General features: G+C 70.0%; 89 protein-coding genes and 1 pseudogene (2 of these 90 only partly in view). 39 read left to right on the forward strand and 51 right to left on the reverse strand.

Annotation, left to right across the window (positions count from 1 at the left end):
* The 3 genes in view from ACFYWG_RS01265 to ACFYWG_RS01275 are tightly spaced (each overlapping or abutting the next) and all read right to left on the reverse strand, a layout consistent with a single transcriptional unit that may run on beyond the window.
* On the reverse strand, positions 1-651 hold the start of the coding sequence (locus tag ACFYWG_RS01265) for an ATP-binding cassette domain-containing protein (RefSeq protein WP_389198491.1). It extends 1,146 nt beyond the left edge of the window; 651 of the gene's 1,797 nt are visible here — the first part of the coding sequence; its start codon is at positions 649-651; the stop codon falls past the left edge of the window.
* A complete protein-coding gene (locus ACFYWG_RS01270; RefSeq protein WP_389198493.1) occupies positions 641-1,618 on the reverse strand; it encodes a ribokinase in 978 nt (325 codons plus the stop codon). Before ACFYWG_RS01270 ends, ACFYWG_RS01265 begins: the two co-directional genes overlap by 11 nt.
* Positions 1,611-2,750: a LacI family DNA-binding transcriptional regulator gene (locus ACFYWG_RS01275; protein ID WP_389198495.1), complete on the reverse strand. Its 1,140-nt coding sequence runs from the start codon at positions 2,748-2,750 to the stop codon at positions 1,611-1,613. Before ACFYWG_RS01275 ends, ACFYWG_RS01270 begins: the two co-directional genes overlap by 8 nt.
* 408 nt (positions 2,751-3,158) lie before the next feature.
* Here ACFYWG_RS01275 and ACFYWG_RS01280 point away from each other — a divergent pair, with 408 nt between their 5' ends.
* Together ACFYWG_RS01280 and ACFYWG_RS01285 are read left to right on the forward strand one after the other, a co-directional pair.
* Positions 3,159-4,262, forward strand: a complete 1,104-nt coding sequence (locus ACFYWG_RS01280) for an SPFH domain-containing protein (RefSeq protein WP_383504275.1) — start codon at positions 3,159-3,161, stop codon at positions 4,260-4,262.
* Positions 4,259-5,173, forward strand: coding sequence for a hypothetical protein (locus ACFYWG_RS01285; RefSeq protein ID WP_383504277.1), 915 nt, complete (start codon positions 4,259-4,261; stop codon positions 5,171-5,173). Before ACFYWG_RS01280 ends, ACFYWG_RS01285 begins: the two co-directional genes overlap by 4 nt.
* A 513-nt stretch (positions 5,174-5,686) precedes the next feature.
* Here the strand turns inward: ACFYWG_RS01285 and ACFYWG_RS01290 are convergent.
* The 4 genes from ACFYWG_RS01290 to ACFYWG_RS01305 all read right to left on the reverse strand — a co-directional run bounded on the left by ACFYWG_RS01290 (position 5,687) and on the right by ACFYWG_RS01305 (position 11,224).
* A complete protein-coding gene (locus tag ACFYWG_RS01290) occupies positions 5,687-7,240 on the reverse strand; it encodes an ABC transporter substrate-binding protein (RefSeq protein WP_389198498.1) in 1,554 nt (517 codons plus the stop codon).
* Between the two features lie 916 nt (positions 7,241-8,156).
* A complete protein-coding gene (tgmA, locus tag ACFYWG_RS01295) occupies positions 8,157-8,348 on the reverse strand; it encodes a putative ATP-grasp-modified RiPP (protein WP_376330243.1) in 192 nt (63 codons plus the stop codon).
* 277 nt (positions 8,349-8,625) lie between these two features.
* Positions 8,626-9,978 (reverse strand): GH1 family beta-glucosidase, encoded by a 1,353-nt coding sequence (locus ACFYWG_RS01300; RefSeq protein WP_389198500.1) that lies wholly within the window; start codon positions 9,976-9,978, stop codon positions 8,626-8,628.
* Positions 9,979-10,309: 331 nt separating this feature from the next.
* Complete coding sequence (locus ACFYWG_RS01305) at positions 10,310-11,224, reverse strand: helix-turn-helix domain-containing protein (RefSeq protein WP_389198502.1); 915 nt, start codon at positions 11,222-11,224, stop codon at positions 10,310-10,312.
* A gap of 390 nt (positions 11,225-11,614) precedes the next feature.
* Here ACFYWG_RS01305 and ACFYWG_RS01310 point away from each other — a divergent pair, with 390 nt between their 5' ends.
* From ACFYWG_RS01310 to ACFYWG_RS01320, 3 genes are all read left to right on the forward strand, one after another.
* Positions 11,615-12,580, forward strand: coding sequence for a hydroxyacid dehydrogenase (locus tag ACFYWG_RS01310; protein ID WP_389198504.1), 966 nt, complete (start codon positions 11,615-11,617; stop codon positions 12,578-12,580).
* A gap of 533 nt (positions 12,581-13,113) precedes the next feature.
* Entirely contained in the window at positions 13,114-14,181 is a 1,068-nt protein-coding gene (locus ACFYWG_RS01315; protein ID WP_389198506.1) for a glycosyl hydrolase, read from the forward strand.
* A gap of 102 nt (positions 14,182-14,283) precedes the next feature.
* Positions 14,284-15,630 (forward strand): ADP-ribosylglycohydrolase family protein, encoded by a 1,347-nt coding sequence (locus ACFYWG_RS01320; RefSeq protein WP_389198508.1) that lies wholly within the window; start codon positions 14,284-14,286, stop codon positions 15,628-15,630.
* Between the two features lie 62 nt (positions 15,631-15,692).
* Here ACFYWG_RS01320 and ACFYWG_RS01325 read toward each other — a convergent pair whose 3' ends face one another.
* On the reverse strand, positions 15,693-16,328 hold the full coding sequence (locus ACFYWG_RS01325; RefSeq protein WP_389198510.1) for a TetR family transcriptional regulator: 636 nt from the start codon (positions 16,326-16,328) through the stop codon (positions 15,693-15,695).
* A 227-nt stretch (positions 16,329-16,555) separates the two neighbouring features.
* On the opposite strand from ACFYWG_RS01325, the gene ACFYWG_RS01330 reads away from it, so the two are divergent.
* The gene (locus ACFYWG_RS01330; RefSeq protein WP_389198512.1) at positions 16,556-17,932 is read left to right on the forward strand and encodes a hypothetical protein; all 1,377 of its coding nucleotides are present in this window, start codon (positions 16,556-16,558) and stop codon (positions 17,930-17,932) included.
* A 135-nt stretch (positions 17,933-18,067) separates the two neighbouring features.
* Here ACFYWG_RS01330 and ACFYWG_RS01335 read toward each other — a convergent pair whose 3' ends face one another.
* Together ACFYWG_RS01335 and ACFYWG_RS01340 are read right to left on the reverse strand one after the other, a co-directional pair.
* Positions 18,068-18,814, reverse strand: coding sequence for a TetR family transcriptional regulator (locus ACFYWG_RS01335; protein ID WP_389198514.1), 747 nt, complete (start codon positions 18,812-18,814; stop codon positions 18,068-18,070).
* 677 nt (positions 18,815-19,491) lie between these two features.
* A complete protein-coding gene (locus ACFYWG_RS01340) occupies positions 19,492-20,070 on the reverse strand; it encodes a hypothetical protein (RefSeq protein ID WP_383507926.1) in 579 nt (192 codons plus the stop codon).
* An 852-nt stretch (positions 20,071-20,922) separates the two neighbouring features.
* Between ACFYWG_RS01340 and ACFYWG_RS01345 the strand changes: the two genes are divergently transcribed.
* On the forward strand, positions 20,923-21,393 hold the full coding sequence (locus ACFYWG_RS01345) for an ATP-binding protein (RefSeq protein ID WP_389198516.1): 471 nt from the start codon (positions 20,923-20,925) through the stop codon (positions 21,391-21,393).
* Positions 21,394-21,501: 108 nt separating this feature from the next.
* On the forward strand, positions 21,502-22,221 hold the full coding sequence (locus tag ACFYWG_RS01350; RefSeq protein WP_383507920.1) for a GntR family transcriptional regulator: 720 nt from the start codon (positions 21,502-21,504) through the stop codon (positions 22,219-22,221).
* 35 nt (positions 22,222-22,256) lie between these two features.
* Here ACFYWG_RS01350 and ACFYWG_RS01355 read toward each other — a convergent pair whose 3' ends face one another.
* The 12 genes from ACFYWG_RS01355 to ACFYWG_RS01410 form a co-directional block, all read right to left on the reverse strand.
* Positions 22,257-23,219, reverse strand: a complete 963-nt coding sequence (locus ACFYWG_RS01355) for a hypothetical protein (RefSeq protein ID WP_389198519.1) — start codon at positions 23,217-23,219, stop codon at positions 22,257-22,259.
* 309 nt (positions 23,220-23,528) lie between these two features.
* A complete protein-coding gene (locus tag ACFYWG_RS01360; protein ID WP_385415859.1) occupies positions 23,529-24,245 on the reverse strand; it encodes a GntR family transcriptional regulator in 717 nt (238 codons plus the stop codon).
* A gap of 77 nt (positions 24,246-24,322) precedes the next feature.
* Positions 24,323-25,390, reverse strand: coding sequence for a (Fe-S)-binding protein (locus ACFYWG_RS01365; protein ID WP_389198521.1), 1,068 nt, complete (start codon positions 25,388-25,390; stop codon positions 24,323-24,325).
* On the reverse strand, positions 25,387-26,766 hold the full coding sequence (locus ACFYWG_RS01370) for an FAD-binding oxidoreductase (RefSeq protein WP_389198523.1): 1,380 nt from the start codon (positions 26,764-26,766) through the stop codon (positions 25,387-25,389). Before ACFYWG_RS01370 ends, ACFYWG_RS01365 begins: the two co-directional genes overlap by 4 nt.
* Positions 26,767-27,007: 241 nt before the next feature.
* On the reverse strand, positions 27,008-27,748 hold the full coding sequence (locus ACFYWG_RS01375; RefSeq protein ID WP_383507907.1) for a ribonuclease activity regulator RraA: 741 nt from the start codon (positions 27,746-27,748) through the stop codon (positions 27,008-27,010).
* Positions 27,745-28,578 carry an SDR family NAD(P)-dependent oxidoreductase gene (locus tag ACFYWG_RS01380; RefSeq protein ID WP_383507903.1) on the reverse strand — a complete coding sequence of 278 codons (834 nt, stop codon included), beginning with the start codon at positions 28,576-28,578 and terminating at the stop codon, positions 27,745-27,747. Before ACFYWG_RS01380 ends, ACFYWG_RS01375 begins: the two co-directional genes overlap by 4 nt.
* Positions 28,575-29,735, reverse strand: coding sequence for a mandelate racemase/muconate lactonizing enzyme family protein (locus ACFYWG_RS01385; protein ID WP_389198526.1), 1,161 nt, complete (start codon positions 29,733-29,735; stop codon positions 28,575-28,577). The genes ACFYWG_RS01380 and ACFYWG_RS01385 overlap by 4 nt, the downstream gene beginning before the upstream one ends.
* On the reverse strand, positions 29,723-31,672 hold the full coding sequence (locus ACFYWG_RS01390) for a dipeptide ABC transporter ATP-binding protein (RefSeq protein ID WP_389198528.1): 1,950 nt from the start codon (positions 31,670-31,672) through the stop codon (positions 29,723-29,725). The genes ACFYWG_RS01385 and ACFYWG_RS01390 overlap by 13 nt, the downstream gene beginning before the upstream one ends.
* Positions 31,673-31,685: 13 nt before the next feature.
* Positions 31,686-33,257 carry an ABC transporter substrate-binding protein gene (locus ACFYWG_RS01395; protein WP_389198530.1) on the reverse strand — a complete coding sequence of 524 codons (1,572 nt, stop codon included), beginning with the start codon at positions 33,255-33,257 and terminating at the stop codon, positions 31,686-31,688.
* 63 nt (positions 33,258-33,320) lie between these two features.
* On the reverse strand, positions 33,321-34,193 hold the full coding sequence (locus ACFYWG_RS01400; protein WP_376330210.1) for an ABC transporter permease: 873 nt from the start codon (positions 34,191-34,193) through the stop codon (positions 33,321-33,323).
* A 10-nt stretch (positions 34,194-34,203) separates the two neighbouring features.
* Positions 34,204-35,145, reverse strand: coding sequence for an ABC transporter permease (locus ACFYWG_RS01405; RefSeq protein WP_383507890.1), 942 nt, complete (start codon positions 35,143-35,145; stop codon positions 34,204-34,206).
* Complete coding sequence (locus ACFYWG_RS01410) at positions 35,142-36,314, reverse strand: hypothetical protein (protein WP_389198533.1); 1,173 nt, start codon at positions 36,312-36,314, stop codon at positions 35,142-35,144. The genes ACFYWG_RS01405 and ACFYWG_RS01410 overlap by 4 nt, the downstream gene beginning before the upstream one ends.
* Before the next feature lie 392 nt (positions 36,315-36,706).
* On the opposite strand from ACFYWG_RS01410, the gene ACFYWG_RS01415 reads away from it, so the two are divergent.
* The gene (locus ACFYWG_RS01415; RefSeq protein ID WP_389198535.1) at positions 36,707-38,188 is read left to right on the forward strand and encodes an aldehyde dehydrogenase (NADP(+)); all 1,482 of its coding nucleotides are present in this window, start codon (positions 36,707-36,709) and stop codon (positions 38,186-38,188) included.
* A gap of 56 nt (positions 38,189-38,244) precedes the next feature.
* On the opposite strand, the gene ACFYWG_RS01420 is transcribed toward ACFYWG_RS01415, so the two are convergent.
* Positions 38,245-40,155 carry a hypothetical protein gene (locus ACFYWG_RS01420; RefSeq protein ID WP_389198537.1) on the reverse strand — a complete coding sequence of 637 codons (1,911 nt, stop codon included), beginning with the start codon at positions 40,153-40,155 and terminating at the stop codon, positions 38,245-38,247.
* Positions 40,156-40,850: 695 nt separating this feature from the next.
* On the opposite strand from ACFYWG_RS01420, the gene ACFYWG_RS01425 reads away from it, so the two are divergent.
* A complete protein-coding gene (locus tag ACFYWG_RS01425) occupies positions 40,851-42,458 on the forward strand; it encodes a right-handed parallel beta-helix repeat-containing protein (protein ID WP_389198539.1) in 1,608 nt (535 codons plus the stop codon).
* Positions 42,459-42,599: 141 nt separating this feature from the next.
* On the opposite strand, the gene ACFYWG_RS01430 is transcribed toward ACFYWG_RS01425, so the two are convergent.
* On the reverse strand, positions 42,600-42,860 hold the full coding sequence (locus ACFYWG_RS01430; RefSeq protein WP_383511934.1) for a hypothetical protein: 261 nt from the start codon (positions 42,858-42,860) through the stop codon (positions 42,600-42,602).
* Between the two features lie 364 nt (positions 42,861-43,224).
* On the opposite strand from ACFYWG_RS01430, the gene ACFYWG_RS01435 reads away from it, so the two are divergent.
* Complete coding sequence (locus ACFYWG_RS01435) at positions 43,225-43,923, forward strand: response regulator transcription factor (RefSeq protein WP_389198541.1); 699 nt, start codon at positions 43,225-43,227, stop codon at positions 43,921-43,923.
* On the forward strand, positions 43,920-45,389 hold the full coding sequence (locus ACFYWG_RS01440; protein ID WP_389198543.1) for an ATP-binding protein: 1,470 nt from the start codon (positions 43,920-43,922) through the stop codon (positions 45,387-45,389). The genes ACFYWG_RS01435 and ACFYWG_RS01440 overlap by 4 nt, the downstream gene beginning before the upstream one ends.
* Positions 45,390-45,670: 281 nt before the next feature.
* Here ACFYWG_RS01440 and ACFYWG_RS01445 read toward each other — a convergent pair whose 3' ends face one another.
* Positions 45,671-47,239: a CAP domain-containing protein gene (locus ACFYWG_RS01445; RefSeq protein ID WP_389198545.1), complete on the reverse strand. Its 1,569-nt coding sequence runs from the start codon at positions 47,237-47,239 to the stop codon at positions 45,671-45,673.
* A 685-nt stretch (positions 47,240-47,924) separates the two neighbouring features.
* On the opposite strand from ACFYWG_RS01445, the gene ACFYWG_RS01450 reads away from it, so the two are divergent.
* From ACFYWG_RS01450 to ACFYWG_RS01485, 8 genes are all read left to right on the forward strand, one after another.
* A complete protein-coding gene (locus tag ACFYWG_RS01450; protein WP_389198547.1) occupies positions 47,925-49,514 on the forward strand; it encodes a DUF1565 domain-containing protein in 1,590 nt (529 codons plus the stop codon).
* Between the two features lie 1,106 nt (positions 49,515-50,620).
* Positions 50,621-51,925, forward strand: coding sequence for a right-handed parallel beta-helix repeat-containing protein (locus ACFYWG_RS01455; protein ID WP_389198549.1), 1,305 nt, complete (start codon positions 50,621-50,623; stop codon positions 51,923-51,925).
* A 125-nt stretch (positions 51,926-52,050) separates the two neighbouring features.
* The gene (locus tag ACFYWG_RS01460; RefSeq protein WP_389198551.1) at positions 52,051-54,243 is read left to right on the forward strand and encodes an alpha-galactosidase; all 2,193 of its coding nucleotides are present in this window, start codon (positions 52,051-52,053) and stop codon (positions 54,241-54,243) included.
* Positions 54,244-54,269: 26 nt separating this feature from the next.
* Positions 54,270-55,994: an ABC transporter substrate-binding protein gene (locus ACFYWG_RS01465; protein WP_389198553.1), complete on the forward strand. Its 1,725-nt coding sequence runs from the start codon at positions 54,270-54,272 to the stop codon at positions 55,992-55,994.
* A gap of 14 nt (positions 55,995-56,008) precedes the next feature.
* The gene (locus tag ACFYWG_RS01470) at positions 56,009-57,142 is read left to right on the forward strand and encodes an ABC transporter ATP-binding protein (protein WP_389198555.1); all 1,134 of its coding nucleotides are present in this window, start codon (positions 56,009-56,011) and stop codon (positions 57,140-57,142) included.
* Entirely contained in the window at positions 57,139-58,119 is a 981-nt protein-coding gene (locus ACFYWG_RS01475; protein ID WP_389198557.1) for an ABC transporter permease, read from the forward strand. The genes ACFYWG_RS01470 and ACFYWG_RS01475 overlap by 4 nt, the downstream gene beginning before the upstream one ends.
* A gap of 3 nt (positions 58,120-58,122) precedes the next feature.
* Positions 58,123-59,172: an ABC transporter permease gene (locus tag ACFYWG_RS01480; RefSeq protein ID WP_389198559.1), complete on the forward strand. Its 1,050-nt coding sequence runs from the start codon at positions 58,123-58,125 to the stop codon at positions 59,170-59,172.
* Positions 59,169-60,227: an ABC transporter ATP-binding protein gene (locus ACFYWG_RS01485; RefSeq protein ID WP_389198561.1), complete on the forward strand. Its 1,059-nt coding sequence runs from the start codon at positions 59,169-59,171 to the stop codon at positions 60,225-60,227. The genes ACFYWG_RS01480 and ACFYWG_RS01485 overlap by 4 nt, the downstream gene beginning before the upstream one ends.
* 142 nt (positions 60,228-60,369) lie before the next feature.
* Here the strand turns inward: ACFYWG_RS01485 and ACFYWG_RS01490 are convergent.
* From ACFYWG_RS01490 to ACFYWG_RS01520, 7 genes and pseudogenes are all read right to left on the reverse strand, one after another.
* Positions 60,370-60,972: pseudogene (locus ACFYWG_RS01490) on the reverse strand (phosphatase PAP2 family protein); the annotation flags it as partial.
* 10 nt (positions 60,973-60,982) lie between these two features.
* Positions 60,983-61,576: a hypothetical protein gene (locus ACFYWG_RS01495; protein ID WP_389198563.1), complete on the reverse strand. Its 594-nt coding sequence runs from the start codon at positions 61,574-61,576 to the stop codon at positions 60,983-60,985.
* Positions 61,573-62,889, reverse strand: a complete 1,317-nt coding sequence (locus tag ACFYWG_RS01500) for a hypothetical protein (RefSeq protein ID WP_389198565.1) — start codon at positions 62,887-62,889, stop codon at positions 61,573-61,575. Before ACFYWG_RS01500 ends, ACFYWG_RS01495 begins: the two co-directional genes overlap by 4 nt.
* On the reverse strand, positions 62,886-63,701 hold the full coding sequence (locus tag ACFYWG_RS01505; RefSeq protein ID WP_389198567.1) for an ABC transporter ATP-binding protein: 816 nt from the start codon (positions 63,699-63,701) through the stop codon (positions 62,886-62,888). The genes ACFYWG_RS01500 and ACFYWG_RS01505 overlap by 4 nt, the downstream gene beginning before the upstream one ends.
* Entirely contained in the window at positions 63,698-64,537 is an 840-nt protein-coding gene (locus ACFYWG_RS01510; RefSeq protein ID WP_385413547.1) for a zf-HC2 domain-containing protein, read from the reverse strand. The genes ACFYWG_RS01505 and ACFYWG_RS01510 overlap by 4 nt, the downstream gene beginning before the upstream one ends.
* On the reverse strand, positions 64,534-65,118 hold the full coding sequence (locus ACFYWG_RS01515) for an RNA polymerase sigma factor (RefSeq protein ID WP_389198569.1): 585 nt from the start codon (positions 65,116-65,118) through the stop codon (positions 64,534-64,536). Before ACFYWG_RS01515 ends, ACFYWG_RS01510 begins: the two co-directional genes overlap by 4 nt.
* 747 nt (positions 65,119-65,865) lie before the next feature.
* Positions 65,866-67,269, reverse strand: coding sequence for an FG-GAP-like repeat-containing protein (locus tag ACFYWG_RS01520; protein WP_389198571.1), 1,404 nt, complete (start codon positions 67,267-67,269; stop codon positions 65,866-65,868).
* A gap of 249 nt (positions 67,270-67,518) precedes the next feature.
* On the opposite strand from ACFYWG_RS01520, the gene ACFYWG_RS01525 reads away from it, so the two are divergent.
* From ACFYWG_RS01525 to ACFYWG_RS01550, 6 genes are all read left to right on the forward strand, one after another.
* Positions 67,519-68,637: a serine hydrolase gene (locus ACFYWG_RS01525; RefSeq protein ID WP_389198573.1), complete on the forward strand. Its 1,119-nt coding sequence runs from the start codon at positions 67,519-67,521 to the stop codon at positions 68,635-68,637.
* Positions 68,638-68,862: 225 nt separating this feature from the next.
* Complete coding sequence (locus tag ACFYWG_RS01530; protein WP_383511442.1) at positions 68,863-69,678, forward strand: SAM-dependent methyltransferase; 816 nt, start codon at positions 68,863-68,865, stop codon at positions 69,676-69,678.
* A 405-nt stretch (positions 69,679-70,083) separates the two neighbouring features.
* The gene (locus tag ACFYWG_RS01535; RefSeq protein ID WP_376330758.1) at positions 70,084-70,788 is read left to right on the forward strand and encodes a trypsin-like serine protease; all 705 of its coding nucleotides are present in this window, start codon (positions 70,084-70,086) and stop codon (positions 70,786-70,788) included.
* Between the two features lie 196 nt (positions 70,789-70,984).
* Positions 70,985-71,947, forward strand: coding sequence for a permease (locus ACFYWG_RS01540; protein WP_389198576.1), 963 nt, complete (start codon positions 70,985-70,987; stop codon positions 71,945-71,947).
* A complete protein-coding gene (locus ACFYWG_RS01545) occupies positions 71,944-72,699 on the forward strand; it encodes a TIGR03943 family putative permease subunit (RefSeq protein WP_389198578.1) in 756 nt (251 codons plus the stop codon). The genes ACFYWG_RS01540 and ACFYWG_RS01545 overlap by 4 nt, the downstream gene beginning before the upstream one ends.
* Before the next feature lie 225 nt (positions 72,700-72,924).
* Positions 72,925-73,902, forward strand: a complete 978-nt coding sequence (locus ACFYWG_RS01550) for an SDR family oxidoreductase (RefSeq protein WP_389198580.1) — start codon at positions 72,925-72,927, stop codon at positions 73,900-73,902.
* A gap of 242 nt (positions 73,903-74,144) precedes the next feature.
* On the opposite strand, the gene ACFYWG_RS01555 is transcribed toward ACFYWG_RS01550, so the two are convergent.
* A complete protein-coding gene (locus tag ACFYWG_RS01555) occupies positions 74,145-75,344 on the reverse strand; it encodes a S8 family peptidase (RefSeq protein ID WP_383508196.1) in 1,200 nt (399 codons plus the stop codon).
* 531 nt (positions 75,345-75,875) lie between these two features.
* Positions 75,876-77,471, reverse strand: coding sequence for a ricin-type beta-trefoil lectin domain protein (locus ACFYWG_RS01560; protein ID WP_389198582.1), 1,596 nt, complete (start codon positions 77,469-77,471; stop codon positions 75,876-75,878).
* Between the two features lie 505 nt (positions 77,472-77,976).
* Between ACFYWG_RS01560 and ACFYWG_RS01565 the strand changes: the two genes are divergently transcribed.
* From ACFYWG_RS01565 to ACFYWG_RS01575, 3 genes are all read left to right on the forward strand, one after another.
* Complete coding sequence (locus tag ACFYWG_RS01565) at positions 77,977-80,748, forward strand: PQQ-dependent sugar dehydrogenase (protein ID WP_389199422.1); 2,772 nt, start codon at positions 77,977-77,979, stop codon at positions 80,746-80,748.
* A gap of 17 nt (positions 80,749-80,765) precedes the next feature.
* Positions 80,766-82,535: a ThuA domain-containing protein gene (locus ACFYWG_RS01570; RefSeq protein ID WP_389198584.1), complete on the forward strand. Its 1,770-nt coding sequence runs from the start codon at positions 80,766-80,768 to the stop codon at positions 82,533-82,535.
* A 127-nt stretch (positions 82,536-82,662) separates the two neighbouring features.
* Positions 82,663-83,154, forward strand: coding sequence for a GNAT family N-acetyltransferase (locus tag ACFYWG_RS01575; RefSeq protein WP_385413567.1), 492 nt, complete (start codon positions 82,663-82,665; stop codon positions 83,152-83,154).
* A 104-nt stretch (positions 83,155-83,258) separates the two neighbouring features.
* Here ACFYWG_RS01575 and ACFYWG_RS01580 read toward each other — a convergent pair whose 3' ends face one another.
* The 9 genes from ACFYWG_RS01580 to ACFYWG_RS01620 all read right to left on the reverse strand — a co-directional run bounded on the left by ACFYWG_RS01580 (position 83,259) and on the right by ACFYWG_RS01620 (position 95,062).
* Entirely contained in the window at positions 83,259-84,614 is a 1,356-nt protein-coding gene (locus ACFYWG_RS01580; RefSeq protein WP_389199424.1) for a DEAD/DEAH box helicase, read from the reverse strand.
* 244 nt (positions 84,615-84,858) lie between these two features.
* Positions 84,859-85,671, reverse strand: coding sequence for an SDR family NAD(P)-dependent oxidoreductase (locus tag ACFYWG_RS01585; protein WP_389198586.1), 813 nt, complete (start codon positions 85,669-85,671; stop codon positions 84,859-84,861).
* Positions 85,672-85,813: 142 nt separating this feature from the next.
* Positions 85,814-86,077, reverse strand: a complete 264-nt coding sequence (locus tag ACFYWG_RS01590; protein ID WP_376330775.1) for a hypothetical protein — start codon at positions 86,075-86,077, stop codon at positions 85,814-85,816.
* Between the two features lie 118 nt (positions 86,078-86,195).
* Positions 86,196-87,464: a DUF2254 domain-containing protein gene (locus ACFYWG_RS01595; RefSeq protein ID WP_389198588.1), complete on the reverse strand. Its 1,269-nt coding sequence runs from the start codon at positions 87,462-87,464 to the stop codon at positions 86,196-86,198.
* Positions 87,465-87,720: 256 nt separating this feature from the next.
* The gene (locus ACFYWG_RS01600; RefSeq protein ID WP_389198590.1) at positions 87,721-88,797 is read right to left on the reverse strand and encodes an NlpC/P60 family protein; all 1,077 of its coding nucleotides are present in this window, start codon (positions 88,795-88,797) and stop codon (positions 87,721-87,723) included.
* A gap of 17 nt (positions 88,798-88,814) precedes the next feature.
* On the reverse strand, positions 88,815-89,297 hold the full coding sequence (locus tag ACFYWG_RS01605) for a poly-gamma-glutamate biosynthesis protein PgsC/CapC (RefSeq protein WP_376330780.1): 483 nt from the start codon (positions 89,295-89,297) through the stop codon (positions 88,815-88,817).
* 72 nt (positions 89,298-89,369) lie between these two features.
* The gene (gene pgsB, locus ACFYWG_RS01610; protein ID WP_389198592.1) at positions 89,370-91,376 is read right to left on the reverse strand and encodes a poly-gamma-glutamate synthase PgsB; all 2,007 of its coding nucleotides are present in this window, start codon (positions 91,374-91,376) and stop codon (positions 89,370-89,372) included.
* Positions 91,377-91,382: 6 nt separating this feature from the next.
* Entirely contained in the window at positions 91,383-93,650 is a 2,268-nt protein-coding gene (locus ACFYWG_RS01615; protein ID WP_389199426.1) for a HAMP domain-containing protein, read from the reverse strand.
* A 209-nt stretch (positions 93,651-93,859) separates the two neighbouring features.
* Positions 93,860-95,062, reverse strand: a complete 1,203-nt coding sequence (locus tag ACFYWG_RS01620) for a CapA family protein (protein WP_389198594.1) — start codon at positions 95,060-95,062, stop codon at positions 93,860-93,862.
* An 89-nt stretch (positions 95,063-95,151) separates the two neighbouring features.
* Here ACFYWG_RS01620 and ACFYWG_RS01625 point away from each other — a divergent pair, with 89 nt between their 5' ends.
* The 4 genes from ACFYWG_RS01625 to ACFYWG_RS01640 all read left to right on the forward strand — a co-directional run bounded on the left by ACFYWG_RS01625 (position 95,152) and on the right by ACFYWG_RS01640 (position 101,436).
* Complete coding sequence (locus ACFYWG_RS01625; RefSeq protein ID WP_389198596.1) at positions 95,152-96,042, forward strand: hypothetical protein; 891 nt, start codon at positions 95,152-95,154, stop codon at positions 96,040-96,042.
* A 193-nt stretch (positions 96,043-96,235) separates the two neighbouring features.
* A complete protein-coding gene (locus ACFYWG_RS01630) occupies positions 96,236-98,125 on the forward strand; it encodes an ATP-binding cassette domain-containing protein (protein WP_376330786.1) in 1,890 nt (629 codons plus the stop codon).
* Between the two features lie 344 nt (positions 98,126-98,469).
* Positions 98,470-99,087 (forward strand): SRPBCC family protein, encoded by a 618-nt coding sequence (locus ACFYWG_RS01635; RefSeq protein WP_376330788.1) that lies wholly within the window; start codon positions 98,470-98,472, stop codon positions 99,085-99,087.
* Between the two features lie 36 nt (positions 99,088-99,123).
* A complete protein-coding gene (locus ACFYWG_RS01640) occupies positions 99,124-101,436 on the forward strand; it encodes an FdhF/YdeP family oxidoreductase (protein ID WP_389198599.1) in 2,313 nt (770 codons plus the stop codon).
* A 103-nt stretch (positions 101,437-101,539) separates the two neighbouring features.
* Here ACFYWG_RS01640 and ACFYWG_RS01645 read toward each other — a convergent pair whose 3' ends face one another.
* Positions 101,540-102,172 (reverse strand): TetR family transcriptional regulator, encoded by a 633-nt coding sequence (locus tag ACFYWG_RS01645; protein ID WP_389198601.1) that lies wholly within the window; start codon positions 102,170-102,172, stop codon positions 101,540-101,542.
* A gap of 191 nt (positions 102,173-102,363) precedes the next feature.
* Here ACFYWG_RS01645 and ACFYWG_RS01650 point away from each other — a divergent pair, with 191 nt between their 5' ends.
* Positions 102,364-103,524, forward strand: coding sequence for an alkane 1-monooxygenase (locus tag ACFYWG_RS01650; protein WP_389198603.1), 1,161 nt, complete (start codon positions 102,364-102,366; stop codon positions 103,522-103,524).
* A gap of 3 nt (positions 103,525-103,527) precedes the next feature.
* Here ACFYWG_RS01650 and ACFYWG_RS01655 read toward each other — a convergent pair whose 3' ends face one another.
* The 6 genes from ACFYWG_RS01655 to ACFYWG_RS01680 all read right to left on the reverse strand — a co-directional run bounded on the left by ACFYWG_RS01655 (position 103,528) and on the right by ACFYWG_RS01680 (position 109,714).
* On the reverse strand, positions 103,528-104,391 hold the full coding sequence (locus tag ACFYWG_RS01655; protein ID WP_094057574.1) for a MurR/RpiR family transcriptional regulator: 864 nt from the start codon (positions 104,389-104,391) through the stop codon (positions 103,528-103,530).
* A 72-nt stretch (positions 104,392-104,463) separates the two neighbouring features.
* A complete protein-coding gene (locus ACFYWG_RS01660) occupies positions 104,464-105,762 on the reverse strand; it encodes a cyanophycinase (protein WP_376330795.1) in 1,299 nt (432 codons plus the stop codon).
* Between the two features lie 86 nt (positions 105,763-105,848).
* Positions 105,849-107,054, reverse strand: a complete 1,206-nt coding sequence (locus tag ACFYWG_RS01665) for a M20 family metallopeptidase (RefSeq protein ID WP_094057572.1) — start codon at positions 107,052-107,054, stop codon at positions 105,849-105,851.
* On the reverse strand, positions 107,051-107,803 hold the full coding sequence (locus ACFYWG_RS01670) for an amino acid ABC transporter ATP-binding protein (RefSeq protein ID WP_383511572.1): 753 nt from the start codon (positions 107,801-107,803) through the stop codon (positions 107,051-107,053). Before ACFYWG_RS01670 ends, ACFYWG_RS01665 begins: the two co-directional genes overlap by 4 nt.
* An 11-nt stretch (positions 107,804-107,814) precedes the next feature.
* Positions 107,815-108,777, reverse strand: coding sequence for an amino acid ABC transporter permease (locus ACFYWG_RS01675; protein ID WP_376330798.1), 963 nt, complete (start codon positions 108,775-108,777; stop codon positions 107,815-107,817).
* A gap of 1 nt (position 108,778) precedes the next feature.
* A complete protein-coding gene (locus ACFYWG_RS01680) occupies positions 108,779-109,714 on the reverse strand; it encodes an ABC transporter substrate-binding protein (protein WP_389198606.1) in 936 nt (311 codons plus the stop codon).
* A gap of 474 nt (positions 109,715-110,188) precedes the next feature.
* Here ACFYWG_RS01680 and ACFYWG_RS01685 point away from each other — a divergent pair, with 474 nt between their 5' ends.
* The 5 genes from ACFYWG_RS01685 to ACFYWG_RS01705 all read left to right on the forward strand — a co-directional run bounded on the left by ACFYWG_RS01685 (position 110,189) and on the right by ACFYWG_RS01705 (position 114,549).
* Positions 110,189-110,773 carry a sigma-70 family RNA polymerase sigma factor gene (locus ACFYWG_RS01685; protein WP_383511567.1) on the forward strand — a complete coding sequence of 195 codons (585 nt, stop codon included), beginning with the start codon at positions 110,189-110,191 and terminating at the stop codon, positions 110,771-110,773.
* Positions 110,770-111,516, forward strand: coding sequence for an anti-sigma factor domain-containing protein (locus tag ACFYWG_RS01690; protein WP_389198608.1), 747 nt, complete (start codon positions 110,770-110,772; stop codon positions 111,514-111,516). The genes ACFYWG_RS01685 and ACFYWG_RS01690 overlap by 4 nt, the downstream gene beginning before the upstream one ends.
* Before the next feature lie 360 nt (positions 111,517-111,876).
* Positions 111,877-112,095, forward strand: a complete 219-nt coding sequence (locus tag ACFYWG_RS01695; protein ID WP_383511924.1) for a chaplin — start codon at positions 111,877-111,879, stop codon at positions 112,093-112,095.
* Between the two features lie 112 nt (positions 112,096-112,207).
* Positions 112,208-113,821: a sulfite oxidase gene (locus ACFYWG_RS01700; protein WP_389198610.1), complete on the forward strand. Its 1,614-nt coding sequence runs from the start codon at positions 112,208-112,210 to the stop codon at positions 113,819-113,821.
* A 71-nt stretch (positions 113,822-113,892) separates the two neighbouring features.
* Complete coding sequence (locus tag ACFYWG_RS01705; protein WP_376330806.1) at positions 113,893-114,549, forward strand: fasciclin domain-containing protein; 657 nt, start codon at positions 113,893-113,895, stop codon at positions 114,547-114,549.
* A 76-nt stretch (positions 114,550-114,625) separates the two neighbouring features.
* Here the strand turns inward: ACFYWG_RS01705 and ACFYWG_RS01710 are convergent, their stop codons facing one another.
* Positions 114,626-115,343, reverse strand: the 3' portion of a protein-coding gene (locus ACFYWG_RS01710; protein ID WP_383686063.1) for a class I SAM-dependent methyltransferase. Its footprint extends 95 nt past the window's final position; 718 of the gene's 813 nt are visible here — the last part of the coding sequence; its start codon lies beyond the right edge, outside the window; it ends in the stop codon at positions 114,626-114,628.

Here is a 115,343-nt window from a genome sequence, read left to right on the forward strand (position 1 = left end):
GTCCGCGAGGAGTTCGGCCGCTCTGCGATGCAGCGCCCGCCGGTCCACGAAGCCCAGCCGGCGCGGGAGCCGTTGGAAGAAGAGGTTCTCCGCGACGGTCAGGTTGGGCAGGAGGCTCAGTTCCTGGTGCACGACCTGGACCCCGGCGGCCATGGCGGCCGCCGCGTTGCCAGGGGCGTACGGGCGGCCGTCGAGCCGCATGGTTCCGGAGTCGGCGGGTTGGTTGCCGGCCAGGATGCGCACGAGGGTGGACTTGCCCGCTCCGTTCTCACCGAGCAGAGCGTGCACCTCCCCCGCACGCAGGCGCAGTTGTACGTCCTCCAGCGCCACGACGCCGCGGTGGGTGAGTTCCTTGAGCGCGCTGTGCGGGATGCGGTCCACTGCGATGTCGTGCAGTCGCCGGTCGAACAGGGCGAGCAGTCGAGGTTCAGCGGCTTCCACGGCGATCGTGGCGTGCTCGGTGACCATCTCGCCGAGCACGGCGTCCAGTACGGGCCCGAAGGGGGGATCACCTCGTCGCCAGACCAGATCGACGACCTCCACGCCGGGGGGTACGGGCAGCCCGGGATCGGCCACCACCAGCAGATCGCCGTGTCCGAGCGAAGCGATCACCTGCAACAGGCGCGGATGCCACAGTCCCTCAGCCCGCATGGACGGCCTCCAGCAGGTGTGCCACCTCGGCGCGGGTGGGCAGTGCGTCCTGGGCACCGCGGCGAGTCGTGGCAAGGGCTCCCGCCGCGCAGGCCCGGCGGAGTGCTCGGGGCAGTGGCTCACGCCGGCCGAGATCCAGAGCGAGCTGCGCGCTGAAGGCGTCACCGGCGCCGACCGTGTCCACTGCCTCGACGTCGAAGGCGGGGACCCTCACCTGCTGCGTCTGCCCGGCCGCGACCGCTCCCGACGCACCCAGCGTGATGACGACGGTGCCCGGACCGAGTGAGCGCAAGCGCTCGGCATGTGTCAGCCACTGATCGCCGGCAGGGAGGTCGCCGATGATGTCGTGGGTGGGGGCGGTCTTCTGCGCAGGCGGCAGCAGACCCGTGGCCTCCGTCTCGTTGACGACGAGGACGTCGACGGTGCGCAACAGTTCGGCCGGCAGCGGCGCCGTCGGCAGCGGCGCCGCGTTCAGCACGGTCAATGCCCCGGCTTCCCTCGCCGCCCGTGCGGCCGCGAGCACGGTGTCGACGGGCACCTCCAGTTGCAGCAGCACGGTGTCCCCGGACCGGATCGCACCTGGTGCAGTGAGTCGTGCGAGGCATCGGGCGTCCACATGGCGGTTGGCGCCCGGGGAGAGCGTGATGGTGTTCTCACCGTCGTCCTGGACGACGATCAGTGCCAGGCCGCTGGTGACCCCCGCCACGGTGGACACTCCGCGGTCGTCGACTCGCTCGGCGACGAGCCGGGCACGAAGCTCGTCACCGAACGCATCGGCGCCGAGCAGGCCGATCATCTTCACGTCGGCGCCGAGCCGGGCGGCGGCGATCGCCTGGTTGGCTCCCTTGCCTCCCGGAGCGCGCACCACGTCGGCTCCCGGCATCGTCTCGCCCGGCTGCGGAAGCCGTGGGACGGTCACGGACAGGTCCATGTTGAGGCTGCCCATCACGATCAGTCGCTCACTCATCCGTACCGAGCTCCCCGGTTGGGTGGTGCGCCCCGGCTTGCCGCGGCGACGCCTGCAGGGCCGCGTCCACGTGCTCTCCGCCGTCGGGGTCCGGGCAGCCGCACGAACCGCGGGCGAGCAGCGTCACCGGCAGCACGTCCCGGGTGGGGGGCAGATCGGGATCCTTCATCCGCCCCAGCAGGCGCTGCACAGCCGTTTCCGCGAGGTGGTCGAAGGGCTGGCACATGGTGGACAGCGCCGGGGTCGTGTAAGCGCCCGCCGCGATGCCGTCGAAGGAGACCAGCGCGAGATCGTCCGGGACCCGAAGACCCAGTTCGGTGGCCGCCCGCAGCACTCCGAACGCCTGCTCGTCGGATGTGACGAACAGCGCGTCGACGGATCTGTCCCGGGAGAGCAGAGCCCGCCCCGACCGGTAGCCGTCGAGCCGCCCGAACTGGCCGTGCAGCAGGGGGGACGCGTCGGGGCAGACCTCCCAGCCGGTAGAGCCGCCGGAACCGGTCCCGGCTTTGAGTCCGGCGCCCTCCAGTGCCCTGCGCCAGCCGATGACGCGGTCCACGGTGGGGTGGATGCCCAGGGGTCCCGCGATGCAGCCGATACGCCGACGCCCGTGCGCGAGGAGATGCTCGGTGGCTTCCCGGGCGCCGTGCATGTTGTCGACGACCACATGCGACGCCACGACCCCTTCCAGTTCCCGGTCGAAGACGATGCTGGGGACTCCGGAGCGGACCAGCTCGGCTCGCCAGGGACCGTCACCGTGGGAAGGTATGAGCACCAGGCCGTCGACCTGCCGGTCCACGAAGGTCCTTACGTACCCCGCCTCCCGGGCCGGGTCGTCGACCGTATTGCCTACGAGCAGCGTGTATCCGACCGCCCACGCATGGTCCTCCAGGGAACGCGCCAGTTCGGCGAAGAAGGGGTTCGCGGCGTCCGGGACGATCAGTCCCAAGGTCATGGTCTGACTCATACGCAATGAGCGAGCCACCGCGTTCGGCCGGTACTCCAGCTTCCTGACAGCCGCCAGTACTCGTTCCCGAGTTGCCGGTGCCACCGACCGAGGTCCGTTGTTGAGTACGTAGCTGACAACCGAGGGCGAGGTGCCCGCGAGCCTGGCCACGTCCTGCCGTGTTGCCATAGCGGAAACTCCCAGCTGAGACGGAGTGGTGGGGTGACGGAGGGCACCTCGAAAGGGCCGGTTCGAGGTGCCACTCGAATGGGGCAACTCGTGTTGAAGCGGGAGTATGAGAAGCAACCTCGGCAACCGCAAGACCTGTTTCACATCCGGTCGACACTTTTCCGTAACGCCGCTCGAGGCGGCTCGACATCGCCGGCCGGGGTGACATCGCCCCAGTCGAGTGAGAGTGAGACCACGGGCGATCGCGCAGGAGCAGGCGCACACCGATCTTGAGCGAGTGTCAGGGAGTGGAAGCGCTGTGTGCACAGCGGTCGGGTCGCTTTTGTTGTCGTCTGGTTGACGACAAGAGCTGATGTGGCTAGGTTCCTTTTATCGTCTCGTTGACGAGAAAAGGGATTGGGGGCTTGTATGGCCGACATCACCCGGCGACTGGGCTGGCGCCACCTCCGCGGCGCCCCGACGACACATGTGCGCCACCACCGCTCCGGCAAGCTGGTGCACGACGGGCCGGGGCTCAGCTTCTGGTTCCGTGCGCTGAGCGCCGCGCTCTCCGAAGTCCCGGTCGACGACCGTGAGTTGGCCATGACCTTTCACGCCCGCACGGCTGACTTCCAGGACCTGACGGTGCAGGCCACGGTGACGTACCGGATCAGCGACCCGGCCGTAGCCGCCGTCCGGCTGGACTTCTCCATCGACCCGGACACCGGCATCTGGCGCGGTGCACCGCTGGAACAGCTCGGCACGCTGCTGACGGAGACGGCGCAACAGCACGCGCTGGATGTCCTCGCCCGTACGTCGCTGGCATCAGCGCTGGTGGACGGTGTGACGGCGGTGAGGGAGCGGATAGCGGCGGGGCTGGCCGCAGAACCGCGTCTGCCGGCGACCGGCATCGAGATCGTGGCAGTCCGCGTGGTCGCCCTGCGTCCCGAGCCGGAGGTCGAACGCGCGTTGCGCACGCCGGCGCGCGAGCAGATCCAGCAGGAGGCCGACCGGGCGACCTACGAGAGGCGTGCGGTGGCCGTCGAACGGGAACGGACGATCGCGGAGAACGAACTCGCAAGCAGAATCGAGCTGGCACGCCGCGAGGAGCAACTGGTCGAGCAGCGGGGCGTGAACACCCGGCGTGAGGCGGAGGAGAACGCGGCCGCGGACAAGGTGAAGGCGGAGGCGGAAGCCACGCGGTCCGTGCGGCTCGCGGAAGCGGAGGCCACACGCTCGGTGAGGCTGGCCGAGGCTGAGGCACAGGGCACCGAGCTGCTGACGCGGGCGGAGGCGACGCGCACGGTGCAGCTCGCTCGCGCCGAGGCGGAAGCGGCGCGCGAGGTGGGCGAGGCACGGGCGCAGGCCCAGGCGGCCTGGCTGCGGGCGCACGGAGAGGTCGACGTGGCCACCCTGCACGCGCTCACCGGCACGCGACTCGCGGAGAACCTTCCGCACATCGACAGCGTGACGGTGTCGCCGGACGTCGTGACCGGCATGCTGTCGAGGCTCGGCATGGGAGACCGAGGATGAGCCTGGCCCCGCGGGCCGTGCTGGTCCACCGCACCACGGAGTACGAGGAGCTGGTGGCCCGGCACGGCACACACGGCCAGGCCGCCTTCTTTCTCTCCTCGCGGGGCCGTGACATCGAGGAGGTCGCCGAGCGTCACCGGCGCACGAGACGCGCGCTCGCGGAAGTGGCGGCCGCCGTTCCCCTGACGTGGCGCCAGAGCCGAGTGGAGCGGAGCGACCTGGACCGGTTTCTGTTCGCCCCCGAGGACGTGGTGGTCGTCGTCGGTCAGGACGGGCTGGTGGCGAACGTCGCCAAGTACCTCACGGGACAGCCGGTGGTGGGCGTCGACGCGGACCCGGGCCGCAATCCGGGCGTCCTGGTCCGCCATCGGCCCGCCGACGCGCGGAGGCTTCTGCCCGCCTCACTGTCCACCAGCACCGGCACGACCGAATTGACCATGGTCGAGGCTGTCGCCGACGACACCCAACGACTGCTGGCACTCAATGAGATCTACGTGGGCGCCGCCGGCCACCAGACGGCCCGTTACCGCCTGGGCCTCGACGATGGACGCGGTGCCGCCGAGGCCCAGGCTTCGTCCGGTGTGCTGGTGGGCACCGGTACCGGGGCCACCGGCTGGGTCCGGTCGGTGTGGCAGGAGCGGGGCGGTGGTGGGGCGGTCGGCGACGTGCGGCTGCCGGCCCCCACCGAGGGACGGCTGGTGTGGTTCGTGCGTGAGGCATGGCCCTCCCCCACCACCGGCACCTCCCTGGTGGCGGGCGAGCTGGAGGGGGGCAACCGCCTGACCCTCGACGTCGAGTCGGAGCGCCTCGTCGCGTTCGGCGACGGGATGGAGTCCGATGCGGTCGAGCTCACCTGGGGCCAGCGTGTCCGGCTCGGTGTGTGCGCGCAACGCCTGCATCTGGTGGGATGAACGGCCGACGACGGTCTCTCGGCCTGCGCGCAGCAGGCCACCAACGCACCCGTCGCTGCGGGGGACAAACCGGACCGAGTCGTTCGGGTCGTTCTCGCCGAGCGCGCCAGCCACCGATGGTGCCGTTCGGAATGCTGCCGACATCTGCCCCCTGTCTGAACGGACAGCGACGTTCGTCCGTACTTGAGGTCATGTGGCAGCGGAAGAGAGAGTGACCGCGCTGCCGTTCACTCTGCACTTCGCCCAGTGGGACGATCAAGCGTACTGCCTGGCGGCGTCGTCCCGATCGCGACGGCACAACTGAGCCACAGCTCGGGAGGAATCTCTGAGACCCCGGTCCGCGCCAGGCCACGACCGGCACATGAACGCACCCACGGCGGCCGGTCGGGAAGCGGCCCTGTCGCCGTGGGTGCTTGTACACGACAGCGTGGAGGGGTGCACCCCGATGTCGGCCGACCGGCCCGGGCGAATCACTGTGCGACGCTCTGCACCGGCGCAGCATGCGCTTGGACCTCACGCCAGATAGGCTCGCTCAAGACGTACCTGCCCGTCGGTGTTCAGGACTACGCCCTTGAGGGTGGCGCTGTGTATGAGCGGCGACCTGGCCTGGTGCAGGAACACCCAGTAGTTCTTCTCGAGCAGACGCTTCTGCACCTGTACGTACAGGCGCTTTCGTTCCTGCGTGTCGCCCGTACTGACAGCTCGCTCCAGCAGCCCGTCAAGGCGGGCGTCTTTCACCCCTGACCAGTTGTTCGGCCCGGCGCTGGTGAAGTACGGGTTGAAGGTGAGTGAGGGATACAGTCGCGGAATGTCGATCACCAGGATTCCGGCGTCGAAGTCTTGCCTGGTGAGCCGTTCGATCATTTGCTGAAGTCCGAGTGTCTCCACCTTGACGGTGAAGCCGGCTTTCTCGAGCTGACCGCGCAACACCTCGGCTATCGCGGGGTCGGGGGCACGTCGCCGTGTGAGCAGCGTGACGGCAACCCCCCGCCCAGCACTTGCTTCGGTCACCTTCCTCCGGGCTTCCTCCGGGTCGAAGGGGGGAGCGGCGAGCGACTCGTCATAGAACCAGTCGGATGCTGCAGCAAAGGTAGGAGCGAGGTCGAAGCTGTTCTTGGCCGCGGTGTTTCCTATCACTTTGCGATCGACGGCTTGGGCGAAAGCCGACCGAATATCGGGATCGTCGAACGGCGGACGAGTCACGTTGAGAGAGATGTAGTACGCGCGCCGTACGCCATTCTCCTTGACGACAACACTGCCCCCGGGCAGCTGGGCATATTCCTTCGGCGGCAACGCTCTGACGAGTTGGATTCCTCCACTGGCCAGTTCGGCGCGGGCCGCTGTAGCCTCAGTGATGAAACGGAACGTCACTGCATGGAGCCTGGGAAGCTCGGCGCCTTCGGCACTGATGTCCCAGTAGGCATCATTGCGGGTACCGGTCAGCCGGTCTCCCGCTCGCCATTCCTGGAAAACGAAGGGGCCACTTCCCACCGGGTTTCGCCCGAACGCGCCTCCATGCTCCTGAAGGGCAGTGGGCGACACGATCATGCCGGGTTCGTGCGCCAGGTTGACCAGGAGGAGCGGATCGTCCTGCCGGAGAGTGAGTGTCACCGTCCTGGCGTCGTCAGCCTTCACGGAGGCGACGCTGGAAAGAGCGCCTGCCTTGGGGGACTTGCTTGCCGAGTTCATGATGCGTTCAAGGCTGGACACCACGGATGCGGCATCGAGTGCCGTGCCGTCGTGGAACTTCAGCCCCTTTCGCAGAACGAAGGTCACCGACCGGTCTCCCACTTGCCAGTACCGGGCGAGTGCAGGCTCGAAAGTCCCGTCGTCGCGTTGGCGGAGCAACGTGTCGTAGAACAGGTTCAGCAGGTTCCGGTCCGACGATATGGACGCGCTGAACGCAGGATCCAGCGTCAGTGGCTCGTTGTCGAATCCCACGGTGAGTGTCCCGTCAGCCGCGCCGCCGTCCGTCGAGGAGAAACCGGTGCAGGCGGCGAGGCCGGGTACTGCCGCGGTGGCGAGCGTGCCTGCCAGCAGGGACCGGCGAGTGACGGCGAGTGTCATGAGAGGCATGTGAATTCCATACAGGCGCTATCGGACGGCATTGTCCAGGGCAGGTGTCCCGAGGCTGTTGATGACAGGCCCAAGGCACCGGTTGTGCAGTGACCAGCGCCGCCTTCTTGACCGAACGGGACACTTCGAGTCGCCGGCTTTGACGGCGCTGCGACATCGTGGGCAGGTGGAATAGAACAGGAGCGATGTCGTGCCCATGAGGCCTTATGGCACGACTATGGAACGACCGCTTGTGGCGGCCACGTTGACGCACTTTCGGCGCATGTGCCGGGAAGTGCGGGCACAGCCAGCCCTTGCATACGCTGCCTCGACTGATGCAAGGCGGCAGACTGAATCACCTTTTCGCTGCAGAGGTGACGTCCGGCTCAGGCTACTTGCAGGCATTCCGGCCGATGGCCGCCGACCCGCATAGTCGGCCATCTGGTATGCCAGCATGCCAGAATGTCGATTGAGGGCGCAAGCTTCAGGGGGAGTTCACTTGACCTCTGTCGCGCGCTTTGCAGCTGACAGAGAAGGCACCAGGGCCGAGCCTGGTCGCCTGTCATGCATCCGGCGTTGGGCGACCCTCGCCGGTTGCGGCCTGGCACAGTCGCCGCAAGGAACCGTCACCCGCGCGACAGCGGCCGGCCTCCTCAAGCGGTCCCACAGTCGCCCGCCGGGGGTGCGCACCCAGTAGTCGTCGCCGAAGGCCCACCCTCACCTCCCGTCTGCCGGACCATCACCGCGCCGGCGCAGGCACCGAAATCTCGCAGCACCAACTCGACGGCGATGCGGGGGCCGCCTCCGGGCGCATGCTCTCGATCATCCGGTCGATGCTCCGCGGGCTGTGTGCTCGCCGACACCCGCCATGCAGGCTGCTGCCCTCAAGTGCTGCCACCGTCACTGTGTGCCTCAGCTCAGTGTCATGTCAGTCATCGAAGTGCGTCTTCGATCCTGCTGTCGAAGTGGTCGTGCCCGTGACCCTGAGCAGCTCGAGGTCGTCGACCACGAAGGTTCCGTCCGCCAGGACGTTGAGCTGCAGCGTTGGGTCATAGGTATAGGCCGGCAGGTCCTCGAAGAGCCGGACATCCTGTGCGTAGGCGAGCAGAAATGGCCCCATGCTTGTCACCCCATCGGCGAGTTGCTCCCAGTCGCTTCTGAGTGGAGTACGTAAGTGACGCATGTCTGTATCACCTTGAGACGCGTATCACGCTCATGCGCATGTCTGACGGTACGTCGGTCAGTGGTTGGTCGCAGGGCCCGACGAGTTACGCAGTCAGTTGGGAACGCCGAACTGAACGTCGGGTCGCAGTCCGCCTGAGAGCGACGCGCACTGCTCCAGCGGTCCTCGACCACCTCGCGCCAAGACCTCCGGCTCCGCCCGGCGAGTGGGGACGTCAGGCGGAAGGAGCCGTCGCTCTGCGATGTGCGGCGATGAGTTGTGCGTAGCGGTGACCACTTGCCTTGATGGTGCGTTGCTGCGTCTTGTAGTCGACGTGGACAAGCCCGAAGCGCTTGTCGTACCCGAAGATCCACTCGAAGTTGTCCATCAATGACCAGGCGAAGTAGCCGTGCAGGGGTGCTCCCCGTCGTACGGCAGAGGCGGCGGCCTCGAGGTGACGCTCCAGGTAGGCCACGCGGTCGGGGTCGTGCACCGTGCCGTCCTCGGCGACCTGGTCGTCGTAGGCCGAGCCGTTCTCGGTGATGAGGAGGGAGGCGGGAGCGTACTCGTGGTGCAGCCTCATCAGCAGCTGCTCGAGGCCGTCGGGATGTACTTCCCAGTCCATCGAGGTCGTCGGGGCGCCCGGGACGGGCACCACCCGGTACGAGGGAGCAGGGAGCTCGGGAGCGTCCTGGATGATCTGCCGGAAGTAGTAGTTGACGCCGAGGTGGTCGAGAGGGGTGGCGATCGTGTCGGAGTCACCGACCCGCTCGGGCAGGTCGACGCCGTACACCTCCAGCATGTCGGCCGGGAATCCGCGACCGTGAACGGGATCGAGCCACCAACGGTTGTTGTGTCCGTCGGCGCGTCGCGCGGCGTCCGAGTCGTCGTCGGTGGCGGGTTCGCAGGGCGTCAGGTTGACGACGAGTCCCACGTTGGGCTTCAGCGCTGCGTGTGACCGCAGGGCCTGGGCGGCGAGGCCGTGTCCGAGCAGGAGGTGATAGGACGCCCGCACGGCGTCACCCAGATCCTTCAGCCCGGGTGCCAGGACGCCTTCGAGATGCCCCAGCCACGCCGAGCACAGGGGCTCGTTCAGGGTCGCCCAATCCTGTACCCGGTCTCCCAGCACCTCGGCCACCGCCGCGGCGTAGTCGCCGAAATGCTCGGCCGTGGAGCGTTGTGGCCATCCACCGGCGTCCTGGAGCGCCTGCGGCAAGTCCCAGTGGTAGAGGGTGACATAGGGGCGGATACCGGCTTCGAGCAAGCCGTCCACGAGCCGGTCGTAGAAGGCCAGTCCCGCCCGATTGACGGGCCCCTTGCCCAGGGGGCGGACCCGCGGCCAAGAGATCGAGAAGCGGTAGTCGCTCACGCCCAGGTTCCGCATGAGTGCGATGTCGTCCCGCCACAGGTGATAGTGATCGCAAGCCACGTCACCCGTGTCGCCGTTGGCCACCACGCCAGGAACATGACTGAACGTGTCCCAGATCGACGGGCCTCGCCCATCAGCGTCGACGGCCCCCTCGATCTGGTAGGCGGCGGTGGACACTCCCCAGCGGAAGGCAGGGGGGAAGGACGGGATGGATGGCACGGAGTCACTCCTCGTGGATGGGGTTGGGGGGGGGTGCGCTGTGGTCACCGCTGTACGGAGGAATGCGAGGTCGAGTGCCTCCCCGAACGGCACACGTCTGCGTACACAACCCTCGGCCCTGTACTGCTCCGACCCGGAGTCGAAGCGCGCCGCCCACTGGTCGACACCATGAAATCGCCGCGGTTCTGCAGGATCCTCCTTCTGGCCCCTTCGTCCTTCCAGGATCCTCGGATCGTGGCGGTTGCCGGTCCGGGCAGCGCGTCTTTGAGGCTCGACGGGCCGACGTGCGGGTCCCCGCAGCGTCCTTCGGACCGAATCATGGCCTCAGCGTTCAGAACCAGCCACTGCGGAGATCGGCTTCGGTGGTGGCCCGCGCCTCGGCAGGATCGACTCCGGCTGTCTCGGTCGACGGCCTATTGCTGCGGTGAGCGCGGCGGAAGGTGCCCGGCGAGGTTCCGCAGACCTCGGTGAAGCTCGAGTAGAAGCTGCTCTGAGAGCCGAAGCCCACCGCTGTCATGATCTCGGAGATGGGCAACTCCGTCGTGATGAGCAGGCGTTGCGACTCCGCTATCCGGCACTGCGTGATGCGGGCATTGATAGTGGTCCCCAGGACCTCCTTGAACAGCGACATGGCGTAGTTCGGATGGAGCGGCACCACGCTTGCAATGTGCTCGACGGTGATGGACTCACGGAAGTGAGCAGCGATGAACTCCGCCATCCGCGCGGCGTGCTCCACCGAGCGATGACCGCTGGGCTCGTCCGATCCGAGAACATCGTCCAGAGCACCGTGGGTGAGTCTGCGGAGCCGCGCTTCGATCTCGATTTGGCAGATGCGGTGCAGTTCCGCGTCCTCCGTCGACAGGTCCCGTTGCCAGCGCCTCAGCAACCCGGCGTCGTCCCGGTAGCACTCGCTGAGGTTGGCCCGCATTAGCTGACCGCGCAGGAGGGCCCGCACGCCGGCCGACGGCAACCGCCAGCCCAGGTACATACGAAGAGGCACGGTCAGCCAGTACATGTGAGCCAAAGGTCTGACTTCGATCAACTGATGGGGAATCGCCGCCCAGAAGGCGGTCAACTCGCCGGGTGACACGACCATACGGCGCCCTCCGAGCAGGTAGACCAGTTCGGATTCCATGGCGAGGTTGACTTCTACGTCGTCATGCCGGTGGGCGCGGGTCATCTCCGTCGGCGTCCCGTACCAGCAGGCCAGCATCGAGACGTCGTTCCGCGGGGGCAGCGTGTCCATTCGAGAATCCTGGAAGGTCGGAGGAGCCCACAGGAGGCACCTGGAGATCGGCAGGAGTTGTATGGCGGTCGAGCGTCCGCAGTCGTTCATCGACGGTCGCGCGGATCGACTGACCTGGAGGGCGCAGCCCAGCGCACGGCCGTATCGCTTCGAAAAAGTACATGACAGGGGCGGACGCCAGGAAGGCCCAGGTGCCGCGCGGAGGGCGGCTCCGGCCCTTCACCTGGGCCGGTGGGCGAACCGTCACGGCTGTAGCTACGTACACAGTCCGCTGTTTGAGGTATCGCGGATGCGTGACTCTCACGAAGCGCTCCCAGCGGGAGCGCGGAACCTCCTGAAGGAGAACCGGTGACACGTCGTCTACGCGCCGCCCTCGCCATGGGGCGGGACATGCCGGACAAGTTGTTCAGCCACGCCGACAGGGCACGCATGGAACGCCTCTGCAATCTCACCTCCATCGTACTCACCGACTTCTGCAGCGCCGAGGCGATCCGTGTGCTCGGCGACATCGACGTACTCATCACGGGATGGGGAGCACCGGTCGTCGATGAGCACGTGCTGGACCGGGCTCCCTCGCTCCGTGTGATCCTGGACGTCACAGACTGTGCGAAGTCCCGTGTCGACCGCGTGTGTTGGGAGCGGGGGCTGACGGTGACGACGGCGGCGGACGCGAACGCCCGGCCCGTCGCCGAGTACACGCTCGCCTCGATCCTCCTGGCGGGCAAGAACGTACCGGCCCTCAGGCATCGTTACGCGACCGAGCGGCGGGCCCTGGATCTGGCTGCCGACCACCCGGACATCGGCAACGCCGGCCGAAGCGTCGGGATCGTCGGAGCCTCCCGCGTCGGGCGGCGCGTCCTGGACCTTCTGCGGTGGCACGACCTGACCGTCTTCGTGTACGACCCCTCTCTCGATCCCGCTGTCGCCACGGCGCTCGGTGCCCACGCGGTCACCCTCGAGGACCTGCTCGTCCGCAGCTCGGTGGTCAGCGTCCACGCTCCCGAGGTAGCGCAGACGGACCACCTGCTGGATCGGCGACGCCTCGGCCTGCTCGGCAACGGCTCGACGCTGATCCATACGGCCCGGCCCGCTCTGGTTGATTTCGCGGCGCTCACCGACGAGTTGGTGTCCGGTCGTATCAACGCCTTCCTCGACGTCACAGAGCCGGACGTACCACCCGCGGGGTCCCCCCTCTACGAGCTTCCCAACGTGGTGCTCACCCCTCACCTCTCGGGCCCTCTGGGAAACGAGCTGACACGTCTGGGTGGTTCGGTGGTGGACGAGCTTCAACGACTCGCGCAGGGGTGCCCTCTTCGCTGTGCGGTGTCACCGGCGGACCTCGATCACATCGCTTGATGTCCGAGGCACTGAGGACCACCACGGTCCTCCGCGGCCACCGGCCATCCGTCATACGGAGGATGCGGGAAGGTCGCAGGAGCCAGCAGGAGGAATCCGCAGTGGAACAGCGGTTACATGGCAGTGGCCGACGATCTCCACCGGTCGTCGCCGGGTCGGCCGAGCCCGACGTCCCCGAAGAGGCCCGACCGTAGCGGAGACTCAGACCTGTGGGGAGAGCGGACGACTCGCTGGGTGGGCACGGCGTCCGCTGCGTACCGAACCTGACGCGGTACAGCCCCACCGGGGAACCGGGGGGAGATGCCGCATCGCGGCATCTCCCCCCGCGACCGTGCGCGAACGCGCCCTGCCGATGTCAGCACGGGAAAGGTGAAGCCTTGAGCCATGGCGAGACAGCAGTGACCTCAACAGCTCACGTAGGAGAAGTCAGGTTCGGGGTGAACTACGTCCCCAGCAGGTACTGGTGGTATTCGTGGCTGGAATGGGATGCCCCATCGATACTCGACGATCTGAGGGCCATAGCAGGCCTCGGAATGGATCACATCCGCGTGCAACTGCTGTGGCCGGTTTTCCAGCCCGACCCGTCCGTGATCAGTCCCACGGCCCTGGAGCACCTGCGCGAGTTGCTGGACCTGGCCGATCACCCCGACGTGTCGCTGGACGTCTCCGTCTGCGTACTCGACGGCTGGCTGAGCGGCTTCTCCTTTCTTCCGGCGTGGCTCACGGGCCGCAACATGATCACCGACCCTGATGTCGTGCGCGCACAGCTCCTCCTGCTCGACGCCCTCGCGGAGCATGTCGGGGACCACCGCCGATTCCTCGGTTTCGACCTCGGCAACGAACTCTCGGTGCCCAACCCGGATGTTCCCGCAGAACAGGGGGACCAATGGGCGTCTCGTCTTCTGGAGCATTGCGAACGCATCGCACCCGGCCGCTTCCACGTCAACGGTGTCGACAACCAGCCGTGGTTCGAGGCCCGGACGTTCACCCCGGCGGCGACCGCCACCTACGGCAACGCCAGTGTCCTGCACACCTATCCGTACTGGACCGGCGCGATCAAGCGTTACGGGCCGGAGGGCACCGGGGTCCTGCATCTGGGCGAGTACATGGCCGAGCTCGCCGAGGCCTTCTCCCCCGTCCGTGGCCGACCGAAGTGGCTGCAGGAGTTCGGCGCCTCCCCCGTGGAGCGGCCGGCGGACTCGATCCCGCAGTGGGCGACCACTTTCGCACGCAACACCCTTTCGTCGGCCGGCCTGTGGGGCTGCACCTGGTGGGGCAGTCACGACATCGACCGCCGCTTCAGCGGCTTCGTCGAGTACGAGTACGACCTGGGACTGCTGACCGTCGACAACGACGTCAAGCCGACGGGCGCCCGGCTCCGGGGCCTGATCGAGGAACTACGCCGTACACCGGTGCAGCCCGTGACCCGGCACGTGGCGCTGGTACTGCCGGACTCACGTGAGCTGGGACTTGAGGTGGCCGACCACTTCTTCGCCCTGATCGACCAGGGAGTCCGGCCTGCACTGGTCACGGCCGACAAGGCGGACGACCTGGCGCATCTGTCCGACCGCGGGATCACTCGACTCACGTACGTCCGATGAGTCCCCCGCACTCGCCGTTGCGTCACGCGATCGGCGGGGACGCCCGGCGCATGTGCCGCTCCTGCCGTGACCGATCACCGCTCCATGCCGCGAGGAGGCTCCATGTTCGCCCCGTACCCCGTGCTGCACCGCCAAGTGCGCGCCATGCTGCGAGACAAGGAGGAACAGGGCCGGGACGTCACCGGCCTGGCCGTCCGGCTGGAGCGCCTGCCGGACGACTACCAGGCCATCGCGGACCTGGCGGCAGCCATCGACGCTGCACCGATGCGCGAGGACTGGCCGTACGTCGAACCGAGCGACCTGGACGGTATCCGTGCGGAGCAGGCCCCCACCGCCGAGGAGCACCCCGCACCCCTCGACTCCGCAGTGGCGGAGCGGGCACGGGCGGGCTTCCTCGGCTCGGTGGCCGGATGCATCCTGGGCAAGCCGGTGGAGGTCATGCCGACCCTCGACGAACTGCGGGATGCCCTGCAACGGGTGGGCGAGTGGCCGCTGCGGGACTACATCCCCTCGCGGCTGTGCAGCGACGGAGGCTTCCGCGCCTTCCACCCCGACTGGTCCGCGACGGTCCGGGAGAACATCACCCACGTCGCTCCGGACGACGACATCAACTACACCCTGCTGGGCATGCTGGCACTGGAGCGGCACGGAGCCGACTTCACCAAGTCCGACCTGTGCCGTCTGTGGCTGGAGAACATCCCCCTGGGCTACACCTGGGGCCCCGAACGCACCTTCCTGACACGCCAGGGGCTGGCCATGGGCCTGGACGACTGGCCGGTGATCGAAGAGGAGGCACTGGCCACGATGCCGGCCCGGCTCAATCCCGGTGATGAGCGGTGCGGTGCCATGATCCGTGCCGACGCCTACGGGTACGCCTGCCCGGGCCGCCCTGGCCTGGCCGCCGAACTGGCCTGGCGTGACGCATCGTTGACGCACCGCGCCAACGGCATCTACGGCGCGATGTTCGCTGCGGCCGCCATCTCCGCCGCATTCACCGCCGGCGGCCCGCTGGAGATCTTCGCCACGGCGTTGCGGTACGTGCCGCAACGCAGCCGCTTCCACGCCGTCGTCAAGGACTCGCTGGAACTGGTGGCCGGGGCCCAGGACTGGCTCCAGGGCTATCGAGCCATCCACGGCCGGTACGCCGGCTACGGCCACTGCCGGGTCTTCCAGGAGAGCGGGACGCTGATCAACACGCTGTGCTTCGCCACGGACGTCGGTGACGGGATCTGCAAGCAGGTCAGCCAGGGCAACGACACCGACAGCTACGGTGCGACGGCCGGCTCCATCCTGGGTGTGTACTTCGGCCCTGGACATCTGGAGGAGCGCTGGACCGCCCCCTTCCGCGACGTCCTGCACACCCGGCTGGCCGGGTTCCACGAGGTGTCCCTGAAGGCAACCGCCGACCGCATCGCCGCACTCCCCGCACGTGTCCTGGGTCAGGGGTGATCGCTGCTGGGGGTCGGGCGCTCACGCTGCGCGCCCGACCCCCTGGCGCGCGGCCCGCATCTCTATACGGCGGCGTCCGAGTACGGCATGTTCAGAACGGCACACAAGGTGCGTGTCACTCTCCCCGGTACATCGTCGGAGGGCGGTGCGGGTAGCAGCATGTGACTGAGCGTCAGCCGCACCACGACATCCGCCGCCTCCTCCCGCTGCCCGGCCGTGGCCTGCGGAGCCACCTCTCCCAGCCAGGCGACCATGAGGCTCTTCGCGGAGGAGAAGACCGGGTCGGGGCGGCTCGTCAGGAAGGGGAGCAACGCATCCGTCCCGCCACGGGCCGCCGTGAGCACCGCGCCGATGAAGGGGTTGACGGATGCCTCGGCGAGCGCGTGCGCGACGCCCTTGCGGATGGCAGTGGCAAGGTCGTCGCGATGCTCGTCCAGCACGGCCGCAAGTCCCAGCAGGAACCGTTCGGTCTCCCGTTCCACCAGGGCTCTGCCGATTCCTGCCCGGTCGCCGAATTCCTTGTAGATCGAAGGCCTGGACACCTCCGCCCGCCCCGCCAGATCGGCGAGCGTGACCCGGTCCCAACCCTCCTGCGCGGCGAGCGTCCAGGCCTCGTCCAGCACACGCTCGCGCATCTGACGGCGCCAGGCGACACGCGGCGGATCCGGACGTTCAGCGGAGTCGGTGCCCATGCTCATGTGCGCAGTCTGTCAGTGCAAGCACTCGCTCGACCAGTGACCTCCGGACAGAAGCCGACGGCTGTGCGAAGCAAGGCAACTCACCGCTGAACTTCATGTCGCAGCGTGCACAAGGAGGTTCTACGCCGCGTGACTTGCTGGCATAGTGTCTCGAAACCGCCGGGTGAGCGGACTACATCCGCCCCCCACATCACATCGGCGCCTTCCACGTCTTCACGGGATTGCCTATGACCGATCACGAAGCGCCACATGCCGATCCGCACCGTCCGTCCGGGGCGTCCGACGCGGAGCTGGTCACTTACCTGACCCTCGGCGCTCCGTCCGCTTCCCACGCGCTGCAGGTGCTTCGCTCCCGGCACAGCTCCGCGTTGCTCCATTACGCACGCCTCTGCGCAGCGGATGAGCGCTTCGCGCTCCAGCTGTGCCGGCAGACGATCTCCACCGCCGCTCAAGCCGCCGTGGCCGGCCGGGTGGAGTCCAGGGCCGTCCGGCACAGCCTGCTGCTTCTGGTGCAGAACCTCGCGGCGGAATGGAATTTCGACGAACGGCAACAGCGTCTGGACCCTGCCTTCACCCGCTGGCTCCGCGAGTTCGGTGACGAGCACACCTGGCAGCCGGTGCATCACCGCGGGGCCGGCAATCACCTGCTGCGGGCCTACTGGCAGCTGCCGCAGATGCAGCAGGAGATACTCTGGCACGGAGAAGTCGAGGTGAGCGGCCGGGAACTCGCCTGCGCCTGTGCCGGCATCACGGTCGCGGACTTCGAGTACCAACGCGACCAGGCTCTGACAGCGCTTCGTCGCGGCTACCTGGAGACGTACGGCGCTGGATGCGGCGACTCGGAGTGCAGGGGCTATGTGCGCATCCTGGACGCCCAGGCACGTAGATCGGTCCCCGGTACGAGCCCTGAGTTCGATGCGCACCGAGCCGACTGCGCGGGATGTGACCACGCACTGACCGAACTCACCACGCTGTACGAGGCTCCGCGGCTGGCCCTGATACCGGCGCTCATCGGCTATGCGGGGACCCGCTACATCGGACGGCGTGCGACCCCTGTGCCCGCGGTGGCGGCTGAACCGGACGCCGTCGTCAGGCCCTCCTCGCCACGCCGCCCCCGCCTCGTGGTGCCTGTGACGATCACTGTAGCGGCGGCCACTCTCGTCGTGGGCGCTGCGCTCAGCCTGCGCGCTTCTGAGCGACCGCCCGCCGAGAGCGGGGAACGGCCTCCTTCCGCCACCACGTCCCAGGTCCCCGAACCGAGCCCGCCCCCCAGTTCCGGTCCGCCGTCCTCGACTCGGCCGACCGAAACCGAGCGGACGGTGCCGAGTCGTCGGGCGCCTGTCACTTCGGCGACGTCGAGGCGTCCCCCGACGCCGAGTGACGGACCCTCCCGCAAGGCCTCCAGGACCGCCGAACCGAAGCCGGAACCGACGGCTGTCTGCACCACCTACTCATCGTCGTCGGGCAACGGCGGTCAGAGCAACACGGTCGTCATCGAAGCGGACGGTGGAGTGTCCATCTCCTCACAGCAGATCTCAGGGTCCGGCGGGGGCAAGAGCGTCAGTGTGGTCATCCGGTGCACTGGGTCGGGCGGCGACGAGTAGCTCAAGGCCGGGTCAGCTCGGCCACGCCGGTCGCGACGGCAACAGCCGCGGTCGCCGGAGGGATCGTCGCCCTCAGGCGAACGCTGCTGCGTCTCGGCCGGCGGCCCCGGTCCCGATGCCTCGGCCCTGCGGCGGTCAAGGGGTGCGGCAGTTCCCCGCCACGGCGTCGGCATGAGCCGACGACACGGGCCGCTGTGCCCCGCTCGTCGCCGACCGGTCCATCAGTGCCAGGACGAGGGAGGAGAGTCGCCGGGCGGTGCTCGGCGGGTCCCATCGCGGCAGAACGAGGTGACTGATGGTCATGCGCACGGTCATATCGGCAGTGAGTTCGATGTCTTCCGCGTCGGCGTCCCGATGGTTCACCCGCAACCACTCGCCCAGCAGCGCCTGGCCTTCGTCGAACACCGGGTCGGGGCGGGCCGTGAGGTAGGGCAGGAGACTGTCCGAACCTCGGCGCGCAGCCGACACCACTGCACTCACCAGAGGATTGCGCTCCGCCTCGGTCAGAACGTAGAGCATCGCTGCTTCCAGAGCACTGCGGGCATCGCCCGGAGTGGACTCCAGCCGCTCCGCCACACCGCGCAGCAGGTGCCCGGATTCCTGCGTCACCAGGGCTTGTCCCAGACCGGCCCTGTTGCCGAACTCCTTGTACACCGAGGGACGTGACACTTCCGCGAGCAAGGCCACTTCCGCCAGGCTCACATTCTCCCAGCCTGAGGTGCAGGCGAGCTCATGTGCCGCGCTGAGTATGCGACGCCTCATGTGCTTGCGCCAGGCCACACGGGGCGGGTCGGGCCGCTCGGGAGCCCGGGAATGCCGGGAGGACTCACCAGAAGAGGGTGAGTGGCTCATGTGGAATGGATTCCTCACGTCGTGGGCCATCACCGCGGCCGGTACGAGGAGCGCACAGGAGAGGGTGCTCGGTGAATGAGCCGCTCCGGCAGGTGCGCAGGGCGGGTCCTCGCAGCAGATGCAGTGCGGCGGTCACCCGCAGGCCTCTGGTGTGCATGGATGTGGCACAAGATTCGTGTACCGCCGCCCTTCCGACAAGAGGTGACGGTAGTCAACTTTCTGATGCCTCATCACGTTTGAGCAGCATCGCTCATGCGCGTATGCCTCAGTCCTTCGAGGCGAAGCCTCACCTCCATAGTCATACAGTCCGAGCCGGCACCGAGACACCGCCACCGGACTGCCCACCCTCTGACGCGCCATCAGAACGTTGCCACGTGATCAGCCTATGAACGGGATCAGCGGAGTGCGACACTGGTCCGACCGCCAGGCCAGGCGCCCCCAGCCGGCTGAGAGCGATCAGCGTGCGGCAAGTCCAAGCCGTTCGAGGGGGCCGGCGAACCGGGCCGACCGGCCCGCCGGAGAGCCCCGAGAAGGCAGGGCTGACAGGCAGGCAGGGCGTGCGAAGCACACTGCCTCGTGCCGAGTGCGCCGACCGCGGCGCCGCGGAGAGGGTTCCCCATCAGCGGGGACAGGCACGGATACTCGGCGGCTCTGTGACGTCAAGAATGATCCTGCGCGCGGGACGGACGTCCTCCGGTGCGCGGGAGTCACGCGGTGCGAGCAGGCTCCGCCCCGGCCGTCTCCTGGCGAGCGGACGGAATGCTGTAGAAGACCGATGAGCCCTGCTTCGTGCGCTCGGCCCGGTTGCGTGCGACCAGGTTCTCCAACGCCCCCCGCACGACGGGGATGGAGGCATTGCGTTCCGGATGCCTCTCAGCGATCACGGCTGCGACCTCGGCGGCGGCTGTCGGCGCGCCCTGCTCGACGAGACAGTTCTCCACGAGCTCGCGCAGCGTGGGGCTCTGTCGCTTCCCCCGGCCGCCGTCGCGAGGTGAGCGGTGGGCCCCTCGACTCCGCGGCACGACGCCCTGCGGGCGGGAGTGTGCCGATTCCGAGACCTTGGCCGTATTGCCGGTGGTACCGCTCCCAGAAGGGCCTCCGGTCAACGCCGTCGATTTCTCGACCGTCAGCTCCAGCGCCTCCTGCACGTTGCGCAGCACGCTGAGGTCCGTCTCAAGCGCTTCAAGCCGGGCACGCAGCAGCGCCAACTCCTCCTCATTGCGGGAAATGTCGGCGGCGACCTGTGCGGCGTACTGACCCTTCAACGTGTTGTCCGTGTCGGACATGGCACCTCGCTCCCCTACTGAACAATGTGGGCGGAGCATACTTAACCAAACGACTGGACCTTTTGCCCAGAGGGCATTGTTGTGCTAGCCACTGCACGCCTCAGGTCGGCTCCGTCTTTGCGACTGCTTCGGGGATCGGCTTCGAAGTCTTGTTCACCCGGGCTCCGTGGAGCGCATGACCAGGGACGTGCGTTCGTGTGCAACTCTGGTGAGTTCCGCGGCCCCTGAGAGGGCGACTCGTACGGGTGCGAAGTTATCCGAAAAATTGGGCGTCGCTCCTGCGTGGCCGACAGGTCGAACAGACGGCCTGTCAGAGACGCACTGCACCAAGGACGGGGCAAGGAGTGCAGCCCGAGAGAAAGCGACGGCGGCAGCGGGATCGTCGTACTGGTCGGGGGCGGCATCCGGCAGGGGAGAACGACCGCAGTGCGGGAGGGACCGGCGAAATCATGAGCGACTGAAGACCACGCTTTCACCGAAGCACCCGGCGAGGAAATTCAGCCCTGACAACCTTCAATGCCCGATTCAATCAACGGGGACTCCGGCTATCCAGCTTCTTAACGATTGCCTCAAAGGGTTCCCGGCACAAGAAAGCCATTCACCATTGCGGAAAACGTGAAAACACATATGCAAATCTCACGGCTCTCCCTCATCGAGATTACCGGCTTGATCGAGGACTTCCGGCCGGGAGACGTGGCTTCTCATGTCTTGCGCGTCAGCACACCATGCTGACATATTGGTATACCAACATGCCAGAGATCAGGACTCCTACCCACCCCTCGGGTGGCGTACCAGAGGAGACCGCACGCATGCCCTGAGAGCGCGCGCACGACCGTCATATGGGAGACCCGCATGTTCATCAGTAACAACCTGCGCACATGTCCTGGGCAGGGAAGGACGACCGAGCCACAGGGCGGCACAGGGGGCTCGGCCGCCCGGGAGGACTTGGTGTGCGAGTTCAGCCTGCGGTGCGAGCGGGAGGCGGTACCGGTCTCGCGAGAGATCACCCGTCGTCGGCTGAACAGGTGGGCCTGCGGCGGCGAGGCCGTCGAAGCCGCTTGCCTGGTCGTCTCCGAACTGGTCACCAATGCCGTAGTGCACAGCGGTGGAACCCACGTCGACGTCCACGTGCACCGGACCCCTGGGGCACTCCGGCTCGAGGTCCGTGACGACGGGCACTGGCACCGCGGTGCGGAGGCCGTCCCGGGCGAACTGACCGAGTGCGGCCGCGGGCTGACCATCGTCACCGCTTGCGCCGCGAAGTACGGTCACAGCACCACAGCGGCCGGCACCACCAGCTGGGCCGTGATCACAGCTTCATGACCCGCCGAGGAAGCCACCGTCCCGCGCAGGTCATGGCGCGCTGCGGACGAGCACTCGCCGCGATCTGGGGCCCTTGCCTAGGAAGCGCAGGTATACCACGATGCTCATATGCCGGATAGCAACGCTCTGCCGCAGGAACCGACGATGATCCCGCCCGCTTCGGTGGTCCTGCCGCCTTTGCGTCAGCCGGTCTCACGCACCGACCGACTGCGGGAGGCCTTGCGGCAGGCGATCCTGGACGGGGCACTGCCCCCCGGTAAGGCTCTGGTGGAGCGGGAGATCGCCGAGATGTACGGCGTGTCCAAGACGCCGGTCCGAGAGGCGCTGAAGCAGCTGCACTCAAGCGGCCTGGTCGTGATCAACGCCTATCAGGGGGTCAGTGTCCGCCGACCCGATGACGCGCTGGTCCGGGAGCTCTACACAGCCCGGGCCCAGGTCGAGCCGTCCGCCGTGGCCATGACCGCCGCGCGGCTGGGGCCGCGCCGGCACGATCGGGCGCGAGCGGCCCTCCTGGAAGCGAACGCCTTGATGAAGTCCGGCGCGTCCAGTGGCCTCGGAGCCGCCAACCGCCGCTTCCATCGCGAGTTGTACCAGGCGTGCGGCAACACCTTCCTCATCAACTTCCTGGACCAGTTGCAGGACCTGACGGCGTTCGTCGCGGGCCTGGGCTGGCGCCTGCACGCCACCTTCGAAGTCGAGGCCGCTGAGCACGCGGCGATTCTGGAAGCAGTCGAGGCGGGCGAGGCGGACGTGGCGGAGACGCGTTGCCGCGAACACATTCTGTCCGCTGAGCGGAAGCTGGAGGGTGTGCTCAAGGAACACTCCTGAGGCGTCGGGCGGAGGTACCCATGCCGGGGGGTGTGTCAGAGAAGCATGGCCACGGCTGCGGCTGCGGCTGCGACAAGGGCGAGCAGAGCCAGGACCGCCGAAATGTGCAGGAGGTTCGCATGAGCGTCGGCGGTTTGCTCGGCAGCAGGTGGGGCCGTGTCGCTCGGCCCGGCCTCGGCCGGGCCGGAAGCCTCGTCCTTCATGCGGCCGACCGCGACGACTCTCTCCAGGGCCTTCCGGGCGACGGACAGCGGAAGCCGCTCGCTGATCGATACGCGTGTCAGTCCGGCAGCCGTCAGTTGCAGGGAACGGAGCGCTCGGGTGTCGACGTATGTGCAGTGGTGGCCGGCGCCGCGCTCCCGCTGCTGTGTGGCCCGCGCGAGCGCCATGAGAGTCGTACCGAGGTCATAGATGTCGGCGTTCTCGGCCTGCTCGGGGCTTTCGGCGAACCCGGGTACCGTCGACGCACCGGTGGTGGCTCCGTAGCAGACGGCGCGCAGCGTGGAGCTCACTCCGAAGTCCGTCAGCCGTACTCGATCATCGCTGTCGATCAGGACGCACCACTGGTCCAGGCCGCCGTGGAACAGCTCTGCGGCGTGCGCGCCCTCGAGACAGGCGATGAGGTTCACGGCCACTGTCGCCGCCCGCAGACCGCACAGGTGGATGCCGCCTCCCGCCAGTTCACCCAGGGTCTGCATGGAGCCGCATCGCGTGACGGTCCACAGGTGTCCCTCCTCGACGAACGCGTCGCTCGGACGAACGATGAGGTTCCCCTCGGCGATCCGGCCGTAGCCCGTCCGCTCGCACAGCTGACGCGACAAAAGGCGTTGCAGGGAGGCGTCCAAATCGCTCGGCACCGTGTGGCACCGCATCAGTACACGGGTTTGCTGTTGCGTATCCCATGCGTGAACGGGCGCCTGCCGCAGGGGTCTCTCCGCCGGCTCGACGATGTATCTGCCCGAGTGCAATGCGTGTGGAGGAACGAACGGAGTGGTCATCTCTTCCTCGCCTTCACCTCTTCCACGGCGCTCTTTCCGCCTCGACATCTCGGGGGGGGAGACAGGCAGTGAGCGAGAATGCGCGTGGTTCACGTCGCAATGAGGTTGCCCGGTGGACGTTTCCTGCCTCTGGGCTGTGACGGAACCGTAGCGCGCTTTCCGTTGTAAAGGGTGAGGTGGAGCATCACCTTAAGGTTCCCCTGAAGGAGAGCTCAGTTGCCGCTCACGATCGGGACGCCGATGGCGTGCTCTGTGGGGTGAGCACGCCACCGTCGACTCGGTCGCTCGGCGCGGCAGGGCAGCGACGGTTCACTCCGTTCCGAGCGTCCGCGCCACGTTCCGCTCGGCTGTGCGGATGTGTTGCAGAGTGAGCCGCTCCGCGAGCTCGGCATCGCCTGTCTCCACCGCATCCAAGATGGCCGCGTGTTCAGCCGCCTCCTCCTCGAAGGTCGCTCGCACCCGCCAGCCCAGTCCGGCGACGAAGGCTGTCAGATCCTGCAACTGGTCGAGGAAGTCACAGAAGAAGGTGTTGCCGCACTCGCGGTACAGCTCGCGGTGGAAGCGCCTGTTCGCCGCCCCGAGCCGGTCCGTCTCGCCCGCGCCGATGAGCGCCGCCGCTTCCTCGAAGGCCTGGCGGGCACCCGCGTTGGGACCTGATCCCGACCGCAGTGCGGTCATACCGACCGCACAAGGTTCAGCGCTGGCCCGGGCTGTGTAGAGCTCATGGACCAACTGCTGGTCCGGGTGCCTGACGCTGACACCCTGATATGCGTTGGTGACGACCAGACCCGTCGAGTGCAGCTGCTTGAGAGCCTCCCGCACCGGGGTCTTGGAGACGCCGAGCATCGCGGCGATCTCACGTTCCACGAGCGCCCGTCCGGGCGGGAGGGTCCCCTGCAGGATGGCGTGCCTCAGCGCGTCGCGCACCCGGTCCGTGCGGGAGGCCGGCCGGCGCAACGGCGGGAGGCCGACAAGGGCGGGGACGTCTGATGGTGCCGGTGAGGCGGCATCCATGGGAGTCGACATGGTGGTATGGTGGTATACCAGGTGGCAAGTTGCAAGCTACATCGACACACGTCTCAGCATCTGGCTGAAACTCGCACTCAGGTACGCATGGCCAGCAGTTCGGCGAGGTGGACAGCTCGTACGGAGGAGCGACGGCGGCGCAGGCCGGTCTGCAACTGCCGCAGGCAGCCCGGGTTCACGGCGACGACGTAGTCCACCTCGGCGGCGATGATCTCGTCCACCTTGGCGTCCAGGATGGTCCGGGAGTCCTTCGGCCGCAGCAGCGAGTAGGTCCCGGCCGCGCCGCAGCACGTCCCCGCGGACGGCAGTTCCACGTAGTCGGCGATCTGCGCGATCAGCGACCGCGGCTGTTCGACGACGCCCAGTCCGTTGCGCAGGTGGCAGGAGTCCTGCAGAGCCACCCGAGCCCTGCGCCCGGAGATGGTCACCTCGCCTGTGAAAGCGGCCGCGTCCACGTAGTCCGACAACTCCCGCACCCGCTCACGTCCCAGTGCGGACGCGAGGTGCGCGGCACATCCGCCCGCCGTGGTCACGATGGTTCCCGGCAACTGCTCACCGAGGCGGTGGGCCAGTTCCTCCCCCTGCGCCAGGTCCCCGTTGTGGGCGTGCAGCGCCCCGCAGCAGCCCTGGTCACTGGGCACATACAGGTCCGGCAACTGCTCCATCACCTGTCGGCTGACCGCCGGGTAGAGGATGCGCTCGTAACATCCCAGCATGAGCGAGTCCTGGCCCTCAGCGGGTCCGGAGGTCTTACGGCGCGCGGTGCGAGCGGCCCCCCGCAGGACGCCGAGCACGCGGATGGCGGTACCACGGCTCGCGAAGAAACTCAGGAGTGCCGCGAGCCAGGGACGCTTGCGCCCCTGCCACTGATGGTCCCGCCACTGCTCCAACAGGCTGCCATACTCCACTCCCGCGGGACACACCGGCTCACACGCCCGGCACCCCAGGCAGAAGGACGCCTCCTCGGTGAGCGTGGGGTCGTCCTGAGGCAGGTCGCCGCTCTCCAGGGCACGCATCAAGGTGATCCGGCCCCGCGGGGAGGACGCCTCGTCGCCGGTCTGCGCGTACGTGGGACACGCCGGCAGACAGAAGCCGCACGAGATGCAGCGGGACAACTGGTCGGCGTTGAAGATCGGGTCGCTCATGAACCAAGCTTTCCGGGATTGAGGATGCCGGCCGGGTCGAACGCGGTCTTGAGCCGGCGCAGCAGACTCATCTGTGCCGTTCCGAGCTGCTGGGCCAGATACGGGAGTTTCGCCGCGCCCACGCCGTGTTCCCCGGTGATGGTGCCGCCCAGTTCGATGGCGGCGCTGAAGATGTCCTGGAAGGCGTGCTCGGCTCGTGCCACGGCCGCCTTGTCCTCCGGCGAGTCCAGTACGCACGTGGGGTGCAGATTGCCGTCCCCGGCATGCCCGAACGTCGCGATCCGGACGTCGTGCTGCCGCGCGATCGAGTCGATGCGTTCCACCATCTCGGCGATGCGCGGACGCGGCACGGTGGCGTCTTCGAGGATGGTGAGGGATCCGAGCCTCGACAGAGCGGGCAGGGTGCAGCGGCGTGCTGTCAGGAGTGCCTCGGCCTGGGCGATCTGCGCGGCTGTGGTGATGTCCAGGGCTCCGGAGGCCGCGCAGGCGTCACTCATGCGCGCGAGCGCCTGCTGTGTCGTCCCCGTGTCGCCGTCGTCCCCGAACAGCAGCAGCGCGCCGGCGTCCGTGCGCAGGCCGAGGCCGGCGAAGTCCTCCACGGCGCGGATGCAGGCGTTGTCGAGGAACTCCAGGGTGGCCGGCAGCAGTCCGCCGGCGATGATCGAGGCCACGGCCCGTCCGGCGTCGGCCAGGGTCGGGAAGTAGGCGACCCCGGTTCCCGTCTCGGCGGGTGCCGGCCTCAGGGCGACGGTGGCCTCCGTGATGACGGCCAGGGTGCCTTCGGAGCCGGTCAGCAGACGGGTCAGGTCGTAACCCGCGACATCCTTGCTGAGTCTGCCGCCGGTGCGGATCACTTCGCCGGTGGGCAGGACGGCTTCGAGGCCCAGGACGTAGTTCCGGGTGACGCCGTACTTGAGCCCGCGCAGTCCTCCCGCGCAGGTGGCGATCATGCCGCCGACCGTCGCGACGGAACGGCTGCCCGGGTCGGGGGCCCACAGCAGGTCCTCGTCGGCCGCAGCATCGCCCAGGGCGTTGCTGGTCACGCCCGGCTGCACGCGGGCCAGCAGTTCCGAGGGGCTGAGCTCCAGGATGCGGTCGAGACGGGTCAAGGACAGCACGATGCCGCCGTGGAGGGCCACGGTCGCAGCGCACAGGTTCGATCCCGCGCCGCGCGGGACGACCGGGACACCGTGCCGGGTGGCGAGGCGCAGTACCGCCGCCACCTCCTCCGTGTCGGCGGGGAAGACCACCGCTTCGGGTTGCCGGAAGAAGAGCGGGGTGGCGTCACGGCTGTAGGGCGCGAGATCACCGGGTGTCTCGCGCAGATGGTCGGGGCCGACGATGGCCCGCAGTTCCTTGAGAAGGGCTTTGTCCATGAATGGGTTCTCCACGGCCGGTCGTGCGGGCGGGATCGCTCGCACGACCGGCGGGATGTTCGGAGCCGGAAGGTGGACGGGTCGGCGATGAGGATCGGTGCGCCATGCACCGGCGACTCCCCGTGGCTGATCGCGACTCGGGCACGCCTGAGCCGCCCAGGGGCGCAGGGGAGGCCGGACACGCCGGCCGGGTCGCAGGGCTCGACGACGTACTCAAGCGCGACGCGTCACCGGGCCGGACTCAGTTGCTGGGGACCTCGACCCGGCCACGCTGCCGTTCGTAGGCCTCCAGGGTCTGCACGTCCGCGGGGTAGGTCCCGCGCAGGGGAGCGCCTTCGGCGACTCGCTGCTGCAGGTACGCCTCCAGTTCCTCCTGCTCCGCGGCCGCTTGGGCGATGACGGGGACCATGTGCCGGGGAACGCAGACGACTCCGTCGCCGTCGCCCACCATGATGTCGCCCGGGTACACCGGGACCCCGGCGCAGCCGATCGGCACCTGCAGGTCCACCGCGTGGTGCAGCGCCAGGTTGGTCATGGCGGCCGCTCCGGTGCTGTAGACGGACAGGTCGAGCTGGCTGATGCCCTCGATGTCCCGCAGCGTGCCGTCGGTCACGACTCCGGCTGCCCCGCGGGCGGCCAGGCGGGTGAGGAGGATGTGGCCGGCCGAGGCGGCGCGGCCGTCGCCCCGGCAGTCCATGACGAGGACCTGGCCGGGGCCCACGAGTTCGACGGCCTTGCGCTGCGGGTGCTCGTGATCGTTGAACACCTCGAGTACGTCGACGTCCTCGCGGGCGGGGATGTAGCGCAGGGTGAACGCCTCGCCGATCATGCGGGGCGCGTGCGAGCTCTGCGGTCGCAGCCCCGGGAGGTAGGTGTTGCGCAGCCCGTACTTGAACAGCTGAGTGGTGATGGTGGCGGTGCTGGCGCGGCCGAGCGCGGCCAGGTCGTCGGGGTCAAGCGGGGACTGCTGCGTCTGGGTCATGAAGTGCGTCCTTCAACGGGGTGAGAGGGCTGGGGGGCAGGGGAGGAGGCGTCCAGTGCCGGATCGGTTCCCGCGGGGCGGGCCTGAGCCGTCAGGCCACCGTCCACGGTGATGACTTGACCGGTCACGTACGCGGCGTCGTCGGAGGCGAGGAAGGCCACCACGCCGGCGACGTCGGCGCCTGTGCCGACCCGGCCGGCCGGGACGGGCCGGGCCCGCGCTCGCTGTTGTTCGGGGCTCAGGGCGTCGAAGCGGTCGTTGGCGATGGCCCCGGGGGCCACGGCGTTCACCCGGACGCCCCGGGGTGCGAGTTCCAGGGCCATGGCACGGGTCGCGGCTTCCACGGCCCCCTTGCTCGCGTCGTAGGGGACACATCCCCGGTGTGCGCGGGTGGCGCCGACGGACGAGATGTTGATGATGCTCGACCCGGCGGGCATCACGCGTGCTGCGGCGACGGTGCAGAGGAACACACCGCGGGCGTTGACGGCGAAGCTGCGGTCCCAGTCGTCCGGATCCAGCTCCAGCAGGGCGGTGCGGCCCACCATGGGCACCGCGGCGTTGTTGACGAGGACGTCGAGCCCGCCGAGTTCCGACCGCGCCCGCGCGACGAGGGCTTCGGCCTGTGCGGCGTCGGAGACGTCTCCCGGGCAGGCGGCCGCGCGGACGCCGCGTGCGCGCAGTGCGGCAGCGGCGGTCTCCGCGCCTTCGGCGTCGTCGCTGTTGATCCCGACGGCCGCGCCTTCGTCTGCGAAGCGCTCGGCCAGGGCGAGTCCGATGTTGCGCGCACCGCCCGTGACCAGTACCGCGCGGCCTGCGAAGCGGCCCGTCACGACTGTGCCTTCCGGTCGACCACGGCGTCCGCGTCCGTCTTGGCCCAGGTGAGAGGTGAGGCGGACACCTGCACCAGCTCGGGGTCCAGCTTCATGCCCAGTCCGAGGCCGTCCGGGACGCCCAGTCGCCCGTTGGTGTACGTCACCGGCTGCTGCACGACGTCCCGGGTGTAGAGCAGAGGGCCCACGGGGTCGCTGGGCAGGGTCGCGGCGGGCATGGCCATGGCAACGTGGGCCGCGGCTGCGGTGCCGATCGACAGTTCCTGCGTGGTGCCGATCAGGCAGGACTTGCCTGCCGCGTCGGCGATCGCGAAGATGCGGCGGGCCGGGGTGATGCCGCCGATGGCGATGACGCTGACGTTGAACACGTCCACCGCGTCCGCCGCGACGAGGTCCAGGGCCCACCGATAGCTGTAGACGTGCTCGCTGATCGGGACCGGCATACGGTCACGGGCGTGGGCGAGGCCCCGGACGTCGTGGTTGGGGGCCGGCGCCTCCACCAGATCGAACCCGACGTCGTACACGCGGTCCACGAAGGAGCATGCGGCCTTGGAATCCAGGAGGTTCGAGAAGTCCAGGGACTTGATGTTCATCCGGTCGCCGAAGCGCTGACGCGCGGTGCGGAGGAACTTCTCGTCCAGCTTCAGGTCCCGGCCCACGTACACCCGGAAGTACTCGAAGCCTTCCGACAGACGTCGCTCGACCATGGCCAGATTGCGCTCGACCTCCTCCTCGTGCTGCTGGCGGAAGATCGGGTAGGCGATGGGCACCGACTCCCTCACGGCACCGCCGAGCAGGTCGCAGACGCGCAGGCCGAGGATCTTCGCCGACAGGTCCCAGACGGCGATGTCGACGCCGCACTTGATGGCGCGGCTCTTGTCGTAGATGTAGCCGGCCTGGGGGAAGTTGGCCTCCAGACGCCGCTCGATCTCGGTCAGGTGCAGCGGGTCGAGCCCCACCAGCATCTCGTTGAGCGTGGACTCCAGTTCCGGCACGTCGAAGTGGAAGCGGGGAAGGTGCTGGAGATCCGACATCTCCCCCAGGCCGACCAGTGCGTCGTCATCGGTGAAGAGCTCGACCAGCACGTGCCCACACGTGATGCTGTTGTGGCGGGGGGTGTTGATCGACGTGAGCCGCACCTGGGTTATCCGGGCCATGCGGCGCTCCTTTCCTCGTCTCGGGACGACGCCGGTGCGACACCGTCCCGGTGGCTGTCGGACGTGGCGTCCGCGGCCGTGCGTGGTCCGCCTAGGCCGGCGGGATGGCCCGGCGCCATGGACAGCAGTTCCTTGGTGTACTCGTGCCGCGGGGAGTCGTAGATGTCCTCCGCCCGGCCTTGCTCGACGATCTGTCCCTCACGCATCACGGCGATCCGGTGGGCGACCGAGCGCACGACTGCGAGGTTGTGGGTGATGAACAGGTAGGCGATGCCGTGTTCGGCCTGCAGGTCGGCCAGCAGGTTGAGCACCTGGGCCTGGATGGACACGTCCAGGGCGCTGACGGCCTCGTCGCAGACGATCAGCCGGGGACGCAGGGCCAGCGCACGGGCGATGGCGATGCGCTGACGCTGGCCGCCCGAGAACGCCGACGGGTGCCGGTCCAGAGCCGCCGCGTCCAGCCCGACGTCGGCGAGCAGCCGCGCGAGGTCGGCTTCCCCGTGCTCGAGGCCGTGCACGCGCAAGGGCTCGGCGAGGGTCTGCCGGACGGTCATCCGCGGGTCGAGGCTGGCGTAGGGGTTCTGGAAGACCACCTGCACTTCGCGCTGGAGTCTGCGCCGTTCGCTCGGGCTGGGCCTGTCGACGTCGATGCCGTCGTAGCGGACAGCGCCCGCGCTGGGCTTCTCCAGACGCAGCAGCATCTTGGTGAGGCTGGTCTTGCCGGAACCGGACTCCCCCACCAGGGCCAGCGTCTCCCCGGGCGCCACCGTGAGGCTCACCCCGCGCACAGCTTCGACATGCCGGGTGACCCGGCGCAGCAGACCGCTGCGGATCGGGTAGCGCAGGTCGACCGCGTCGAACTCCGCCAGCACGTCGTCGGTGGTGCGGTGACTCGCGGGCGCCGATGCCGGTCCGGTCAGGTGCGGCCTGTCCTGAGCCACCTGCTCGGCGGGCAGCACCTGCCGTCCGGTACCCGCGTGCACGCATGCCGCGCGGTGGTCGTGGCCCAGCTCGACCAGGGCGGGGGCCTGCTCGGTACAGGAGTCGACGGCGACGGGACATCGCGGCGCGAAGGAGCAGCCGGGAGGGCGGGACGCCAGGTTGGGCGGCTGGCCGGTCACCGAGGTGAGGCGCTGGCGGGCCGGCGCGTCGACTCGCGGTGTGGCCGCCATGAGTGCCTGGGTGTACGGCATCTGCGGATCGCCGAGTACCTGGGCGGTGGGCCCGGACTCCACGACACGCCCGGCGTACATGACGCAGACACGGTCGGCCTGCTCGGCCACGACTCCCAGGTCATGGGTGATGAGGATCAGACCCATGTCGAGTTCGTCGCACAGGGACCGGAGCATGGACAGGATGCCCGCCTGCACGCTGACGTCGAGCGCGGTGGTCGGTTCGTCGGCGATCAGCAGTCGCGGACGGGCGGCGATGGCGAGGGCGATGGCGGCGCGCTGGCGCATGCCGCCGGACAGCTCGTGCGTGTACTGGTTCAGCCGGCGTTCCGGTTCGGTCAGCCGTGCCTGCGTGAGGGCCTCGATCGCACGCTTGCGTGCCTGGTCCCGCGAGAGCGGTTCGTGGGCGCGCACCGCGTCCATGATCTGCGTGCCGATGGTCAGGAGTGGGTTGAGCGCCGAACTGGGGTCCTGGAACACCATCGCGACGTCGGCACCCCTGACGGCGCGCCAGCCGGGGCGGTCGAGCTGACGGAGGTCCTTGCCGTCGAGGACGATGCTGCCCGTGGTGGTACAGGTCGGTTCCTCGGGGTTGAGTCCGAGGAGGCTCAGCGCGGTCACGGTCTTGCCGGACCCGGACTCCCCCACGATCGCCAGGACTTCACCCGCGTCGACGTGGAGGGACACGCTCTCGACCGCCCGCGCGGGCGGTCCGTCCGGCGGTTGGAACGTGACACCTAGATCGGTGACTTTCAGGAGACTCATGTATGGGTGTCCCTCAGGAACTCAGGTGAGCGTTGTCGAGCCGCACCTGGCCGTCGACGTCGAGTGTGACGCCCTTGAGCTTGGTGCTGCGGATGAGGGGCGACTTGGGCTGGTGCAGGAAGACCCAGTAGTTCTGGTCGAGCAGGCGCCGCTGGACGTCGGCGTAGGCCTGCTTGCGCACGGCCTGGTCGTCGGTGTTGAGCGCCTTCTCGAGCAGGCCGTCGAGCTTCGTGTCCTTCAGACCGGACCAGTTGTTGGCACCGTCGCTGGAGAAGTACGGGTTGAAGGAGAGGGACGGATCCAGGCGCGGGATGTCGATGACCAGCATGCCTGCGTCGAAGTCCTGGTTGAGCAGGCGCTCCAGCATGGTCTGCAGTTCCAGCACTTCGACCTTCACGGTGAAACCGGCCTGCTTGAGTTGGTTCTGGAGCAGTTCCGCGATGGTGGGGTCGGGGGCCCTGCGCCGGGCCAGGATGGTGATGGTCGTGCCCTTTCCTCCCCGGGCCTCGGTCAGCGCCTTGCGCGCCGCCTTCGGGTCGTACGGGAGAGGGGCGAGGGAGCCGTCGTAGAACCAGTCGGACTTGGTGGCGAACGACGGTGCGACGTCGAACTCGTTGCCGGCCGCCGCCTTGCCCACGGCCTCGCGGTTGACGGCCTGGGCGAACGCGGCACGGACCGCGGGGTCGTCGAACGGCGGACGCGTCACGTTGAGCGCGACGTAGTAGGCCCGCCTGACGCCCTCGTCCTTGATGGAGACGGCGCTGTCGGACTCCAGCTGCTTGAACTCCTCCGGCGGCAGGGCGCGTACGAGCTGCACGCCGCCCGTGGCCAGTTCCGTCCTCAGCACCTTGGCCTCGGTGACGAACCTGTAGATCACCTTGTCGAGCTTGGGCAGGGCGCTGCCGTCCGAGGCCTTGGCCCAGTACGTCTTGTTGCGCTCCGCGATGAGCTGGACCTTGGAACGCCACGTCTCGAAGGTGAACGCCCCGGTCCCCACGGGCTTGCGGCCGTAGCCGGCGCCGCCCTTCTTCACGGCCGTCGGGGACGCCATCATGCCCGCCTCGTGGGCCAGGTTGATCAGCAGCAGCGGGTCCTGGTCCTTCAAGGTGATCTGCACGGTGGCGGCGTCGACCGCCTTCACGTCGGAGATCTTGGACAGGGCGGCCGCCTTGGTCGACTTCGTCGCCGGGTCCATCACCCGTCGCAGGTTGAAGACCACCGCTTCGGCGTCGAAGGCCGTTCCGTCGTGGAACTTGACGCCCTTGCGGAGCTTGAAGGTGATGGTCCGGCCGCTCTCCTTCCAGCTCTCGGCGAGAGCGGGTTCGAACGAGCCGTCGCGCTGCTGGCGCAGGAGTGTGTCGTAGAAGAGGTTGAGCACGTTGCGGTCGGAGGAGATCGCCGCGCTCAGCGCGGGGTCGAGGGTGAGCGGTTCGTTGTCGAATCCCACCGTCAGAGTGCCTCCGGACGAGCCGCTTCCCGAGCCGCCCGACGAGCCGCTGCAGGCGGCGACGGCCGTGAGGGACATCGTGGCGGCGGCGCCGGCCAGGACCGAGCGGCGTGACAGTGGATTGACCGGTAGTTGCATGACGTTCCTTTGCGCGGGGTCGGGCGGGATGCCGTGAGGGTCGGATGAGGTGGCGGCGGCGGCTCAGCGCGGTGCGGACAGTTCGGGCCGGTGAGCGTCCAGCGCGTCTCGCACGGCGTCCGCGAGCAGGTTGAACGCCGCGACGGTGATGAGGATGGCCAGGCCCGGGAAGACGCTCAGGGCCCAGGTGGAGTTCAGGTGATCGGTACCGGAGGCCACCATCGCTCCCCAGCTGGGCTGGGGCGGCTGCACGCTGAGGCCGAGGAAGCTCAGGGCCGCTTCCGCCATGATCGCGGTGGACACCTGCAGGGCGGCGAAGACGAGCAGGGTGCCGGCCAGGTGCGGCAGCAGGTGCCGACGCATGATCTGGCGCTCGGGGACACCGACGATGCGGGCCGCGGCGACCCATTCCCTCGTCCTGAGCGAGAGCACTTCACCGCGGACCACCCGGGCGAAGCGTGGGGTGGTCACGATGGCGATGGCGATCAGCGCGTTGACCAGGCCGGGCCCGATGGCGGCCACGACGGTGAGGGCGAGGACGAGCAGGGGGAAGGCGATGAGCCCGTCGGCGGTGCGCATGACCAGGGCGTCGACCCAGCCGCCGCGGTAGCCGGCCACCAGGCCGAGTACGGTTCCCAGGATCAGCGCGGCGATCACGGTGACCGAGGCGACCTGGAGCGTCACAGCGGCCCCCGACCACACCCGGGCCAGGACATCGCGTCCCAGCTCGTCGGTACCGAGGAAGTGCCGGGTGCTGGGGCCCGCCAGCAGTTCGTCGGTGTCGGTATCGCTGACCCAGTCGCCGAGGAACGGTTTCGTGGCCGTCGCGAGAACGAGCAGCAGCAGCACGGGCAGTGCCATGAGCGCGCGACGGTCGCGTCGCAGGCGGTTGAGCACGGGATGGCGCGGGGCGGTGTCCACAGTGGCGGTCGTCATGGCTCTCCTCTCAGTACGTGATGCGCGGGTCGAGCCACGCGTAGACGATGTCGGCGAGCAGGTTCACCAGCAGGACGAAGACCACGACCATCAACACGGCTCCCTGCACGACGGGCAGGTCGCGGTCGAAGATGCTGTCGACGATCAGCGTGCCCATGCCGGGCACGGTGAAGACGGTCTCCGTCACCACCGTGGCGCTCATCAGCGCTCCGACCTGCAGGGCGAGGACCGTGACCACCGGAACGACGGCGTTGCGCAGGGCGTACACGAGCACGATGCGGCGCCGGGAGAGGCCGGTGGCTTCCGCGGTGCGGATGTAGTCCTCGCTGAAGGTCGCCAGGAGCGCGGCCCGGGTCTGGCGCATGGTCACCGCGACCATCGTCGAGCCGATGGTCACGGCGGGGAGCACGATGTGCTCCAGGTTCGCGATCGGGTCCTCGGTGAACGGCACGTACCCGGAGGGCGGAAGGAGCCTGAGCCACAGCCCGAACACCAGGATGAGCAGGGCAGCGACATAGAAGTGCGGAGCCGACAGGGCCACGACACTGAGGGAGTTCAGCGCGGCGTCCGTCTTGGTGCGTCGCCGTACCGCTGCGAGGACGCCGGCCGGGATACCGATGAAGACCGCCATCAGCAGCGCGATGATCCCCAGCTCCACGGTCGCCGCGAGGCGCTCGCCGATCATGCCGCCGACGGGCTCGGTGGTCAGCCATGACGTTCCCAGGTCACCGGTGACGATGCCGGTGATCCAGTCGGCGAACTGCTGGGTGACGGGTGTGTCGAGACCGAGTTCCGCGCGCAGGGCGGCACGGTCCTCGGCGGTCGCCTCCTGGCCCAGGATCTCCGTGGTGGGATCCCCGGGCATCAGACGCAACAGGAGGAACAGCACCAGCGAGACGACGATCACCACTGGCAGCAGTTGCAGGAGCCTGCGCAGGAGGTAGCCGGTCATTGCGCGGCCTCCGTTCCGTGGAAGTAGGGCGCCTCGTCCTGTTCGTCTGTCCGGGGCAGTCGGCTCAGCCAGGACAGCCGTTCGGAGGGCGCGAGATCGTATGCGTAGAAGGCCACAGCGGCACAGCCCCTGGCCGCTCGGGCCACCTGCGCCAGCTGGGCCTCGGTGGCGGTGTGGGCGGCCGACAGGCTCCACCCCGCCGTGACGCGGGCTCCTGTCCGGGCGGCCGCGGCCAGGTCGGACTCCAGGCCTTCCAGCGAGCCCGCGAGGTTGGTGACGGTCAGGCCGCCGGCCGCCCGGGCGAGGGCGTGGAGGTCACCGGAGGACTTGCCGTCACAGGCGTAGGGGTCACAGGTGGCACGGACGGACACCGGAAGGTGCGGCGCCGCATCGGCCGCTGCCTCGACGAGGTCGCTCGTCACCGCGGAACGGGTCCGCAGGATGAGAGTGAGGAGTTCGCTGCCGAAGACGCCCCGTGCGTCGTCTGCCAGGTGCTCGGCCGGGGGCTTCGCCGAACGGAACTGCTCCCGCAGCGCGTTGCGTGCCTTGTCGCGAAGCTCGTCCACGTCCGCACCGGCGTCGCGGTAGCGCCTTGCGCAGGCCTCACACACGCACAGTGACAGGAGCCAGCGGTCGACCGGGCGCAGTGCCACGCCGAACTTGTCGTGCGCGCTCTGGTGAGCCCACCCCAGGTAGCCGAAGGCCTCCAGTTCGAGCCCGCTGACTCCCTGCTGTGCCGCGGCGTCCGCGACCAGGTGACGTGCGTAGCGCACGACGTCCGGCTGTGCGGGGCACAGGGCGTGCTCGTAGCGATGCCCGAAGACATTGAGAAGGGCGAGGTCGGGCCTGTGGCGCACGAGCGGTGACTGATGCAGTCCGACCAGCCACGCCGTGACGCCCAGCCCCGCGGCGGTCAGCGCCGCGCAGGCGCTGGTCGCCAGGTCCCCCTGCGAGGGGAGAACCAGGCCGGGTGCCGCTTCGGCCTGCCCGCCGGCCGGTGAGGCGAACCAGCGGCCGGCACCGAAGTCGGCGACGTTTCCCGGTTCGCTGGTGCTCAGCAGCCACCTTCCCCCGTGATAGGCGTAGGCCAGACGTACGCCGTCGACACCGCAGGCCGCGAGCGTCTCGGCCTGCTCCGGCGCCTTGTCACGCAGGGACAGAGGGTGCATGAAGAGCTCAACACGCATCTGCCGGCCCTCTCGTCTCCCACAGGGCTCTGCACAAAGTCTGCTTCCCTTTCTCCACATGTGCTCGGCGCTACGCCCTGACGGCGAACGATCCGCCGAGAGGGCGAAGGGTCACGTCGGAACCGGGGCAAGACCCGTCACTCACCCAGGGACCGACGTGACCGTTGGCCAGCAGCCGGTCGTGCGACCGGCCGTCCCCGCCGGTTCGCGCGCCGTATACACGGCGTCGGCGATCGGCCCTCTGCGGCCCGTTCGCGCCGGCTCCCGCTCCTGGCATGCCGACATCGTGGTATACCAGCATGCCAAGCGCAAGACCCCGGAACGCAGTTCTTCGGACACCTGACGGAAACACCCACCCCGTAGCGGAGGTCTCGATGTCATCCTCTTCCCCCCAGCAAGAACCAGCGCCTGCCGTCCGGGCAGCGGCGGACGCAGCGGAGCGAGCGGCGGCCGCCACCGGCCTCCTCGCCGACCTTCCCTTGCGGGAGCGCGCAGACCTCCTGGGCAGTCTGGCGGACTCGGTGAAGAAGCACGCGCAGGAGCTGGTGAGCGTCGGCAGTCACGAGACAGGTCTGACGCCCGTCCGGCTCGAATCGGAAGTGCGGCGCACGGAGGTGCAGTTGCGCATGTTCGCCGACATCGTCCGGAGCGGCGCGTTCCTCGATGTCATGGTCGACCTACCCGACCCGAAGGTGATCCCGGCCCCCCGCCCCGACCTGAGGCGCATGCTCGTTCCCATAGGACCCGTCGCGGTCTTCTCCGCCTCCAACTTCCCCCTGGCCTTCTCCGTCCTCGGCGGCGACACCGCAAGCGCGCTGGCAGCCGGGTGCCCCGTCGTGGTGAAGGCTCATGAGGGGCATCCGCGGCTTTCCACGCTGACAGCCGAACTGGCGTCAGCCGTTCTCCCCGCGGGCACGCTGTCCCTCGTCCAGGGCCGGGAGGCGGGCCCCGCACTCGTGCGTGACTCACACATTCGCGCCGTCGGCTTCACGGGATCCACCTCGGGCGGCAGGGCCCTGTTCGACATGGCCTGCGCGCGACCGGACCCCATCCCCTTCTACGGCGAGCTCGGATCACTCAACCCCGTGATCGTGACCGCGGCGGCACTGGCCGATCGCGGCGAGAGGGTGGCGCACGACTTCGTCGCCTCGCTCACCTTCAGCCAGGGGCAGCTCTGCACCAAGCCCGGTGTCCTCTTCCTCCCCACCGGCCATGGCCTGGAGGCGCAGCTGGCGGAGGAGGCCGACGCCGTGCCGGCGGCACCGATGCTCGGCCAGTGGATCCATGAGGGATACACCTCCGCTCTTGCGGCCCTCGCCGGTCATCCGCACGTGCGGGTGATCACGGGTCGCTCCGCAACCGCGGACACGGCTCGGCACGACGCGGTGATCCCCACCCTGCTGTCCGTCTCGGCCGAGACGGTGCGCTCGGCGCCGGAACTGCTCCACGAGTGCTTCGGACCGGCCGGGCTGATCGTGGAGTACGAGAGCCGGGAGGACCTGCTCGCCACCCTTCCTCTGGTGCCCGCGAGTCTCACCACGACGGTCCACGGCCGGGAAGGCGCCGACGACGAACTGGCCCGTCTCGTGCTGTCGGCCGTTCCCGCGGGACGTCTGCTGTGGAACAGCTGGCCCACCGGGGTCGCCGTCACCCAGGCCATGCACCACGGAGGCCCGTGGCCGGCCACCACCTCGCCCCTGCACACGAGCGTCGGGGGCACGGCCATCGCCCGGTGGCTGCGACCCGTCGTGTACCAGAACATGCCGGATGCGCTGCTGCCCGCGCCGTTGCGCCGTGACAATCCGCTCCGCGTACCGCGCAGGATCAACGGGGTGATGGAGCAGCCGGCGGCCTAGCGGAGCCCTGGTTCGGCCCCGCCCCCCTCGGGGGACGGGGCCGAGCCGGGCATGGGTCAGAACTTGATGACGGACCGGTCGGCGATGAGCACGGGTGAGTCGTACACCGGGATGTCCTTGAAGGTGTACTTGCCGCCCTGGACGGACCAGTTGGCGGCGGGGATGTCGTGAACGGCACCGGTGCGCACGTCCACGAGCACCGGGTCGTCGAAGTTGCCGTCGGTGAAGGTCAGATCCGTGGCCCTGGTCGTGTTGACCTCGCTGGGCTTGGCCGCTCCCGACCAGACGCCGACGATCTGACGGCCGGCGCCCTGCTTGGCGAACGCCTGCACGGTGAGCGAGGCGTTGGGCGAGGCGCTCCAGCCATAACCGGGGAGCGGTCGCACCGTGCGGTCGAACAGGGACGCCACGTTCTGGACGGCGTAGTACGAGGGCTTGGCGTAGCGGATGGTCTTGTCGGTGTTGGTCTGCAGCAGGCCCTTGCTGTTGATCTTACCGGGGTAGTGCAGGTCGGAGATGCTGAAGACGCTGGTGCTGATGTCGCGCCCGAGGTCGTTGAGCACGCGGCGCAGGACCCACTTGGTCTGGCTGAGTTCCGTCCAGTCCAGGTCGCCCAGGGCACCGAAGCTGCCCGGCCTGCTGGGTGCGCCGTTCTCCCCCTGTCGGAGGACGGCACCGGGCGCGTACTGGGCGATCAGTCCCCGCAACTTCTGCACCTGCCCGTACGTCCAGGCGTCGTCGGGGTTGGCGTTGTACGGGTGGTAGGTGAAGCCGTCCAGCAGGTCGGCCTTGCCCTTCTCGGCCAGCCGCGTCAGGAAATCCTTGGCGTAGGGGACGTCGATGCCTGCTTCCTGGCCGTAGATGACGGCGCTGGGCTGTTCGGCACGGATGAGGGTGGCCGTGCGGATGAAGAAGTCGGTGTAGTCGGCCACCGGGATGCCGGCCAGGTTGGGCTCGTTCCAGATCTCCCACTCGGTGACGCCGCGGTTCTTGTACCGCTTCACCATGGCGGTCACCCATGCGTCCCACGCGTCCAGGGCCTCGGCGGAGCTGGGCAGCTGCCCACCGAGACCGGAGCCGCCTCCTCCCGGGTAGGCCGCGTTGCCGTAGGACAGCTGGAGCCAGGGCTTGACCCCCCGGCCCCGGGCGTCGTCGACGATCCGGTCGAGCCAGTCCCAGTTGTAGACGCCCTTGGTCTTCTCCGTCTTCCCCCAACCGCCCTGCAGCCGGGTGGTGGTGGCGCCGAGCCGACCCAGGTAGGGGGCGAACGCCCGGTAGTTCGTGTAGTCCCGGTCGAGGGTCTCGGCACCGATGATCAGATCCGACGTGCCGACCTGCTGGGCGGTGCGGGGGGCGACCGAACCGAGGTAGGGCCAGTTGCCCGTGTTGTTCTCCACGGTGGTACGCACGTCGTCCACCCATGCCGTGCCCGTGTGGGCCTTGGAGACGCCGGCTTCGATACGTCCGAGCGCGGTGCCGGACGTCCGGAACGCCAGACCGTCGGCCTTGCGCTCACCGTCGATGTAGATGTCGGCGGTCGCCGTGGACGGGCGGGCCACCACCCTGATGTCGTACCAGCGGTCGGCCGTGTAGGCGCCGAGGTACACCCGTCGGGTGCCGTCGTAGGTGTACAGACGCCCGTCCGCGCTCATCGCGACGGTGACGCTGTGCCCGGCGTTGCCGTCCAGGTGCACACCGATCGTCGCCGAGGTCTGCGCGGCGCGGAGCCGGAAGCCCGCGACGACCGTCGACGACGTGCTGCCGAAGGCCGTGCCCGCGAGCACGGACGCGGTCGTGGAGGTGTCCCGCAGGCGCAGGCTCCGGTCGACGGTCCCGGGCACCTGCTGCACGGTGGCGTCACCGCCACCACCGGAAACGGACCAGCTGGAGGGCGTGCTGCCGAGGGCGGCGGTGTCGAAGTCACCGCTGACGTCGGCGCTGGCCGGCGCGGCTGCGATGACGGACACGAGGCCACCGAGAAGCGTGCCGGCTGTCAGCAGTGCTAGTGGTCTGGTGGTCAGAGTGCGTGAGGGGTTGACCATGGTTCGTGCATTCTCCCTAGATGGACGGTTCAGCCCGGTAACCGGCTCACGGTAGGTCCGTGCGGTCGCATAGCCGTGCCTGAGACGGGCGTTCACGTGCTGCAGTGCCTTCGCGCATCGAGGACCGAATATGCGCCATCCGATGCGCGGCATGGCGGCATGCTGGTATACCGGCATGCCGACAGGCAACCCCTCGGAGCCATCCTTAAGCGTTTCCGCACAACTGACAGTCCATCAGAACGTTGACACTTGCTCTCAACTTGCATCTGCAGCTGGGATCTGCCAACGTCACACACGTAACTCGCCCCCCACGCAGCGAACTTGGAGGGCGACACCGCGGGTGGACGTCGATCGAAGCATCGGGCCACCGACAATGTGCGAGCCCGGCCCCCCGCCAGGACCCTTGACGGTCAGCAGACGCATTCCTGCCGGCAGGTGCGCACCCTCTCCGGTGCTGCCCCTCGGTCCGAGCACGCAAAGCGGTGTCCCTCCCCCCTCGATCGCTCGTGAGCTCTTGCCCGGAACGACCGGCGCTCGCCGGAGCAGGCGTGGCCGAAGCAGCGTTCCGCGCAAGCGTCCTCGGAGAAAAGGCAGTAATGAAACGCAGCAGCGTATACGCAGTGTCAGCGGTACTCGTCGGTTCGGCGATACCTCTGGGTCTGGCCGGTTCGCAGACGGCGCAGGCCGCTTCCCGCACGTATTACGTCAGCCCCAGCGGCTCCGACAGCAATCCGGGAACCTCGCAGGCCAAGCCGTTCCGCACGCTCCAGAAGGCCGCCGACAGCACCGCGCCCGGAGACACCGTCTCCATCATGAACGGCACCTACCGCGAGCAGTCCGGACGCGCGGACGTGATGGTGATCTCCCGCTCCGGCACGGCCGCAGCACCCATCACCTTCCGGGCCCACCCCGGGCACCGGCCGGTCATCAACCCCGTCAGCGGGTGGAACGGCATCCGCGTCAACGGCGCCTCCCACATCGCCGTGCGCGGACTGGAGATCAAGGGCAACAGCGCCGACATCTCCCTCGCCCAGGCCGAACGGGGCGCCAGCACCACCAAGCCCACCTTCAACACCAACTGCCTGTCGGTGGAGAAGAACAAGTCGACCGGCGCCCTCGCGCACCACATCGACATCGTCGGCAACACCGTCCATCACTGCCCCGGCGGTGGCATCGCCGCCGGTGACGCCGACTACGTCACCATCGACGGCAACCACGTCTACTCCAACGCCTGGTACTCCGTCTTCGCCAACAGCGGCATCTCGATCCTGGCCGCGCGCGACGTCGACGGCGGCAACCCCGGCAAGTACAAGATCCGGATCACCGACAACACCGTCCACGACAACGAGTCGAAGGTGAAGTGGGAGCAGTGCAACTGCTACTCCGACGGTAACGGCATCATCATCGACACCCTCAAGGACAAGGCGAAGTCCGGCGCGTCCGGCCCCGACTACCAGGGACGGGTCCTGGTCGCCAACAACGTGTCCTACAACAACGGCGGCTCCGGAATCCACTCCTTCAAGAGCCAGCACGTCGACATCCTCCACAACACGGCCTACCAGAACGGCCGCAGCACCCGCATGGAGAGCTACGCCAACGTCTACGCGCACAACAGCACGGACGTGAAGATCCTCAACAACGTCGCCTACGGCCGTCCCGGCCAGTCCACCAACTCCAAGCACAAGAACACCGACGTCACGTACGACTACAACGTCTACTACGGCGGCAAGGCCCCCGAGGTGAAGGGCCCGCACGACATCGTCGCCGACCCCAAGATCGTCAGACCCGGCGACGAAGCCGCCTTCCAGCTGCGCAAGGGCTCTCCCGCCATCGGCTCCGCCAAGCCGCTCGACCAGGTCACCACCGACATCACCGGCGCCCGTCGCGCCGCCGACGCCCCCGACCGCGGAGCCTTCGCCTTCACCACCGACGGCAAGGCCCCCAGCACCGAGGACACCGCCACCACGCCCGCAGCCGGCGCCGCAGCGGAGACCAAGGACGACGGGTCCCCCGCCACCGGGACCGACACCGGCAGCGGAGGTACCGGCGAGCAGAACGCCGACCCCGCCGAGACGGACCGGAGCACCGGGAGCGAAGCCCGCTCCGACGGTGACAGCGGCCCGCTGGCCGCGACCGGAGCCGGCGTGGGAGTGCCCCTCGGCATCGGCGCCGCGGCACTGCTGCTCGGCGGAGGCATCATCTTCCTGATCCGCCGCAAGCGCACCTGACCCTCTCGTTCCCACCACGACCCCCGCTGCCCGGGCGCCCCTCGCCCGGGCAGCGGGCCTCCCCCGGGCCGGCGAGTGCCTCCTCCTCAGCACTCGCCGGCCCTTCCGGGCTTTCCGGGAAGCCGACTTCCGCCCTGCCGCTCAGCCGACGACCTGACGCACGCTGGTGCGGTTGCCCTCCGCGTAGGCGTCGACCACGGCGCGAGCACCCGGTTTGGCCAGGGTGACGGAGAGGCGATCGGGCCCACGGTCCACGGAGACGGCGAACCCGCTGGTCGGTACGGCCGACACCAAGCACACTCGGCCGTCCTCGAAGGCGACGACGACCTGGCCGCCTATCGTACGAATCGTGCGGACGAGGCCCGTTGACTTGTCGCAGTCCCGCTCGATCCTCGTGGCCACCGGTCGTGGAGACGCTACTGCGGTCGGCTCGGCGACCGCATCGCCCCTGTCGGCGCTGGAGGAACCCTCCGTGCTCGGTGCGCTGCTCGTGGCACGGGGAGTCGGAGGTACCGGGGCAGCCGATGTGGGTTGCGCAGACGCCCCGCCCGTGTCGGGTACCTCACGTGCGACAGGCGGCACCGGTCGTGTGGACCCGTCCACGAGACTGACAGTGACTGCGACTGCCGTGACACTTGTCGCCGTGCAAGCGCCCCACAACAATACGTTGCGCAGGATGCGGTTCATCAACCCATTCTGCCCGACCGTAGGTAGCACGTCATCAACTGTCCTGCATGACAAGCTGAAACGTACTAGCGTCTCTCACGTGGCCTCGATACTTCTCGTAGAAGACGACTCCGTCATACGTACGACGCTCACGGGAGTCCTCGCCGAACACGGACATGTGGTGCGAAGCACCTCACTGGGATTCCAGGCTCTGCGCGAAGTGACACAGTACGCACCGGATGCGGTCGTGCTGGACCTGGGTCTGCCTGACCTGGACGGTGTCGACGTTCTTCGCATGCTTCGCGGCATCTCACAGGTCCCCGTCGTGGTGGCCACAGCACGTGACGACGAGGCCGAGATCATCCGCCTGCTGAACACCGGCGCCGACGACTACATCGTCAAACCGTTCTCAGGCGGACAACTCGCCGCCCGCCTGAGCGCGGTACTCCGCCGCTCCCATCCCGCACAGCACCAAAGGGACGATGCTCCCGACACCGGGCAGATACGCGTGGGAGGGTTGCAACTGGACCTGGACGGCCATTCCGCCCATCTGGACGGTCGTGAACTGCGCCTCACCCGCCGCGAGTTCGACCTTCTCACCTATCTCGCCCAGCGCGCCAACAGGGTGTGTTCCCGGCGTCGCATCCTGGCCGATGTGTGGCGCCAGCCCTACGTCGAGGATCAAACGCTCGACGTGCACATCTCCTCGTTGCGCCGCAAGATGGGGGAAAAGGCGTCTCAACCGCGTTACCTCCACACCCTGAGGGGAGTGGGGATCAAGTTGGTGACGCCCACGTGAGACGCGCCCTGGCGGCCGTCGCCCTGGCTGTCACCTCCATGATCGCTCTCTCCTTCTCGATACCTCTAGCCCTTCTCGTACAGTCGGAAGCGCGCTCCCGAGCGATCACTCAGGCGGAGCAGAAGGCCGCCGCCCTGTCCCCGGTCCTCGCCATCACCACCGAACCGGGCGAGGTCGAGCAGGCGGTGGCCAGTCTGGACGGCGACAAGCGCCTGGGGGTCCACTTGCCCTCGGGATCACGCGTCGGTCCTTCCACCGCTCCCCCGTCATCGCTGAAACGCGCCGCTCAGCGGCGGGAGTCCTTCTCCCTGGAGACGGACCAGGGCTGGGTGTACCTGCAACCGGTCGTCCTGCCGGAGAACGAGGTCGCCGTCGTCGAGGCTTTCGTACCCGCGGCGGACCTGAATCGGGGAGTCGAGAAGTCCTGGATCGTCCTCGCCCTGCTGGCCCTGGGACTGGTCACGGGGTCGGTCGCCGTCGCCGACCGACTGGGGACCCGCGTCGTCCGCGCTTCCAAGGATCTGTCCCGGGCGGCGCACGCCTTCCGCAAGGGTGACCTCCGCACGCGCGTGGCACCGGGCGGGCCTCCCGAACTCCTGGAGGCCGGCACCGCTTTCAACGCCATGGCCGATCACGTGGTGGATCTGCTGGCCATGGAGCGAGAACTCGTGGCCGACCTCTCCCACCGCCTTCGCACGCCGCTGACAGCCCTCCATCTCGAGGCCGAGCGTCTGGCCAAGGTACTGCCCGAGTCGGAAGGACGGCGCCTCGAGGGCGCGGTCACCTTCGTCGACTCGGAGCTGAGCTCCATCATCAAGGCGGCACGCGTTCCCCTGGTGGCCGAGGCGGCCTCTCCCGGCGGACAGGGATGCGAAGCGGCGACGATCACTGCCGCGCGCGCTGATTTCTGGTCGATCCTGGCCCATGAGCAGGGCCGCCGGCACACTGTGGAGATCACGGACGAGCCCACCGCCGTGATGATCTCCGAGGACGACTTCGCTGCCGTCGTGGACGCGCTGGTAGGCAACATCTTCAGGCACACACCTCAGGGCACTCCTTTTGCGATCACGGTTCACCGCACTGCTCACAGCGTGGTCCTGACGGTCGACGACGGCGGCGCGGGCATAGAGGATCCGGAATCGGCGCTCACGCGGGGCCTGAGCGGGCAGGGCTCGACCGGGCTCGGACTGGACATCGCACAGCGCGCGGCGACGACGTGTCAGGGCTCCTTGCGCATCGGGCGATCACCACTGGGGGGTGCCCGGGTGAGTGTGGAGATGAGACTGGGCCCCGTGGATCACACCGTGCGGCGGGGAGCGCGGCGGATGCGTCACGGCCACGGGCAGACCTCCTGGACGGGGCAGGTCGTCCAGAGGGCGACCGCGCTTCGTTGGCCCTTCGCCGCGGCGGCCCGGTCAGCCATCGGCTTGCGCCGGTCCCGAGGCCGCAAGGAGCCCGGCGGGTAGGCCCGGGTGACGCACCGACCGGCCGTGCGGCCCTGGTCCGACTCATGAGGACGGCCCCCGTCGGGGCACGGCCATGGTGCGGTCGACGGTGACGACGCCGTAAGGACTGCATGGCCGTGGGCGTCGTGGCTGTGCACCCGGCCGACGACCGACGGGGCCATGGAAGCCAGGCGTCGTGCAGCGAACCGGGACTGCCACCCGCTGCAGAGTGCGGGTGGCAGTCCCGGTTCGGCCTGGCCGCTCCCCGGCCGCCGCCGTATCCGTACAGCTCGGCGCTGCCGTCAGCGCCTCGTGCCGAAGTTCTGCACCCACCAGGGGCCGTTCCCCACCTTGCTCACGCCCACCCCGATGTCCTGGAAGCGGCAGTTGAGGATGTTGGCGCGGTGCCCGGAGCTGCCCATCCACGCACGCATCACCTGCTCGGGGCTCCGCTGGCCCTGGGCGATGTTCTCGCCCAGAGAGGAGCCGGCGTAGCCGGCGGCCTTGACGCGCGACGACATGGTGCTGCCGTCAGGCCCGCGGTGGGACAGTACCCCGCTCCTGCCCATGACCCCGGCGTACTTCTGGGCCGCCGCGGACAGCTGCCCGTTCACCTTCAGCGGCCGGCATCCGCTCCTTGAACGCTCCTGGTTCACCAACTGCACCACGCGCTTGGCTGCGTCCGGCACCTTGGGCTGCGGCTTGGCCGGGCGCTTGGTCTTCTTCGGCGGTACAGGACTTCCCGGCTTCTCGGCGGCCGAGGCGCCCAGCTCGACACTCAGCTTGAAGCGGTCGAGCACCTCGGTGACGGGCTGGAAGAACGTCGTCCCTCCCCGGCGGCAGCTTCCGTTGCCACCCGAGGTCAGGCCGAGTGCCACGCTGCCGGCGAACAGGGCGCCGCCACTGTCGCCCGGTTCCGCGCAGACGTTGGTGCGGATCAGGCCCCGGACCTGGCCCTGGGGGTAGTTGACGGTGGTGTCGAGTGCCGTCACCGTCCCGGCATGCAGTCCTGTCGTACTGCCGCTCCGCTGCACGCGCTGTCCGACGACCGGAAGAGCGGCGCCCTTGATCGCCTGCTTCCGTCCGTTGTGGAGATCGACGGTGCCGGGTGGCACAGAGCGGGAATTCCTGTACTTGATGACCGCGAAATCGTTACCGGGAAAGCTGCTTTCCACAGCTGGGCCGATCGGCCGCCGAGAGGATCCGCCCGCGGCCCAGTCGGCTCCCACTCGGGTGCAATGCCCCGCGGTTATCAGGAAGAATTGCTTGCCCTTCCTCGCATTGAACCCGGCCGAGCAGCGCGCTCCGCCCGAAATGATGGCGTCACCGCCGTCCACAAACGGCTTGAAGACACCGTCTGTCTTCTCCACGCGCGCCGAGTCGCCCCATGCGCCGACCTTTTCGACCAGGTCTTGCCACGTGCGGCCCTTCACGGTCGCGTCTGCCGTGACCACTACCTTGTTGGTGCGCGGGTCGACCGACCATGACGTACCGGGCGTCCGGGTGCGGCGGTCCAGCGACGCCTTCACCTCGGCCAGCTGCCGCATGGTCCGTTTCACCTCACGGACCTTTGCACCGGCCTTGGTGACCAGCTTCTCGTCGCGCTCGTCCACCACGTTCACGACGAGTCGTTTCGCCGCGGAGTCGTAGTAGGAACCTGCCGCGTCAGCGCCGAGCTTCTTCTCGAGCGGGCTCGCGAGTCGACTCGCCTCGTCGGCATTCATCGCAGCCGGGACAGGAGTCGCATCCGCTTCGGGCTGGAGGGCAACGAACGAACCGGCCACCACCGATGCCACGGCCGTGGCTATGACCGCCTTGACTGCCATCGGCTTCCTGCGCGCCCGCCGCCCATGTTGCTTCTTCAGGCTCATCGCTCAGCTTCCCTTTCCGTCTGACGACCACACACCAGTGCGTGCTCCGGGAGAAGTTAGCCCCAGAAGAGTCCGAAAATTGCGCGGTGACGATTGCGCTGAGAGACGCCTAAGATTGCCTTAAGACTGCGCGGCGTACGCATCCGTCCACGCTGAGTCAGATAAGCCTGTCAGAATTGCGATCGGTCCGGGACCGGCGTTATCAGGGGCGTCATGTCGCTGCTCGACCAGTCGCGGGACGGCGTGAGCCACAATCCGGGCAGGGCCGGCCACCATAAGTCCGATCCGGGGCTCCGGGCGCTGCGTGAAGAATGTGCTCAGGAACTCATAAGACTCCGCTAAGAATCGGGTGTCGACGGTGCTCGTGACGTCTTGCGTCCATGGCGGAATTCTGTCAACGTCACTCCCGCAACTCGCCCCCCACGAAGCAAACTTGCGGGCCACGGCATGGCGGCCGGCACTCATAACTCATGTCCCGTGCCCGGGGCCGTGTGGTGCGCGAGGCATGCCCGGGGTGTGGCTGCCGGGCGTGATGTCTCCTCGCTGCGACCGGTTGTGAAGTCTCGTGCGGGACGGAGGGTGGCGCCGTCACGTCGGCCGGTCCGACGGGGCGATGAGGCAGAAGGCCGTCCGCGTAAGGGTCCTCGGAGAAAAGGCAGCAATGAAACGCACCAGCGCATACGCAGTGTCAGCGGTACTCATCGGTTCGGCGATACCCCTGGGTCTGGCCGGTTCGCAGACGGCGCAGGCCGCTGCCCGTACCTACTACGTCAGCCCCGGCGGCTCCGACCGCAACCCGGGAACCTCGCAGGCCAAGCCGTTCCGCACGCTGCAGAGGGCCGCCGACAGCACCGCGCCCGGAGACACCGTGTCCATCATGAACGGCACCTACCGCGAACGACGCGGAGGTGCGGACGTCCTGGTGATCTCCCGTTCCGGCCGGGCCGGAGCACCGATCACCTTCCGGGCCCACCCTGGGCACCGCCCGGTCATCAACCCCGTCGAGGCATGGAACGGCATCCGCATCAACGGCGCCTCCCAGATCGCCGTCCGCGGACTGGAGGTCAAGGGCAACAACGCCAACATCTCCCTTGCCGAAGCCGAACGGGGCGCCAGCACAAGAAGGGGGAAGTACAACGGCAACTGCATCTGGGCCGAGCCGAACAAGTCCTCCGGTGCCAGGCCTCATCACATCGACATCGTCGGCAACACCGTGCATCACTGCCCCGGCTCGGGCATCGCGTCACGTGGCGCGGACTACATGACGATCGACCGCAACCACGTGTATGCGAATTCGTGGTACACGGTCTTCGGCACCAGCGGCATCTCCGTCCTGGCCGCACACGACGTCGACCGGGCCGCCGGCAGGAAGTACAAGTTCCGGATCACCAACAACACCGTCCACGACAACGAGACCAAGGTGAAGTGGGAGCAGTGCGACTGCTACTCCGACGGTAACGGCATCATCATCGACACCCTCAAGGGCAAGGCGAAGGCGGGCGAGCAGGGCCCCGACTATCGGGGACGGGTCCTGGTCGCCAACAACGTGTCCTACGACAACGGCGGCTCCGGCATCCACGCCTTCAAGAGCCAGCACGTCCACATCCTGCACAACACGGCCTATCACAACGGCCGCAGCACCCGCATGAAAGGCTACGGCAACATCTACGCCCACGACAGCAGGGATGTCAGGATCCTGAACAACGTGGCCGCCGGCCGTCCGGGCCAGATGACCAACTCCAAGAGCAAGAACGTCGACGTCGTCTACGACTACAACGTCTACTTCGGCGGCAAGGCTCCCGAGGTGAAGGGACCCCACGACATCGTCGCCGACCCGCGGTTCGTCAAGCCCGGCACCGACGCCGGAGCCGACTTCCGACTCCGCAGGGGCTCCCCCGCCATCGGTTCGGGCAAGCCCCTGCACCAGGTCCGCACCGACATCAGCGGCGCCCGCCGGGCCACCGGCGCACCCGACCGCGGAGCCCACGCCTTCACCACGAGCGGTGCCGCTCCCCGGAAGGGCGAGGCGGGAGCCGGCGCCACGGCGGAGACCAGGAGCGACGAGTCCCAGGCTCCCGCCACGGAGACCACCGAGGGGAACACGAACGCCATGGACGGGTCGAACGCCGACCCGGGGAACGACGCCCGGCCCAACGGTGAGAGCCAGCCGCTGGCCGCGACCGGAGCCGGCGTGGGAGTACCTGTCGGCATCGGCGCCGCTGCGCTGGTACTCGGCGCGGCCATCATGTTCCTGATCCGCCGCAAACGCTCTTGAGGGCCTCCCTCCCGTCCCGTTCCCCGCTGCCCGGGCCCTCGGCCCGGGCAGCGGCCTGCGTCACCCCGGAAGCTCTCGGTGGCGTCGGCCAGGCATCCGACGGCGACGAGCACGTAACGCTGCCGCGCACAGCCGGCGCCACCCACGGCGACGGGCTGCGCCACCGTCTCGGCAGCTGCTGGGCAGCGCGCAAAACGGAGTCGAGGCCGTGCAGAGGGCCGTGCGGCACTGCCTCGATGCGGTCCCGATGGACACCCGGATGCCCGGCATGGACGGGGTGGCCGTCGCGGCGCTTCCTCGCCGGCGGCTGCCGAGGTGCGAGGGGGTGGTCGCGTCGCCGACCACCGGAATTCCCCCCGCTCCCCGAATCGGCGGCAAGGACGCGGTGAAGCATGTAATTCCGGCGCACTCGATCAGCACCTGGCGAAGGTGTTCGCTCCGCCGTCTCATAAGGAAATTCGGCTAACCGCCCACGGCGAGACGCACCGCGATGTCGCCATATCGGCGAGCGCGCGGTACGGGCACCGATTATGCATGCCACCACGCGGACGCAGCCCCGAGGACTCGGCGCTCCGGGCACCTGAGGATTCAGGAAGGTCGAAGGAGCCATCAGGTAGAACCTGCAGGCGAACAGCGGTTCTATGGCGGTGGTCGGCGGTCAGCCACCCGCCTGCTCCCCGTGCAAGACCCCCGGGGGAGCGCGGGTCACGGGAATGGGCGCGACCGATTCTCATGGGCAGCGGAAAGGCGGCAACGATGAGGGACGGCCATGCCACGAATTCACGCATGAACTGAAGCACGGCCCGTACGCGACAAACACCGATGGCATTCGTGGCTGGAACGGGATGCCGCATCGGTCCGCGGGACCGGTGGCCTTTCTCCCGCCGCGCCAGAGCGAACGCATCGGAATCGGCCGCTGACACGCCACCCGGGTGGCTCATGGCAGGGAGGACGTCACCGCCGCTCCTTGCGACCCCATCGGGACGCCCTTGCGAGCCCGCACTACCGAAGGAGGAACGCTCGTTCGGCCCTGACTGTCTCCACTCAGGAGGAAAGAACCAGCCATGACGAAACCCCACACCTTCACTTGGCCATGTGTACTCACAGTGGCACTGCTGCTCCTCGCCGCTCTCCTCACCACCGCCCCCTCGGCCACGGCCGCCCCGGGCGCCTACTACGTCAGCAGTTCCATGGGGTCGGACACCTATGACGGGCGTTCGGCGAGCAGACCGTTCAAGACCATTCAGAAGGCAGCGGACCAGACCCTTCCCGGCGACACCGTGTACATCATGAACGGGACGTACCGCGACGTCACACCTGAAGGAGTCGTCCAGGTCACGCGGTCGGGCGCGCCGGGCAAGCCGATCACCTATCGGCCTCTTCCGGGGCACAAGCCGGTCATCGCGCCGGTGACCGGCTGGAACGGGATCGTCCTCATCGGAGCGTCGTACATCACGATCACCGGCCTCGACATCCGCGGCGACAGCGACAACCTGCGACTGGAGGACGCGGAGGTCGGCTCCAAGCCCACCGGGCCGGCCTTCAACACCAACTGCATCTACATACGGGAGGACTCCGCCTCCGGCCGCACTTCGCACCACGTCACCGTCCGCAACAACCACATCTGGGACTGCCCGGGCGCGGGAGTGGGAAGCACCTACGCCGACCACCTCCTCATCGAGCACAACAGGGTTCACTCGAACGCCTGGTACTCGGCTTTCGCCACCAGCGGTATCTCCGTGCTCACCCCCGTGGACGTGGACGACAAGCCCGGCTACAAGATCATCATCCGGAAGAACGTCGTCCACGACAACGAGAGCAAGGTCAAGTGGTACGTGTGCTCATGCTACTCCGACGGTAACGGGATCATCGTGGACCAGACCCTGCACCGTGGGGGCACCGGCACCCCGTACAAGGGCCGCATCCTGGTCGAGAACAACCTGGCCTTCGACAACGGCGGTTCGGGCATCCATTCCTTCAGCTCCGCCAACGTGGACATCGTCCACAACACCGCCTACATGAACTCACGCGGCAGGGAGATCAACTACCCGAACATCGGAGCCTGGCACAGCTCGAACGTCCGGCTCCTGAACAACATCTCGGTGGCACGACCGGGAAAGCCCACCAACTTCACCTTCGAGAACACCGACGTCGTGTACGACTACAACATCTACTACGGCGGCACCGCTCCCATGGTCCGGGGTCCGCACGACGTGATCGCCGATCCGAGGCTCGTGGCCCCCGGCACGGACAGCCGGCACGCCGACTTCCGGCTCGCCGCCGGCTCTCCCGCCATCGACAGCGGCGTCGCCACGAGCACCCGCACCGATCACGCGGGTACGCCACGGCCGCTGGGCACCGGCTGGGACCGAGGCGCGTACGAGTTCAGAAGGCACTACACCAGGCACTGACACCACGACCCGGTCGTGGCGTCGTCCCGGCAGTCGTCCTGCTCACCGTCCGGGCGACTGCCGGGAGGCACCGTGGGAGCGCCGACGCCGAGCACCCCTTCCCTCTTACGAAAGTGGTCAGTTCCGTGGACTCCGTCCCTTCTCCTCGCCTCGACCCCGGATCGGGTACCGCGCGTTTCCCGCTGCTGTTCCCTGCGGTGGAGGCCGTCGCGCAACGGCGCACCACACTGCTTCTGAGTCAGACCTCCGACGAACTGCCCGCCGTCCTGTGGTGCGGCACCGCCCCCGGCCAGGACGGAGTCGCCTGGGACGCGGAGCAAGGAGAGCGGGCAGCCTCCTCCGACTCCGCGGTACCGCTGCTGCCGGAGCACTGGCGCGGCTGGTTCGGACGTCCCGGACTGGGCGGTCACCGCTTGGCGGAAGCCGCCGGAACTCCGCCGGCCGGCCGGGACTGGGCCCCGGCGTTCACCCTGGACAGCGCGCTGGTCGAGGCTTCGGCCCTCACGCTGCGGGCCAGGGACGACGTCGCCGGGCTGGCCCTGGTCACCGAGGTCGAGTCGTTGCCCGGCGGGGCGCTGAGGGTGCGGCACGCGCTCACCAACACCGGCCCCGGCGCCTATGTGGTGGACCATCTGGACGTCGTCGTCCCGGTGCCGTCCCGGGCACGGGAGGGGCTCGACTTCACGGGGCGGATCCTGCACGAGAGGACCCCCCAGCGCCGGAAGGTGATCGACGGGTTGTGGCTGCGGGAGAACCGCAGGGGCAAGACGGCTCACGATGCGGCGACGCTCAACATCGTCGGCACTGAGGGCTTCGGATTCGCCACCGGCGAGGTGTGGGGTGTCCACGTCGGCTGGAGCGGCAACCATGTACATCGCACGGAGCTCCTGGACGGCATCCTGACGATCGGCGGCGGTGAGCTCCTGCTTCCGGGGGAGGTGGTCCTCGCCCAGGACGAGAGCTACCGCACACCGTGGGTCTACGTAGCCGCCTCGGACGAGGGACTCGACGGGCTGGCGGCACGGTTCCACGAGTACCTGCGGTCCCTGCCCGCACACCCCGGCTCCGCACGGCCGGTCAACTTCAACGTCTGGGAAGCGGTCCGGTTCCGGCACGACACGACCGAGCTGATCGAACTGGCCGAACTCGCCGCCGAGGTGGGCGCCGAGCGCTTCGTCCTGGACGACGGATGGTTCCGCGGCCGGCGATCGGACCGGGCCGGCCTGGGCGACTGGTGGGTCGACGAGGGCGTCTTCCCCCACGGGCTCACTCCGTTGGTCGACCGCGTCCGGGAGTTGGGCATGGAGTTCGGCCTCTGGTTCGAGCCGGAGATGATCAGCCAGGACTCGGACCTGTACCGCGAGCACCCTGAGTGGATCGTGTCCACCGGGTCACGGACACCACTGCTGGAACGCAACCAGCTGGTCCTGGACCTCTCGCGACCCGAGGTGGTCCGGTACCTGGTGGAGCGCATCGACACCCTGCTCACCGAGTACGACATCTCCTACGTGAAGTGGGACCACAACCGTGCGGTGCTGGACGGGGGTTCGGGGCGGACCGGCGGCGCGCCGGTGATCCACGCGCAGACCGTCGCCTACTACGCCTTGCTCGACGAACTGCGCCGACGCCATCCGCGGGTGGAGTGGGAGTCGTGTTCGGCCGGCGGCGCCCGTATCGACCTGGAGGTCCTCCAGCGCGTCCAGCGGGTGTGGACCTCCGACATGACCGACGCACTGGCCCGCCACTCCATCCAGCGCTGGACGGGCCAGCTGCTGCCCCCGGAGTACCTCGGTGCTCACGTCGCCGCACCGTTCTCCCTGTACACGGGCCGCTACATGCCCCTGGACTTCAGGGCAGCGACCGCGTTCTTCGGGCACTTCGGCATCGAGTGGGACATCCGGGAGGCGAGCACCGAGGACCGGGCGGTCCTCAAGGACTGGGTCCGCCTCTACAAGGAGCACCGGACTCTGCTGCACGGCGGCCGGACCGTCCGGGGCGACACCAGCGACGAGCGCGCGTGGACCCACGGGGTCATCGCCCACGACCACTCGGCCGCCCTCATGGCGCACGTCCAGTTCGAGGACGGACTCAACACGACCTCCCCGCGGCTGACCATCCCCGGACTGCTCCCGGACAAGGAGTACCGGATCCGGGCCGTACGGCCTGCGGCACAGGCAGCGGTCTCACGCGCCGATGACATCCCTCCGCTCCCCGAAGAGGGCTCGCTGATGTCCGGCGCGGCGCTCGCCCACATCGGCATCACCCTTCCCCCACTGTGTCCGCTCCAGGTCGTGCTGCTGCTCGCCGAGGCGGCCTGACGCCGGGCTCGACACCCCCACCCGAAATGGCGCCATTCCATCCGAGAACGATCTGCACCTTCCTCACTGGAGTCACCGTGTCAGCACAGCACACCCTCCGGGCGCTGAGCGCCGCGACCGTCGTGGCGGCCCTGGTCACCGGATGTTCCTCCGCCAACTCCGACGCCAACCGCTCGTCACGCGGCAGCACCGCCGGCGTCCTCGACATCGGCGTGGTCAGCGGTCCGCAGACCGACAACAGCAACCCATTCCTCGGCACGTCGGCCGCCGCGAATCTGGGCTACCGCCACATGATCTACGAGCCGCTGGTGATGCCGAACGACATCCGGCCGGAGCGCAAGGGCACGCCCTGGCTGGCGAAGGACTGGAAGTGGGACGGGAACTTCACCAAGGTCACCATCACCGTGGACGAGCGTGCGAAATGGTCCGACGGCAAGCCGCTGACCGCCGAGGACGTGGCGTTCACCTTCGACCTGATCAAGAAGTACCCGGCACTCAACGTCTACGGCGTCACCTACGGCGGAGTGGCCGTAGAAGCCGGCAAGGTCGTCCTCACCTTCGCGGAATCGCAGTTCGTCAACCAGAGCAAGATCCTGCGTACGCTCATCGTGCCCAAGCACATCTGGAAGACCGTCGAGGACCCGGCCACCTGGCCCAACCGCAAGCCTCTCGGTTCCGGCCCCTACACGCTCAAGACGTTCACACCGCAGACCACCACGCTCCAGGCGGCGCCCTCCTACTGGAAGGGCAAGACGCGGGTGAAGGAACTCCGCTTCACCTCCCACAACGACAACAGCGCGCAGACCACGGCTCTCGCCAACGGCAAGTCGGAATGGTCCAACGTCTTCATTCCGAACCACGAGCAGCTGTACGTCGCCAAGGACCCGGCGCACCACAAGCTCTGGTTCCCCGCCGGGATCGGTATACACGGCCTGTGGCTGAACACCACGAGGGGGCCGCTGAGCGATCCGGCGCTGCGCAAGGCGATGGCCATGGTGATCGATCGCAGGGCCATCCACGTCCAGGCGCAGGCTTCGCTCTACCCGGAGATCACCAATCCGACCGGGATACCCCTGCCCGCGGGTGAGCCCTTCCTCGCCCCCGAGTACAAGAGCAGGACGAACAAGCCGGACGTGGCCGGCGCCAAGAAGCTCCTGGAGCGGGCCGGATACCGCCTGGCCGGCGGCGTGCTGAAGGACCCCGCAGGCAAGGCCGTGAAGCTCACCCTCACCGACCCGGCAGGCTGGAACGACTACGTCACCGGTTTGTCGATCATCCAGAGCAACATCAAGCCCCTGGGCATCGACGCGAAGGTCAAGACCCAGAGCGCCGAGGTATGGACCGCCAGTGTGGCCAACGGTGACTTCGACGCCACGCTCCACTGGACGAACAGTGGTGCCACGCCGTACGACATGTACCAGAACATCATGGACGGCGCGCTGCTCCAGCCCGTCGGCAAGAGCGCCTCGCTGGGCAACTACGGGCGTTTCGACAGTCCTCGGGCGACGAAGGCGCTCAAGGAGTACGCCAACGCCACCGATGACTCCACGCGCACCACGGCGCTCCACACCCTGCAGAAGATCATGGTGGAGGAAGTGCCGGTCATCCCCACGGCCGGGGCGCACCTGGGAGCCGAGTACTCCACGAAGAACTGGGTGGGCTGGCCCGACGAGTCCGACCCGTACGGCCCCCCGCAGCCGACCCAGCCCAACGCGCTGGACATCGTGCTGCGCCTCAAGCCCGCCAAGTGAGAGGGGACCGGCCGATGAGCGACCACGAACACGACGCGGCGCCGCGCTCCGGCACCCGTCCCGGCGAGGCGGGCGACACCGTGCTCGAAGCACGCGGCGTCACCAAGCACTTCCCCGTCAGACGAACCGCCCGCGAAGTCTTCGGCCGCCGGCACCGTGCCGTCCGGGCGGTCGACGACATCTCCCTGTGCCTACGACGCGGCAGCGTCACCGCCCTGGTGGGGGAATCGGGTTCGGGCAAGTCGACGGTGGCCCGCCTGCTGTCCCAGCTCCATCCCCTCACCCAGGGTGAGATCCGGCTTCTCGGCGTCCCGGTCACGGCCGGGCGGGGCCGGTCGTTCCGCGCTTACGCACGTCAGGTACAGCTGATCTTCCAGGACCCGTTCGCCTCGCTCAACCCGGTCCACACGGTGCGCTACCACCTCACCCGGTCCTTGCGGATCCACGGCAAGCGGGCCACCGACGCGGAGGTGTACCGACTGCTCGAGCGGGTGCAGCTGAGCCCTCCGCACGAGTACGTGGACAAGTTCCCGCACGAGTTGTCGGGGGGCCAGCGCCAGCGCGTCGCCATCGCCAGGGCGCTGGGCGCCGATCCGAAGGTGCTCCTCGCGGACGAACCGGTCTCCATGCTCGACGTGTCCATCCGCCTCGGCGTCCTCAACCTGCTGCGGGACCTCAAGGAGCGACTGCGGCTCGCCATCCTCTACATCACGCACGACATCGCTTCCGCACGCTACTTCGCCGACACGACCCTCGTCATGTACGCGGGCCGCCTCGTGGAGGGCGGCGACAGTGAGACGGTCACCCAGCGGCCCGCACACCCGTACACCCAGTTGCTGATCGCCTCGGCCCCCGACCCCGACCGCATCGCCGACCCGCGGGAGCAGGAGGAGACCGGCAGCGGCGAGCCCCCGTCGCTCATCTCCCCGCCGGAGGGATGCCGCTTCCACCCGCGCTGCCCCAAGGCGATGGAGCGCTGCCGCACCGAACTCCCGCCCCGCTTCGAGATCGGCAACGACGGCCAGTGGGCCGCGTGCTGGCTGTACGAGGACCGCCCCGTCAGCACCGGGATCCCTGGTGCCGCTCCGTCGGCCGGCACCTCGGCCTCCGGCGCGGCCGAGACCATGACGGAGGCAGCGGCCCCGTGAAATTCGTCCTCCAGCGCATCCTCTTCTACGCCGTCACCGCGTGGGCGGCGATCACCATCAACTTCCTGATCCCGCGGTTGATGCCGGGCGACCCGCTCCAGGCACTGCTGACCCGCTTCAAGGGGCAGCTCGACACCAGTGCCATCGCCTCGATCGAGGTGCTCTTCGGCATCGACGAGAAGCGCTCGCTCTGGCAGCAGTACCTGGACTACTGGGGCCAACTCCTGCGGGGCGACCTGGGCCTGTCCTTCACCTTCTTCCCCACGCCCGTCAGCGAGGTCATCTCGCAGTCACTGCCCTGGACACTGGTGCTGGTGGGCGTCACCACGCTGCTGAGCTTCGGGCTCGGCACCGGCCTGGGCATCTACACCGGCTGGCGGCGTGGTTCGTGGATGGACGGCCTGCTGCCCGTCACCACCTTCGTCTCCTCCATCCCCTACTTCTGGCTCGGTCTCATCTTCATCGCCGTGTTCGCCGTGAAGTGGCCGGTCTTCCCGGCTGCCGGCGGCTACGACAACGCGCTGGTCCCGGCCTTCGACGTACCGTTCGTCTCCAGCGCGCTGTACCACGGTTTCCTGCCCGCCCTCACCATCATCCTCAGTGCCGTCGCCAGCTGGATCCTCGGCATGCGCAACATGATGGTGACCGTCTCGTCCGAGGACTACGTGATGGTGGCGCAGGCCAAGGGACTGTCGGAGCGCCGCGTGATGTTCTCCTACGCCGCGCGGAACGCGATCCTGCCCAACATCTCCGGGTTCGCCCTCTCGCTCGGCTTCGTCGTCGGCGGCACGCTGCTGGTGGAGATGGTCTTCTCCTATCCGGGCATCGGCTTCCAGCTCTTCCAGGCGGTCGGGGCCAGGGACTACCCGCTGATGCAGGGCGTCTTCCTGATCATCACGCTGTCGGTCCTCGCGGCGAACCTCCTCGCCGACCTGGTCTACATGCTCCTGGACCCGCGCACCAGAAAGGAGGCCTGAGCCGTGTCACTCCCCTCCACCGAGATCACCGTCCCCGAGGCGCCTCCCGCTCCGGCTCCGGCAGGCGCCAAGCGTGCCCGGCTGCGATTCCTGCGCGGCAGGAAGACCCTCACGGGCCTCTCGATCCTCGGATTCTTCACGGTGCTCGCCGTCATCGGGCCGTGGATCGCCCCCTACGACCCCGACGCGATGAGTGACGCGCTGCTCCAGCCGCCGTCGGGCGATCACTGGTTCGGCACCACGCACACCGGTCAGGACGTGCTGTCCCAGATCCTCGTCGGGACCCGGGGCGTGCTCGTCGTGGGCTTCCTCGCCGGGTTCCTCGCCACGGTCCTGTCCGTGCTGATCGGCGTCAGCGCCGGCTTCCTGGGCGGCGCGGCCGACGAAATACTGTCGGCGCTGTCCAACATCTTCCTCGTCATCCCGGCACTGCCCCTGGTCATCATCATCGCCAGCTTCGTCACGGACGCGGGAGACCTGCTGATCGCCGTGGTGATCGCCTTCACCTCCTGGGCCTGGGGCGCCCGTGTGCTGCGCGCCCAGACCCTGTCGCTGCGGCGGCGGGACTACGTCGAGGCGGCCCGCGCCACCGGTGAACCCACCTGGCGCATCATCGTCTTCGAGATCATGCCGAACCTCACCGCGGTCATCGCCTCCGGCTTCATCGGCACCGTCATCTTCGCCGTTCTGCTGGAGATCACCCTCGCCTTCATCGGCGTGGCCGACATCTCCCACTGGAACTGGGGGACCGTGCTCTTCTGGGCGCAGTCCAACCAGGCGCTCGCACAGGGCGCATGGTGGTGGTTCGTACCCGCCGGACTGTGCATCGCCCTGCTCGGCACGGCCCTGGCTCTGATCAACTTCGGCATCGACGAGTTCGTGAACCCGCGGCTGCGCACCGCGACCGGCGCGTCCCGCAAGGTCCGGATGCGGGTGGGCTTCACGCCGGTGGCCCGCACGGGGCCGGCGAACGGCGCCGGAGAGCCGGACGACGCGGCCCCCGGCGGCATGCCGATACCCGACCGCCCGCAGCACAAGGAGCCCCACGCGTGACCAGGCGCCCCGTTCTGACCATCAGCGGACTGCACGTCGACTACGGCACGGGTCCTGCCGCGGTCCACGCGTTGCGCGACATCAACCTCACTCTGCACCGCGGCGAGATCCTCGGCCTCGCCGGCGAGTCAGGTTCCGGCAAGTCCACGCTCGCCTACGCCGTGACCCGTCTGCTCTCCCCGCCCGGAGTGATCACAGGCGGCGACGTCCGCTACCACCCGCCGCAGGACGGCGCAGGCCCGGTGGACATCCTCGCGCTGACGCCGCGTCAGCTGCGCGCGTTCCGTTGGCAGGAGCTGTCCATCGTCTTCCAGGGGTCGATGAACGCGCTCAATCCCGTGCACACGGTGCACAGCCAGCTGACGGATGTCCTCGCGGCACACCGGCCAAGGATGTCGGCGGCCCAGCGCACGGCGCGGGCCGGGGAGTTGCTCGCCCTGGTCGGCATCTCCCGCGACAGGCTGGGTGCCTTCCCGCACCAGCTGTCCGGCGGCATGCGCCAGCGCGTGATGATCGCGATGGCCATGGCCCTGGAACCGGAGATCGTGATCATGGATGAACCGACCACGGCCCTGGACGTGGTGATGCAGCGCCAGATCCTGCGGAAGATCGCGGCGCTCCGTGAGGTACTGGGCTTCTCGGTCGTCTTCGTCACGCACGACATCTCGCTGCTGATCGAGTTCTCCGACCGCGTGGCCATCATGTACGGCGGCCGCATCGTCGAGCAGGCGAGCGCCGCGGACATCTACCGGGACCCGCACCACCCCTACAGCGACGGGCTGCTTCACTCCTTCCCGGCTCTGCACGGTCCGCGCCGGGAGCTGACGGGCATCCCGGGCTCGCCGCCTCACCTCGCCGCCATGCCCTCGGGTTGTGTGTTCCACCCGCGCTGCGGGCAGTCGTTCGACCCGTGCGACCGTCACGTCCCGCCGCTGGCCGCACCGGAGGCGACGCCGGGCCGGTCCGTGGCGTGCTGGCTCCACCACGCGGCCCCCGGACCGGCCTCCGGACCGGCCTCCGCCCCGGACGCCACGGCGACGACACGCACGGCCTGACCCGGGTCTCGCACCGGACACGCGTGGCTGCGCCGAGACGCGCCGAGCGAGGCGGCTGCCCGGCCGGGCAGCCGCCTCGCTGTGCGGTCCGTCGGGCGAGGATCTGACAGTGGAATTGGACGCCTGGGTCCGTGCCGAGGCCTCACAGCCCCGGCCTCGGTCGCGACGGCGGCACGCATGAATTCCTCGTCCGTGACAGACCATCGATCAAGCCGCGCCTCTCGTCCCGGCGCTGCCCCGGGAGTCGTTCACCCACGGATCTCCCGCATCCGGCCTCCGCGTCCGGCGTCCGGCGTGCCGGAGCGGGTGCCGCACCGACTCCTCACGAGCGTGGGGAGGAACCGGGTTTCGACCCGGTCGGTGTGGCGCATCAGGCGCGGCGTCAGGAGCAGCCCGACGCCCATGACGGCGACACCTGCGACCGCGTCGAGGAAGTAGTGGTTCGCCGTGCCCATCACCACGATCGTCGTCGCAGGGGATAGAGCACGGCAGCCGTTCGGGCTGAACGCCCTCGTCCGCACTGTCAGAGCATCACCCCGCACCACAACGCCCAGCCCACGTGCAGACGTGGCATGGCCGCGTACTGGTTTGGTCATGTCCCCATGCCCCGCGGTGCGCTCGCCGCACCGCCCCACCATCCCTACGAACTGTACTGGGCCATCGTGTCGACGAAGCCGTGGCTCTTGTCGAGAAGCCGGGGCGGGCAGGTCGGCAGCAGGGCGAAGCCGATCATGCAGATGAGGGTTCCTCCGGCACTATCCCTCCGCACGGCTGCCGCGCCAGGAGTGGAGCACCGTACCGGTCACGAAAGCGGTCGCTGCCACTGCCCAGGAACCGGAGTCGCTGCCCGGCTGCGTGTACCAGGTCCACACGGTGCCGTGCGGGCCCGGGGGCGCGAGCAGGTACGTCAGGCCCACATAGAGGGTCACGGGCAGCCAGCTCCGGCGCGCTCCGAGGAGAACCGACGCCGCCACCGTCACACCGGTCACTCCCACGAGGTTCCGCACCATCGCACCGGCTCCGTACGCGTGGGGGTCACCGGGGACGGAGCCGGCGAGCAGGGCCGCGGTCAGGCCCGTCAGCACACCTACGTGCAGCAGGCGGCGCGTCGCCCACCGTCTGACGGCGGTGCGATCCAGTTCGTCGCTCGGTGTGGACAGACTCGTCCCGATCGCGGCCGCGGCCAGGAGTGGCGCGAAGACGGTCACCGGCAGGCGCGACGTGTGGTCGGCGTCAAGCTGCTGTTGCAGCACGTGGGCGAAGAGGGCAGCCAGCACCGCGATGCCCACGAGCGCTGTGGCGATGCTCGGGAGTGCACGCGAGCGGCTGTAGAGGAGGGAGAACTTCATGGCAGGGGAACCGCCGTCGGGTCGCAACGGTCGGCCGCGAAGTACCGTTGCAGGTAGACCTTCTGCTCTTCCCGGCTCTTCGTTCGCAGCCGATCGACGAGGCGATGCGCCTCTGGAGTGAGGATCGCGGATTGGATCCGGGAGGGTGCCAGCCATTCGATGACCGCGCTGTTGACATCGGACGCCCTCTGGAAGTCCGGATGCTCGAAGTCGCTGTTCGAGCAGGTGTCAGCGAAGAGGTTCATGGCCGCTGCGGTGGCATACTCGGCCGGGTCGCCCACTTTGTTGCGTGTGGCTTCTGCCGCCGGAGAGGGAAGTACGGCGTCCCGGCGGGTCGGCCGGGACGCGCCGTCGACCCAGCGAAGAGGGGCGCCAGGGACTCCCCGAAGGCGTGCGTTGAGGTCCTGCAGAGCGTCTGAGGTGTCGTTCAGGAGCTTGTGGTCGACTGCTCTCACGCACACCTGCGGCCTCCCCTGATCACACATGAGGCGGGAAGCCGAGTGATCAGGCTGCCAGGGAGATCCGTTCACGACGATGAGCAAGGCGGCACCTCCCGCCAGAGCAAGCGGGATGATCGCCACTGTGCGGCGTCGGGCGGCGTACGCGAGCAGCGAGGCAGCCGCGAGCCCTCCCGTCCACAGCATGGACGAGGGGCCGAACCACCATGCCGGTCGGTCCCAGGTGTAGTCGTGGGGGAACGAGGGGTTGAGCCAGCCGAAGCGTTTCAACTCGTAGGTGAAGCTGAAGGCCAGATAGAGGCAGACGGCAGCAGCCGGAGCAGCAAGGCGCCAGCGAACCACCCTTCCCAGAACGAAGCCCACTGCGCCGAGCGAGGCCAGCGCTGCCGCGTCCGCCAGCACCAAGGAGAGAAAGGGGTGCCCGTACCCTGCGTACGGCCAGGTGGCCAGGAGGCAGCAGGAGGCCGCGGCAAGGTAGCCGACAGCGGGCCACACGACGGCCGGCGCCGCGGCGAGCAGTGTCTGCCGCAACGGAGATCTCGCGCAGGAGGCCAGCAGTTCCGTCATGCGAGCACGGCGTTCCCTGCCCCCGTGCCAGCACCCCAGGGCGGCGGTGACGGGGCCGCCGAGGAAGGTGCCGGTGACGCGCAGCAGATCCGTGGTGTCCGTCCACCGGTTCTGCCAGCCCCCCGCTTCGTTCGCCTTGGCCGCCATGACGGTGACCACGAGCACGGCGATGATCGCTCCGGTCCAAGGCCCGGTACCGCGGCGGAGTTCGCTGCGCAAGGGGTGGCGCAGCGGTGATCCGGCTTCCGCTGAGAAGACCGGGCTCCGACGGTCTGCCGTCTCGGTCATCGCGCTCCCCCGGGCCCGGGCGCCGCGTTCCTGCGTTCGCGGCGTTGGGCCTGCAGCACCGTCGTGTAGCCGCGCTCGATGGGGTTGCCTGCCGCCTCGTGCTCGGCGTCCATACCGATAGCCGTCAGTTCGGCTGTCGTCCCGCGATAGGCGACTCGCCCGGACTCCATCAGGGTCACCTCCGAGCAGGCAGCCGCGACGTCCTCGACGATGTGAGTCGAGACGATGACCGCGGCAGTGGTGCCGACGTCTCGCAGCAATGCTCTGAACTCCACTCGCTGTTCGGGATCGAGCCCGGCGGTGGGTTCGTCGAGGAGCAGGAGTTCCGGTTCGTTGACGAGGGCCTGCGCTATTCCAGCCCTCCGCACCATTCCGCCCGACAGCGTCTTGATCTTGGTGTCGAGGCGGTCGGCCAGCCCGACACGTTCCACGGCATGTTCCACTGCTGCCGCCATGGAGGCCGCAGGCACCTCTTTCAGCCAGGCCATGTACGTCACGAATTCCCGCACGGTGAAACCGGGGTAGTAGCCGAACTCCTGGGGCAGATAACCCAGTTTGCGCCTGGCCTGTGTCCTGCCGTGGTGCGTGCCCATGTCCTGGCCCAGGATTTCCACCCTGCCGCTCGTCGGAGAAGCGACGGTGGCCAGTACCCGCATCAAGGAAGTTTTGCCGGCTCCGTTGGGGCCGAGGAGGCCGTGTACGCCCGTGCCGAAGTGCAGATCGACGGCATCCAGAGCGACGTGCCGTCGGTGCCGGACCGTGAGGCCGCTGACGCGAACCGCGTGCGTCAGCCTTGTGGTTGATGGGCTCACAGGTTCTCCCGGTAGTCGAATGAAGCACGTCGCAGCACCAGCACTCCCGCGCACACTGCGGCGCCGATCGCCCACCCGCTCTGGGCTCCGGTGCCGGAGACAAGCAGGTCCAGCCGGTCGCTCAGGTTCATGGACAAGGCGTCGAAGCGGGGCGCCATCACGGCGGCCGTCCAGCAAGCCGCCAGGATCGAGGCGGCGACGTAACAGCCCACGTAGGAGCCGAGCGCAAGAGCCGCCAGCGTGAGGGCGAGCGCAGGAAGCAGCCACGTCGCAAGTCCCGGGCCTCCCGCGTCCGCCGGGAGCAGCGCACCGGCAGCCGTCAGCAGCGGGATGCTCACCGCGAGCACCACCGCGGTGCGTGCCAGCAGCAGATACAACCCACTCGCCGGGGTCGAGGCGACGAGGTCGTACATCGGGTCCGCGTGCCGGCCGTACGAGAGCGCCACACCGGCCAAGGGCAGCGTCGGCGCAAGCGCCAGGAGGACCGGGCGAGCGTGCGCGTAACCCGCACCGAAGGCGAGACCGAAGGTCCCCGCGATCACGAAGAGCAGGGCCAGCAGCCACGGTCCCCGAAGCGCAGGGCCGACCGCCCAGTACACACGAACCATCGATCCGAAGCGGCCCGGTCGCCCGTATGCCTGCGCCTCGGCCAGGACCATCGCCCGCACGTCGGCGACGACCGCACCGTCAGACCCGGCGGCAACGTGCCATGAGACACGGGCCGCGCACTCCTGACACGACTCCACGTGCTTCTCCAGCGACCAGGCGTCCAGCTCTGATGCCGTGTCCGCGGCGTAGTCGGCCGCGAGCACCTCACTCACATGCCATCCGGTCATGCCATGCCTTCCCGCGGTCGAGTGACGGAGACGGCCTCGGCCAGGGCCTTGCGCAGCTCGCGGCGAGCACGCAGCGCACGGGACTTGACCGTCCCTTCCGGTATGCCGAGCAGTCGGGCGGCCTCACGCGTGCTCAGTCCGTCCACGACCGTCGCACGCAGCACTTCTCGCAACTCACGGGGTATGCGCTCAAGAGCGGCACCCACGTCGCCGTACTCCAGCCCGGACAACACACGCTCCTCTGCCGACGGCGCCATGCCTGCCATGTCATCGATCACGGGTTCCTCTCGCGGTCTCGACCGTTGGGCGTCGATCAACCGACGAGCCGCGATCACCCACAGCCACCCGCCTGTCTCAGTGCCACGATGGGACCTGGCGGAGCGCCACACCGTGACGAAGGTCTCCTGCAGTACGTCCCGGACCACCTCCGGGTCGTCGCAGCGTCGTGACAGGCGGGAGTGCAGCCAGCCGGCGTGCCGGTCGTACAGCACCCCGAGCGCCCGAGCGTCACCCCCGGCTACCGCGCGGAGCAAGGCTGCGTCGTCCTCCTCGCCGTCCGAAGGCGAACGTGTGGTTCTCATACTCTTCTTATCGGTGATCCGCGCACGTTCGGTTCACGATCACCGGCTGAACATGCCCTCGGTCTCTCCCCGACACGTACTGAGCTGTGCCCTGCGCGTTGCGGCAGATCAACCGCACACCGACCACGCGGTACATGACGGACAGTCAAATTGGTGACGCTGCCCTGTGTTGGTCCGAGTGATCACGTACGTCACGTGAGCCGTACATGCCTGTCGACGTGTTACCTCGAACATGTCCTGGAGTGGTCAGGACGGCGCGATGGGACACCAGATAGGCCGGGCGGAGCCTGATGGGTCCTGGTCGGCGAACACCGTCCAGGACGGTCCCGGGTTTCTCAGCTTCGGCCCGTATGCCACCGAGCGTCCCTCTGAGCAGCGATCAGTGCACCGACACGGTCGAGGACGCCCGCGTGGTGAAGACGGCCGCTAACCCGGGCAGTGTGACGCTGGATGTGCCGCAGGCCTTCTACGGCCGGGACATCTCTCGCCTCGATCCCAAGAATATCGCACCGTCCTCTGCCCATACTGGTGGCGCTCACGCCCACCAACGGTGGCACGGTCAAGGCATGCCCCGACCGCGAGTCTCGCCCGTACGGACGAGACTCGGGGTCGGTGATTGCGGCCGCCCTGCGCATCAGATGGTGCACCTGGCCGGCGCGTCGGTCCTGCCGGCGTTTGTGCGGGGGGCCGGGGCTCAGGTCCCCCGGGGCCGGTGGGCCGAGGCGCCGGTCCTGTCGGGCCGGTCGATCAGCGGGCGAGTCGCTGTCCGAACAGTGCTTCCTTCTGCGGCGCGCCGAGCGAACCGGGGCCGAACGAGGTGATGTTGGTGGTCGTCGCGCCCGCCTTCGAGCCGCGCAGCACCCAGACCGCCCCCGAGTCCTTGTAGGTGTTGTCCTCCAGCGGGGCGGCCACCACGAGGTCGGCCCGGTTGTTGTCGTTGACGTCGGCGAGCAGGACCGTACGACCGAAGTTGTCGCTCGTCTCGGAGACGCCGGGGACGCCGGAGGTGGACTGGTGGAAGGCCTGGGCGCCCGAACCGGTCAGGCCGGACGCGCCGCCCTTGAGCAGGACCACCGCGCCCGCCTCGCGGACCGAGCCGACGTCCTCACCGGGCACGCCGACCGCGATGTCCGGGTAGCCGTCGCCGGTCACGTCGCCCGCGGCGAGCGCGTAGCCGAACTGGTCGCCGAAGTTGCGGTAGTTGTCGCCCGCCTCGTCGGTGCCGGGGACACCCGCCGTGTTCTGCGTGATCCTGGCGGTGCGCGTGGAGGGCCCGTTCGCCGAGCCGTAGACGACGCGGACCGCGCCCGCGTCGTAGTCCATCATCTCCGACACCTGGTCGACCTGGCGGGCCACGAAGTCCCCGTAACCGTCCCGGTTCACATCGGCCACGACGCCGCCGACGGTGTAGTAGCCGGTGCTCTTGAACGTCGAGCTGAGTCCCGTCGACGTGCCCTTGTAGTAGCGGGACTTGAACTGCATCTCCTCGAAGCCGTTCGTGGTGACGACGTCATCCTTGCCGTCACCGTTCATGTCCCCGACGGCCATGTCCTGGGGACCGGACTCGTCCGCTATCTCCAGCGTGTTCGTCCGGGCGGGCACCCCGGCCCGGGTGAAGGGGCCGAAGCGGACCTCCAGGTTGCCGTTGGCGTTGGCGATGACGTCGGCGTGGCCGTCGCCGTCGATGTCGCCGGCGGCCACCCGGTAGGCGGCGTCGCCGAGCGCGGCGCCTTCGCTCAGGCCGTGTGCGGAGCCCCACAGCACCATCGGGGTGTAGTAGCTGCCGACGACCAGGTCCGTGTACCCGTCGCCGTCGAGGTCGCGGGCGGCGGTGCTGACGCCGAAGGTCCCGTACTCCATGAGGTCGCCGGGCACGCTGTTGGTGGCCTGCGTGATCAGCTGCGGGTGGGCGGTGTCGGTGCCGGCCGAGGAGCCGTACACGACGGACACGTAACCGGCCTGGTGGACGCCCGACACGGTGGCGTAGGGAGCGCTGACCGCGAGGTCGGCGTAGCCGTCGCCGTTGAAGTCCACCACAGGGGTCTGCGGCGCGGCGGCGGCCGGACCGGCGGACAGGACCATGGGCGCGGTGACCAGGGCGACCAGCGCCGCGCACCGTGCGACGCCGCGACGGCTCTTGGGGTGAGGCACGAATGACTCCGAAAGTTGGGCCAGGATAAGTCTGTCGTTCAACTGGACCCGCGAGTGACCCAAAGGGTTGTGGTGCGGTGACCGGTCGTGGCCCTGGTGCGACCGTTCCCGTTCGATCGCGCAATGCGATGGACCGGGGGCCTGACCTTCGGCCTTACCTCGGTGTGGATCATTGCACACCTGACCGATATGTCATATTTATCGAAGCCACCGCCCCCTCCCCCACCGGAATACCGAGGCCTGGCTGCCATGCCCGACGGACGATTCAGCGCGACGTACGAGGAAGTCGAGAGACCCCGCTGCCCGGCCCTGCGCCCGCCCGCGCTGGCCGCCTGCGCCACCGCCGCGGTCATGGCATCGATCGCCGCTTGTTCTTCCCCTGCGACACCCGGCGAGGTGCCGACGCCACCCGTGCGCAGCCAGGCGCCCGCCGTCGCGTTGGCGGGGCAGCCGTCCGAGAACCTGAGCGCGGCTCTCGCGCGGGTGCTTCGGCCGGCAGCGGGGCGCGGTGAGACCCGATTGGCTCTGGCCGTGCGCGACCTGAACTGCGTCCACCGCGACGTCGCGTCCTACCGGGGCGACGCGTCGTTCAACACGGCGAGCATCAGCAAGGTGAACATCCTCGCGGCGCTGCTGCTGCAGGCGCAGGACGAAGGCCGGCGACTGACAGGCGAGGAGCGCCGAGCCGCCGAGCTGATGATCGAGACCAGCGACAACGACGCGGCGGACTGGCTGTGGCGGGTGATCGGCGAGAGAGAGGGCCTCGACGCGGCGAACGAGCGCCTGGGGCTCTCCTCCACCCAGGGCGGCCCCGGCGGTCACTGGGGCCTCACCACGACGACTGCCGAGGACCAGATCCGCCTGCTGCAGTCGATCTTCCCCGCCTCGTCGGCGCACTCCGCCCGCACGCGGCAAGGGCTGCAGCCCGCATCCCGCGCCTTCATCCGCACGCTGATGCGCGACATCACGGAGGGCCAGGACTGGGGCGTGTCGGCGGCGTCCTCCCGTTGGTCGCTCAAGAACGGCTGGGTGCAGCGAAGCGCAACCGGGCTGTGGGTCATCAACAGCATCGGACTGGTGACGGTGGACGGGCACCGGTACCTGATCTCCGCTCTCAGCAGCGGCAACCCGTCGAAGCGGCGCGGCATCTCGCTGATCGAACGGGCGGTGCGAGCGGCGATCGGCACGGCCGGCACCCACGTCCGCCGCAAGCCGACCGGCGCACACACCAGGAGGCCGGCGGGACTCCCTCTGCTCGACCCCGGTCTCGCGCCATGTGCTGCCCGGCCTCCGCACCCTGGCCGTCGTCTGTGGCGGTCGTGGTGGGAGGACACGGACGTCATCGCCCCGTGCGGACGACCGCGCTGAGCGCGGACGGCAGCTCGTCGCGGGGCGTGCCGACCGCTGCCGGCCTCACCGCCCGCCGCGCGACAGGCGCACCGCACGCGGACCATCGGCCGGACGATCCCGAGGAACCGGTCCGGGGCTGCCGCCCGGTCCCACCGGAAAGGTGAACTGCCTTACGGAGCAGGGGGTTCAGGACATATGTTGTGATCCGAACTGCCCGCTTCAGCTGAAAGACAGACGGTAGACATGACCGACCATGCGAGCACGTCCGGATCGCCGGCGCACCAGAACATCGACACCTCCGTGCCGCATTCGGCCCGTATCTGGAACTACTGGCTGGGCGGAAAGGACAACTACCCGGTCGACGAGCAGGCCGGCGATGCCTACACCGCCGTGTTCCCCGGCATCGTGACCATCGCCCGCAGCAGTCGCGCCTTCCTGCGCCGCAACATCACGTACTTGGCCGCCGAGGCGGGTATCCGCCAGTTCCTCGACATCGGGACGGGGCTTCCGACCGCCGACAACACCCACGAGGTCGCCCAGCGGGTCGCCCCGGAGTCCCGGATCGTGTACGCCGACAACGACCCGATGGTGCTGGCGCACGCCCGGGCCCTGCTCTACTCCACGCCGGAGGGGGCGACCGCCTATGTCGACTCCGACGTGCACGACCCGGACCGCATCCTGGCGGCCGCCGCCGACACCCTGGACTTCAGCCGGCCGACGGCCCTGATCCTCAGCAACATCCTGGGGCACATCCAGGACCACGAGCAGGCGCGCTCGATCGTCACGCGCCTGATGGGAGCACTGCCGTCCGGCAGCTACCTCTCCATCAACGACGGTTCGCGGGGCATCGACCCGGTCTTCGAGCAGGCCCAGGACGCGTACAACGAGAGCGGCGCCGTCCCGTACACGCTGCGCACGGTCGACGAGATCACCTCGTTCTTCGACGGCCTGAAGCTCCTCGACCCCGGCGTCGTGTCGGTTCCCCTGTGGCGGCCCGACCCCACGGACCCTGCGCCGGAAGTCATCGCCGAACACGGTGGTCTGGCCCTCAAGCCGTGACCGCACCGTTCCGCCCCTGAGCCGACGTCAGGCGCCGGCTGTACGGCCGGCCCCTGGCCCCTGGAACGTCCCAAGCGCTTGCGGTGCCCCGCCCGGCGCCCCGCACCATGAGTCATGCAGTGATCATGGTGCGGGGCGCCGGGCGTTCGCGCACCGGTGGTCCTCTCCGTCGGACACACCGAGGTGCCCCCCAGGTGAGCCCGGTCATAGCACCGCGTTATCACCGAGTGTTTCTACCGCGTTCAACGACTCTCCGGGATGGTGGACGACGTCCGTGACGAACAGGCGCCTCATGAGGGCGAGTTCGTCATGGGGCGGCCCCCGGTGCGGGGCCGTCGACCCCCACACGTACACGCCCACCCGGCGTGGCTCCCGAATCGAGGAACCTTGCGCATATCAAGGCTCATGCCCGCTCTCGCCGCAGCAGCGGTCAGCGTCCTCGCACTCCTCTCCCCCAGCGCCGCCGCGGCGGAGGCCCCGGTGCCGCCGATCACCAAGGCTCCGCAGCCCATCATCGGCGGCTCGTACGCCAGCAGTGGCCCCTGGGCCGCGCGGCTGTTCTCGAACGGCAGGGAGACCTGTTCGGCGACGATCATCGCGCCGACGTGGATCCTCACCGCCAAGCACTGCGTCACCGGCGGCGGACTGTCGTTCCGCATCGGCAGCCTGGACCAGCACAGCGGCGGCACCCTCGCCAACGGCGTCCAGACCTACACCCACAGCTCGGACCTAGCGCTCGTGCGCCTCGACCGCTCCGTGTCGGCGACCTACGCACGGCTCGGCCAGCCCGGCACCGTCCGCGTCGGCCAGAGCGTGCAGGTGTACGGCTGGGGCGCCACCTCCCAGTGCGGCTCCGAGGCCACCTGCCAGTCGCGCTACCTGAAGGTCGCCAACGTCACGGTCACCGGCGGGTGTTCCGACGCCTACGGCGGTTCCGCCATCTGCGCCCGCCGCGGCGACGGCATCACCGCCGGCGGAGACTCGGGCGGACCGATGATGGCGAACGGCGTCCAGGTCGGTGTGGCTTCCACCAGCGACCGCCAGACGACCACCGCCTACACCAACGTGACCGCGTACCGCTCCTGGATCCAGTCGGTCGCGGGCGTCTGAGCCCTGCCCCCCCCCGGCCGTCAGCACAGCGGGGTCCCGCATCACGTCGTGGTGCGGGACCCTTCCCCGTGCCGGAACGCGTGCCCGCTATATTCGAGCCCACTTTCGACATCCGACATCCAGGGCTGGCGTGCACAGAACAGAGGAAAGTATCCAGGAGGCTGAAGCGGTCGCCGAGGCAGCCGGTGTCCGGACCATGGAGGAGCGGATCTGGTCAGGGCTCCTGGTGCTCCTGGGAGCGATCGTCCTGCTGAACGTGGTGCTCTTCGTGGGCGGTGGCCGGCCGGACGCACCCGCCGTGCAGGCGTGGCGGACCGTGGCTCTCGCCATCACCGTGCAGGCGATGCCGTTCCTGCTGCTGGGGACGGCCCTGTCCGGTGCCATCAACGCGTTCGTGCCGGCGCGGGTGTTCAGCCGCCTGCTGCCGAAGCGCCCGGCGCTGGCGGTTCCGGTGGCAGCGGGCGCCGGTGTCGTCCTGCCCGGGTGCGAATGCGCCTCGGTGCCCGTCGCGAACAGTCTGATCGGCCGTGGCGTCACCCCGGCCGCCGCGTTCGCGTTCCTGCTGTCCGCCCCGGCCGTGAACCCGGTGGTGCTGACCGCCACCGCCATCGCCTTCCCCGGCGACCCCGCCATGGTGCTGGCCCGGCTGCTCGCCTCGCTCGCGACCGCCGCCGTGATGGGCTGGCTGTGGCTGCGCTTCGGCCGGCAGAAGTGGCTGCGTCCGACCGTGCGGCACACCGGGCACCGGCCGGGGCACAGCCGCTGGACGGAGTTCCGGCGCGGCTTCCAGCACGACTTCCTGCACGCGGGCGGCTTCCTGGTCGTGGGGGCCATGGCCGCGGCCACCTTCAACGTGACGGTGCCGCGCTCGCTGCTGGAGGTGTTCTCCGGCTCTCCGTGGCTGTCGGTGCTCTTCCTGGCCGGGCTCGCGGTCGTGCTGTCGGTGTGCTCGGAGGCCGACGCGTTCGTCGCTGCCTCGCTCACCGGCTTCTCGCCGGTCGCCCGCCTGACGTTCATGGTGGTCGGCCCCATGGTCGACCTGAAGCTCTTCGCCCTGCAGGCGGGCACGTTCGGCCGGGCCTTCGCCGTCCGCTTCTGCGCCGCCACCACGGTGGTGGCGATCCTGTGCAGCGTTCTGATCGGAGCCGTGGTGCTGTGAGACGACTTTTCCCGGTGTCCCTGCTGGTCCTGAGCGGCCTCGGCCTGGTGCACGCCTCGCTCCTCACCGACCTCTACCTCCGGTACGTGAAGGAGGGGATGCGGCCGTTCCTGATCGCGTCCGGTTTCCTGCTTCTCCTGCTGGGAGCGGCCGAGGCGGTCTCGCTCCGGAGGCCGGGCAAGGACGGCGAGCCGGGCGAGGCCCACGAACCCGGGGACGGGGACGGTCACGACCACTCCGGCATGCCCCGCGTCGCCTGGCTGCTGCTCCTGCCCGCGCTGAGCCTGCTCTTCTACGCCCCTCCGGCTCTCGGCGCGTACACCGCGGCTCGTGAGGCCCCGCGGCCGGTGAAGGAGCGCAGCGACTTCGATCCCCTTCCCGCGACCTCACCGGTCCCCCTGACCCTCACCGATTTCACCAGTCGCGTGCAGCAGGACCGGGAGCAGGGCATCAAGGGGCGCAGTGTCCGTATGACCGGGTTCGTCACCCCCGGCGGAGGGGGCGGCGACTGGTACCTGACGCGGCTCGTCCTCAACTGCTGTGCCGCGGACGCCCAGACCGTCAAGGTGCGGATCCACGGGGCTCCGGCACTGCCCGCCGACACGTGGGTGTCCGTCACGGGCACCTGGCACCCCGGGGGGACCCTGGGCACGAAGTCCGCCCCGGTCGCTCTGGACGCCCACAGCGTCCGCAAGGTCCCCCGCCCGGTCAACGCCTACACCGACGCCCTCCCCCTGCCGACCACGAGGTAAGAGGCCGGCAGAGTGGTGCTGCCTGCTGCGGACCTTGAATCCACTCAGCAGGTACGCGGCACGCCGTGCGTCGTGCGTCGTGCGTCGTATGTCGTGCCGTTCACGCGCCGTGGCCAGGTGCGCCGAATGGGTCACTGGTCTCGAACGCATCTGTATCGGCGGGTATGACCGAAGAGGTGCGAGAGTGCCGCCGGCGGGGCGGTGCGGTGACGGGAACGAGGACGTATGAGTGAGGTCCCCGGGTCGGGACGGTTCGAAGGGGCGGCCGGATCCCCCTTGGCGGGGCGGGTCGCCGTCGTGACCGGAGCCGCCCGAGGTGTGGGCGCGGCCCTCGCGCGGCGTCTGTCCGATGCAGGGATGCTGGTCGCGCTGATAGGGCGCGAGGAGGCCACCCTCCGCCAGGCCGCGGACGCCTTGCCCGGCCGGAGCCTGTGCGTCGAGACCGACGTCACCGACCGGGAGGCGCTCGATCACGCCGCCCGCGAGATCAGCACCCGGTTGGGGCCCGCGAGCGTCGTCGTGGCCAATGCGGGGATCGCCACCGGCGGGCCCTTCGTGCACACACCGGCCGACCTGTGGCAGCGGGTCATCGACGTCAACCTCACCGGCTCGGCCAACACCGCCCGCGCCTTCCTGCCCCACCTCATGCAGACCAGGGGCTACTTCCTGCAGATCGCCTCGACCGCCGCCTTCGGCTCCTCCCCGCTGATGAGCGCCTACTGCGCGTCCAAGGCCGGGGTCGAGTCGTTCGCCCTGGCCCTGCGGGGCGAGGTGGAGCCGGACGGGATCGGTGTCGGCATCGCTTATCTGCACTGGACCGGAACCGACATGATCACGGGCATCGACGATCACCCCGTCCTGCAGGCCCTGCGCCGCAACCAGCCCCGCTTCGCCCGCAAGGTGCACAGCACCGCCGAGGTCTCGGGCTGGCTGACCTCCGGCATCACGCGACGCGCCCGGCACATCTACGCGCCCCCGTGGCTGCGCTGGTGCCAGCCGCTGCGGCCCGCCTTCCCGGCGCTCGTCTCCCGCCTCGCCCGCCAGGAACTGCGCCGGCAGCCCCCCAGCCGACTCGCCGCTCAGACCGGGGTCCTGGGCGCGGGCGGCCGAGCGGACTTCGACGCCTACCAGGCGACCACCCGGCCTCCCCGGCCCGACGGCCCCACCCGGCCACCCCGGCCCGATGGCCCCGCCCAACCCTGAAGCGTCCTGCCGCCCCGGCGTCCGGGGGCCGTCGCACTTCTCCGGCAGGTGGTCCGTCGGCTCGTCGGGCAGCAGGAGATCGACGGGCTCCGGGACGCGTCGGGCGGGCCCACATCTCGAAGGCGGCCCCGCGGCGTACGCCGTCCGCAGCCCGGTCGGGCACCGGCACCGGCACCCTGCCGACGGCCGGCGCCCGCCGCAGCCCCGGTGGGGGCAGCGCGGCGGGCGTCGGGCGGGTGCGGCTACTCGACTATCTTGAGCAGCTTGTTGGCGGTGCCCTGCGAGGGGTTGGAGATCTTGTCGGGGACGGCGCCGTCGGTCAGCGCCTTGGCGACCTGGTCCGGCGTGGCGTCCTGGTGGCCCGCCAGGTAGACGGCGGCGGCGCCCACGACGTGCGGAGTGGCCATGGACGTGCCCGAGATCGTCTTGGTGCCGCCGTCACTGTCGTTCCAGGCGGAGGTGATGTCCGAGCCGGGGGCGTAGATGTCCACCACCGAGCCGAAGTTGGAGAAGTCGGACTGCTGGTCGTCCTTGGTCGAGGAGGCGACGGTGAGGGCTTCGGCGACCCGGGCCGGGGAGCCCTGCCCGGCGTCCGAGGACTCGTTCCCGGCGGCGACGCCGAAGGTGACACCGGCGGCGATGGCCTTCTTCACGGCTTCGTCGATGGCCGGGTCGGCGCCACCGCCCAGGCTCATGTTCGCGACGGACGGGCCCTGGTGGTTCTTGGCGACCCAGTCGATCCCCGCGATGACCTGCTCGGTCGTTCCCGAACCGCTGTCGTCGAGCACCCGGACGGCGACGATCTTGGCCTTCTTGGCGACGCCGTGGGCGGTGCCGGCGATCGTGCCGGCGACATGGGTGCCGTGCCCGTTGCCGTCACTGGCGTCGTTGTCGTTGTCCACCGCGTCGAAGCCCGACGTGGCCCGTCCGGCCAGGTCCTTGTGCGTGATGCGCACGCCGGTGTCGATGACGTACGCCGTGACGCCTTCACCCGCGCCGTCGGGGTAGGTGTACTTGCCGTCGCCGGCCGTGTCCGCCTGGTCCAGGCGGTCCAGGCCCCAGGAGGGCGGGTTGTCCTGGGTGGCGGTGATGCTGAACTTCTTGACCTGTACGACCCGGGCGACGGACGGGTCGGCGGCGAGTCGCTTGGCCTCGGCGGACGAAAGACCGCCGGCGGAGAAGCCGTTGAGGGCGGTCGAGTAGGTGCGCTTGAGCTTGCCGCCGTATTCCTCGGCGAGTGCGGACTTGTCGGCCTTCTCGTCCAGCGTGACGATGAAGCTGCCGGGTACGGCTCCCTCGGCGCCGAGGCCGTACACGGTGCCTTCGGCGGGGGTGGGTTCCGGCGCTGTGTGTGCGTGTGCCGTTCCGACGGCCGTCATGGTGGTGACGACAGCCGTTGCGGTGAGGAGCTGCATTCTGCGTGTGAATGCGCGAGATGCCATGTGAGGGTTCTCCTCGTCAGGTGGTGTGGGGGGTGTGGGAGTTCGGACCGAACCTGCATCGGGTCCGCCTCGAACCTGACCTATTGATGTGCGCAGATCAAGGACTTGAAGCGGATCAGTGCCGGAACAGCAGGTCAGCGGGGCGCGAATCAGCCACCGTCTCCCCACACGTCTCCCTCACACCTCCGCCCCTTGTGCGCGCACCCTGTCGAGAATGTGTGACCGTGCGGCGACCGCCGACGTAGTCGCATCAATTCTGGGTAGGCGCCGCCGATTTCCGCAGCAAGCGATTGCCGACCGGGCGTCTCGTCGGGGTGCACTATTGGTGCAGACCGCATGGCCGAACGAGAACCCGACCGATTCGAAACCCCGTGAAGAAAGGGCAGTTGTCGACCCGCGATTCATGTGTTGGGCGCGCAATAGTTGAATTGCAGGCGTCCGGTGCCGAGTTCGCGGCAGCGGAAGCGGCGCGGGGTCGACGGGGCCGCAGTCGGTGTGTGCACCAGGACCTACGGCCGCTCGCCGCAGCGGTCAGGCGGACCCCGCGCGCCATCGTTGTCCGGCGTCCCCGCTCGACGGCTGGAGCGACAGTCCGTCTCCGGCGCCGCCGTCGGGGGTGACGGCCGTGTGGAAGGCGATGGCGGGCCGGATCAGGCCGTTCCCGTCGACGACGAACGTGAGGTTGCGGCCGTTGCGGCCCTCCACCGAGTCGCAGCTCCAGATGCCGACGCCCCGGTGCGTGGCGCCGCGGCTGTCCAGGCAGTAGTCGGGGTCGGCGGCCGACTGCACCACTCCCCGGTCGGCATCGACGCGCCAGCGCTGCGTGCGGGCGGCGGAGCAGGTCGCCGTGACGACGTCGGTGCCGTTGGAGAAGGCGCCCTCCACGTCCAGGCACAACCCCGAACCGACGTTGACGACCTGGGCGAAGGCTCCGGAGGGCGGGCGGGTGGGTGGAGTCTTCGGCTCCGGACTCGCGCTCTTGGTCGGTGACTTGCTCGGTGGCGGAGAGGTGGGCTTCCGCGTCGGCTCGGGTGAGGGGGAGGGCGAGGACGTCGACGGTGTCGCCGACACGGTGGCCGTCACCGTGACCGCCACGGGAGGCGCGCTCGGCGGAAGGCGCTCCGCGCTCACCGGGTCCTGTGCCGGTGAGCCGTCCCGCGCCACCAGGAAGGCCGCCAGGGACAGCAGGGTCACCCCGATCGCCGCCGAGACCAGCAGGGCACGCCGGCGGTCCGGAGCCCCCGCGGTCCGGTCCTCCTCCCCCGGGGCGTGTGTTCCGAGGGACCGGTCCCACCCCGTGGCGGCGTCCGGGGCCGCGTGGTCGCCGGTCACGTAGGCCGTGCCGCCCCACGGCAGCAGGCCCTCCGCCAGGGCCGGACGCGGTGCGTCCCGCAGGGCGGACAGCTCTTCGTGGGCCGTGGCGCAGTGCGGACAACGCGCCATGTGGGTGTGCAGATCCGCGCTGTCGCGAGGGTTGTCCGGACGTACGGACTCCTCGATGAGGCGGCCGAAGTCGGGGCAGTCCGGGTCGTCGGAGGAGGCGAGGCGGGTGCGCAGGCAGGCCCGGGCCAGCTGGCGCAGCGCCCGGTCCGTGCCGTGGGTGACGTCCTCCGGGGTCAGGCCGAGGAGCACCGCCGCGCTGTCCGCGTGCTCCGCCTCCACGACGGCGTACCAGATCAGGCCCTGGGCCCGAGCGGGCAGGGACTGGAAGGCGGTGAGCATCGGGGGCACCGGACCGGAGGGGCCGACCGTGTTCAGCACGAGCAGCAGCCCCGGGTCCAGGCCGGCCGCCCGCGCGTCCCCGGCCCAGGTCCGCGCCGTCCGGGTGACCAGAAGGAGGAGCTGGTGGCGCCAGGGCAGCCCCGGGTCGATGCCGCGCGCGACCTGCCGGGCCGCCAGCGTGAAGGCCTGGGCCGCGAGTTGCCGGGCTGTCGACTCGCTGGGGGCGCACAGCCGGGCGTAGGCGAGGACGTGCTGGTGATGGCGGGCACGCAGTTCCTGCAGTGCCGGGTACGCCGTCGCCGTGTCGGCGCGCAGCAGCTCGGTCAGCCGCGCGTCGGGCACGCCCCCGTGCGGCCCGTGGCCCGGCTCCGCACCGCCCTGGTCCCTGTCGTCGGCCCCAGCCATCGCGCCGCCTCCTTGCAGCCTTGCGACCCGCGCGGAGACCTGACGTACCGGCGGGTATGACGGCTCATAGTGGAGGACGAGAGGTCGTGCGGGGAAGGGTTTCCGTGGGTAACGCACGGACCTGCGATGAGGACGCCGGCAGCACGGCGTCGCCGCCAGGCAGGCCCGGTCGCCGCGCCGGTCCCCCCGCTCCCCGGGCGGTGCACCGGCGCCCACGCCCGGCCCGCGTGCCGGCTCGATCCACTTTGTCCTGATCATGGAAAAAGTGCCGGGATCGTATGCGAAAGGGGTTACGCCTTCGTTGCGGGGCCGCTAACTTCCTTGCGACCGGTCATGCGCATGCAATGGCTTGACGGCGCGACGGCGCGCGCCTGTGCTCCCACGGCAGTTCCTCCTTCGGGCTGCCGTCACCCCACCCCAGCGGGAGACTTCTGTGCGCTCAAAAGTGGTGAGACCCAGACTTGTCCGTTCGCTCGTGACGGCCTTGGCGTGTGCCGTCAGCTGTCTGCTCCCCGGGGCAGCGGTCGCCGCCCCGGGAGGATCCGAGGCGTCTCCCCGCGCCGCGGCCGATGAGTTCCAACAGGTCACCCTCGCCAAGGGCGTGGCCGAGACGGGCGAGCCGATGACGCTCGCCGTCCTTCCGGACCGCTCGGTCCTGCACACCTCCAGAGACGGCACCGTCCGGCTCACGGACGCGGCCGGCACCACCAAGGTGGCCGGCAAGGTGGAGGTGTACAGCCATGACGAGGAGGGCCTGCAGGGCGTCGCGGTGGACCCGGCCTTCGCGTCCAACCGATTCGTCTACCTCTACTACGCCCCGAAGTCGAGCACTCCGGGCGGCGACGCCCCCTCCGACGGGTCGGCGTCGGACTTCGCCCCCTTCGACGGCGTCAACCGGCTGTCGCGGTTCGTCCTCGGCAGCAGCGGCACCCTGGACCTGGCGAGCGAGAAGAAGATCCTCGACGTCCCCGCCTCCCGGGGCATCTGCTGCCATGTCGGCGGAGACATCGACTTCGACGCGCAGGGCAACCTCTACCTGTCGACGGGGGACGACACCAATCCCTTCGCCTCCGACGGGTTCACCCCGATCGACGAGCGCGCGTCGCGCAACCCGGCCTACGACGCGCAGCGTTCGGCGGGCAACACCAACGACCTGCGGGGCAAGGTCCTGCGCATCAAGGTCGGCGCCGACGGGTCGTACGCCATACCGCCGGGCAACCTCTTCCCGCCGGGCACGGCCAGGACGCGGCCCGAGATCTACGCGATGGGGTTCCGCAACCCCTTCCGGATGAGCGTCGACAAGGCCACCGGCACCGTCCTCCTCGGTGACTACGGGCCCGATTCCGGTACCGCCAGTGCTACCCGCGGTCCGGCCGGCCAGGTGGAGTTCAACCGCATCACCAAGGCGGGCAACTACGGCTGGCCGTACTGCACCGGCCGCAACGACGCCTATGTCGACCACGACTTCGCCACCGGCACCGCGGGCGCGAAGTTCGACTGCGCCGCACCGAAGAACACCTCGCCGCGCAACACCGGGCTGACCGACCTGCCTCCCGCACAGCCCGCCTGGATTCCCTACGACGGCGGCTCCGTACCGGAGTTCGGCAGCGGCTCCGAGTCGCCCATGGGCGGTCCCGTCTACCGCTACGACGCCGCCTCCACCTCCCAGGTCAAGTTCCCCCAGGAGTACGACGGCGACTTCTTCGCCGGCGAGTTCGGCCGCCGCTGGATCAAACGCATCGAGACCGGCGGCGACGGCACCGTGCAGTCCATCAACGGCTTCCCCTGGAGCGGCACCCAGGTGATGGACATGGCCTTCGGACCGGACGGCGCCCTGTACGTGCTCGATTACGGCACCGGCTACTTCAACGGCGACGCGAACTCCGCCCTGTACCGCATCGAGCACGTCACGGACGGCCACGCCCCGGTGGCCCAGGCCAAGGCCGACGTCACCTCGGGCAAGGCCCCCTTGACCGTGTCGTTCTCCTCGGCCGGCAGTTCCGACGCCGACGGTGACGCCCTGAGCCACGCGTGGACCTTCGGCGACGGCGGCACCTCCACCGCGGCCAGCCCCTCCCACACGTACACCGTGAACGGCCAGTACACGGCCACGTTGAAGGTCACGGACACGACCGGCAAGTCCGCGACCGCGTCGGTGCAGATCACGGTGGGCAACACCGCCCCGACGGTGCGGCTGGACCTGCCTGCCGACGGAAGCATCTACGACTTCGGCGCCGCGATCCCGTTCAAGGTGACGGTCACCGATCCCGAGGACGGCACGATCGACTGCACCAAGGTCAAGGTGACGTTCATCGTCGGCCACGACAGCCACGGCCACCCGCAGACCTCGGCGACCGGCTGCTCGGGCACCCTGCGGACCCTCGCGGACGGTGAACACGATCCCAACGCCAACATCTTCGGCGTCGTCGACGCCGAGTACACGGACGAGGGCGCCAACGGCCAACCCGCGCTGACCACGCACGACCAGCACGTGACCCAGCCCAGCCACCGCCAGGCCGAGCACTACGGCGACTCCTCGGGCGTCCAGGTGGTCAGCCACACCCCGGCACACGGCGGCAGGACGGTCGGCCACATCGACAACGGCGACTGGATCTCCTTCGAGCCCTACGCCCTGACCGGCGCCACGCGCTTCACCGCCCGGGTCTCCTCGGCCGGCTCCGGCGGCACCATCGAGGTCCGCGCGGGATCCCCGACCGGCACCCTGCTCGGCACGGCGACCGTGCCGGTGACCGGCGGGTGGGAGACGTTCCAGGACGTGACCGCGACGCTGAGCGGTCAGCCCGCCGGCTCCACCACGCTCCACCTCGTCTTCAAGGGCGGCACCGGTGCGCTGTTCGACGTGGACGAGTTCGCCTTCACCACCGCCGGCTCGGAGCGTTCCGGCGAGGTGAAGGGCGTGGGCGGCAAGTGCCTGGACGTCGACAACGCCCAGAGCACCGACGGCACCAAGGTGCAACTGTGGACCTGCAACACCAGCAGCGCCCAGAAATGGACCCTGCCCGGCGACGGCACCCTTCGCGCCCTCGGCAAGTGCCTCGACATCTCCGGCGCCGCCACCGCCGACGGCACCCGGATCCAGCTGTGGACCTGCAACGGCACCGGCGCCCAGACATGGACCCCCCACACCGACGGCACCCTGCGCAACCCCCAGTCCGGCAAATGCCTCGACGCATCCGGCGGCACCTGGAACGACGGCACACCCGTCCACCTGTGGACCTGCCACACCGGCCCCAACCAGAAGTGGACCCTTCCGTAGAAAGGAGGCGATCCTCCATGCGCCACCCCATCCGGCCGCTCCTCGGCCTCCTCACCGGCGCCGCGCTGTGCCTGGCGTCCCCGTCCGTCGCCCTGCCTGATCCCGCGGACGATCCCCGCGCTGCCGCCCGAACGGCGGCGGCCACCCGCCCGGCGGCCGCCGACCCGGCGTACAAGATCCTGGTGTTCTCCAAGACGGCGGGCTTCCGGCACTCCTCCATCGACGACGGCATAGCGGCCCTGCGGGACCTCGGTGCGGCCAACAACTTCACCGTCGACGCCACCGAGGACGCCGGAGCCTTCACCACCGGCAACCTCGCCCAGTACAAGGCGGTCGCCTTCCTGTCGACCACGGGCGACGTCCTCGACGGCACCCAGCAGAGCGCGTTCGAGAGCTACGTCAAGGGCGGGGGCGGGTACGTCGGCATCCACGCCGCGGCCGACACCGAGTACGACTGGCCCTTCTACGCAGGGCTGGCCGGCGCGCTCTTCCACTCCCACCCCGCCGTGCAGTCCGCCACCGTCGAGGTCGAGGACCGGGCCCACGATGCCACCGCCCACCTCGGCGGCACCTGGCAGCGCACCGACGAGTGGTACAACTACCGCACCAACCCGCGGACTTCGGCCCACGTCCTCGCCTCGCTCGACGAGTCGAGCTATTCCGGCGGCACCATGTCGGGCGACCACCCGATCGCCTGGTGCAAGGACTACCAGGGCGGCCGCGCCTTCTACACGGGCGGCGGCCACACCGACGAGTCGTACGCCGAGCCCGCGTTCCGCCGTCATCTGCTCGGCGGCGTCCGCTGGGCCGCCGGGATGACGGAGGCCGACTGCCGTCCCGAAACCGGCTACACGCCCCTGTTCGACGGTTCGGGCACCGCGGGCTGGAAGCAGGCGGGGCCGGGCGGCTTCACCCTCGCCGACGGCACCCTCACCTCGCACGGCGGGCTCGGAATGCTGTGGTACTCCGCCAAGGAGTTCACCGGGGACTACTCGCTGAAACTCGACTGGCGCGCCGACGGCGACGACAACTCCGGCGTCTTCCTCGGCTTCCCCGCGTCGGACGACCCGTGGTCGGCGGTGGACCGCGGCTACGAGATCCAGATCGACGCCACCGACGAGGCGGCGCGCACCACCGGAGCGGTCTACGGATTCAAGTCCGCCGACCTGCCGGCGCGCGACGCGGCACTGAACCCGCCCGGCGAGTGGAACACCTTCGAACTGCGGGTCACCGGGGAGCGGCTGGAGATCTTCCTCAACGGCCGCAAGATCAACGACTTCACCGGCACCGACCCCGCGCGCAGTCTCCAGCAGGGCCACATCGGCCTGCAGAACCACGGCGACGGGGACTCCGTGTCGTTCCGGAACATCCGCATCAAGCAGGGCGGCGGCAGCCAACCCGGCCCCCGCTCGGGCGAGGTGAAGGGCGTGGGCGGCAAGTGCCTGGACGTCGACAACGCCCAGAGCACCGACGGCACCAAGGTGCAACTGTGGACCTGCAACACCAGCAGCGCCCAGAAATGGACCCTGCCCGGCGACGGCACCCTTCGCGCCCTCGGCAAGTGCCTCGACATCTCCGGCGCCGCCACCGCCGACGGCACCCGGATCCAGCTGTGGACCTGCAACGGCACCGGCGCCCAGACATGGACCCCCCACACCGACGGCACCCTGCGCAACCCCCAGTCCGGCAAATGCCTCGACGCATCCGGCGGCACCTGGAACGACGGCACACCCGTCCACCTGTGGACCTGCCACACCGGCCCCAACCAGAAGTGGACCCTCCCCTGACGCCGTGGACCGCACGCACGGCATGACACACGGCACCCCATGACGGTGGCCGGGGACGCGCCCCCGGCCACCGCGCGGGTCCGTACGACCGGGCGCCCGAGCCGGGCGACGCCCCGGACCTCGTAAGATGCCCGTCGTGAACTCGGCTCCTACCTCCAGGCACGGCGCCCTCGTCGTACGGCGGGCCGTCGCCCGCGACGCCAAGCGGCTCACACGGCTCGTGCGCGGCTCGCATGCCTACGAGGGCCGGTACGCGTCGATGGTCGCGGGCTACCGCGTCGGGGCCGACTACATCGAGAACCACCGGGTCTACGCCGCCGTCGACACCGCTGACGCGGCCGGCCGGATCGTGGGCTTCTACTCGCTGGTCCTGCTGCCGCCCGAGCTGGACCTGCTCTTCGTCGACAACGGGGCACAGGGCCGGGGCATCGGGCGGCTCCTCGTCGAGCACATGAAAGCGGAGGCACGTGCCGCCGGGCTGGACCGGGTGCGGGTGGTGTCGCATCCTCCGGCGGAGGGCTTCTACCTCAGCAGCGGGGCACAGCCCACCGGAACCGTCGGCGCGAACCCGCCCGCGGTGCCCTGGGACCGGCCGGAGTTGGAGTTCCTGACGCGCTGACCTGCGGCCCGGTGCCCGCTGACCGCCGGCCCGGTGCCGGAAACGGAGGCGCCCGCGTCCGGTGGGCATCGGGTCGCCGCCGGGCCGTCGGCCGCTCCCCCGGCTCAGCCGCTGCGGCGTACCCGGGCCGCCTTGCGGGCCTCCGCGAGCTTGCGGGCCTCGCTGGTCCTGCGGGACGGCTTGGCACCGGAGCCGCTCCGGGCGTCCTTGGCGCTGCCCAGGCCGCGGAACGGGACGGGGTTGTTCTTGGGACGCGGTGCGGAGGGCCCGCCGTCGAGAGGCAGGCCGGAGGGGGCCTTGGCGCCGGTGATCCGGCTCAGCTCCGCCTCGCCGGACCGTACCTTCGTGACCGTGGGAGCCACGCCCGCGTCCGTGAGGACCTGGCTCGTCTCGCGGCGCTGTCCCGGCAGGACGAGGCTCACGACGGTGCCGGAGCGGCCGGCCCGCGCGGTGCGGCCGGCACGGTGCAGATAGTCCTTCGGGTCGGTGGCCGGGTCGACGTTGACCACGAGATCCAGGTCGTCGATGTGCAGGCCGCGCGCGGCGACGTTGGTCGCCACCAGTGAGGTGACCTGACCCTCCTTGAACTGGGCCAGGGTCCGGGTGCGCTGCGGCTGCGACTTGCCGCTGTGCAGGGCGGCCGCGGCGACCCCGCTGCCCCGTAGATGCCGCGTCAGCTGATCGACGCCGTGCTTGGTGTCCAGGAACAGCAGGACACGGCCGTCCCGGGCGGCGATCTCCGTGACCACGGCGTAGCGGTCGGGCCCGTGCACGACGAAGAGGTGGTGCGCGATCCCGGCGACCGAGCTCGACGAAGGGTCGACCGCGTGCACGGCGGGGTCGCGCAGCCGGCGGCGGACCAGTTCGTCGACGTCCCCGTCGAGCGTGGCGGAGAACATCATGGTCTGCCCGTCGGACCGCACCTGGTCCAGGATCTCGCCGACCTGCGGCAGGAAACCCAGGTCGCACATCTGGTCGGCCTCGTCCAGGACCACGATGCGCACGCGCCCCAGCCGGCAGCCCTTGCGCTCGATCAGGTCGTGCAGCCGGCCGGGCGTGGCGACGACGATCTCGGCGCCCTCCCGCAGCGCGGCGGCCTGGCGTCCGAGGGACACTCCCCCCACCACGGTGGCGAGCCGCAGCCGCAGCGCGTCGGCGTACGGAGTGAGCGCCTCCGCGACCTGCTGTGCCAGTTCCCGCGTGGGGACCAGCACGAGCCCCAGCGGCTCCTTGGGCTGCGCGCGCCGCCCGGCCGTGCGGGCCAGCAAAGCCAGGCCGAAGGCGAGCGTCTTGCCGGATCCCGTGCGGCCCCTGCCCAGGACGTCCCGTCCCGCGAGCGCGTCCGGCAGTGTCGCGGCCTGGATGGGGTAGGGCACCGTCACGCCCTGCTCGTCGAGCGTCCGCACGATCGCCGCGGGGAGGCCGAACGGCGCGAAGGACGTCACCGCGGCAGGTCGCACGGCGGCGCCGTCGGGTACGACAGGGGACTCGTCGTCCTGCGGTCGGGCAGCAGAGCGTGGCGAATCGCTCACCGGGAACCTTCCTTCGGGGGGACCGTACCCAGGAAGGCGCGGCGGGGTGTGGGGTCACCGGCCGGGGCCCGATCGGGGCACCGGACGACGACGCGGCAAACAGCCGACGGTAGCACGGCAGGCAGTCCCGGCCCTCCCTGCCCGTCCCCGCAGGGGTGGCGGGCAGGTCGCGTCACCCTCGGGCGTCCTTGCCCTCCTCGTTCGCGCTGCCCGGTTCCGCCATGCGCCGGTGCGCCACCGCCTTGACCCCGTCGGGCAGCACCTTTCCGGCCAGCCCCTGCACCTTGGTCTTCAGGGACCCGGTCACGACCTTCTTCTCGCCCCGCATGATCGCCTCGAACGCCTGCTCGGCGACCTGGGCTGGGTCGTCCTTCTCCATGGTGCCGATCGCGGTGTCGTCCGCCATGCCCGCCCGCTCGAAGAAGTCCGTGTCGGTCGGGCCCGGCATGAGCGAGGTGACCGTGACCCCCGTGTCCTTCACCTCCTCCGCCAGCGCCTGCGCGAACGACTGCACGAACGACTTGGACGCCGTGTAGACGGGCTCGAAGGCGCCCGGCATGGTCGAGACGACGGACGAGGTGAAGGCGATCCGTCCCGCGTCGCGCGTCGCCATGGCGCGCAGCAGCGGCTTGGCCAGCCGCACGGTCGCGGTGACGTCGAGGTCGATGACCTCCTGGTCGTCGGCCACGTCCGTGTCGACGAAGGCCCCTCCCCGGCCCACCCCCGCGTTGAGGACGGCGACGTCGACGGTCAGCCCGTCGAGTGCGTCCAGCAGCAGGTACCTGCCCTCGGCGCTGCGGAGATCGGCGCGCACCGCCCGCACCTGCGCGCCGCACTCCCGCAGGCTCTCCGCGGCCGTCTCGAGGCGTTCGTCCTCGGCGTTCACCACCAGGTCGTGGCCGTGGAGGGCGAACTGCCGGGCCAGTTCGTAGCCGATCCCGCTGGACGCCCCGGTGATCAATGCGAGTGGCCGTGTGTCAGTCATGCCGGGCGAGTAACCCGCACGACCCGGATGAAAGCGCCCGGCGCTCCGCACGCTCGCGGGCTCGCAGGCTCGCAGGCTCGCGGGCTCGCGGGCTCGTGGTGAGTGGCGTCCCGCTCGGCGCCGCCCCGCTGGCGGCCCGGCGCTATCTCGGGCGCCGGGTGGACCGGTTCGACCGGCGGCGGACGGTGACGAAGGAGGCGAGGACGCCGAGTGCCCAGGCGATCAGGAGGGCACCCCACAGGGGCATGGTGACCATCGGGATCAGCAGCCGGATCTCCACGCTCGAGCGGTTCTCGAAGATGAAGATCAGCGCGATCGCCGTGATCACGGCGAAGGGGATGAGGCGGCGGACGCCAGGGCTGGAGGAGAACGACTGGTCCGCCCTGTCTTTGGTGGTCCGAGTCATGAGTGCCTCTCAATCGCGTGGGCCCCACCTACAGGATCCCCACCTCGGGCGTGGCACGCCACCGAGGTCGATCGTCCGGGCCGGCCCTCGCCGCCGGCCGCGCCCGTCGCACCGGGGTTCAGGCCCGTGTCCAGACGAACGGGTAGTCCGCGCGGCCGTTCCCCTCGACCCAGCGCAGCCGGTCGGCCACGGGCGCACGCCTGTCCTCGGGCGTCAGGTCCACGAGTCTGCTCAGCAGGTCACGCGTCCTGCGCAGGACCATCGGGGCCCCGGCGGCGGCGAGGACGACGTCGTCGACGGCGAGCCGGACGTAGTCCTCCCACCCCGGGACCGGCACACTCACCCGCATCCGCCCGGCGGCGTCGTCGAACCGCCCCACGTCCAGGTCCCCACCCGCGAGGCGCACCAGCAGGCCCTCGACGTGGTCGAGGGCCTCCACCGCCGTGGCCGGATCGTTCACCGCCGGTGAAAGGGCGCGAAGGGCGATGTCGGCGAGAAGCCTGAACGGCAGTTCCGGATCCTGCTCGAAGGTGCGCTCGACCCCGGTCGACAGGGCCCGCCGCAGCGCGGTCTCCTCCATGTCCCCGCCGGTGACCTCGGCGATCACCATGCCCTCCGCCAGGGTCGCACCGGGGGCGACCTGGAAGGAGATCGAGACATCGCCCTCCTGGGCCGTCCTGATGAGGGCGGGCACGTCGATCCTCTGGAGCACGGCCGACGGCCCCGTCCAGCGGACCGCCCTGCCGGTGCCCGCGAGGGACCGCGGTGCCGGGCCGGCGCCCCCCGTGTACGGGCGGGCGTAGAGAGTGTCGTACAGGCGGTGCGCCCGGGCCGCGATGGCCGAGAGCGAGTGACCCAGCTGGATGGAGTCGAACGCCCTCATCTGGAGCGTCCTCATCCAGGCGAGCGCCACCAGCGTCAGGATCATGGCCGCGCCGGGGACGAGAGCGGAGACCGTCTTCCGGGATCCCACCGCCACGGCCGACGTGACGCAGAAGACGAACACGCCGATGGCGAAGGCGAAGGTCCGCCAGACGATCGGTTCGTCGCGGAACAGGGTCAGCCGGGGGGTGAAGGTGCTCGCGGAGAACTGCACGACGAGGAAGAGCACCGAGTAGATGATGCTCACCAGGCTGATGACCCCGAACCCCAGGGTGAACAGGACGCCGACCACGCGATCCGTGTCCGCCCGGGGCCCGGCGGTCATCAGCGGGGTCAGCAGCCCCAGACCCGCGCCGAGGACCGCGCACAGCAGCTGGGACAGGTTCCTGCGGACGACGGGTGTGGGCCGCCGGAGCCGGATGCGCAGTCGGCGCCGGAGCGGTGTGCGCAGTGGGCGGCGCGGTCGCGGCCCGGAGCCGGCCGGGGCTTCGGCGTGATCGGGCATCGGGCCATCCTCGAACTCGCAGCGGCACTGCGTCGGCGGGACCCGTGTCGGCGGTCGCGGGGCGCCCCGCCCCGGGCGCGGCCCCGCACCGGCGCACCCGGATGCCCGGGCCCGCCGCCGGAGACCGCCGACCGCCTCGTGGGCCGTGGACCGTGCCCGGCCCGGCCGCGCGACAAGGCCCATGGGAACACGGCACGCGCACGGCCGCATGCGGGCTGTCCCGTCCACGCGTCCGGGGCCGGGGCCCCGGCCCGGGTCAGAGTCGCTTCGCGCTGCGCAGGGTCTTGGCGTAGTAGCCGTTGCCGTCGAGCCGGGACACGCCGCCGACGTCGCCGATGGTGGGTCCGTTGACCTCCTCGCGGCTCGACACGAAGATCAGGTGCCCTTCGGTGTCGTGGCCGAGCACCATGCCGACGTGGTCCAGGCGTTCACCGGTGCGGGTGTCCAGTTTGAAGAAGGCCAGGTCGCCCGGCTGGAGCTGGTCGATCGCGGAGGGCCGGTCCTTGGCGGAGATGCCGGTGAGCGGCAGGATGTCGACGCCCTGCTCGGAGCGGGCCATCCCGTTGGCGGTGCGGGGCAGGCCGTTGCCGGAGGTGTCCGAGGACATCAGGGGGTAGCGGGCCCGGTAGCCCAGGACCATGCGGATGAAGCCGGAGCAGTCGATGGACTTGGCCCGCACGGACTCCGGCTGTCCGACGACCCCGTCGCGGAAGGGGTACGGCACCTGGAGGTAGTCGTAGAAGTCGGACTGCTCCAGCCGCAGGTCGCCGCCCTCGGCCCCGCCGGTGTTCAGCGGACCGAAGTTGGCGTCACCGGCGTAGACGGTGCCCCGCTCGTCCTTCTTCTCCGGTGCGCCCGCCACGTACTGGAAGGCGAACGCGAAGATGTCGTCCTCCTTGCTGTCCTTGTACTCGGCGTGCCAGTCCTTGAACCACTTCTTCTTCTCGGCGCCCTTGGCCCAGGGCTCCGGCATCAGCCGCACCCAGTCCGTCGTGCTGACCTTGGAGGCGGTGGAGGCCGGCTCCTGGAAGGTGCGGGCCGGGCCGGTCAGCGTCGCGGTGCGCGCGCCGTCCGTGAAGACGGCCTCGATCTGGCCGTCGGACCCGCGCAGCACCGACCGGGCCGGGTTCTCCAGCCGGGACCAGGTGGCCTTGCCGGTCTTCTCGGCGGTGCCGCTGCTGCGGCCGCCTTCCAGCACGCCGACGTTGCGCACCTCGGTGACGCCCTGCTCGTCCTGTTTGCGCAGCTCCAGCGTGAGGTAGCCGGAGGTGCCGACGAGCGCCAGCAGCACGGCGCCGGTGACGACGGGCCGCGACTTCTTCTTCCCTGCCATCGTTTGCTCCTCGGTTCTCAGACGGTCGGCATGACGCCGAGCAGCAGGCCGGCGGCGACGACGATGTAGGCCATGAGGGACACGGCTCCGGTGGCCAGCAGCGTGGCCCCCTTGGGCTGGCGGACCATCTGGTAGGCGATCAGGCCGGGCACGATGAAGCCGAGCGTCTGGTTGCCGTACATGAGCGGGAACTCGAGCGAGAGCACGATCATGACGGTCGCCTGCAGCAGCACGCCCAGCAGCACCACCGCGGCGAACAGCCGCTTGCCGTAGAGGATCACCAGCCGCTGCATGATCTTGGTGCCGCCGTAGGTGAGCGCGGTGACGCCCACGACCATGGCGGCGCGCTGGAGGTCCTCGATGAGGGTGAGCGCCAGCCAGCCGGGGGTGATCATGCCGCCGGGCGACAGGTTGGTCGTGAGATAGCACAGCAGCGAGAAGAACAGGCCTATGGCGATGCCCAGGGCGGCCATCTCGGGGGTCAGGGCAGCGGTGGTCAACGGGGTCTCCGGACGAAGGGGTGCGGTGGTCGTGGGCGGGCGGGCGGCGTGCGGGGCCGCCGTTCCCGCGGGTCAGGCGCGCGGCTGGTGTCCCCCGCCGTCATCGGCCTGCGGGCGCGGCGCCCGGCGGTGGTGTGCGTCGGGGTGCGGTGCCCGCCCCGTGCCGGAGGACTGCTCGGCCGGGTCGTACGCCGGGCCGCCGGGCCGGTGCGGCGCGGCACCCGGGCCCGCGGGCCGGTGCGGTGCGGCATCGGGGCCGCCGGGCCGTCCGGTGTCGCGACCGGTCCGGGCCGACGCCTGGAACCAGCCGGGGCCCTGCGCGTCCTGGGCCGGTGCCCGGCCGCCGTCGGCGGCGCCGGGCGCGCCGCGCCCGTAGGGCTCCTCCGGAGTCCGGGACGCGCCCGGGTCGTACGACCGGCCCTGCGACGGGTGGGCACCTCCCCTGTGCGGTTGACCGGTGCCGTGGGTCCGGCCGGAGCCGTGCGGGGGCTCCGGAGTGTGGTGCGCGCCCCCGCCGAGGTCCTGGGCCGGGGCGTGGGCCGATGGGGCCGAGGCGTGGCCCCGCGCGGCGCCGTACGCCGCGCCGTGTGCGCCCCGGCCGTCGCCGTACTGCCCCGGCGACGCGTCGTACGCGGGCGCCGTGCGGCCGTGCCGTCCGGTCGCCCCGGCATGCGCCTGCGCCGTGTCGCCGTACGGCCCCGCCGCCCCGGCGTACGCCCCCGCCGCGTCGCGGTACGGCGCCGTCGCCTGCTCGGGCATGCGGATCACCGGGATCTCCTGGGTCCGCGACGCCTGGTAGCGCTCCTCGTAGGCGGTGGGGTACGAGGCGTACGGGTCCAGGCGCTGCGCCTGCTGCGGGGCGCTGGCGACCGCCTCCGGGGTCTCCTCCGCGGCGCTCTCGTCCGCCGGGAGTTCGGCCAGGTACTCCAGCAGCTCCTCGCCCTGCCCGTGGATGTTGCCGATGGCGACCAGGGAGGAGCCGTCGGCCATCCGGCCGAGCAGGGTCGGCATGAACTCGTCCGCCGAGCGCCGCTCGCCGCCGAGGTCGACCGCGCGGTCGCGCCAGTCGGCGGGGATGGCGTCGATGGCGCTCTTCGCCGGGTGGCCGATGACGAACACGTTGTCCGGCCGGAGGTCGGGGATGATCTCGCCCATCTGCCCGTTGCGCTCCACCCGGTCGGGGCGGCAGTTGATGACGACGTTCAGCGGGCGGCGGATCGCGCCGAGGTCGAGCAGCTGGTTGATGTTCATCAGCGTCGACTCGGGGTCGTTGGCCGCGAACACGTTGGCGAAGGCGAGGCGCTTGCCGTCGGGCGCGACGTACCGCTCCACCGACAGCACACCCGGGTCCGGCGGGGCGTCGTACATGCCCTGCAGCGCGACCTCGCGCTCGACGCCCAGCAGGTCGGCGACGACCAGGGCGATGGCCACGTTCTCCTTGAAGGTGAACCAGCTGAAGCCGCGCAGCTCCTCGTCGGTGACCGTCTCCGGGTCGGCGTAGATGAGCCGGCAGTTCCGGGCGTCCGCCTCCTCCTGGAGGATGTGGAAGCGCTCCTTCTCGGCCGTGACGCAGATGCCGTTCTCCGGCATGGAGCGGCACAGCGAGCGGGCGACGTCGTCCAGGGTCGGTCCCATCTCGGCGAGGTGGTCCTCGCGGACGTTGCACAGCACGCCGATCGTGGAGCGGATCAGCTTGCTCTGGTTGACCTCCTGGAGCGCGGGCATGACGGCCATGCACTCGATGACGAGGGCGTCGGGCCGGTACGTGGCGGCCCGGCGGACGATGCCGATCTGCTCGACGACGTTGGCGATGCCGAACTTGCGGTAGACCGGCTCCTCCGTGGCGTCCGGGTGGATGAAGCGCGCCGCGGTGCCCGTCGTCTTGGCCACGGTGACGAGGTCACCGCCGCGCAGTGCCCCGGCGCACAGCCGGGTGATGGAGGACTTCCCGCGGATGCCGTTGACCAGCACCCGCGAGGGGATGGTGTGCAGCGCGGCGTAGTGCCTGCGCTGTTCGACGACGCCCGCGACGAACAGGCAGATCCCGCCGACGAGCAGGACGAAGTAGAGGTAGAGCACAGCCGGTCACCTTCCTCGGGCGCCGAGCCGGGGCTCGGCACTCCGGCGGGCCTGGTTCTGCCTGCGGGCCTGCAACTGCTGGCGGACCAGTTCGAGGCTGCGGACGACGGCCCCCACCTCGTCGTGATAGCGGGGGTAGAGCACGGTCTTGAGGTCGCCGTCGGCCAGCTTCTCGGCGCTGCCGGCGAGGGCGCGCAGCGGGCGGACGACGACGAGGTGGATCCAGCCCAGGCAGACCACGATCAGGGCGAGCCCGAGCATCCCGGCGAGGACGCTGCGGTCCTCGCGCTCGTAGGGGGTGATCTCGAAGTGCTTGGCGTTCTGCCAGCTGACGACGGTCCAGCCGATGTCGGCGGCCACGCCGCCGCCGGAGAAGGGCGCGGCGGCGGCGACGGTGACCGAGCGTCCCTCGCGGACGAGCAGCCCGTTCTCCACGGGGCCCGCCCCGACCCGGACGGCGCCGGCCCGGACGAGGTCGGTGAGCGCGTCGCGCGGCAGGTCCTCGAAGGCGAGGAAGCCGTCGCTGGCGGCGATGGTCCGCGCCTCGGCGTCGACCACCCGGACCTCGCCGAGGCCGGGCCGGGCGAGCAGCGAGTTCAGGAACTCCACCCGGATCTCGCCGACGAGCGTCATGCCCTTCTGGTCCGGTACGGGGGCTCCGGCCTGGATGACGGGCTTCTTGCCGCCCTCGCCGGTGACGCGGACGAGCGGGGCGTCCTGGCCCTTCTTCGCTCCGGCTGCCTCGTCCCAGCCGCCGTGCGGCTCGGCTCCGGCGCGTGCGACGACGTCGCCGCCCCGGTCGACGACGTACAGGGAGCCGTAGCGCGTGTGCTTGCCGAGGGCGTCGTCGAGGACGTCCGCGGTGGCGTCGGAGTCGTCCGGGTCGATGAGCCGGGTCATGGAAACGAGGTCGGCCTGGGCCTCGTTGAGGGCGCGGCGGACGCGGTCGGCGACGAGGTCGGTGCGGTCGCGCTGGTCGTTGACCATGGTGCTGGGCACGCTCACCGAGGCGTCCGTGCGGTTGAGCAGCAGGCCGACCGGTACGCACCACAGCAGCAGCAGGACGGCCGTCACGGCCAGGGAGACCCGCAGTCCGAACCGGCCGCGTCGGCTGTCGCCGCCGGCGGCGGGCTCGGCGCCGGTGCCGGACAGCTGCCGGCGCAGCCGTTCCAGGGCCGCGCCGACCCGGGCGGCCTCGCCCCAGCGGGGCGCGGCGACGGGCCGGGTCAGGTCGCCGCGGGCCAGGCGGCGGGACTCCAGGAAGAGCGCCAGCAGGGGCCGCTGCACGGCCAGCCACAGCAGGGCGGCGGCCAGCAGGCCGACGACCACGAGGACGCCGGCCGCGACCAGGCCGTACAGTTCCCGTTCCTGTCCGACGGCCTGTTCCTGCACCACGGGCAGCATCGCCACGACGGTGAGCCCGAGGCCCGCGCCGACGCTGCGGCGCTGCTCGGGGTCGGCGGAGGCGAGCGAGGCGTATCCGGCGGTGGCGATACGGCCGTTGTAGGAGTCGCCGAGCAGGGTGCCGCTGACGCCGGGGTAGCCGTGGGAGCCGGGTTCGCGGGCACTGACCGGGTTCTGCTCGGTCTTGGCGGCCGCCTGCTCCGACAGCCGGCTCATCTGCTTCTGCAGGAAGGTCAGTTCGTCGCGCTCGGCGTCCGAGTTGAGCGCCTCGGCCTGCTCGAAGCCTTCGGTGGCGAGGACTTCGCCGCCGCGGGCCACGACCGCCATGGAGCGGAACGGGCCGAGGTTGATGGCGGGCACGGACAGGCTGTTGGAGGCGATCAGCAGTTGCTGCGGGCGGTCCTTCCAGTCCAGGAGCGCCATGGTCATCAGCCGTACGTCGCCGGTCTCCAGCCGCACCATGCGCGGGGTCAGGGCGTGCTCGCCGGTGAGGACCTCCTTGTCCAGCCAGCCCAGAGGAATCGTTTCACCTCTGGCGGCCAGGACCTTGCCGCTCTCCAGGTCCAGCACGGTGGTGCCGGTCCACTTCTGATACGTGTTGCTCAGGTCGGACAGCACACGCTCCGGGTCCGCGGGGTCGCCCTCGTTCAGGACGTCCGCGGTGCGCTCCAGGTCGGTGACCCGCTCGTCGATCGACGCGCGCAGGGCGATCGCGCCGTCCTCCGCGAAGTGCTGCTGGGAGCCCAGCACCGCCTGCGGCACGGCGGGCTCGCCGGCCGGTCCGAGCACCTTGGCGGTCAGCCCGGCCAGGGCGACGATCAGCAGGCACAGCAGCGCGATGGGCGGACGTACGCCGCCCAGCAGCGGCATGTCCGCGCGCCTGCGCGAACGCCGCCGGCCGCCCCGTCCGGAACGCGGCGTGCCTTGGGTTGAACTCACCGGTGGATTCCTTCGCCTCTTCATCGCTCGGGCGCTCGCGGGAACCACCGCTGACGCGGGGACGAGACGCCGTCGCTATAGATGACCTTCGACACGCGCAAGGGTTGGGTCCCCCGCGCGACAACTGCCTGTGTCGCTCGTCACGTCCCCAGGGAGAGCTGCTCGAGGCCGTCGCCGCCGGGCGCGCCCCGGTTGTAGAGGAAGCCTCGGGTGCGGCCCTCGGCCAGCCGGTACCGGGCGAGCCGCTCCTGCGACAGGTCACCGGGGTGGTCCAGCGCCTCCTGCACGTCCACCACCCGGTGGTCGGCGACCGCGCCCGCCGGTGCCTTCTCCCCCGCTTCCAGCTCCGGCGGGATGTCGACCAGCGTGGTCCGGTAGCGGGCGCTGACGTTCCAGCCGTCGGCCGTCTCCTTGAACTCGAACCAGCCGAGCGCGCCCTCCTCGGTCAGGCCGGTCGGAGAGGAGTGCCGGGCCACCTGATTGCCGAGGCTGTAGGCGATCCAGGTGCCGTTGACCTTCTGGACGGGCTGCACCACGTGGGAGTGGTGGCCGATCACGAGGTCGACGCCGGTCTCCTTGGTGATCCGCTCGGCCAGCTCCAGCTGCGGCACGCTCGGCTCGTTGTAGTGCTCCAGGCCCCAGTGCACGGACAGGATCACGACCTCGGCGCCCTTCCTGCGGGCCCGGGTCTCGGCCGCCTTGATGGCGTCGGTGCTCAGCCGGTTGAAGGCCCAGCGCTCCTTCTCGGGCGTCGGATTGAGGAAGGACTCCCAGGAAAAGCTCAGGTGGGCGACCTTGACGCCTTTGACGTCGCGGATGGTGATCTGCTTCGCTTCCTCGGGCGTGCGCGCGGATCCGGTGTGGCCGAGACCCACTTTGTCCATCGCGGACAGCGTGCGCTTCACGGCCTTGAGGCCGTGGTCGTAGGTGTGATTGGAGGCCGTCGAGCAGGTGTCGTACCCCACGTCCTTGAGGGCCGTGAGGATCTGCGGCGGAACGAGGAACTCGGGGTACCCCTCGAAGGGGCCCTGGGGAGTGCCGACCGGTGTCTCCATGTGACAGATGGCCAGATCGGCCTTGCTGACGACCGGCTTCACCCCGGCCATCAGCGGTCCGAAGTCCAGCCCCGCCTGTCCCTTGCCGGTCTTCCCGGCGTCCTTGGCCGCCTGTTCGACCAGCTCGGGGTGGATGAGCACATCGCCCGCCGCGGCGACGGTGAACGACCGCCCGCCCGGCTTCGCCGGGGCCCCGGACGGCTCGGAGGTGCAGGAGGCCACGAGGCCTGCCAAAGCACCCAGAACCGCCACCGAGCGACCTATACGGAGAGACTTACGGAATGTCACCGCGACATACTCACACGTCACACACACCTCAATCGATCTCTACCATCACGAGAACATCACGGTTCGCTCGCATTTTCGCCCCAGCGGTTTTGATCCTGGCGACGGCGGCATGCAGCGCGGCGTCGTCCGACCGCACGGAACCCTCGACTCCGCGGGCACGGGAACTCGTCGATCTCCGCAGCCGCATCCTCGACTACACCGCCGGCTTCGAGCCCGACGGCACCTACAGCCCGCCCGGGGACGACGAGCGCGAGCGGCTGGCACGAGGTGTGGGACGGCTGCTCGACGGGGACGCTGCGGCGGCGCAGCGCCTCCTCGCCCCGCTCGGCCTGGGCGTCACCCGCCTCACCGACACCGACTCCGGGCGCCGCTACGACGAGATCGCCGCCACCCGCTCCGGTGGCGACGCCGAGAACTGGGGCCGTCTGTACCTGACGGCCGACTCCGCGCTGCGCTGGAACGTGCAGGTGCCGCACCCGGTGTCCGACCGGGCCACCGAGGAGCTGGGCGTCCGGCTGCTGGAGGAGACCCCGTCCGGCGCGCTGGTGGTGGCCGGTGCGCACCGCCGGGCCGGTGACTCGGGCGAGGCGGACGTCGCACACAGCGAGGACAGCGCCTTCCACGCGGTCGTCGAGGAGCTCCAGAAGCGCGGGGTGCCGGGTCTGCAGCTGCACGGCTTCGCACAGACGTCCGACCGCCCGTACGAGGCCATCGTCTCCGGGGGTGCGGCCCAGAAGGCGTCCGACGAGGCCTCGGCGCTGGCGGACCGGCTGGAGGCGGACGGCCTGCGGGTCTGCCGCGGCTGGTCGGCGCGCTGCCCGCTGGAGGGCACGCAGAACGTCCAGGGCCGCTCGGCCGAACGCCGCCACGCCCCCTTCCTGCACGTGGAGCTGTCCCCCGACGCCCGTGACGACGGCCCGGACGCCGACGAGACGGCCCGGGCACTGGCCGACCTGCTGAGGACGTGGGCGGAACGCTGAGATGCGAGGATCGGCGTTTCGGCCAATCTCTGTGTGAGGGGGGTCCGTTGCCCGTCGCGGGTCGATGCATCCCCCACGCTCCGACACGCCCCGTGGTGCGGGAGTCCGGAACCGACCGAAACACATGTGTTCGAAATCCGGGCCCGGTCGTTGAGCCGCGTGACCACGGCCGACGACGACGAGGGAGACCACCTTGACCTCGGCAGACACCAGCACGCAGCAGAACACGCCCCCACCGCCACCGCCTCCGGCGGAGATCACCTACAGCGGCCAGTACGCCGTCAACCCCCTCGCCCAGGTCGGCTTCCGGCGGATGGGGGCGCAGATCCCCGCCGTGCTGGCCCGGATCGTCCGGCTGTCGTGGCGCACCGACCGGCGGGCGGTGCAGCTCCTGTTCGGGTGCCAGCTGGTCACCGGCGTCTCGGCCGCCGTCGTGCTGGCCGCCACCGCTCGGGCGATGCAGCCGATCCTCGGCGGCGGCTCGGCCGGCCAGAGGCTGCGGGACGCCCTGCCGGCCCTCCTGGTCGTCGCGCTCGCCGCCGCCACGAGCCGTGCGGCGGGGGCGGTGGCCGCGTACGCCGAGCGGAGAATCACCCCGCAGCTGATCACACGGACGGACACGGCTCTGGTGGAGGCGGTCTGCCGGGTGGAAGCGGCCGCGTACACGGAGGACGGGTTCTCCGACCGGTACGAGGCCGCCGAGATGGGAGTGATCCGCACTCAGGTCATGGTGGGCGACGCGCAGCGGTTCCTGTCCGCGCTGATCCGCATGGTCACGGCGGGCGGTGTGCTGTCGGTGCTGAACCTGCTGATGCTGCCGCTGCTGCTGCTCGCGGTCCTCCCGGCCGGCGTCGGCGCGGTCCTGACCGCCCGGGTCGACTACGAGATCCACTACGCCAACATCGCCGACCGCAACGTCCGGGGCATGATGCGCTGGTGGGCGACCACGTCGAAGTACGGCGACGAGGTCCGCGCCAACTCGATGACCGACTACCTCGTCCACTGGTACCGGACCCTGTCCGACCGCTGCGACCGGCGCACTCTGGCCGCCGCGCCGCGCACCCTGCGCATCGCCCTGCTCTGCGCCGCGGCGGGCGGCGCGTTCCTCGTGGCGGCCTGGGGTGCCCTCGCGTGGCTGGCGGTGACCGGCCGCATCGACCTGGCCGTCGCCGCGACGGCCGTGATCGCCGTCCAGACCACGCTCGCGGCGCTCTCCCAGGTCGTCGTCAACGGAGCCGCCGTCTTCCACACCAGCCTGTACCTGGGCGACATGCAGGCCTTCCTCGACGACGCCGCCGCCCGCGCGCCCCGGCGCGGACCGGGCCGGCTCACCGCGCCGGTGGAGGAGATCCGGCTGGAGGACGTCGTCCACCGCTACCCGGGCACGGACAAGCCCGCCGTGGACCACGTGTCCCTCACCCTCAGACGCGGCCAGATCCTCGCCGTCGTGGGGGCGAACGGCTCGGGCAAGTCCACCCTCACCCGGTTGCTCACCGGCATCTACCTGCCGGACAAGGGCACCGTCACCTGGAACGGCACCCCTCTCGCGGATCTCGATCCGGAGACCGTCTGGCGCCGCACCGGCCTCGTGCCGCAGATCTTCGCCCAGTGGCCGTTGCGGGTCCGCGAGAACATCACCCTGGGCCAGCCCCGCACCCATGACGACCTTCCCGTCTGGGAAGCCGTCGACGCCGTGGGGCTGCGGGAGGCCGTCGAGGACCTGCCCGGCGGTCTGGACACGCTGCTGTCCCGCGAGGTCTTCGGCGGATCCGAACTGTCCGGCGGCCAATGGCAGCGCATCGCCTGCTCCAGGGCTCTGTACCGGCGGCCCGAGTTGCTCATCCTGGACGAGCCCACCTCCCAGATGGACCCGCGCGGCGAGCACCGGATCTTCGAGAAGATCAGATCCGTCGCCGCCGACCGCATCACCATCGTGATCACCCACCGGCTGGAGAACACCAGGGTCGCCGACCACGTCGTCGTCATGGAGCACGGCCGCATCACGGAGCAGGGCCACTACGACGACCTCGTCCACGCGGGCGGCACGTTCGCCGAACTGCTCGCGCTCTCCCAGGACCGCTGACCCGGCCACCACGGCTGTCCCGACCGGCCCGGCGCCGCTGCGACGGAGAAGCGGCGGGCCGCGCCCGGCCGCCAGACGCCTGCCGGGTCGCGGTGAGTGGCGGGTGGCCGTGCCCGGGGTGAAGCTGGAGACGACTGCCGGCGGCACCGGCGGAAGCCGGTGCCACCGGTACCCCTCCTTCCTCGGCCCCGGCCCCGGTGTCCCTCCCGCGCCAGGGCCCGCCCGGGACGCCGGCGCGGGCGGGTGACTCGAAGCGCGGGATCGGGGAACCGGAAGAGAGCCCCGACCCACGAGGCGAGGCCGGGCGTCCGGATCCCGGCTCCCTCACCGGAAGAAGGACCACGATGGCGCACGAAGACGACGGCGGGCAGGCCGTGCCGAACACGCCGGACACGCACACCGACGACGGCGTCACGCGCCGCCGTCCGCTGCGCGAGCAGCACGTCGAGGAGACGGTCGAGGTCGCGGTGCCGGTCCGCACGGCCTACAACCAGTGGACCCAGTTCAAGACGTTCCCGCGCTTCTCCGGCGTGGTGCGCGACGTCGAGCAGGTCAGGCCCACCGTCACCGCGTGGACCCTCGGCTGGGGCCCCCTGCGCCACCGTTTCGCGGTCGAGATCCTGGAACAGGACCCGGACGCCTACCTCGCCTGGCGCGGGCTGGAGCAGCACCCCACCCACGAGGGCGAGGTGGAGTTCCGGCCGACGGAGTCCGGTGGCACCGCGATCACGGTCCGGATGCTCCTCCACCCGCAGGGGCCGGCGAAGGTCCTCACCCGCTCGTCGAGGATCGCGGGGGTGACCGCCCGGCTGGTGCGCGGGGAGCTGGTGAACTTCAAGCACTTCATCGAAGGACTGGGCCAGGAGGGCGGGGCCTGGCGCGGCACCATCCGCAACGGCCGCGTCCAGCACGACACCGCCGAACCGCCCAGGAGCCGTGTCGCCCAGTGGCCGGTCGGCTGACCCGCGTACCGCACACGGCAAGAGAAAGGCGAACCGATGCAGAACCCGCCCGGTGAGGAGCCGGAGACCTCCCTCTCCGTGACACCGCCGAAGAAGTGGGCGGCCGGCGTCCCCGCCGTCGTGCACGCACTGGAGTACTCCCTGGAGCAGACCTCTCCGCGCAAGACGGGGGTGGACCTGCTGACGATGAACCAGGTGGGCGGGATCGACTGCCCCGGCTGCGCGTGGGCGGATCCGGCCCCGGGCCGGCGCCACCGCAACGAGTACTGCGAGAACGGCGCCAAGCACATCAACGACGACGCCACGACGCGCCGGATCACCGCCGAGTTCTTCCGCGAGCACAGCGTGACCGATCTGGCCGCCCGGTCCGACATGTGGCTCAACCAGCAGGGCCGGCTCACCGAGCCGATGATCAAGCGGCCCGGTTCGGACCACTACGAGCCCATCGGCTGGAACGACGCCCTCGGCGTCCTCGCGCAGGAGCTCCGGGAGCTGGACTCGCCCGACGAGGCGGTCTTCTACACCTCCGGCCGGGCCGGCAACGAAGCCGCCTTCGTCTTCCAGCTCTTCGCCCGTGCCTTCGGCACCAACAACCTGCCCGACTGCAGCAACATGTGCCACGAGTCCAGCGGCTTCGCCCTGAACGAGACGCTGGGCGTCGGCAAGGGCACCGTCAGTCTCGACGACCTCCACCACGCCGACCTGATCTTCCTGGTCGGGCAGAACCCGGGCAGCAATCACCCGCGGCAGCTCTCGGCCCTGGAGGAGGCCAAGCGCAACGGCGGCCGCATCGTGGCGGTGAACCCGTTGCCGGAGGCCGGGCTGCGGCGTTTCAAGAACCCGCAGAAGCCGCGCGGGGTCGTGGGACGGGGCACCCAGATCGCCGACCGCTTCCTGCACATCAAGCCGGGCGGCGACCTGGCCCTGTTCCAGGCACTGAACCGGCTGCTGCTGGAGGCGGAGGACGCCCGTCCCGGAACCGTCCTCGACCACGACTTCATCGACGCCCACACCTCCGGCTTCGAGGAGTTCGCCCGGGACGCCCGCACCGTCGACTGGGACGACGTCCACGCGGCGACGGGCCTGACCCGCGAGGAGATCGAGAAGGTCCGCGACGAGGTCCTGAAGAGCGAACGCGTCATCGTCTGCTGGGCGATGGGCATCACCCAGCACAAGCACGGCGTGCCCACCATCCGGGAGATCGTCAACTTCCTGCTGCTGCGGGGCAATCTGGGGCGTGCCGGCACGGGCGCCTGCCCGGTGCGCGGCCACAGCAACGTCCAGGGCGACCGCACCATGGGCATCTGGGAGCAGATGCCGGACAGCTTCCTGGACGCCTTGCAGCAGGAGTTCGGCTTCGATCCGCCGCGCCCGCACGGCCTGGACTCGGTGAAGTCGATCAAGGCCATGCTGGAGGGCCGCGTCAAGGTCTTCCTCGCCCTCGCCGGGAACTTCGTGCGCGCCGCGCCCGACAGCGAGGTCACCGAGAAGGCGATGCGTGCGTGCCGGCTGACCGCCCACATCTCCACCAAGCTCAACCGTTCGCACACCGTCTGCGGCGACACCGCGCTGATCCTGCCGACGCTGGGGCGCACGGAGCGTGATGTCCAGGCCGACGGCGAGCAGTTCGTCACCGTCGAGAACTCCATGAGCGAGGTGCACACCTCCCAGGGGCGGCTCGAACCGGCCTCGCGCATGCTCCTGAGCGAGGTCGCCATCCTGTGCCGGCTCGCCCGGCTGACGGTCGACGGCAAGGGGGACATCCCCTGGGTCTCGTTCGAGGGCGACTACAACACCATCCGCGACCGCATCTCCCGGATCGTGCCGGGCTTCCACGACTTCAACGCCCGGGTGACCCGTCCGGGAGGCTTCCAGCTGCCCAACCCGGTCAACGAGGGCGTGTTCCGCACCGAGACCGGCAAGGCCCGGTTCACCCGCAACGAACGGGTGGTCCCGCGCGCCCCGGAAGGGCACCTGCTGCTGCAGACCCTGCGCTCGCACGACCAGTGGAACACCGTGCCGTACACGAACAACGACCGGTACCGCGGCATCCACGGCAGCCGCCACGTGGTCCTCGTCAACCCAGCCGACCTGTCCGGACTCGGCCTCGCCCAGGGCGATCGCGTGGACCTGGTGAGCGTCTGGGAGGACGGCACCGAGCGCCGGGCCGAGAACTTCGAGGTCGTGTCCTACCCGGCCGCCAAGGGCTCGGCCGCCGCCTACTACCCGGAGACGAACGTCCTGGTGCCGCTCGACAGCGTCGCCGACATCAGCAACCAGCCCACGTCGAAGGGCATCGTCGTCCGCCTCGAACCCACGGGCGACCGGTCCCGGCCGGCACCCGTCTGACCGGGAACGGCGACACCACTTACGGCGGGGCCCGCGGACGGCAGCGGGCCCCGTCGTCCGTCCGGGCGCGTCCCGGCGCGGCGCCGGTACACGCCTCCCCCGCCTAGCCGAGCACCTTCAGTACGGCCAGGGAGATGCGCTCCGCGGTGGCCCGGGCGTCGCCGCCCGGGAGGACGAGGTGGCTGAGGGTCATGCGCACCGCGACGTCCGCCGCCACCTCGACGAGAAGCCCGTCCTGGTCGGGGAAGCGCTCCGTCAGCCAGGCGCGCAGCAGGTCCTGCGCCGCGTCGAACACGGGGTCGGCGCGCGCGGTGAGGTATGGCAGCAGGCTGTCGGAGCCCTCGCGCGCGGCCAGCACGACGGCCCGCACGAGGGGGTTGCGGTGCGCCTCGGTGAGGACGTGGTGGACCGCGGTCTCCAGCGCGGCGCCGGTGTCCGGCGGCCCCGGGTGGAGGACCTCCGCCACACCGCCCAGGAACACCCGGGTCTCCCGGTCGACCAGGGCGCGGCCGAGGCCGGCTCTGTTGCCGAACTCCTTGTAGACCGAGGGGCGGGACACCTCGGCCGCGGCGGCCACGGCCGACAGGCTCACCTGGTCCCAGCCGGAGTCGCAGGTCAGGTCGCGTGCGGCCGCCAGCACCCGTTGCCTCATCTGCTTGCGCCAGGCGAGCCGCGGCGGATCGGGTGCGACCGTCTCGGCGTCGCGGGACGTCGTGGTGTGCCTGTGTACCGCCATGGCTCGAGTCTGGCAGGAGGGACGGTAGAGACAATGGGCCGCCCCCTCCTGACGACCTCTCAGAACATTGACAGTGCGAACCGTCTTGTCAGCGGTCCGCCCTCTTGGCACGCTCGGGGCTCCCCCTCAAGGTGCGCTTCCGCCGGCCCCGGCGGGACGGCGGGAGCGCGCTGAGCTCACCAGGAGGTGTCGTGCCGCATCATCGGGAACAAGGGATCCGGCGGTGGCGTGATCCGAAGCGGTATCTGTGGCTGCTCGCGCTGGCCGTGCCCACGCTGCCGTTCCAGGCGGGCGGTCTCGTCGCCCTGACCGGCCTCGGAGCGCTGTGGTGGTGGGGGCCCGTCTTCGCCTTCGTCCTGCTGCCGCTGATCGACCACGCCACGGGCAAGGACAGCGCCAATCCGCCCGAAGAGGTCATGAAGGCGCTGGAGGCGGACCGGTACTACCGCTGGTGCACGTACCTCTACCTGCCGCTGCAGTTCGGCGCCCTCGTCTGGGCCTGCGAGCGGTGGGCCGGCGGTGAGCTGTCGGTCGCGGAGTCCCTCGGACTGGCCGCGACGACCGGCGTCGTGGCGGGAGTGGCGATCAACACCGCGCACGAACTGGGCCACAAGAGGGAGCGCCTGGAGCGGCGCCTGAGCCGCATGGCGCTGGCGCAGAGCGGCTACGGCCACTTCTACGTGGAACACAACCACGGCCATCACATCCGCGTCGCCACACCGGAGGACCCGGCGAGTTCGAGGATGGGCGAGAGCTTCTGGCGCTTCCTGCCCCGGGCGGTGGTGGGCAGTCTGCGCTCGGCCTGGAGTCTGGAGAGCCGCCGGCTGCGGCGCCGCGACCGGCGGGTCTGGAGCCACCACAACGACGTCCTCACCTCCTGGGCGCTGACCGTGGTGCTGTTCACCGCGCTGGCCGCGACCTTCGGCGGCATCGTCCTGCCGTACCTGCTTCTCCAGGCGGTCCTGGGCTTCTGCCTGCTGGAGACGGTCAACTACCTGGAGCACTACGGGCTGTTGCGGCAGCGCCGGCCGGACGGCCGCTACGAGCGGGTCTCGCCGCGCCACAGCTGGAACAGCAACAACACGGTGAGCAACCTGTTCCTCTTCCAGCTGCAGCGCCACTCCGACCACCACGCCAACCCCCTGCGGCGGTACCAGACGCTCAGGCACTTCGAGGAGGCGCCCCAACTGCCGTCCGGCTACGCGACGATGATCGTCGTGGCGTGGTGCCCGCCGCTGTGGCGGCGCATCATGGACCCCCGCCTGCACCGGCACTACGCCGGCGATCTGTCCCGGGCGAACGTCCACCCCTCAGCGAGGACGCCCGGGCCGGCACGGACCGTGTCGGGGTGACCCTCAGACGAGTCCCGCGCGCCGGGCGGTGGCCTCCGTCTGCTGCAGGTGGTCGCGTGCGGCCGAGCCCAGGGCCGCGATCACGTGGGCCACGACCGTCTCGATGACGGCGAGCGTCGGCACGAGGCTGTCGTAGGGCGAGGTGGAGGCGACGCGGCTGGGCAGCACCACCTCGGCGTGGGCACTGACGGGAGAGAGCCAGGTGTCGGTGAACACGACCACCTTGCCCCCGCGTTCGGCGGCGAGCTGGGCGAGGGTGAGGTTGTCCGGCTCGTAACGGCGGTAGTCGAAGACCACCAGGACGTCCCGCCGGTTCAGGCCGGACAGGACCGCCGTGCGTTCCACGTCCCGGTCCGGAAGGATCTGCACCGCGTCGCGCATCTGCATCAGGTGCAGTCCCAGGTACTGGGCCAGCAGGTGGGTGAACCGGCCGCCGCACAGCAGGATCCGCCGCTTGGGGTCGCAGAGCAGGGCGACGGTCGTCTCCAGGTCGTGCGCCGGCAGTTCGGCCAGGGTCTGGGCGACGGACGTGCTGAACGTGGCCCCGCTGCGGGCGAGCAGAGTGCCCTCGGCGGAGTCGCCCGGGGGCGCTCCCGCGGCCTCGTACAGGGACAGCGGGGACGCCTCGCGCTCCTGCACCTCGGAGCGCAGGGCGGCCTGGAACTCCGGGAACCCGCCGAAGCCCAGCCGGCCGGCGAAGCGCAGGACGGTCGGGCCGCTGACGCCCGCCCGCTCGGCGATGCTCGCGACGGTCTCGAACCCGACCGCGGGGTAGCCCGCCAGGATGACCCGGGCCACCTTGCGTTCGGCGGGGCTGAGTTCACCCAGGTTCAGGCGGATCTCGTCGGCGAGCGTGCCGTGGGTCACGGATGTCTTCCTTCCTCGGAGGGAGCGGCCGGTGTGCCGGGCGGATGTCCGGCACACCGGCCGCGGTGGTGCTCACTGCGGCCGGACGGAGACCGACAGGTTCAGCAGGGTCTGCGGCGTGGAGCCGTCCGTGCTCCAGGCCGCGAAGCACGACCCCTTGGTGAGGACGGCTGCGAACTGCGGATCCTTCTCAAAGGTAGTCGCCGTGGCGGTGTTCCGGGCGCGGGTACCCGCCAGTGCCCGGGCCGTGGAGCGGAAGGAGTACGCCACCCCGTCGGGGTTGTCCAGCGAATGGAAGACGTCGCCGTTGACCGGGACGGGGTCGGTACCGGTCGGTGTGTACCGGCGCTTGCCCGGGCCGGGCGTGGGCTGCCAGAGGGCGGCGTGGTACCGGTCGCCGTCGGTCAGGTAGCTGTAGCGGGCCCGGGAGAGGGACCAGCCGTCGGCTGACGTGCGCGCCCTCGCCGCGCGCAGGTCGAACACGGCGACGCCCTGGGTGCCGGCGACCGTCATGGTCTCCCTGGCGGTGCCCGGGCGGTCCACGATCAGCGCGGTGTTCTCCTCCAGGGCGTAGACGCGGTCGTGCCCGGTGTCGGCGGCCAGGCGCAGAACCCGGCCCTCGCGGCCGTAGGAGCCGGTGTGGGTGTCGATCAGGCCCGAGCGCAGGAATCCGAAGCCGCCCTCGGGGAGGTAGCCGAGGCGCGTGGGGTCCTCGAAGTAGCCGGGGGCGCTGCCGTCGCGCAGCCCCTGGTAGGACTCGCCCCCGGTGACCATGTCCCGGCCGGCGGCGATCTGCGCCCCGGCCGAGGTGCCCGCGACGACGGCCCCCTGCGCGAGCCGGCGGCGGATGGCCGCCAGGGCGCGGGAGTCGGTGTGCGCGTCGCCGCGCAGCAGCGTGGTGACGTAGCGGTACTGGTCGCCGCCGCCGAAGAAGAAGCCCGTCATGGACTCGATCTGCGCGACGACCTCGTCGTCGTCGGCGTTCGCGATGTGGTCCAGGTCGATGGGGATCCACTCGGCGGCCGCGGCGCCGTGGCGCTCGAACAGGTCGGCGTAGTAAGCGCCGTTGCACTCGGAGTTGCTGCACCGGTCGGGGTCGTCGGCGTCCGGGTCCTGGCTGGCCGGGACGGAGGCGGCCGTCAGGACGCCGATGCGGGCCCGCTCTCCGCCGGCGCGGCGGATGATCTCGCCGTACACCTCGTCGTTGTCGGCCTTCAGCGCACCGCCGACCAGGACGAGCGAGCCGGGCCGCGCCGCGGGCGCGGCGCCGTCGGCGGCGGTGGCGGTGGCGGGCACGGCGGTCAGGAGTACGACGCAGGCGGCGCCGGTGGCGCCGAGGGCGCGACGGCGTGCGGGCAGGGGTCTGGACACGAAGCCTCCAAGGGGGTGTCTCTCAGGGGATGTGGTGCCGGGTGGGGCCCTGTTCAGCGGGTGCGCGGAAGCGCGCGCCGCAGGGCTCAGCGGGTGCCGAGGACCGTGATGAGCGAGGCGAGCAGGGCGATGCGGGGCGCGACCGTCGTGGTGTCCAGCCATTCCCCGGGGCTGTGGTCGGCACCGCCGACCGGTCCGAGGCCGTCGAGGGTGGGGGTGCCCGTGCCGGCGATGAGGTTGGCGTCTCCGACGCCGCCGGTGGCGGCCGCGCCGACGGTGATGCCGAGGGCCTCCGCCGCCGTCGCCGCTTCGGCGTAGAGCGCCCGCGTGGCGGGGGTGTCCTCCATCGGCGGGCACAGGTCGCGCTGCTCGATCGTGACGTCGGTGCCGGGGACGCGGCAGTCGACGGCCGCCTCCTCCATGGCCGCCCGTACGGCCGCGAGGTCGCGGGTGGTGGCCGCGCGCACCTCGACCTGCAGTTCGGCCTCGTCGCAGACGATGTTGGGCAGCCGGCCGGCGCGGATCACGCCGACGTTGACGGTGACGCCCCGCTCGGGCCGGTTCATGGCCTGGAGGGCGACGGTGAGCCGCGCCGCCGTCAGTGCGGCGTTGGCTCCCCGTTCGGGTTCGATGCCCGCGTGCGCCGCCTTGCCGGTGACCGTGACGAGGTAGTCGGCCACACCCTTGCGGGTCACGACCAGGTCGCCGTTCTCCCGGGCGCACTCCAGGGCCAGCGCGCAGTCCACGCCCCGGGCGACGTCCTCGGTGACGGAGCGGCTGAAGGGCGCGCCGATCTCCTCGTCCGGGGTGGCGAGGAAGACCAGTTCGGCGTAGTCCGTGACCCCTTGCGACGCCAGGATCTCCAGGGCGGTCAGTCCGGCGAGGAGGCCGCCCTTGTCGTCGCTGACGCCCGGGCCGTGGGCCATCCGGCCGGCCAGGGTGAAGGGGCGGGCGGCGGCTGTGCCGTCGTCGAAGACGGTGTCCATGTGCCCGGCCAGGAGCACACGCCGTCCGCCGTCGTGCACGGGTCGCGTCCCGCGCTTGCGGCCGACCAGTACGTCACCGGTGCGGGTGCCCTGCCCGGGAGGCGGTGGTGTGCGCTGCACGGTGAAGCCGAGCGACCTCAGCCGCCGCTGCACCGAGTCGGCCACCCGGTTCACCCCGTCGGCGTTGTGCGAGCCGGAGTCGATCGACACGAGTGCGGCCAGATCGCTCAGATAGTCCTGGAGGCGGTCCTCGGCGAGGGCGAGCACGTCCTGCTGAAGCGTGCGCTGCCGCGCGTGGGCGCTCACAGGACCTTGGACAGGAAGGCACGGGTGCGTTCCTGCTCCGGCTCGGTGAGGACCCGGCGGGGATCGCCGGCCTCGACCACGACGCCTTCGTCCATGAAGACGGCCGTGTCCCCGACTTCGCGGGCGAAGCCGATCTCGTGGGTGACCACCACCATCGTCATCCCGTCGGCCGCGAGGGCGCGCATCACGTCGAGCACGTCTCCCACGAGTTCCGGGTCGAGGGCCGAGGTCGGCTCGTCGAACAGCATGAGCTTCGGCTTCATCGCGAGCGCCCGGGCGATGGCGACCCGTTGCTGCTGGCCGCCGGACAGCTGGGCGGGGAAGTGCCCGGCCCGGTCCGCCAGACCGACGCGCCGCAGCAGCTCGTGCGCCTCTTCGCGGGCCTGCGTCCTGCTGACGCCGCGGACGCGCACGGGCGCTTCCATGACGTTGTCGAGGGCGGTCATGTGCGGGAAGAGGTTGAACCGCTGGAAGACCATGCCGATGTCCCGGCGGCGTTCGGCCACTTCCTTCTCGCGCAGCTCGTGCAGGGTGTCGCCGTGCTGGCGGTAGCCGACCAGTTCACCGCCCACCGTCAGCTTTCCGCCGTCGACCTTCTCCAGGTGGTTGATGCAGCGCAGGAAGGTGGACTTGCCGGACCCGGAGGGGCCCAGCAGACAGCACACCTGGCCCTGCTCGACGGTGAGGTCGATGCCCTTGAGGACCTCGAGCCTGCCGAACTGCTTGCGCACGCCCTCGGCGCGCACCATGGGCACGTTCATCACGCGGCGCCCTTCTTGCCGGGGCGGAGGGTGGATCCGCCGGTCGCGAAGCCCAGCATCCGGCGCAGGGGCGAGGCCTGCCCCTGCGTGGAGCTGCCCCGGCCGTAGCGTCGCTCCAGCCAGGCCTGGGGGATGCCGAGCAGCGTGACCAGGGCGAGGTACCAGATGCTGGCCACGACGAGCATGGGGATGACCTGGTAGTTCTGGGCGTAGACGTCCTGGATGTTCGACATCAGGTCGTGGGCGGAGATGACCGACACGAGCGCGGTCATCTTGAGCATGTTGATGGTCTCGTTGCCCATCGGCGGGATGATCACCCGCATCGCCTGCGGCAGGACGATCCGGCGCATGGTCAGTGCCGGGCCCATGCCGAGGCTGTGGGCGGCCTCGGTCTGGCCGCGGTCGACGGACTGGATGCCGGCGCGCACGATCTCGGAGGCGTACGCGGCCTCGTTCAGGCCCAGCGCGAGCAGGGCGGCCACCGGCGGGGTGAGCAGGGAGTTGGTCTCCACCTGGAAGAAGGTGATGTCGGTGAAGGGGATGCCGATCTTGAGGTACTGGTAGAGGGCCGCGGCGTAGCCCCAGAAGATGATCTGCACGAGCAGGGGGGTGCCGCGGAAGACCCAGACGAAGAGGGTGGCCAGGCCGTACAGGACGGGGCTCGTGGACAGCCGCATGACGGCGATCAGGGTGCCCAGCGTCAGGCCGAGCGCCATGGCCGCCGCGGTCAGCCACAGGGTGGTGGCGAGCCCGTCGAAGATCAGCCCGGCGAAGAGGTAGTGCCCGACGACGTCCCAGTGCAGGTTGTCGTTCTTGGCGAGCGACCCGGCCAGGCCGACGAGGGCGGTCAGCGCCACGACGATGGCGATCCAGCGCCCCCAGTGCCGTACGGGGACGACCTTGAGTTCCTGGGGGGCCGGGCCGGATCGCGTGGTCTTGAGCGGTGCGGTCACGTCGGTCATGTCAGTCGACCGCCGCGTTCTTGGTGGCTTCCTTCACCGCGATGGAGGCCACGCCGTACTTGTCGAAGATCTTCTCGGCGGTGCCGTCGTCGATGAGCTGCTGGAGCGCCTTCTGCACGGCGGTGGTGAGGGCGGGCAGCTTCTTGCTGACGGCTATGCCGTTGGGCGAGGCGTTGTAGCCGCCCGGGGCGGCCGGGTCGTCGACGAGGTCGAAGGCGGCTCCCTTGTCGGCGGTCTTGGCGACCCAGCCCGCGGCGGGCTTGGTCAGCACCTGGGCGACGACCTGGCCGGAGCGCAGGGCGAGCTGGGCGTCGGAGTCCTTGGGGAAGGTCTTGATGTCGATCTTCCCCTTGGCACACTTGCCCTGCTGCGACTTGAGCAGGTCGAGCTGGTTGGTGGCCGCCTGGACGGCGACCTTCTTCCCGCAGAGGTCGTCCAGGTCGCCGATCTTGCCGGGGTTGCCGTCCGCGACGAGGATGCCGGAGCCGGACTGCGAGTAGTCGACGAAGTCGACGACCTGCTGGCGCTCCTTGTTGTCCGTGATGGCGGACATGGCCGCGTCGTACTTGCCCGCCTGGATGGCCGGCACGATCCCGTCGAACTTCTGCGCGCTGAAGGCGAACCGGACGCCGAGCTTGGCTCCGATGGCCTGTCCGAGGTCGTAGTCCAGACCGGTGAACTCGGTGCTGCCTTCCTTCACGTACATCACGAACGGCGCGTAGGGGACGTCGGTGGCCACCTTGACGGTGCCGGACTTCTTGATCCGGTCCGGAAGCGCGTCGTGCAGGGCCTGGTCCTTCTTCACCTCCACGCCCGCCACCGTCACCTTGCCGGCCGGCGCGGCGTCCTCGGTGTCCTGGTCTCCGCAGGCGGTGAGCGCGAGCGAGGACGCCGCCAGCAGGATGACGGCCGCGGGGGCGGACAGGGATCTGTTCATGAGGCAGGGCCTTTCCGGGTGTGAGGCGGACCGGACGTCTTCTTCTCGCCGGCCGATGGCGCTGTAAGTTACAGACCCGGCGCCTGAATGCCTAGATGTATCGCGCGTTACGTTCGAACGTGATGGAACTGCGACCCTCACAACACGGCCTCTATCTTGACGAAAAGGTGCATAAGACGAGCGATCTTGAGACTGCCCGGACGTTACAAGTCGGTTTCCATGACGATCACGTGTACCGGGAACGCCCTTGTGGTGGCCGCTGCTGTGCGACCCGTCGCCGGGAAGACCAATCCGCCGGCCCCCCGGAGCCGGATTCCCTGTGTGACGGACGATGAGCCGGTGGCTTCGCGAGGGCCTCGCGCGGGCACGTGACCGGGGACCTCGCACCCGGCGCGGCGACCGCCGAGCCCGCATCGTCACTCAGGCAGGAACGGACAACGGTGCCGGTGGAGACCGGTACAGGGATGGATGTCGGTGAAGGAACCCGTATTTATCGGTCCTCGTCCGGTGAAACAGCCGGATCTGGAAGCGCTGGTGGAGTCCGTCGCGCGCGGGGACGCCGACGCGTTCGGCCTGCTGTACGACGCCGTTGCGGCCTCGGTGCTGGGCGTGGCCCGAGCGGTGCTGCGTGACGTGGCGCAGTCCGAGGAGGTCGCCCAGGAGGTGCTGGTGGAGGTGTGGCGCACCGCGCCCCGCTACCGGCCCGACCGCGGTACGGCCCTGAACTGGATCCTCACCCTGGCCCACCGGCGTGCCATCGACCGGGTCCGCTCGGTGGAGGCGGCCGCGGCCAGGGACCACAAGGCCGCACTGCTGGACCAGCTGCCGGAGTACGACGAGGTGAGCGAGCAGGTGGAGAACCGCCTGGAGCGCGAACAGGTCCGCCGGTGCCTGCGCACGCTCACCGAGCTGCAGCGCCAGTCCGTCACCCTCGCCTACTACCGCGGGCTGACCTACCGCGAGGTGGCCGCCCAGTTGTCCCTGCCCCTGGGGACGGTCAAGACCCGCCTGCGTGACGGACTGATCCGCTTGCGCGACTGCCTCGGAGTGAGCGCATGACGACCGACACCGACCTGCACACCCTGACCGGGGCCTACGCCCTGCACGCCCTGTCCGACGAAGAACGGGTCCTGTTCGAGCGGCACTTGAACGCGTGCCCGTCCTGCGCGGACGAGATCACCGAGTTCACCGCCACCGCGGCGAAACTGGCGGCCGCCGTCGCCGTCACGCCGAGCCCCGCGATGAAGCGGCGGGTTCAGCAACGTGTGACCACGGTGCGGCAGGTGGCTCCGCACGTCCCGCGGACGCCGTCGGCCGCACGGATGCGCAGGCGCCTTCCCCCGCTCGTGCTGGCCGCCTGCCTGGCCGCGGCAGCCGGCCTGGGGGGTGTGGCCGTGTGGGAGCACGACCGGGCCGAGGACGCCGTCGCACAGGAACAGCAGGCCCGCCGGCAGGCGGACGAGCTGGCCACTGTGCTCGGGGCCTCCGACGCGGTGTCGCGCCGCGTCCCGCTCCGCGGCGGAGCGAGCGCGACGCTGGTCGTCTCCCGGGCGCACGACAAGGCCGTGCTGGTGGCGGCCGACATGGCCGCGCCCCCCGAGGGCAAGGTCTATCAGCTCTGGTACGACCAGGACGGCAGGATGCGTCCGGCCGGGCTGATGGACAGCGACCGCACCCGTCAGGCCGTGACCCTGTCCGGTTCGGCCAGGTCGGCCTCCGCCATGGGCATCACGGTCGAGCCCGCCGGAGGATCGCCTCGCCCCACTTCGGCGCCCCTGGCCGTGGTGGATCTGACGGCGTGACGAGTGACCTCCGGACATTCGCATCGCGATCGACATGAAGGCGGGCGACTGAGGGGACGGTTCTTCCGCGCGTCCCCCTTTCTCACCGGGCCCCGGTGGTCAGCAGCACTGCTGACCACCGGGGCTTTTCCTCGTACACTCCCCCACTTTTCGACAGGGCGACCGAATCGCATTGCCCCCTTCGAGTGGACGGCCCGCCCACGGCAATCCGCCCTTCTCCGGGGAGCGAATTACGCGTGACCGCCGCAGATCGCGGCGGGGCCGGGCGGACTTTCCCTTCGCCCGGGACGCGAAACAAGGAGAACAACCGTGAAGATCTGTGCGATCCGGAACGCCGGTCTCGTCGCCGCTGCCGGTGCGATGGTGCTGGGCTGGGCCGGGGCCGCCTCCGCGGACAGCGGTGCCCAGGGTGTGGCCGCCGGCTCCCCCGGCGTGGCCTCCGGAAACGTCGTGCAGGTGCCGGTCCACATTCCGGTGAACGCCTGCGGCAACACGGTCGATGTCGTCGGTCTGCTCAACCCCGCCTTCGGCAACACGTGCGCCAATGTGAGCGGCCACGGCTGGGCGGGTCGGGGCTGACCGGAAGGACGGAACATCCGTAGCCGCGAGCACCGCGGATTGGTCCGGGAAGGAAGTCGATCGAATTGATTTCCGGGCCAATCCGGCCGCCGACCGGCAGCGGATTACCCACGTGAGCGAAGTAGAGAAGAAGCCGCCAACCACGGCCACCCGACTGCGTTTTGCGCTCGGCGCGCTGAGCGGTCTGCTGGCCGGATTCGCCGCACTCACCGTGGCGGAACTGGTGGCGGCCGGGGTGCGGCCGCAAGCCGGTCCGGTCGTGGCGGTCGGGGGTGCCGTCATCGACCGCACACCGGCCGCGGTGAAGGACTGGGCGATCCGCACCTTCGGCACCGACGACAAACTGGTGCTGCAGACCGGCATCCTGGCCGTCCTGGTGGTGTGCGCGCTGGTCATCGGCGCTCTGAGCCTGCGTCACCGGCTTCTGGGAGCGGCCGGGGTGCTGCTCTTCGGTGCCGTCGGCTCCGCGGCAGCGGTCGGGCGACCGGACTCCGAAGGTGCCGTCGACGCGCTTCCCTCCCTGGTCGGGGCGGTGGCCGCAGCCGGCCTTCTCCACCTCCTCACGGGCCGGCTCCGCACCTCGGGTCCGTCGCCCGGGGGCGCGGACGGGCACCCGGACACGTCCCCCAGGGAGGGCTGGGACCGACGCGGTTTCGTCGTCGCGGCCACGGCCGCTGCCGCGGCCTCGGCGGGTGCGGGGGTGCTGGGCCGGTCGCTGAACGGCTCCGGCGACAAGGGCGCGGTCGCCTCCCGCGCCGGCCTGGTCCTCCCGGCCGCGGGCTCGCCCGCTTCCCCGACACCCCGGGGGGCCCGGGTACGGGTGGCGGGGATCAGCCCGTTCGTGACCCCGACCGAGGACTTCTACCGGGTGGACACCGCCCTGGTGGTGCCCAAGGTCGACGCCCGGGCCTGGCGGTTGCGCATCCACGGCACCGGAGTGCGACGCCCGCTCACCCTGTCCCTCGACGACCTGCTCGCACGGGAGTTGATCGAACGTCACATCACGCTCACCTGTGTGTCCAACGAAGTCGGCGGCCCGTACGTCGGCAACGCCCGCTGGATCGGCGTCCGGCTGGCGGACCTCCTGGCGGAGTGCGGTGTCGTGCCGCCGTCGAAGGGGGGCCGGGCCGACCAGCTCGTGGCCCGCTCGGTGGACGGCATGACCATCGGCAGCCCCGTCGAGGACGTCATGGACGGCCGCGACGCGATGCTCGCCCTCGGCATGAACGGCGCACCCCTGCCCTTCGAGCACGGCTTCCCGGTCCGCATGCTCGTGCCGGGTCTGTACGGATACGTGTCGGCCTGCAAATGGATCGAGGACATCGAACTGACCACGTTCGACGCCTACGACGCCTACTGGGTCCGGCGCGACTGGGCCCGTGAGGCGCCCGTCAAGACCCAGTCGCGGATCGACACCCCGAAACCCTTCGCCCGCCCGAAGGCCGGGACGGTGATGGTGGCCGGCGTCGCCTGGGCCCAGTCCCGCGGCATCGACCGGGTCGAGCTCCGCGTGGACGACGGCCCCTGGCAGGAGGCCACCCTGGCCGCCGAGGACACCCGGGACACCTGGCGCCAGTGGTCCTTCCCCTGGCGGGCGACCAGGGGCGCGCACACCCTCACCGTCCGCGCCACCGACCGCACCGGTCAGGTGCAGACCGCAGAACGCACCCGCACGGTCCCCGACGGCGCCAGTGGCCGCCACTCCGTCGTGGTGACCGTCGAGTGACCCCCCGAACCATTTCCTTTTCCCTTTCACCCGACAGCGGCAGACAGCCGCTCGATCATCAGGAGAACCACGTGAACACCCGTATCCGCCGCATCGCCACCGCCGTCGCAGCCGCGGCCTTCCTCCCCCTCGCGCTGAGCGCCTGCTCCGACGACGGCGGCAGCTCGTCGAAGGCCGACTCCGACACCAAGGCGTCGGCGTCCGCGCCCGCCTCCGACGACGCCATGGCGGACTCCGGCCCGTCCGCCGCGGACGCGCCCTTCGGCCCCGCCTGCGCCTCCGTCCCCGAGGACGGTGCCGGTTCCTTCGACGGCATGGCCAAGGACCCCGTGGCCACCGCCGCTTCCAACAACCCGGCGCTGTCCACCCTGGTCACCGCGGTGAAGAAGGCCGGCCTGGTCGACACCCTCAACAACGCGGAGAACATCACCGTCTTCGCGCCCACCAACGACGCCTTCGCCAAGATCCCCAAGGCCGACCTGGACAAGGTGCTCAACGACAAGGAGCAGCTGACCAAGATCCTCACCTACCACGTCGTGGGCCAGAAGCTCGCCCCGAAGGACCTGGAGAACGGCTCCTTCGAGACCCTGGAGAAGTCCAAGCTGACGACGTCCGGATCCGGCGAGTCCTACACCGTCAACGACTCGGCCAAGGTGGTCTGCGGCAACGTGAAGACCGCCAACGCCAACGTCTACATCATCGACACCGTGCTGATGCCGCAGAGCTGACCGCACCTGCCGGCCGGCCGGGCGCCGCGCGAGCGCGCCCGGCCGGCCGGCGCGTCCGGGTCCGGGGCGCACCCGCTCAGCCGGGCAGCCGCCCTCCCGCGACCGTCCCCGGCCCGGCGTGCGGGGTGTTGCGCAGGGCCAGGAAGCAGCGCGCGCCGAGCGTCCACCGGTCGGCCGCGGTCCAGCCGGCGGCCCGGGCCGCGCCGAGCAGGGCCGCTGCTCCCAGGCGCGCCCACGCAAAGGGCAGGCCGTGCCGGCCGTTCGCGTCCTCGATCCGCACCAGCAGACGCTCGTCGACGTCCTGGGCGAGCGCCTCGGCGAGGAGGAGCCCCCCGGGGGCCGTGAGCCGGCGGGTCCGGGCCAGCAGCGCGACGGGATCGCCGGCGATCCCCACGTTGCCGTCCATGAGCAGGGCCGTCGGCCACCGCCCCTCACCGGGCAGGCGCTCGAAGACGGACCGCCGTACGGCGGCGCCACCCAGGAGGCGTGTGCGGGCGACGGCCGCGGGGCTGACGTCGATGCCCAGCGCCGGTACGCCCCGGCCGGTCAGAGCGGCCACGAGCCTGCCCGGTCCGCAACCGATGTCCAGGACCGGGCCTTCGCAGCGGTGCAGGACGCTCCTGTCACCCCGGTCCGGCGGTGCGCACCACCCCTCGACGTCCAGGGGCAGCAGGCGCTCGTCGCCGGCGGCGGCGTCGGTGAGGGAGCGCAGGAACAGCGGACCCCGGCCGGCGTGGACGGCGAGGTCGTAGGGGTCGTCGATCCACGGTCCCGGCGGTGCGGGTGGGGAGGTC

It is taken from the genome of Streptomyces sp. NPDC003456 (assembly GCF_042878735.1).
GTDB lineage: Bacteria > Actinomycetota > Actinomycetes > Streptomycetales > Streptomycetaceae > Streptomyces.

Excerpts from the sequence above, each read along its gene's own strand:
- ACFYWG_RS01270 (WP_389198493.1), bottom strand. The coding sequence starts at position 1,618 with ATGAGTGAGCGACTGATCGTGATGGGCAGCCTCAACATGGACCTGTCC.
- ACFYWG_RS01275 (WP_389198495.1), bottom strand. The coding sequence starts at position 2,750 with ATGGCAACACGGCAGGACGTGGCCAGGCTCGCGGGCACCTCGCCCTCG.
- ACFYWG_RS01280 (WP_383504275.1), top strand. The coding sequence starts at position 3,159 with ATGGCCGACATCACCCGGCGACTGGGCTGGCGCCACCTCCGCGGCGCC.
- ACFYWG_RS01285 (WP_383504277.1), top strand. The coding sequence starts at position 4,259 with ATGAGCCTGGCCCCGCGGGCCGTGCTGGTCCACCGCACCACGGAGTAC.
- ACFYWG_RS01290 (WP_389198498.1), bottom strand. The coding sequence starts at position 7,240 with ATGACACTCGCCGTCACTCGCCGGTCCCTGCTGGCAGGCACGCTCGCC.
- tgmA (WP_376330243.1), bottom strand. The coding sequence starts at position 8,348 with ATGGGGCCATTTCTGCTCGCCTACGCACAGGATGTCCGGCTCTTCGAG.
- ACFYWG_RS01305 (WP_389198502.1), bottom strand. The coding sequence starts at position 11,224 with ATGGACACGCTGCCCCCGCGGAACGACGTCTCGATGCTGGCCTGCTGG.
- ACFYWG_RS01310 (WP_389198504.1), top strand. The coding sequence starts at position 11,615 with ATGCCGGACAAGTTGTTCAGCCACGCCGACAGGGCACGCATGGAACGC.
- ACFYWG_RS01315 (WP_389198506.1), top strand. The coding sequence starts at position 13,114 with ATGGATCACATCCGCGTGCAACTGCTGTGGCCGGTTTTCCAGCCCGAC.
- ACFYWG_RS01320 (WP_389198508.1), top strand. The coding sequence starts at position 14,284 with ATGTTCGCCCCGTACCCCGTGCTGCACCGCCAAGTGCGCGCCATGCTG.
- ACFYWG_RS01325 (WP_389198510.1), bottom strand. The coding sequence starts at position 16,328 with ATGAGCATGGGCACCGACTCCGCTGAACGTCCGGATCCGCCGCGTGTC.
- ACFYWG_RS01330 (WP_389198512.1), top strand. The coding sequence starts at position 16,556 with ATGACCGATCACGAAGCGCCACATGCCGATCCGCACCGTCCGTCCGGG.
- ACFYWG_RS01335 (WP_389198514.1), bottom strand. The coding sequence starts at position 18,814 with ATGGCCCACGACGTGAGGAATCCATTCCACATGAGCCACTCACCCTCT.
- ACFYWG_RS01340 (WP_383507926.1), bottom strand. The coding sequence starts at position 20,070 with ATGTCCGACACGGACAACACGTTGAAGGGTCAGTACGCCGCACAGGTC.
- ACFYWG_RS01345 (WP_389198516.1), top strand. The coding sequence starts at position 20,923 with ATGTTCATCAGTAACAACCTGCGCACATGTCCTGGGCAGGGAAGGACG.
- ACFYWG_RS01350 (WP_383507920.1), top strand. The coding sequence starts at position 21,502 with ATGCCGGATAGCAACGCTCTGCCGCAGGAACCGACGATGATCCCGCCC.
- ACFYWG_RS01355 (WP_389198519.1), bottom strand. The coding sequence starts at position 23,219 with ATGACCACTCCGTTCGTTCCTCCACACGCATTGCACTCGGGCAGATAC.
- ACFYWG_RS01360 (WP_385415859.1), bottom strand. The coding sequence starts at position 24,245 with ATGTCGACTCCCATGGATGCCGCCTCACCGGCACCATCAGACGTCCCC.
- ACFYWG_RS01365 (WP_389198521.1), bottom strand. The coding sequence starts at position 25,390 with ATGAGCGACCCGATCTTCAACGCCGACCAGTTGTCCCGCTGCATCTCG.
- ACFYWG_RS01370 (WP_389198523.1), bottom strand. The coding sequence starts at position 26,766 with ATGGACAAAGCCCTTCTCAAGGAACTGCGGGCCATCGTCGGCCCCGAC.
- ACFYWG_RS01375 (WP_383507907.1), bottom strand. The coding sequence starts at position 27,748 with ATGACCCAGACGCAGCAGTCCCCGCTTGACCCCGACGACCTGGCCGCG.
- ACFYWG_RS01385 (WP_389198526.1), bottom strand. The coding sequence starts at position 29,735 with ATGGCCCGGATAACCCAGGTGCGGCTCACGTCGATCAACACCCCCCGC.
- ACFYWG_RS01390 (WP_389198528.1), bottom strand. The coding sequence starts at position 31,672 with ATGAGTCTCCTGAAAGTCACCGATCTAGGTGTCACGTTCCAACCGCCG.
- ACFYWG_RS01395 (WP_389198530.1), bottom strand. The coding sequence starts at position 33,257 with ATGCAACTACCGGTCAATCCACTGTCACGCCGCTCGGTCCTGGCCGGC.
- ACFYWG_RS01400 (WP_376330210.1), bottom strand. The coding sequence starts at position 34,193 with ATGACGACCGCCACTGTGGACACCGCCCCGCGCCATCCCGTGCTCAAC.
- ACFYWG_RS01405 (WP_383507890.1), bottom strand. The coding sequence starts at position 35,145 with ATGACCGGCTACCTCCTGCGCAGGCTCCTGCAACTGCTGCCAGTGGTG.
- ACFYWG_RS01410 (WP_389198533.1), bottom strand. The coding sequence starts at position 36,314 with ATGCACCCTCTGTCCCTGCGTGACAAGGCGCCGGAGCAGGCCGAGACG.
- ACFYWG_RS01415 (WP_389198535.1), top strand. The coding sequence starts at position 36,707 with ATGTCATCCTCTTCCCCCCAGCAAGAACCAGCGCCTGCCGTCCGGGCA.
- ACFYWG_RS01445 (WP_389198545.1), bottom strand. The coding sequence starts at position 47,239 with ATGAGCCTGAAGAAGCAACATGGGCGGCGGGCGCGCAGGAAGCCGATG.
- ACFYWG_RS01465 (WP_389198553.1), top strand. The coding sequence starts at position 54,270 with ATGGCGCCATTCCATCCGAGAACGATCTGCACCTTCCTCACTGGAGTC.
- ACFYWG_RS01470 (WP_389198555.1), top strand. The coding sequence starts at position 56,009 with ATGAGCGACCACGAACACGACGCGGCGCCGCGCTCCGGCACCCGTCCC.
- ACFYWG_RS01495 (WP_389198563.1), bottom strand. The coding sequence starts at position 61,576 with ATGAAGTTCTCCCTCCTCTACAGCCGCTCGCGTGCACTCCCGAGCATC.
- ACFYWG_RS01500 (WP_389198565.1), bottom strand. The coding sequence starts at position 62,889 with ATGACCGAGACGGCAGACCGTCGGAGCCCGGTCTTCTCAGCGGAAGCC.
- ACFYWG_RS01510 (WP_385413547.1), bottom strand. The coding sequence starts at position 64,537 with ATGACCGGATGGCATGTGAGTGAGGTGCTCGCGGCCGACTACGCCGCG.
- ACFYWG_RS01515 (WP_389198569.1), bottom strand. The coding sequence starts at position 65,118 with ATGAGAACCACACGTTCGCCTTCGGACGGCGAGGAGGACGACGCAGCC.
- ACFYWG_RS01525 (WP_389198573.1), top strand. The coding sequence starts at position 67,519 with ATGCCCGACGGACGATTCAGCGCGACGTACGAGGAAGTCGAGAGACCC.
- ACFYWG_RS01530 (WP_383511442.1), top strand. The coding sequence starts at position 68,863 with ATGACCGACCATGCGAGCACGTCCGGATCGCCGGCGCACCAGAACATC.
- ACFYWG_RS01535 (WP_376330758.1), top strand. The coding sequence starts at position 70,084 with ATGCCCGCTCTCGCCGCAGCAGCGGTCAGCGTCCTCGCACTCCTCTCC.
- ACFYWG_RS01540 (WP_389198576.1), top strand. The coding sequence starts at position 70,985 with ATGGAGGAGCGGATCTGGTCAGGGCTCCTGGTGCTCCTGGGAGCGATC.
- ACFYWG_RS01550 (WP_389198580.1), top strand. The coding sequence starts at position 72,925 with ATGAGTGAGGTCCCCGGGTCGGGACGGTTCGAAGGGGCGGCCGGATCC.
- ACFYWG_RS01555 (WP_383508196.1), bottom strand. The coding sequence starts at position 75,344 with ATGGCATCTCGCGCATTCACACGCAGAATGCAGCTCCTCACCGCAACG.
- ACFYWG_RS01560 (WP_389198582.1), bottom strand. The coding sequence starts at position 77,471 with ATGGCTGGGGCCGACGACAGGGACCAGGGCGGTGCGGAGCCGGGCCAC.
- ACFYWG_RS01570 (WP_389198584.1), top strand. The coding sequence starts at position 80,766 with ATGCGCCACCCCATCCGGCCGCTCCTCGGCCTCCTCACCGGCGCCGCG.
- ACFYWG_RS01575 (WP_385413567.1), top strand. The coding sequence starts at position 82,663 with ATGCCCGTCGTGAACTCGGCTCCTACCTCCAGGCACGGCGCCCTCGTC.
- ACFYWG_RS01585 (WP_389198586.1), bottom strand. The coding sequence starts at position 85,671 with ATGACTGACACACGGCCACTCGCATTGATCACCGGGGCGTCCAGCGGG.
- ACFYWG_RS01590 (WP_376330775.1), bottom strand. The coding sequence starts at position 86,077 with ATGACTCGGACCACCAAAGACAGGGCGGACCAGTCGTTCTCCTCCAGC.
- ACFYWG_RS01595 (WP_389198588.1), bottom strand. The coding sequence starts at position 87,464 with ATGCCCGATCACGCCGAAGCCCCGGCCGGCTCCGGGCCGCGACCGCGC.
- ACFYWG_RS01600 (WP_389198590.1), bottom strand. The coding sequence starts at position 88,797 with ATGGCAGGGAAGAAGAAGTCGCGGCCCGTCGTCACCGGCGCCGTGCTG.
- ACFYWG_RS01615 (WP_389199426.1), bottom strand. The coding sequence starts at position 93,650 with ATGCCGCTGCTGGGCGGCGTACGTCCGCCCATCGCGCTGCTGTGCCTG.
- ACFYWG_RS01635 (WP_376330788.1), top strand. The coding sequence starts at position 98,470 with ATGGCGCACGAAGACGACGGCGGGCAGGCCGTGCCGAACACGCCGGAC.
- ACFYWG_RS01640 (WP_389198599.1), top strand. The coding sequence starts at position 99,124 with ATGCAGAACCCGCCCGGTGAGGAGCCGGAGACCTCCCTCTCCGTGACA.
- ACFYWG_RS01645 (WP_389198601.1), bottom strand. The coding sequence starts at position 102,172 with ATGGCGGTACACAGGCACACCACGACGTCCCGCGACGCCGAGACGGTC.
- ACFYWG_RS01670 (WP_383511572.1), bottom strand. The coding sequence starts at position 107,803 with ATGGTGCGCGCCGAGGGCGTGCGCAAGCAGTTCGGCAGGCTCGAGGTC.
- ACFYWG_RS01675 (WP_376330798.1), bottom strand. The coding sequence starts at position 108,777 with ATGACCGACGTGACCGCACCGCTCAAGACCACGCGATCCGGCCCGGCC.
- ACFYWG_RS01680 (WP_389198606.1), bottom strand. The coding sequence starts at position 109,714 with ATGAACAGATCCCTGTCCGCCCCCGCGGCCGTCATCCTGCTGGCGGCG.
- ACFYWG_RS01690 (WP_389198608.1), top strand. The coding sequence starts at position 110,770 with ATGACGACCGACACCGACCTGCACACCCTGACCGGGGCCTACGCCCTG.
- ACFYWG_RS01695 (WP_383511924.1), top strand. The coding sequence starts at position 111,877 with ATGGTGCTGGGCTGGGCCGGGGCCGCCTCCGCGGACAGCGGTGCCCAG.